This is a genomic window from Lentzea albida, assembly GCF_900111005.1.
Lineage (GTDB): Bacteria > Actinomycetota > Actinomycetes > Mycobacteriales > Pseudonocardiaceae > Lentzea > Lentzea albida.
The window spans coordinates 110,935-222,646 of record NZ_FOFV01000004.1; the positions used below are offsets into that span (position 1 = coordinate 110,935).

At 69.9% G+C, this 111,712-nt stretch carries 119 protein-coding genes and 2 pseudogenes (2 of these 121 running past the window's edge); 56 read left to right on the top strand and 65 right to left on the bottom strand.

Annotated elements, in window-relative coordinates; translation table 11 throughout:
- The 4 genes from BMY74_RS12445 to BMY74_RS12460 all read right to left on the bottom strand — a co-directional run.
- Positions 1–569, bottom strand: partial view of an acyl-CoA dehydrogenase gene (locus BMY74_RS12445; RefSeq protein WP_089914659.1) — the 5' end (the start) only. 595 nt of this gene lie to the left of the window's left edge; the window shows 569 of its 1,164 coding nt (coding positions 1–569); the start codon lies at positions 567–569; its stop codon lies beyond the left edge, outside the window.
- A gap of 78 nt (positions 570–647) precedes the next feature.
- A complete protein-coding gene (gene purE, locus BMY74_RS12450) occupies positions 648–1,136 on the bottom strand; it encodes a 5-(carboxyamino)imidazole ribonucleotide mutase (protein ID WP_281244973.1) in 489 nt (162 codons plus the stop codon).
- Entirely contained in the window at positions 1,133–2,329 is a 1,197-nt protein-coding gene (locus BMY74_RS12455) for a 5-(carboxyamino)imidazole ribonucleotide synthase (protein ID WP_089914663.1), read from the bottom strand. Before BMY74_RS12455 ends, purE begins: the two co-directional genes overlap by 4 nt.
- Positions 2,293–3,117: a helix-turn-helix transcriptional regulator gene (locus BMY74_RS12460; protein ID WP_089914666.1), complete on the bottom strand. Its 825-nt coding sequence runs from the start codon at positions 3,115–3,117 to the stop codon at positions 2,293–2,295. The genes BMY74_RS12455 and BMY74_RS12460 overlap by 37 nt, the downstream gene beginning before the upstream one ends.
- Positions 3,118–3,184: 67 nt before the next feature.
- On the opposite strand from BMY74_RS12460, the gene BMY74_RS12465 reads away from it, so the two are divergent.
- Positions 3,185–3,943 carry an NAD-dependent epimerase/dehydratase family protein gene (locus BMY74_RS12465; RefSeq protein WP_089914669.1) on the top strand — a complete coding sequence of 253 codons (759 nt, stop codon included), beginning with the start codon at positions 3,185–3,187 and terminating at the stop codon, positions 3,941–3,943.
- Here BMY74_RS12465 and BMY74_RS44990 read toward each other — a convergent pair.
- The 4 genes from BMY74_RS44990 to BMY74_RS12485 form a co-directional block, all read right to left on the bottom strand.
- Positions 3,901–5,121, bottom strand: a complete 1,221-nt coding sequence (locus tag BMY74_RS44990; protein WP_089914672.1) for a hypothetical protein — start codon at positions 5,119–5,121, stop codon at positions 3,901–3,903. The two genes, BMY74_RS12465 and BMY74_RS44990, sit on opposite strands and share 43 nt — an antisense overlap.
- Positions 5,118–5,912 carry an ATP-binding cassette domain-containing protein gene (locus tag BMY74_RS12475; protein WP_089914675.1) on the bottom strand — a complete coding sequence of 265 codons (795 nt, stop codon included), beginning with the start codon at positions 5,910–5,912 and terminating at the stop codon, positions 5,118–5,120. Before BMY74_RS12475 ends, BMY74_RS44990 begins: the two co-directional genes overlap by 4 nt.
- Positions 5,909–6,289 carry a GntR family transcriptional regulator gene (locus tag BMY74_RS12480; RefSeq protein WP_089914678.1) on the bottom strand — a complete coding sequence of 127 codons (381 nt, stop codon included), beginning with the start codon at positions 6,287–6,289 and terminating at the stop codon, positions 5,909–5,911. Before BMY74_RS12480 ends, BMY74_RS12475 begins: the two co-directional genes overlap by 4 nt.
- A gap of 111 nt (positions 6,290–6,400) precedes the next feature.
- On the bottom strand, positions 6,401–7,168 hold the full coding sequence (locus tag BMY74_RS12485) for a GGDEF domain-containing protein (RefSeq protein ID WP_245786072.1): 768 nt from the start codon (positions 7,166–7,168) through the stop codon (positions 6,401–6,403).
- A 142-nt stretch (positions 7,169–7,310) separates the two neighbouring features.
- Between BMY74_RS12485 and BMY74_RS12490 the strand changes: the two genes are divergently transcribed.
- From BMY74_RS12490 to BMY74_RS12500, 3 genes are all read left to right on the top strand, one after another.
- Positions 7,311–9,551 carry a sigma-70 family RNA polymerase sigma factor gene (locus BMY74_RS12490; protein WP_089914681.1) on the top strand — a complete coding sequence of 747 codons (2,241 nt, stop codon included), beginning with the start codon at positions 7,311–7,313 and terminating at the stop codon, positions 9,549–9,551.
- A gap of 112 nt (positions 9,552–9,663) precedes the next feature.
- On the top strand, positions 9,664–10,263 hold the full coding sequence (locus BMY74_RS12495) for a GtrA family protein (protein WP_371927803.1): 600 nt from the start codon (positions 9,664–9,666) through the stop codon (positions 10,261–10,263).
- Positions 10,193–10,729 carry a GtrA family protein gene (locus tag BMY74_RS12500; protein WP_089914684.1) on the top strand — a complete coding sequence of 179 codons (537 nt, stop codon included), beginning with the start codon at positions 10,193–10,195 and terminating at the stop codon, positions 10,727–10,729. The genes BMY74_RS12495 and BMY74_RS12500 overlap by 71 nt, the downstream gene beginning before the upstream one ends.
- A 3-nt stretch (positions 10,730–10,732) precedes the next feature.
- Here the strand turns inward: BMY74_RS12500 and BMY74_RS12505 are convergent, their stop codons facing one another.
- Positions 10,733–12,007 (bottom strand): ATP-binding protein, encoded by a 1,275-nt coding sequence (locus BMY74_RS12505; protein ID WP_089914688.1) that lies wholly within the window; start codon positions 12,005–12,007, stop codon positions 10,733–10,735.
- Positions 12,007–12,681, bottom strand: coding sequence for a response regulator transcription factor (locus tag BMY74_RS12510; RefSeq protein ID WP_089914691.1), 675 nt, complete (start codon positions 12,679–12,681; stop codon positions 12,007–12,009). The genes BMY74_RS12505 and BMY74_RS12510 overlap by 1 nt, the downstream gene beginning before the upstream one ends.
- A gap of 32 nt (positions 12,682–12,713) precedes the next feature.
- On the opposite strand from BMY74_RS12510, the gene hisN reads away from it, so the two are divergent.
- Positions 12,714–13,493, top strand: coding sequence for a histidinol-phosphatase (gene hisN, locus BMY74_RS12515; protein ID WP_089914694.1), 780 nt, complete (start codon positions 12,714–12,716; stop codon positions 13,491–13,493).
- Here hisN and BMY74_RS12520 read toward each other — a convergent pair.
- Genes BMY74_RS12520 through BMY74_RS12535 form a run of 4 tightly spaced genes read right to left on the bottom strand, consistent with a single transcriptional unit; the run spans position 13,474 to position 17,045 of the window.
- Positions 13,474–13,728, bottom strand: coding sequence for a hypothetical protein (locus tag BMY74_RS12520; protein ID WP_089914697.1), 255 nt, complete (start codon positions 13,726–13,728; stop codon positions 13,474–13,476). The two genes, hisN and BMY74_RS12520, sit on opposite strands and share 20 nt — an antisense overlap.
- Complete coding sequence (locus BMY74_RS12525) at positions 13,725–16,247, bottom strand: TNT domain-containing protein (RefSeq protein ID WP_089914700.1); 2,523 nt, start codon at positions 16,245–16,247, stop codon at positions 13,725–13,727. Before BMY74_RS12525 ends, BMY74_RS12520 begins: the two co-directional genes overlap by 4 nt.
- 1 nt (position 16,248) lies before the next feature.
- On the bottom strand, positions 16,249–16,563 hold the full coding sequence (locus BMY74_RS12530) for a WXG100 family type VII secretion target (protein WP_089914703.1): 315 nt from the start codon (positions 16,561–16,563) through the stop codon (positions 16,249–16,251).
- Positions 16,560–17,045, bottom strand: coding sequence for a YbaB/EbfC family nucleoid-associated protein (locus tag BMY74_RS12535; protein ID WP_089914708.1), 486 nt, complete (start codon positions 17,043–17,045; stop codon positions 16,560–16,562). Before BMY74_RS12535 ends, BMY74_RS12530 begins: the two co-directional genes overlap by 4 nt.
- Before the next feature lie 96 nt (positions 17,046–17,141).
- On the opposite strand from BMY74_RS12535, the gene BMY74_RS12540 reads away from it, so the two are divergent.
- Positions 17,142–17,579, top strand: coding sequence for a MaoC family dehydratase (locus BMY74_RS12540; protein ID WP_089914711.1), 438 nt, complete (start codon positions 17,142–17,144; stop codon positions 17,577–17,579).
- Positions 17,580–18,043: 464 nt separating this feature from the next.
- Here the strand turns inward: BMY74_RS12540 and BMY74_RS12545 are convergent, their stop codons facing one another.
- The 3 genes from BMY74_RS12545 to BMY74_RS12555 are packed head-to-tail and all read right to left on the bottom strand — an operon-like array spanning position 18,044 to position 20,301.
- On the bottom strand, positions 18,044–18,973 hold the full coding sequence (locus tag BMY74_RS12545) for a hydroxymethylglutaryl-CoA lyase (protein WP_089914714.1): 930 nt from the start codon (positions 18,971–18,973) through the stop codon (positions 18,044–18,046).
- Positions 18,960–19,484 carry a PH domain-containing protein gene (locus tag BMY74_RS12550; protein WP_089914717.1) on the bottom strand — a complete coding sequence of 175 codons (525 nt, stop codon included), beginning with the start codon at positions 19,482–19,484 and terminating at the stop codon, positions 18,960–18,962. The genes BMY74_RS12545 and BMY74_RS12550 overlap by 14 nt, the downstream gene beginning before the upstream one ends.
- A 13-nt stretch (positions 19,485–19,497) precedes the next feature.
- Positions 19,498–20,301 carry a biotin--[acetyl-CoA-carboxylase] ligase gene (locus BMY74_RS12555; protein ID WP_089914719.1) on the bottom strand — a complete coding sequence of 268 codons (804 nt, stop codon included), beginning with the start codon at positions 20,299–20,301 and terminating at the stop codon, positions 19,498–19,500.
- A gap of 117 nt (positions 20,302–20,418) precedes the next feature.
- On the opposite strand from BMY74_RS12555, the gene BMY74_RS12560 reads away from it, so the two are divergent.
- Entirely contained in the window at positions 20,419–22,056 is a 1,638-nt protein-coding gene (locus BMY74_RS12560) for an acyl-CoA carboxylase subunit beta (RefSeq protein WP_089914722.1), read from the top strand.
- Positions 22,053–22,280 (top strand): acyl-CoA carboxylase subunit epsilon, encoded by a 228-nt coding sequence (locus BMY74_RS12565; RefSeq protein WP_089914724.1) that lies wholly within the window; start codon positions 22,053–22,055, stop codon positions 22,278–22,280. The genes BMY74_RS12560 and BMY74_RS12565 overlap by 4 nt, the downstream gene beginning before the upstream one ends.
- 10 nt (positions 22,281–22,290) lie before the next feature.
- Here the strand turns inward: BMY74_RS12565 and BMY74_RS12570 are convergent, their stop codons facing one another.
- Entirely contained in the window at positions 22,291–22,680 is a 390-nt protein-coding gene (locus tag BMY74_RS12570; RefSeq protein ID WP_089914727.1) for a hypothetical protein, read from the bottom strand.
- Positions 22,681–22,757: 77 nt separating this feature from the next.
- On the opposite strand from BMY74_RS12570, the gene BMY74_RS12575 reads away from it, so the two are divergent.
- The 3 genes from BMY74_RS12575 to BMY74_RS12585 all read left to right on the top strand — a co-directional run bounded on the left by BMY74_RS12575 (position 22,758) and on the right by BMY74_RS12585 (position 26,197).
- Positions 22,758–24,167 carry an MFS transporter gene (locus tag BMY74_RS12575; RefSeq protein WP_245786073.1) on the top strand — a complete coding sequence of 470 codons (1,410 nt, stop codon included), beginning with the start codon at positions 22,758–22,760 and terminating at the stop codon, positions 24,165–24,167.
- Complete coding sequence (locus tag BMY74_RS12580; protein ID WP_089915681.1) at positions 24,127–24,726, top strand: Maf family protein; 600 nt, start codon at positions 24,127–24,129, stop codon at positions 24,724–24,726. Before BMY74_RS12575 ends, BMY74_RS12580 begins: the two co-directional genes overlap by 41 nt.
- Before the next feature lie 184 nt (positions 24,727–24,910).
- Complete coding sequence (locus BMY74_RS12585) at positions 24,911–26,197, top strand: dicarboxylate/amino acid:cation symporter (RefSeq protein ID WP_089914730.1); 1,287 nt, start codon at positions 24,911–24,913, stop codon at positions 26,195–26,197.
- 7 nt (positions 26,198–26,204) lie between these two features.
- On the opposite strand, the gene BMY74_RS12590 is transcribed toward BMY74_RS12585, so the two are convergent.
- Positions 26,205–26,861, bottom strand: a complete 657-nt coding sequence (locus tag BMY74_RS12590; protein ID WP_143091553.1) for a hypothetical protein — start codon at positions 26,859–26,861, stop codon at positions 26,205–26,207.
- 133 nt (positions 26,862–26,994) lie between these two features.
- Here BMY74_RS12590 and BMY74_RS12595 point away from each other — a divergent pair, with 133 nt between their 5' ends.
- From BMY74_RS12595 to BMY74_RS12630, 8 genes are all read left to right on the top strand, one after another.
- Positions 26,995–28,758 carry an acetyl/propionyl/methylcrotonyl-CoA carboxylase subunit alpha gene (locus tag BMY74_RS12595; protein ID WP_089914736.1) on the top strand — a complete coding sequence of 588 codons (1,764 nt, stop codon included), beginning with the start codon at positions 26,995–26,997 and terminating at the stop codon, positions 28,756–28,758.
- Between the two features lie 31 nt (positions 28,759–28,789).
- Entirely contained in the window at positions 28,790–29,176 is a 387-nt protein-coding gene (locus tag BMY74_RS12600) for a DUF1707 SHOCT-like domain-containing protein (protein WP_089914740.1), read from the top strand.
- Positions 29,155–29,922, top strand: a complete 768-nt coding sequence (locus BMY74_RS46645) for an HAD-IA family hydrolase (RefSeq protein ID WP_143091554.1) — start codon at positions 29,155–29,157, stop codon at positions 29,920–29,922. The genes BMY74_RS12600 and BMY74_RS46645 overlap by 22 nt, the downstream gene beginning before the upstream one ends.
- Positions 29,923–30,050: 128 nt before the next feature.
- On the top strand, positions 30,051–30,617 hold the full coding sequence (locus tag BMY74_RS12610) for a GNAT family N-acetyltransferase (protein ID WP_143091555.1): 567 nt from the start codon (positions 30,051–30,053) through the stop codon (positions 30,615–30,617).
- Positions 30,618–30,623: 6 nt separating this feature from the next.
- Complete coding sequence (locus BMY74_RS12615) at positions 30,624–31,208, top strand: DUF3558 domain-containing protein (protein ID WP_089914749.1); 585 nt, start codon at positions 30,624–30,626, stop codon at positions 31,206–31,208.
- A gap of 97 nt (positions 31,209–31,305) precedes the next feature.
- Entirely contained in the window at positions 31,306–31,671 is a 366-nt protein-coding gene (locus BMY74_RS12620; RefSeq protein WP_089914753.1) for a transcriptional regulator, read from the top strand.
- A gap of 2 nt (positions 31,672–31,673) precedes the next feature.
- Positions 31,674–32,888, top strand: coding sequence for a PPE domain-containing protein (locus BMY74_RS12625; protein WP_089914757.1), 1,215 nt, complete (start codon positions 31,674–31,676; stop codon positions 32,886–32,888).
- A complete protein-coding gene (locus BMY74_RS12630) occupies positions 32,888–33,700 on the top strand; it encodes an ESX secretion-associated protein EspG (protein WP_089914759.1) in 813 nt (270 codons plus the stop codon). Before BMY74_RS12625 ends, BMY74_RS12630 begins: the two co-directional genes overlap by 1 nt.
- Positions 33,701–33,791: 91 nt before the next feature.
- Here the strand turns inward: BMY74_RS12630 and BMY74_RS12635 are convergent, their stop codons facing one another.
- The gene (locus tag BMY74_RS12635) at positions 33,792–34,241 is read right to left on the bottom strand and encodes a gamma-glutamylcyclotransferase family protein (protein ID WP_030478530.1); all 450 of its coding nucleotides are present in this window, start codon (positions 34,239–34,241) and stop codon (positions 33,792–33,794) included.
- Positions 34,242–34,350: 109 nt separating this feature from the next.
- Between BMY74_RS12635 and BMY74_RS12640 the strand changes: the two genes are divergently transcribed.
- The 4 genes from BMY74_RS12640 (at position 34,351) to BMY74_RS12655 (ending at position 37,781) form a co-directional block, all read left to right on the top strand.
- The gene (locus BMY74_RS12640) at positions 34,351–35,754 is read left to right on the top strand and encodes an NAD(P)H-quinone dehydrogenase (protein ID WP_089914762.1); all 1,404 of its coding nucleotides are present in this window, start codon (positions 34,351–34,353) and stop codon (positions 35,752–35,754) included.
- A 248-nt stretch (positions 35,755–36,002) separates the two neighbouring features.
- Complete coding sequence (locus BMY74_RS12645) at positions 36,003–36,455, top strand: class F sortase (protein ID WP_089914764.1); 453 nt, start codon at positions 36,003–36,005, stop codon at positions 36,453–36,455.
- A gap of 29 nt (positions 36,456–36,484) precedes the next feature.
- Positions 36,485–37,168, top strand: a complete 684-nt coding sequence (locus tag BMY74_RS12650) for a hypothetical protein (RefSeq protein ID WP_089914765.1) — start codon at positions 36,485–36,487, stop codon at positions 37,166–37,168.
- Between the two features lie 76 nt (positions 37,169–37,244).
- Positions 37,245–37,781 carry a sortase domain-containing protein gene (locus tag BMY74_RS12655; RefSeq protein WP_177229717.1) on the top strand — a complete coding sequence of 179 codons (537 nt, stop codon included), beginning with the start codon at positions 37,245–37,247 and terminating at the stop codon, positions 37,779–37,781.
- 139 nt (positions 37,782–37,920) lie between these two features.
- Here BMY74_RS12655 and glpK read toward each other — a convergent pair whose 3' ends face one another.
- Together glpK and BMY74_RS12665 are read right to left on the bottom strand one after the other, a co-directional pair.
- Entirely contained in the window at positions 37,921–39,429 is a 1,509-nt protein-coding gene (glpK, locus tag BMY74_RS12660; RefSeq protein ID WP_089914768.1) for a glycerol kinase GlpK, read from the bottom strand.
- Positions 39,430–39,442: 13 nt separating this feature from the next.
- Positions 39,443–40,186: an MIP/aquaporin family protein gene (locus BMY74_RS12665; protein WP_089914773.1), complete on the bottom strand. Its 744-nt coding sequence runs from the start codon at positions 40,184–40,186 to the stop codon at positions 39,443–39,445.
- A gap of 285 nt (positions 40,187–40,471) precedes the next feature.
- On the opposite strand from BMY74_RS12665, the gene glpD reads away from it, so the two are divergent.
- Both glpD and BMY74_RS12675 read left to right on the top strand, forming a co-directional pair.
- Positions 40,472–42,181, top strand: a complete 1,710-nt coding sequence (glpD, locus tag BMY74_RS12670; RefSeq protein WP_089915687.1) for a glycerol-3-phosphate dehydrogenase — start codon at positions 40,472–40,474, stop codon at positions 42,179–42,181.
- A gap of 62 nt (positions 42,182–42,243) precedes the next feature.
- On the top strand, positions 42,244–43,611 hold the full coding sequence (locus BMY74_RS12675) for an alkaline phosphatase D family protein (protein WP_245786075.1): 1,368 nt from the start codon (positions 42,244–42,246) through the stop codon (positions 43,609–43,611).
- Here BMY74_RS12675 and BMY74_RS12680 read toward each other — a convergent pair.
- From BMY74_RS12680 to BMY74_RS12705, 6 genes are all read right to left on the bottom strand, one after another.
- Positions 43,608–44,885 carry a M20 family metallopeptidase gene (locus BMY74_RS12680; protein ID WP_089914776.1) on the bottom strand — a complete coding sequence of 426 codons (1,278 nt, stop codon included), beginning with the start codon at positions 44,883–44,885 and terminating at the stop codon, positions 43,608–43,610. The genes BMY74_RS12675 and BMY74_RS12680 overlap by 4 nt on opposite strands.
- On the bottom strand, positions 44,882–46,054 hold the full coding sequence (locus BMY74_RS12685) for a M20 family metallopeptidase (RefSeq protein WP_089914779.1): 1,173 nt from the start codon (positions 46,052–46,054) through the stop codon (positions 44,882–44,884). Before BMY74_RS12685 ends, BMY74_RS12680 begins: the two co-directional genes overlap by 4 nt.
- A gap of 204 nt (positions 46,055–46,258) precedes the next feature.
- Complete coding sequence (locus tag BMY74_RS12690) at positions 46,259–46,552, bottom strand: hypothetical protein (RefSeq protein ID WP_089914784.1); 294 nt, start codon at positions 46,550–46,552, stop codon at positions 46,259–46,261.
- A 56-nt stretch (positions 46,553–46,608) separates the two neighbouring features.
- Positions 46,609–47,601: a methylmalonyl Co-A mutase-associated GTPase MeaB gene (gene meaB / locus BMY74_RS12695; protein WP_089914785.1), complete on the bottom strand. Its 993-nt coding sequence runs from the start codon at positions 47,599–47,601 to the stop codon at positions 46,609–46,611.
- The gene (scpA, locus tag BMY74_RS12700) at positions 47,594–49,729 is read right to left on the bottom strand and encodes a methylmalonyl-CoA mutase (protein ID WP_089914786.1); all 2,136 of its coding nucleotides are present in this window, start codon (positions 49,727–49,729) and stop codon (positions 47,594–47,596) included. Before scpA ends, meaB begins: the two co-directional genes overlap by 8 nt.
- Positions 49,726–51,486: a methylmalonyl-CoA mutase family protein gene (locus BMY74_RS12705; protein WP_089914787.1), complete on the bottom strand. Its 1,761-nt coding sequence runs from the start codon at positions 51,484–51,486 to the stop codon at positions 49,726–49,728. The genes scpA and BMY74_RS12705 overlap by 4 nt, the downstream gene beginning before the upstream one ends.
- 89 nt (positions 51,487–51,575) lie before the next feature.
- On the opposite strand from BMY74_RS12705, the gene BMY74_RS12710 reads away from it, so the two are divergent.
- Genes BMY74_RS12710 through BMY74_RS12720 form a run of 3 tightly spaced genes read left to right on the top strand, consistent with a single transcriptional unit; the run spans position 51,576 to position 55,609 of the window.
- Positions 51,576–53,210 (top strand): serine/threonine-protein kinase, encoded by a 1,635-nt coding sequence (locus tag BMY74_RS12710; RefSeq protein WP_089914788.1) that lies wholly within the window; start codon positions 51,576–51,578, stop codon positions 53,208–53,210.
- A 9-nt stretch (positions 53,211–53,219) separates the two neighbouring features.
- The gene (locus BMY74_RS12715; protein ID WP_089914789.1) at positions 53,220–54,011 is read left to right on the top strand and encodes a purine-nucleoside phosphorylase; all 792 of its coding nucleotides are present in this window, start codon (positions 53,220–53,222) and stop codon (positions 54,009–54,011) included.
- Entirely contained in the window at positions 54,008–55,609 is a 1,602-nt protein-coding gene (locus BMY74_RS12720; RefSeq protein ID WP_089914790.1) for a phospho-sugar mutase, read from the top strand. Before BMY74_RS12715 ends, BMY74_RS12720 begins: the two co-directional genes overlap by 4 nt.
- Here the strand turns inward: BMY74_RS12720 and BMY74_RS12725 are convergent.
- Both BMY74_RS12725 and BMY74_RS12730 read right to left on the bottom strand, forming a co-directional pair.
- Positions 55,602–55,937, bottom strand: a complete 336-nt coding sequence (locus BMY74_RS12725; RefSeq protein WP_245786076.1) for a hypothetical protein — start codon at positions 55,935–55,937, stop codon at positions 55,602–55,604. The genes BMY74_RS12720 and BMY74_RS12725 overlap by 8 nt on opposite strands.
- A gap of 21 nt (positions 55,938–55,958) precedes the next feature.
- Positions 55,959–56,494: pseudogene (locus BMY74_RS12730) on the bottom strand (class I SAM-dependent methyltransferase).
- Between the two features lie 109 nt (positions 56,495–56,603).
- Between BMY74_RS12730 and BMY74_RS12735 the strand changes: the two are divergent.
- Positions 56,604–57,056 (top strand): flavodoxin family protein, encoded by a 453-nt coding sequence (locus BMY74_RS12735; RefSeq protein WP_089915693.1) that lies wholly within the window; start codon positions 56,604–56,606, stop codon positions 57,054–57,056.
- Between the two features lie 70 nt (positions 57,057–57,126).
- Here BMY74_RS12735 and BMY74_RS12740 read toward each other — a convergent pair whose 3' ends face one another.
- The 4 genes from BMY74_RS12740 to BMY74_RS12755 are packed head-to-tail and all read right to left on the bottom strand — an operon-like array spanning position 57,127 to position 59,125.
- Positions 57,127–58,041, bottom strand: a complete 915-nt coding sequence (locus tag BMY74_RS12740) for an aldo/keto reductase (protein ID WP_089914791.1) — start codon at positions 58,039–58,041, stop codon at positions 57,127–57,129.
- Positions 58,042–58,088: 47 nt separating this feature from the next.
- Complete coding sequence (locus BMY74_RS12745) at positions 58,089–58,466, bottom strand: MerR family transcriptional regulator (protein ID WP_089914792.1); 378 nt, start codon at positions 58,464–58,466, stop codon at positions 58,089–58,091.
- 33 nt (positions 58,467–58,499) lie between these two features.
- On the bottom strand, positions 58,500–58,886 hold the full coding sequence (locus BMY74_RS12750; RefSeq protein ID WP_089914793.1) for a type II toxin-antitoxin system death-on-curing family toxin: 387 nt from the start codon (positions 58,884–58,886) through the stop codon (positions 58,500–58,502).
- 32 nt (positions 58,887–58,918) lie between these two features.
- Positions 58,919–59,125, bottom strand: a complete 207-nt coding sequence (locus tag BMY74_RS12755; RefSeq protein WP_089914795.1) for a ribbon-helix-helix protein, CopG family — start codon at positions 59,123–59,125, stop codon at positions 58,919–58,921.
- A gap of 55 nt (positions 59,126–59,180) precedes the next feature.
- Between BMY74_RS12755 and BMY74_RS12760 the strand changes: the two genes are divergently transcribed.
- Complete coding sequence (locus BMY74_RS12760) at positions 59,181–59,780, top strand: TetR/AcrR family transcriptional regulator (RefSeq protein ID WP_089914798.1); 600 nt, start codon at positions 59,181–59,183, stop codon at positions 59,778–59,780.
- 104 nt (positions 59,781–59,884) lie between these two features.
- Here the strand turns inward: BMY74_RS12760 and BMY74_RS12765 are convergent, their stop codons facing one another.
- Positions 59,885–61,183: a glycoside hydrolase family 18 protein gene (locus BMY74_RS12765; protein WP_089914804.1), complete on the bottom strand. Its 1,299-nt coding sequence runs from the start codon at positions 61,181–61,183 to the stop codon at positions 59,885–59,887.
- Positions 61,184–61,278: 95 nt separating this feature from the next.
- Positions 61,279–61,902: a uracil phosphoribosyltransferase gene (gene upp, locus BMY74_RS12770; protein WP_089914806.1), complete on the bottom strand. Its 624-nt coding sequence runs from the start codon at positions 61,900–61,902 to the stop codon at positions 61,279–61,281.
- A gap of 34 nt (positions 61,903–61,936) precedes the next feature.
- Between upp and BMY74_RS12775 the strand changes: the two genes are divergently transcribed.
- From BMY74_RS12775 to BMY74_RS12805, 7 genes are all read left to right on the top strand, one after another.
- Positions 61,937–62,548, top strand: a complete 612-nt coding sequence (locus BMY74_RS12775; RefSeq protein ID WP_177229718.1) for a maleylpyruvate isomerase N-terminal domain-containing protein — start codon at positions 61,937–61,939, stop codon at positions 62,546–62,548.
- Between the two features lie 34 nt (positions 62,549–62,582).
- The gene (locus tag BMY74_RS12780) at positions 62,583–63,575 is read left to right on the top strand and encodes a Gfo/Idh/MocA family protein (RefSeq protein ID WP_089914809.1); all 993 of its coding nucleotides are present in this window, start codon (positions 62,583–62,585) and stop codon (positions 63,573–63,575) included.
- 92 nt (positions 63,576–63,667) lie between these two features.
- Complete coding sequence (locus BMY74_RS12785) at positions 63,668–63,865, top strand: hypothetical protein (protein WP_143091556.1); 198 nt, start codon at positions 63,668–63,670, stop codon at positions 63,863–63,865.
- Between the two features lie 19 nt (positions 63,866–63,884).
- Positions 63,885–64,529 carry a DUF1707 SHOCT-like domain-containing protein gene (locus BMY74_RS12790; protein WP_245786079.1) on the top strand — a complete coding sequence of 215 codons (645 nt, stop codon included), beginning with the start codon at positions 63,885–63,887 and terminating at the stop codon, positions 64,527–64,529.
- Positions 64,530–64,730: 201 nt separating this feature from the next.
- Complete coding sequence (gene deoC, locus BMY74_RS12795; protein WP_089914818.1) at positions 64,731–65,687, top strand: deoxyribose-phosphate aldolase; 957 nt, start codon at positions 64,731–64,733, stop codon at positions 65,685–65,687.
- 4 nt (positions 65,688–65,691) lie between these two features.
- On the top strand, positions 65,692–67,119 hold the full coding sequence (locus BMY74_RS12800; protein ID WP_089914820.1) for an aldehyde dehydrogenase family protein: 1,428 nt from the start codon (positions 65,692–65,694) through the stop codon (positions 67,117–67,119).
- Positions 67,112–67,975 carry an aldehyde dehydrogenase family protein gene (locus BMY74_RS12805; RefSeq protein ID WP_089914823.1) on the top strand — a complete coding sequence of 288 codons (864 nt, stop codon included), beginning with the start codon at positions 67,112–67,114 and terminating at the stop codon, positions 67,973–67,975. The genes BMY74_RS12800 and BMY74_RS12805 overlap by 8 nt, the downstream gene beginning before the upstream one ends.
- A 5-nt stretch (positions 67,976–67,980) precedes the next feature.
- Here the strand turns inward: BMY74_RS12805 and BMY74_RS12810 are convergent, their stop codons facing one another.
- From BMY74_RS12810 to BMY74_RS12820, 3 genes are read right to left on the bottom strand one after another with little or no spacing between them, the layout of a single operon-like run.
- On the bottom strand, positions 67,981–68,175 hold the full coding sequence (locus BMY74_RS12810) for a helix-hairpin-helix domain-containing protein (RefSeq protein WP_218159612.1): 195 nt from the start codon (positions 68,173–68,175) through the stop codon (positions 67,981–67,983).
- Complete coding sequence (locus BMY74_RS12815; protein WP_089914828.1) at positions 68,172–68,798, bottom strand: response regulator transcription factor; 627 nt, start codon at positions 68,796–68,798, stop codon at positions 68,172–68,174. Before BMY74_RS12815 ends, BMY74_RS12810 begins: the two co-directional genes overlap by 4 nt.
- Entirely contained in the window at positions 68,795–69,925 is a 1,131-nt protein-coding gene (locus BMY74_RS12820; protein ID WP_143091557.1) for a sensor histidine kinase, read from the bottom strand. The genes BMY74_RS12815 and BMY74_RS12820 overlap by 4 nt, the downstream gene beginning before the upstream one ends.
- 109 nt (positions 69,926–70,034) lie before the next feature.
- On the opposite strand from BMY74_RS12820, the gene BMY74_RS12825 reads away from it, so the two are divergent.
- The 3 genes from BMY74_RS12825 (at position 70,035) to BMY74_RS12835 (ending at position 73,487) form a co-directional block, all read left to right on the top strand.
- Positions 70,035–70,709 (top strand): ABC transporter ATP-binding protein, encoded by a 675-nt coding sequence (locus BMY74_RS12825; RefSeq protein WP_089914833.1) that lies wholly within the window; start codon positions 70,035–70,037, stop codon positions 70,707–70,709.
- Positions 70,706–72,889: an FtsX-like permease family protein gene (locus BMY74_RS12830; protein ID WP_089914836.1), complete on the top strand. Its 2,184-nt coding sequence runs from the start codon at positions 70,706–70,708 to the stop codon at positions 72,887–72,889. The genes BMY74_RS12825 and BMY74_RS12830 overlap by 4 nt, the downstream gene beginning before the upstream one ends.
- 76 nt (positions 72,890–72,965) lie before the next feature.
- The gene (locus BMY74_RS12835) at positions 72,966–73,487 is read left to right on the top strand and encodes a VanZ family protein (protein WP_089914839.1); all 522 of its coding nucleotides are present in this window, start codon (positions 72,966–72,968) and stop codon (positions 73,485–73,487) included.
- On the opposite strand, the gene BMY74_RS12840 is transcribed toward BMY74_RS12835, so the two are convergent.
- On the bottom strand, positions 73,484–74,020 hold the full coding sequence (locus BMY74_RS12840) for an SMI1/KNR4 family protein (RefSeq protein ID WP_089914842.1): 537 nt from the start codon (positions 74,018–74,020) through the stop codon (positions 73,484–73,486). The genes BMY74_RS12835 and BMY74_RS12840 overlap by 4 nt on opposite strands.
- A gap of 92 nt (positions 74,021–74,112) precedes the next feature.
- Between BMY74_RS12840 and BMY74_RS12845 the strand changes: the two genes are divergently transcribed.
- The 7 genes from BMY74_RS12845 to BMY74_RS12875 all read left to right on the top strand — a co-directional run bounded on the left by BMY74_RS12845 (position 74,113) and on the right by BMY74_RS12875 (position 79,557).
- Entirely contained in the window at positions 74,113–74,439 is a 327-nt protein-coding gene (locus BMY74_RS12845; RefSeq protein WP_089914844.1) for a type VII secretion target, read from the top strand.
- Positions 74,436–75,623 carry a C40 family peptidase gene (locus BMY74_RS12850; RefSeq protein ID WP_089914847.1) on the top strand — a complete coding sequence of 396 codons (1,188 nt, stop codon included), beginning with the start codon at positions 74,436–74,438 and terminating at the stop codon, positions 75,621–75,623. Before BMY74_RS12845 ends, BMY74_RS12850 begins: the two co-directional genes overlap by 4 nt.
- A gap of 40 nt (positions 75,624–75,663) precedes the next feature.
- On the top strand, positions 75,664–76,017 hold the full coding sequence (locus BMY74_RS12855) for a YbaB/EbfC family nucleoid-associated protein (protein ID WP_245786080.1): 354 nt from the start codon (positions 75,664–75,666) through the stop codon (positions 76,015–76,017).
- A complete protein-coding gene (locus BMY74_RS12860; protein WP_089914850.1) occupies positions 76,005–76,451 on the top strand; it encodes a YbaB/EbfC family nucleoid-associated protein in 447 nt (148 codons plus the stop codon). The genes BMY74_RS12855 and BMY74_RS12860 overlap by 13 nt, the downstream gene beginning before the upstream one ends.
- 54 nt (positions 76,452–76,505) lie before the next feature.
- Positions 76,506–77,723 (top strand): primosomal protein, encoded by a 1,218-nt coding sequence (locus tag BMY74_RS12865; RefSeq protein WP_089914853.1) that lies wholly within the window; start codon positions 76,506–76,508, stop codon positions 77,721–77,723.
- Between the two features lie 88 nt (positions 77,724–77,811).
- On the top strand, positions 77,812–78,555 hold the full coding sequence (locus tag BMY74_RS12870) for a GntR family transcriptional regulator (protein WP_089914856.1): 744 nt from the start codon (positions 77,812–77,814) through the stop codon (positions 78,553–78,555).
- A 3-nt stretch (positions 78,556–78,558) separates the two neighbouring features.
- Positions 78,559–79,557: a dTDP-glucose 4,6-dehydratase gene (locus tag BMY74_RS12875; RefSeq protein WP_089914860.1), complete on the top strand. Its 999-nt coding sequence runs from the start codon at positions 78,559–78,561 to the stop codon at positions 79,555–79,557.
- Here BMY74_RS12875 and BMY74_RS12880 read toward each other — a convergent pair.
- On the bottom strand, positions 79,523–80,614 hold the full coding sequence (locus BMY74_RS12880; protein WP_089914863.1) for an adenosine deaminase: 1,092 nt from the start codon (positions 80,612–80,614) through the stop codon (positions 79,523–79,525). The genes BMY74_RS12875 and BMY74_RS12880 overlap by 35 nt on opposite strands.
- A gap of 716 nt (positions 80,615–81,330) precedes the next feature.
- Here BMY74_RS12880 and BMY74_RS46975 point away from each other — a divergent pair.
- Together BMY74_RS46975 and BMY74_RS12890 are read left to right on the top strand one after the other, a co-directional pair.
- A pseudogene (locus tag BMY74_RS46975) lies at positions 81,331–81,840 on the top strand (hypothetical protein); the annotation flags it as partial.
- 1,178 nt (positions 81,841–83,018) lie between these two features.
- On the top strand, positions 83,019–84,485 hold the full coding sequence (locus BMY74_RS12890; protein ID WP_245786082.1) for a serine/threonine-protein kinase: 1,467 nt from the start codon (positions 83,019–83,021) through the stop codon (positions 84,483–84,485).
- A gap of 11 nt (positions 84,486–84,496) precedes the next feature.
- On the opposite strand, the gene BMY74_RS12895 is transcribed toward BMY74_RS12890, so the two are convergent.
- The 6 genes from BMY74_RS12895 to BMY74_RS12920 form a co-directional block, all read right to left on the bottom strand.
- Positions 84,497–85,771 (bottom strand): thymidine phosphorylase, encoded by a 1,275-nt coding sequence (locus BMY74_RS12895; protein ID WP_089914869.1) that lies wholly within the window; start codon positions 85,769–85,771, stop codon positions 84,497–84,499.
- Positions 85,768–86,157, bottom strand: coding sequence for a cytidine deaminase (locus BMY74_RS12900; RefSeq protein ID WP_089914872.1), 390 nt, complete (start codon positions 86,155–86,157; stop codon positions 85,768–85,770). Before BMY74_RS12900 ends, BMY74_RS12895 begins: the two co-directional genes overlap by 4 nt.
- Positions 86,150–87,403 (bottom strand): ABC transporter permease, encoded by a 1,254-nt coding sequence (locus BMY74_RS12905; protein WP_245786083.1) that lies wholly within the window; start codon positions 87,401–87,403, stop codon positions 86,150–86,152. Before BMY74_RS12905 ends, BMY74_RS12900 begins: the two co-directional genes overlap by 8 nt.
- Positions 87,400–88,473: an ABC transporter permease gene (locus BMY74_RS12910; RefSeq protein WP_089914875.1), complete on the bottom strand. Its 1,074-nt coding sequence runs from the start codon at positions 88,471–88,473 to the stop codon at positions 87,400–87,402. Before BMY74_RS12910 ends, BMY74_RS12905 begins: the two co-directional genes overlap by 4 nt.
- Positions 88,473–90,053 (bottom strand): ABC transporter ATP-binding protein, encoded by a 1,581-nt coding sequence (locus tag BMY74_RS12915; protein WP_089914878.1) that lies wholly within the window; start codon positions 90,051–90,053, stop codon positions 88,473–88,475. The genes BMY74_RS12910 and BMY74_RS12915 overlap by 1 nt, the downstream gene beginning before the upstream one ends.
- A 92-nt stretch (positions 90,054–90,145) precedes the next feature.
- Complete coding sequence (locus BMY74_RS12920; RefSeq protein WP_089914881.1) at positions 90,146–91,279, bottom strand: BMP family lipoprotein; 1,134 nt, start codon at positions 91,277–91,279, stop codon at positions 90,146–90,148.
- Positions 91,280–91,864: 585 nt separating this feature from the next.
- On the opposite strand from BMY74_RS12920, the gene sdhC reads away from it, so the two are divergent.
- The 4 genes from sdhC to BMY74_RS12940 are packed head-to-tail and all read left to right on the top strand — an operon-like array spanning position 91,865 to position 95,257.
- Positions 91,865–92,287, top strand: a complete 423-nt coding sequence (gene sdhC / locus BMY74_RS12925) for a succinate dehydrogenase, cytochrome b556 subunit (RefSeq protein WP_089914884.1) — start codon at positions 91,865–91,867, stop codon at positions 92,285–92,287.
- A 3-nt stretch (positions 92,288–92,290) separates the two neighbouring features.
- Entirely contained in the window at positions 92,291–92,698 is a 408-nt protein-coding gene (locus tag BMY74_RS12930; RefSeq protein WP_089914889.1) for a succinate dehydrogenase hydrophobic membrane anchor subunit, read from the top strand.
- A 22-nt stretch (positions 92,699–92,720) separates the two neighbouring features.
- Positions 92,721–94,475: a succinate dehydrogenase flavoprotein subunit gene (sdhA, locus tag BMY74_RS12935; protein WP_089914892.1), complete on the top strand. Its 1,755-nt coding sequence runs from the start codon at positions 92,721–92,723 to the stop codon at positions 94,473–94,475.
- Complete coding sequence (locus BMY74_RS12940) at positions 94,475–95,257, top strand: succinate dehydrogenase iron-sulfur subunit (RefSeq protein ID WP_089914895.1); 783 nt, start codon at positions 94,475–94,477, stop codon at positions 95,255–95,257. The genes sdhA and BMY74_RS12940 overlap by 1 nt, the downstream gene beginning before the upstream one ends.
- 395 nt (positions 95,258–95,652) lie before the next feature.
- Here the strand turns inward: BMY74_RS12940 and BMY74_RS12945 are convergent, their stop codons facing one another.
- Positions 95,653–96,567 (bottom strand): hypothetical protein, encoded by a 915-nt coding sequence (locus BMY74_RS12945; protein ID WP_245786084.1) that lies wholly within the window; start codon positions 96,565–96,567, stop codon positions 95,653–95,655.
- A 39-nt stretch (positions 96,568–96,606) separates the two neighbouring features.
- A complete protein-coding gene (locus BMY74_RS45000) occupies positions 96,607–96,753 on the bottom strand; it encodes an LPXTG cell wall anchor domain-containing protein (protein ID WP_177229721.1) in 147 nt (48 codons plus the stop codon).
- Here BMY74_RS45000 and BMY74_RS45005 point away from each other — a divergent pair.
- Positions 96,746–97,264, top strand: a complete 519-nt coding sequence (locus tag BMY74_RS45005) for a hypothetical protein (protein ID WP_177229722.1) — start codon at positions 96,746–96,748, stop codon at positions 97,262–97,264. The two genes, BMY74_RS45000 and BMY74_RS45005, sit on opposite strands and share 8 nt — an antisense overlap.
- Before the next feature lie 97 nt (positions 97,265–97,361).
- On the opposite strand, the gene BMY74_RS12955 is transcribed toward BMY74_RS45005, so the two are convergent.
- Together BMY74_RS12955 and BMY74_RS12960 are read right to left on the bottom strand one after the other, a co-directional pair.
- Positions 97,362–97,712: a hypothetical protein gene (locus tag BMY74_RS12955; protein WP_089914898.1), complete on the bottom strand. Its 351-nt coding sequence runs from the start codon at positions 97,710–97,712 to the stop codon at positions 97,362–97,364.
- A gap of 11 nt (positions 97,713–97,723) precedes the next feature.
- Positions 97,724–97,951, bottom strand: a complete 228-nt coding sequence (locus BMY74_RS12960; RefSeq protein WP_089914901.1) for an SCO4848 family membrane protein — start codon at positions 97,949–97,951, stop codon at positions 97,724–97,726.
- Between the two features lie 61 nt (positions 97,952–98,012).
- Here BMY74_RS12960 and BMY74_RS12965 point away from each other — a divergent pair, with 61 nt between their 5' ends.
- Positions 98,013–99,284, top strand: a complete 1,272-nt coding sequence (locus BMY74_RS12965) for a D-alanyl-D-alanine carboxypeptidase family protein (RefSeq protein WP_089914904.1) — start codon at positions 98,013–98,015, stop codon at positions 99,282–99,284.
- Positions 99,285–99,336: 52 nt separating this feature from the next.
- Here BMY74_RS12965 and coaD read toward each other — a convergent pair whose 3' ends face one another.
- The 14 genes from coaD to BMY74_RS13025 all read right to left on the bottom strand — a co-directional run bounded on the left by coaD (position 99,337) and on the right by BMY74_RS13025 (position 110,889).
- Positions 99,337–99,747: a pantetheine-phosphate adenylyltransferase gene (coaD, locus tag BMY74_RS12970; protein ID WP_089914906.1), complete on the bottom strand. Its 411-nt coding sequence runs from the start codon at positions 99,745–99,747 to the stop codon at positions 99,337–99,339.
- An 8-nt stretch (positions 99,748–99,755) separates the two neighbouring features.
- Positions 99,756–100,742 carry an inner membrane protein YhjD gene (yhjD, locus tag BMY74_RS12975; protein ID WP_245786085.1) on the bottom strand — a complete coding sequence of 329 codons (987 nt, stop codon included), beginning with the start codon at positions 100,740–100,742 and terminating at the stop codon, positions 99,756–99,758.
- A gap of 24 nt (positions 100,743–100,766) precedes the next feature.
- Positions 100,767–101,813, bottom strand: a complete 1,047-nt coding sequence (gene trpS, locus BMY74_RS12980) for a tryptophan--tRNA ligase (RefSeq protein WP_089914909.1) — start codon at positions 101,811–101,813, stop codon at positions 100,767–100,769.
- 28 nt (positions 101,814–101,841) lie between these two features.
- Positions 101,842–102,033 (bottom strand): hypothetical protein, encoded by a 192-nt coding sequence (locus tag BMY74_RS44175; RefSeq protein WP_143091559.1) that lies wholly within the window; start codon positions 102,031–102,033, stop codon positions 101,842–101,844.
- A gap of 123 nt (positions 102,034–102,156) precedes the next feature.
- Positions 102,157–104,679, bottom strand: a complete 2,523-nt coding sequence (locus BMY74_RS12985; RefSeq protein WP_089914911.1) for a bifunctional FO biosynthesis protein CofGH — start codon at positions 104,677–104,679, stop codon at positions 102,157–102,159.
- A 62-nt stretch (positions 104,680–104,741) separates the two neighbouring features.
- Complete coding sequence (locus BMY74_RS12990) at positions 104,742–106,406, bottom strand: TIGR03767 family metallophosphoesterase (RefSeq protein WP_089914914.1); 1,665 nt, start codon at positions 106,404–106,406, stop codon at positions 104,742–104,744.
- A 131-nt stretch (positions 106,407–106,537) separates the two neighbouring features.
- On the bottom strand, positions 106,538–106,627 hold the full coding sequence (locus tag BMY74_RS46815) for a hypothetical protein (RefSeq protein ID WP_342716741.1): 90 nt from the start codon (positions 106,625–106,627) through the stop codon (positions 106,538–106,540).
- Positions 106,628–106,644: 17 nt separating this feature from the next.
- The gene (locus BMY74_RS12995) at positions 106,645–106,881 is read right to left on the bottom strand and encodes a HepT-like ribonuclease domain-containing protein (RefSeq protein ID WP_245786087.1); all 237 of its coding nucleotides are present in this window, start codon (positions 106,879–106,881) and stop codon (positions 106,645–106,647) included.
- The gene (locus BMY74_RS13000; RefSeq protein ID WP_089914917.1) at positions 106,871–107,179 is read right to left on the bottom strand and encodes a nucleotidyltransferase family protein; all 309 of its coding nucleotides are present in this window, start codon (positions 107,177–107,179) and stop codon (positions 106,871–106,873) included. The genes BMY74_RS12995 and BMY74_RS13000 overlap by 11 nt, the downstream gene beginning before the upstream one ends.
- Before the next feature lie 47 nt (positions 107,180–107,226).
- On the bottom strand, positions 107,227–108,021 hold the full coding sequence (locus tag BMY74_RS13005) for an exodeoxyribonuclease III (RefSeq protein WP_089914920.1): 795 nt from the start codon (positions 108,019–108,021) through the stop codon (positions 107,227–107,229).
- Between the two features lie 11 nt (positions 108,022–108,032).
- Positions 108,033–108,251 carry a hypothetical protein gene (locus BMY74_RS13010; RefSeq protein WP_089914923.1) on the bottom strand — a complete coding sequence of 73 codons (219 nt, stop codon included), beginning with the start codon at positions 108,249–108,251 and terminating at the stop codon, positions 108,033–108,035.
- A 10-nt stretch (positions 108,252–108,261) separates the two neighbouring features.
- Positions 108,262–108,606, bottom strand: coding sequence for an SH3 domain-containing protein (locus tag BMY74_RS13015; protein WP_143091560.1), 345 nt, complete (start codon positions 108,604–108,606; stop codon positions 108,262–108,264).
- A 137-nt stretch (positions 108,607–108,743) separates the two neighbouring features.
- Complete coding sequence (locus BMY74_RS13020; protein ID WP_089914928.1) at positions 108,744–109,967, bottom strand: NADP-dependent isocitrate dehydrogenase; 1,224 nt, start codon at positions 109,965–109,967, stop codon at positions 108,744–108,746.
- Between the two features lie 79 nt (positions 109,968–110,046).
- Positions 110,047–110,889 (bottom strand): SDR family NAD(P)-dependent oxidoreductase, encoded by an 843-nt coding sequence (locus BMY74_RS13025; protein WP_089914931.1) that lies wholly within the window; start codon positions 110,887–110,889, stop codon positions 110,047–110,049.
- 116 nt (positions 110,890–111,005) lie between these two features.
- On the opposite strand from BMY74_RS13025, the gene BMY74_RS13030 reads away from it, so the two are divergent.
- Positions 111,006–111,712 carry the 5' portion of a metal-dependent hydrolase gene (locus BMY74_RS13030; RefSeq protein WP_089914934.1) on the top strand. The gene runs 100 nt beyond the window's last position, so the window shows 707 of its 807 coding nt (coding positions 1–707); the start codon lies at positions 111,006–111,008; the stop codon falls past the right edge of the window.

A 111,712-nucleotide genomic window follows, 5' to 3' on the forward strand; every position in this document is an offset into this window, starting at 1 on the left:
AACGCCGAGATGCCCTGGGACTTCTTGGGCGCCTGCGGATCCGTCACGGCCATGACGGTGTACCAGGTGGACTCGCCGGCGTTCGTGATCCAGCACTTGGTGCCGTTCAGCACCCAGTGGTCTCCATCCAGCAGGGCCCGCGTGCGCATCGAGGCCGTGTCGGAGCCCGCCTCGCGCTCGGACAGCGCGTAGGACGCCATGGCCTCGCCCGAGGCGATGGACGGCATGACGAGCTGCTTCAGCTCGTCAGAGGCCGACAGGAGGATCGGCATCGTGCCGAGCTTGTTCACGGCCGGGATCAAGGACGAGGACGCGCAGACGCGGGCCACCTCCTCGATGACGATGCAGGTGGCGACGGAGTCCGCGCCCTGGCCGTCGTAGTCCTCGGGCACGTGGACTGCCGCGAAGCCCGCCTTGACCAGGGCGTTGTGGGCCTCTACCGGGAAGCGCTCGTTCTCGTCGACCTCGGCCGCGTACGGCTTGATCTCCTTCTCGGCGAGCGAGCGGACGGCCTCTCGCAGCGCCTCGTGCTCCTCGGCGAGCTGATAGGTGCCGAAGCTCGGGTTCACCTTGTTACCTCCCAGTAGCGAGTCCTCGGCACGATGTTAGCGCCCGTTCACGTCGAGCGCTCCTGTGCTGTTGAGCACTCAGAGGGACTTCTGCAGCGCCGCGTCCTTGTCTAGTACGAGCTGCTCGAGTTCTGCCTGGAAGCGGGCCATGCGCTCCTGCAGGGCGACGTCCGAGGAGGCCAGCATCCGGACGGCCAGCAGGCCCGCGTTGCGCGCGCCGCCCACCGAGACCGTGGCGACCGGGACGCCCGCGGGCATCTGCACGATCGAGAGCAGCGAGTCCATGCCGTCGAGGTACTTCAGCGGCACGGGGACGCCGATGACCGGGAGCACGGTGGCCGAGGCGACCATGCCGGGCAGGTGGGCTGCACCGCCGGCGCCCGCGATGATCACGCGCAGGCCGCGCGCGGCGGCCGAGTTCGCGTAGTCGAGCATGCGCTGCGGGGTGCGGTGGGCGGAGACGACGCTCACCTCGAACGGAACGTCGAACTCGGCGAGGGCTTCGGTGGCCGCCTTCATCACCGGCCAGTCCGAGTCACTGCCCATGATCACGCCAACCTGAGTCACTCCGCGCTCCGCTCTTCGCCGTGGATGTCGTAACCGTCTGACCAGACGCCCGTGGAGAGCCAGTCCGCGGCGAGCCGTGCGCGCGAGCGGACCTCGGTCATGTCGTTGCCGAGGAACGTCACATGGCCGATCTTGCGGCCCGGCCGTTCCTCCTTGCCGTACAGGTGCACGTGCGCGTCCGGGAACCGGGCGAACAGGTGGTGCACGCGCTCGTCGGGGCCCATCGCGGGCGTGTCGGTCGCACCGAGGACGTTGCCCATCACGACGGCGGGCGCCATCAGGTCCGTGCGGCCCAACGGGTAGTCGAGGACGGCACGCAGGTGCTGTTCGAACTGCGACGTGCGCGCGCCCTCGATCGACCAGTGGCCGGAGTTGTGGGGGCGCATCGCCAGCTCGTTGACGACCACGCCGTCCGCGGTCTCGAACAGCTCGACGGCCAGCACGCCCACGACGCCCAGCGCGTCGGCGACCTTCAGCGCCAGCTCCTGGGCCTCGGCGCCGTCCAGGCCCGGTGCGGGGGCGAGCACCTCGACGCAGATGCCGTCGGACTGCACGGTCTCGACGACCGGCCACGCCGCGCCCTGCCCGAACGGCGAGCGCGCCACGACGGCGGCCAGCTCGCGGCGCATCGGAACGCACTGCTCGACCATCAGCGGCGTGCCCGACTCCAGCAGCTCCGGGACGACCCGCTCGGCGCTCTGCGGGGTGTTCAGCATCCACACACCGCGGCCGTCGTAACCGCCGCGGATCGCCTTCAGCACGCACGGCCAGCCGTGCTCGGCGCCGAACTTCAGCACGTCGCGGACGTCGTGGACCTCGGTGAACGGCGGCACCGGCAGCCCCAGCTCGGCCAGCCGCACGCGCATCTTCAGCTTGTCCTGCGCGAACTGCAGCGCGTCCGGGCCGGGGTGCACCTTCACGCCCTCGGCGACCAGCGCGCGCAGGTGCTCCTGGGGCACGTGCTCGTGGTCGAACGTGACCACCTCGCAGCCCTTCGCGAACGAGCGCAGCGCGTCGAGGTCGGTGTGGGTGCCGAGCACCACGTCCCGCGCGACGAGCGCGGCCGGGTCGTTCTCGGAGACTGCGAGCACGCGCAGCGACTGTCCCAGCGGGATCGCGGCCTGGTGCGTCATGCGGGCGAGCTGCCCGCCGCCGATCATTCCGACGACGGGGAGACGGGTACGAGAGTCCACGGTTCAGGCATCCTACCTGCGGCTTCGGGCGCCGTCGCGAGCAGAGCCAGCCTCTGCGCGGTGACGCTGCCCTCGGGTGCGACGTGGATCACCAGCCGCTGGTCGTGCTCGGGCGCGCCGAGCACCTCGCAGTCGAACTCCAGCAGCCCGAGAACCGGGTGCCGCAGCCGTTTGCGGGCCGAACGGCGCACCGCCACGTCGTGCTCGGCCCACAGCCGCGCGAACAACGGGCTCGCCATCAGCTCCTCGACCAGCGCCGCCGCAGCGGACCTTCGGGCCAGGGTCGCGCGCAGGTCGGCGACGTGCGAACGGGCGGCCTCCTCGCGGTCCTCCTCCGGCACCCAGCTCCCGTCACCGAGGAAGTACCGCCTGAGCAGGTTGCGGCCGACGAGGTCACCGAACACCAGCTCGGCGCGCGGGGTCGCGGCGAGCACGTCGCCGAGGTCGGAGATCACCACGGCGAGGTCGTCGCGCAGCCGGTCGAGCAGCAACCGGACGCCCGGCCGGACCGCGGTGGAGGCGGGCTCCTCCGGCACGGCCTCGCCTGCCAGCCGGAACAGGTGCGCGCGCTCGTCGTCGTCGAGTTCCAATGCGCGCGCGATGCCGTTCAGGACCGACACGGACGGATGCGGCCCACGGGCCTGTTCGAGGCGCGAGTAGTAGTCGACGGACATGCCCGCGGCGGCCGCGATCTCCTCACGACGACGTCCTGGCGTTCGGCGCCGGCCATCGCCCAGCGGTGCCATCCGTTCACGACGGCTGCGCAAGAAGTCCGCCATCTCTCGCATGCCACCACGGTAGCCACGTATCAACTGTCCCTGGCTGGCCCGCGAGCGCGGGAAGACGCTGGAAAGCATGAAGATCGCGATGACGGGGTCGACCGGACGGGTCGGCAGCAGGCTTCTCCTGAGGCTGCGGGAGCAGGGTCACGACGTGCGCGTGCTGGCCGGGCGGCTCGAAGACGCCCGGGCCGTCGAGGAACTGGTCGACGGCGTGGACGCCGTGGTCCACGCCGCGGCCGCGTTGCGCACGAGCGCGGACTTCGAAGGGGTGAACGTTCACGGAACGCGGGCGCTCGCCGAGGCCGCCGCGAAGGTGCCGCTGTTCGTCCACATGAGCACGAACCTGGTGTACCCCAAGGGATTGGGCAGGCCCGCCGTCGAGACCGACCCCACCGATCCCGACTCGGCGGACGGGGACTACCCGCGCACCAAGGCCCTGGGAGAGCAGGCCGTCCTCGCCACGAGGCCGGCCGCGGTCCTGCGGCTCGGGTTCGTCTACGGCGAGGGCGATCCGCACCTCGAGGAGTCGCTGCGGTGGGCCTCGGCCTGGCCCGGCCACCGGCGGTTGCACCTGGTGCACCACGAGGACGTGGCCCAGGGGGTGCTGAAGGTGCTGGAAGCCGGGGCGGACGGGATCTTCAACATCGCCGACGACAGCCCGGCCACGGCGGTGGAACTGCTCCTGCTGAACGGCCTACCCCCAGGTGAGGCCGTTCAGCGGGAGTTCGACCCGTGGCACGGGATCGTGTCCACGGAGCGGGTGCAGCGCGAGCTCGGGTTCCGGCCGCGCTATCCGTCCGCCTTGTCGGCGGCGGTGTCCGGGGCCTTGTGAGCGGTGTCGGGCGCTTCCGGCTCGGGCTCGGGCTGAGGGTGGGGTTCCGGTTCGAACTCGGGCTCGGGCTCGGGCTCGGGCTCGGGGTCCGGGTCGGGCTCCGGCTCGGGTTCCGGCTCAGCGTCGGGCTCGGGGTCGAGCCCGGGCTCAGGCTCGGCGTCAGGCTCGGGCTCGGGCCCGAGTTCCGCCTCGGGCTCGGCGACGAGCACAGCCACTGCCCCGGCGGCAGGCTCGGCAGCGGAGTCGGTCACCGCCCCGGCGGCCACGCCGGACACCGGAGCCACCGGCACACCGATGCGCCGATGGGACCGCGAAGGCTTCCACGCACCACCGTTGCGCAGCAGCCGGAACGCCACCCACAGCACCACGGCCGCGAGCAGCAGGCACAGGACGAACTCGATGATCCGGAACGCCGTGAGCCGCTCGATCGGCTGGTAGTCGACGTAGGTGCCGATGGCGGCGTTCGCGCGGCGCATGCAGCTGCTCTCATTGATCGCGCTCACGCAGTCGCCCCGCGAGGGCACCGGCTCGAGGTCCTGACCGACGAAGCCGCCGGGGAGTTCGAGGCTGCGTTCCGGCACGACCGGGGTGTTCTCCCAGCGGGCGATCACGCGCTCCGGCGGGAAGTAGTAGTCGCGCACCGACATGGCCAGGAGGACGCGCACGAGCGTGAAGAACACCAACGTCCCCGCGATCGCCGTGACGACGTGCCGGGTCAGCAGGCCGACCAGCACGCCCACGGCCAGGCCCAGGACCGCGTAGCCGGCCTGCACGAGCGGGTCGGCCTCGAAGCTCGACCACGAACTCGACGAGCCCACGTACCCGTCGCCCGCGCCGACCACGGCACCCAGCAGGGCGGCCAGGACGCCGAGGACGAGGACCTTGCCGCGCAACCACTCCACGGGCGTGACGTCCTGGCCCCAGGCCACGAAGTAGGTGCGGTCCTCGAGCTCCCTGGCGAGCAGCGGGGCACCCCAGAACATGCCGATCAGCGCGCCGAACCCGAGCTGCACGATGAGCCCGTAGAACCCGGTGATCGGCATCGAGTCCCTGACGAACCCCTGGTCCACCTCCGCGGTGATGAGGGCGAACGCCGCGGCCAGTGCGATGGCGGCGACGCCGAGGACGGACCAGCGGTGCTGGCGCCAGGTCAGCCAGATGGTCGTCTCCAGGTTCACGCCGCACGCTCCAGGTGGGCCACGACCAGCTCTTCGAGCGTCACGTACCGGGCGGTCCACGGCTCGTCGACGCGGACGCCGCCGGAACGCACGAGGTACGACGACTGCGACCGGCCGTGCTTCGCCAGCACCACGGGCCCCTCCACGGGTGATTTCGAGGCGTGCGGGCCTGTGTAGAGGACGTGCTGCTCCAGCAGCTCGTCCGTGTCGCCGTCGACGAGCAGCCGCCCGTTCGACAGCAGCAGCAACCGGTCCGCGACTCCGCCGATCTCCGCAACGACGTGCGTGGAGAACACCAGCGTCATGCCGTTGTCGTTCACCTCGGTCAGCAGCTCGCGCATGACCTTGTGACGTGCCAACGGGTCCAGCTCGGCGAGAGGTTCGTCGAGCAGCAGCACGTCCGGCCGCGATCCCAGGGCCAGCGCCAGCGTCACGTGCGTGCGCTGGCCGCCGGACAGGTCCTCGACCTGGAGCCTGCGCGGGACCTTGAACCGGGTGAGCCACTCGTCGGCGCGGCGCTCGTCCCAGACCTCGTTCATGCGGCGGCCGAACTGCAGCACGTCCGCGACCTTGAACGACCTGTACATCGGCTTGTGCTGCGGCACGTACGCCACGCGGCCCGCGATCGACGCGTGCCCCGACGACGGCGGCAGGTGTCCGGCCAGCACGTTGAGCAGCGTCGACTTGCCGGAGCCGTTGGCCCCGACCATCGCCGTGACGCTGCCGGGCGGCAGTTCGAAGGACACGTTCCGCACCGCCCACTTCGACACATCGGCCGCAACGACGCTCATTGCGCTCCCCCACTCAGCACTTCGCGCACCAGCGCGTAGATGTCCTCGTCCTCCAACCCGGCGGAGCGTGCCTCCGCGACCCACTTGGCGAGGCCCTCGCGCAACGGGTCCAGGTCCTCGGGGGCGGCGGACCCCAAGGAGGCCTTGACGAAGGTGCCGGAGCCCTGGCGGGCTTCGACGAGGCCGGCGAGCTCCAGCTCGCGGTAGGCCTTCAGCACGGTGTTCGCGTTCACGCCGCTCGTGGCGACGACGTCGCGCACCGTCGGCAGCCGATCGCCCGGCTGCAACCAGCCGAGCCTCAGGGCCTCCCTGACCTGCTGTCCTATCTGCAGGTACGGGGGATAGCCGCTGCCGCGGTCAACGTGGAACTCGACCACGCACGCTCCCCAGATTGTTCTAGTGAACTAGGACAATAGAACACTTCCGGGAGTGTTGTGAAGCGACCCCGGTGGGGACACGGGGAGACCGCCGGGCGCGGGACAGGGGGTTCAGCGCCCTAGCGAGGTGAGGAGTGCACGCGCCTCCGCGTGCGTGTCCGGAAGCTGCTCGACCCAGACCTTGGCGGGGCCGACCGGCCGGACGTGGGGGTCGTCGGCGAGCCGGTCGGCCGCCAGGACCCTGAGGTTCGAGACTCTTCGCGCCAGCAGCTCGTCCCGGCGCACCAGCACCGCGGCCACGCACGGTCCGAGCGACGCCAGCGTCTCGCCGCCGTCGAACACGGCGCGCAACGCGTCGGAGGCCAGCGTCATCGCCACGACGCGGGACCAGCCCGAGGCGCGGTGCACGTCGATCCGCAGCATCACCAGCGCGTAGTCGAGGGACGCGACCGGGGTCTCCCGGTACACCTCGCCCAGTCGTGTGCGCAGGTAGGCGGCGGTCGCCAGGCCCGTCAGCGGGTCCTCGGCCGCGCACTCGCCCGCCTGCTTCGTCACGACGTCCGCCCAGCCCAGGGCCGTCATGCGCAGCATCCGGGACGGGAGCGCGTCGACGTCCGGAGAGACGACGTGCGACGACTCGGTCAGCACGGCGTGCAGCGCGGCGAGGTCCAGCAGCGTCTCGCTCAGGCCCGCCCCGGCCTCGGCGCGGGCGCGGCCCAGCCGGACCAGCGCGTCGCCGGGGTCGGCGTCCTCGAGCATCGCCGCGCACACCTCGTCGACCTCGGCGAGGGGCCAGTCTGCGGGGAACGCCCAGCCTGCGGCCATGGTGGCGGTCCGCCACCTCGACTTCAGGAGGCGTTCCGCTTGTGCGACACCCACCCGGTCTCCCTCCAGTTCGCCCGATTCCAGGTGGGAGACGCACCCGTCGCCGATTCGTGACGCAACCCGCGCGGGGGATTGAGATGACTGCTCAACGCGCCGTAAGTCACACTGAGTGCCGCGGAGGAGGGAAACGAAGATCGTGGCTATCGTTCCTGCAGACGTCCAGGGACCCAGCGACGCGGAACTCATCGAGTCCGTACGTGGTGGGACCATCGACGCCTACGGCAAGTTGTACGAACGCCACGTCTCGGCGGCCTACAACCTCGCGCGCCAGCTGGCCCGCTCCCAGGCCGAGGCCGACGACCTCGTGTCCGAGGCGTTCGCCAAGGTGCTCGACACGCTGCGCGCGGGCCGCGGCCCCGACTCGGCGTTCCGCGCCTACCTGCTGACGGCGCTGCGCCACACCGCGTACGACAAGACCCGCCGCGACAAGAAGGTCGACCTCACCGAGGACATGACCGACGTCGCGCCCCCCGTCGCCTTCAGCGACACGGCCGTGGCCGGGCTCGAGAAGTCCATGGCCGCCCGCGCGTTCGCCGCACTGCCCGAGCGCTGGCAGATGGTGCTCTGGCACACCGAGATCGAGGGCCAGTCGCCCGCCGAGGTCGCCCCGCTGCTCGGGCTGACGGCCAACGGCGTGTCCGCGCTCGCCTACCGCGCCCGCGAGGGCCTCAAGCAGCAGTACCTGCAGATGCACCTGGCCGACACGGAGGCGGAGCGCTGCAAGGCGACCGTCGACCGGCTCGGCGCCTGGACCCGCGCGGGCCTGTCGAAGCGCGAGGCGACCCAGGTCGAGACGCACCTCGACGAGTGCGGCCGATGCCGGGCGCTGGCCGCCGAGCTCGCGGACGTCAACGGCTCGCTGCGGATCTTCGTCGCGCCCCTGGTGCTGGGCATCGGCGCCGCGACGTACCTGGTGACGGCCGGCACGACCACGGCCGTCGTCGGTGCCGGAGCCGCCGCGGGTGGTGCGGGCGCCGTCGGTGCCGCGATCCCCCGCCAGCTCGTCACGGTCGGTGGTTCCGCCGCCGCCGTGGCCGCGGCCGTCGTGGTCGCACTGGCCGCGGCCGGTGGCGAGCAGCAGGCGCCGGTGGTGGAAGCCGTCCAGGCGCCGCCCGCCCAGACCCAGGTCCAGCCGCCGCGCCCGGTGCCGCCCGCGCCCGTTCCGCCCGCGCCGACGCCGGAACCGCCGGCGGCCACGACGGAACCGCCGCCCTCACCGGTGCCCGCGCCTCCGCCCGCCCCCGAACCGCCCGCGCCCGAGCCCCCTGCTCCGGAACCGCCCGCCCCCACGCCTCCGTCGCTCACGCCGACCACCCCGAGCGGGTACACGCTGACGCCCGGCGAGGAGCCCAAGGACTTCCCGATCACGATCCTGAACAGCGGCGGCACGGCCGCACCGCCCGCGAGCATGGTGCTGAACCTGCCGCCCGGCGTGGTGTCGACCGGCGGCCCCGCCTCGTTCGCGGGCGCACGCCTGCTGCAACCGGACGGCGGTTCGGCCGAGCAGACCGTGAACTGCCCCGCCGGCACCGGCACGATCACGTGCGTGACGCCGCAGGGCATCGCGCCCGGTGGGCAGGCGACGTTCCACTTCCTGCTGCGCGCGACCGACACCGCCGTGCCCGGCACGATCACCGGCGTCATCAGCGCGGGCGCGGCCATCTCGGTCAACGTCAGCGTCGCGGTCAACGTGCCGCCCGTGTACGACGACCTCGAACTGCTCGTGCAGACGTGGCAGGACGAGATCTTCTGGGACCCGCGCGCCGACGTCGAGGTGCGCAACACCGGCCCGCGCGCCGGCACGCTGAAGCTCGACATCTCGACGTCGGAGAACCTCGTCCTCTACACGCCGTACCGCGAGTGCTCCCCGGCCGGCAGGACGCTGCACTGCGTCACCGACCTGGAGAAGGCGGGCCGGTACCGGATGTCGGTCTGGGCGTTCGGGCACCGCGGCGGGACCATCACCGTCACGGCCGCGCTGGGCAACGCGACGAAGTCCGTGACCGTGCCGGTCAAGGCCTGGCCGGTGCCGCCGGTCGAGGAACCGCCGAACCCGCCGACGACCACGACGGTGCCGCCGACCACGACCACGCAGCCCACGAAACCGACCGAGCCGACGAAACCGACCACGCCGACCGCGACGGTGCCGACCGAGCCGACGAAACCGACGCTGCCCACGGAGCCCACGGTGACCGTTCCGTCGAACACGGTGCCGACCGTCCCGTCCGTGCCGACGCTGCCGGTCCCGTCCGAGACGCTGCCGCCGTCGACGACACCGCCCACTCGCTCGGAGCCGTGCGCACCGCCGCACGGCCTGATCCCGGGGCTGATCGGCGGCATCGTCGGCTGGCAGCCCTGCGAACCGCCGCGGAGTTGATCATTAGTTGATCTTTGACCGTCACTGAACGTGCAGGTCATGTGCCTTTGCGTGGCGGAATGTAACACCCGGAGACGGGCACCGTTACCTAGATCCGTAAGCTGACGCGGTGCTGCCAGTCGTTCGCCGCGCCATGAGCCGGCTGCCGGAACCACTCCAGTTCTTGCTGCACAAGCACCGCGAGTTGATCCGGTTCGCCCTGGTAGGCGGCACGACGTTCCTCATCGACAACGGTGTCTGGTACGCGCTGAAGCTCACCGTGCTGACCGACAAGGTCGTCACGGCGAAGGTCATCGGCGTGCTGGTGGCGATCATCGCCTCGTACGTGCTGTCCCGCGAGTGGTCGTTCCACACCCGCGGCGGCCGCGAGCGCCACCACGAAGCCGCGCTGTTCTTCTTGGTCAGCGGTCTGGGCGTGGCCATCAACATCCTGCCGCTGTGGTTGTCGCGGCACCTGTTCGGCCTGCAGGCCCCGTTCGTCTCGGTGCTCACCGAGGAGGTCGCGGACTTCGTCTCGGGCTCGATCATCGGCATGCTGCTCGCCACCGGCTTCAAGTTCTGGGCGATGCGCCGCTGGGTCTTCCCGGACGCCGACGCGCGGCCGGACCGCCGCGTTCACCCGATCTCCGTAGACTCGCCACGTGTCCCTAGGCGAAACAGTGATCTCGCGGTTTCCGGAGCCGATCCGGTCGATCGCGCTGAAGCATCGTGAACTAGTCAAGTTCGCCCTGGTCGGGGGCACCTGCTTCGTGATCGACACGGTCCTGTTCTTCGGGATCAAGACCGTGGTCCTGCCGAACAACCCGGTGACGGCGAAGATCATCGCGACCCTGGTCGCCACGATCGTGTCGTACATCCTGAACCGGGAGTGGTCGTTCCGCACCCGCGGCGGCCGCGAGCGCCACCACGAGGCGCTGCTGTTCTTCCTGGTCAACGGCATCGGCATCGTGCTCAACTCGGCGCCGCTGTGGGTCTCGCGCTACGCGTTCCACCTGCAGGAGCCCCACGTGTCGCGGCTCACCGAGGAGATCTCGGACTTCCTGAGCGCGCAGATCGTCGGCACGCTCGTCGCGATGGCCTTCCGCTGGTACGGCTACAAGAACTGGGTGTTCCCCGAGGAGAACGTCCGGGGTGCCAAGCGGTCGATCGAGGACGAGAAGGAACTCGGCCACTCGTAGGCCTCAACGCGGGGTGCTCGGCGCCTTCCAGGGGATGCCCACCACGTCCTGCGCCTTCGGCACCGGCAGGAACACGGCGAACGTCGCCGGCCGGGCCGTCGAGAGCTCCAGCCTGCCGCCGTCCGCGTCGACCAGGGCCCGCGCGAGCGCCAGCCCCACGCCGGTCGAACCGCCGCCGGACACGCCGCGCTCGAAGATGTGCGCCGCGAGCTCGTCCGGCACACCCGCCCCACCGTCGCTGACCTCGACGACGACCGTGCCGTCCTCCCCGCGGGCGGAGACGACGACGGAGCCCTCGCCGTGCCGCAGCGCGTTGTCCAGCAGCACCCCGATGGCTTCACGCAGACGCGCGGGTGTGGCGCGGGCCAGCAGGCCGTCCGGGACGCGGACGCGCAACGCCCTGCCCTGGCTCTTGACCTGTTCGCGCCACTCGTCGGCGATCGCGGTCAGCGCGGGTCGCAACTCGAGCGGCTCGGCGCCGACGGCCCTGGCCGCGCGGGCGGCGGCCAGCAGCTCGTCGAGGACGGCGGCGAGGCGTTCTGCCTGGTCCAGCGCGGCACGGGCCTCGGCGGCCGTGTCGGGTTCCGGGTGTTCGGCGAGGGCTTCGAGGCGCAGTTGCAGGGCCGTGAGGCGGCTGCGGAGCTGGTGGGAGACGTCACCGACCAGTTCGCGTTCGCGCTGCACGAGCCGGGCCAGCGCCGTCGCGGAGGTGTCGAGGGCCTCGGAGACCGCGTCCAGCTCGGCGATGTTGTAGCGCTGCTCGTCGGCGCGGAAGTCGCCGGCGCCCAGCCGGGACGCGCGGGCGGCCACGTGGCCCAGCGGTTTGGCAAGCGTTTGCGCCGTCACCAGGGCGACGATCGTGCCGGTGCCGACGGAGACCGCGAGCAGGAGCAGCACCAGGCCCGCGACCTGGTACTGCTGGGTGTGCATGGGGCCGGAGGGGATCTCCAGCCGGACGCTGCCCTCCTGGGCGATCGGCAGTTCGACGGTCAGCGGGTCGGTGCCCGGTGAGGGACCGGTGACCCTGATGGCGCCTCCGGACACGACCGTCAGGCGGCCGTCGGTCGGGATGGCGACGCGCACCTCTTCGAGGTCGAGCGGCTGTTGCTTGGCGATCTGGTCGTCGATCCGCGTCGCGATGCGCTGGGCGCTCTCGTTCAGGTCGCCGCGAGCCGTGTCCTCGACGAGCGTGAGCGCCGAGTACCCGAGCGGCAGACCGAGCACGAACCCGGTGACGGCGACGGCGAGCAGGATCGCCCGCAGGATCCGGCGGCGCACTAGTCGGCGTTGAAGCGGAAACCGCGGCCGCGCACGGTCGCGATGCGCTTCTCGGCGGAGTTCGGGGTGCCGTCGCTGAGCTTGCGGCGCAGCCACGACATGTGCATGTCGAGCGTCTTGCTGCCCTTCAGGTCCGGGTCGTTCCAGACCTCGGACAGGATCTCGTCGCGGCTCACGACCTGCCCCGCGCGCTGGATCAGCACCTTGAGCAGCTCGAACTCCTTGTTCGCGAGCTGGATCTCGCCGCCGTCGACCGTGACGCGCCGGGCGGCCAGGTCGACGCGCACACCGTTGACCTCGAGCGTTCCCGGTGCGCGGCGACGCAGCAGGGCACGGATGCGGGCCATGAGTTCGGCCAGCCGGAACGGTTTCGCGACGTAGTCGTCCGCGCCCGCGTCGAGCCCGACGACGAAGTCGACCTCGTCGGCACGCGCGGTGAGCATCAGCACGGGCACGCCCCTGCCGCTCTGCCGCAGCCGCCGGCACACCTCCAGCCCGTCCATGCCCGGCAGGCCGAGGTCCAGCACCAGGAGGTCGATACCACCGGTGATGGCGGCCTCGTACGCACTCGGCCCGTCCCCGACGACCTGCACCGAATAGCCCTCCCGCGTCAGCGCGCGGGAGAGGGGTTCAGCGATGGCCGGATCGTCCTCGGCCAGCAACACCACGCTCACGGGTCCCAGCGTATTCGTGGAACGATCGCCGCGTGTCACGCCACGATGCTGATCTCGAACTCGCCCTCCGCCTCGCCGACGCCGCCGACGCGATCACCGCGACCCGCTTCCGCGCCCACGACCTCGCCGTGGAACGCAAGCCGGACCGCACGCCCGTCACCGATGCCGACGTCGCGGTGGAGGACGCGATCCGTTCGGTGCTGTCCTCCGAACGCCCCGACGACGTGATCATGGGCGAGGAACGCGGCGGCACGCTGGACGCCTCACGCGTCTGGGTGCTCGACCCGATCGACGGCACGAAGAACTTCCTGCGCGGTGTGCCGATCTGGGCGACGCTGATCGCACTGGTCGTGGATGGCGTTCCGGTCGTGGGCGTCGTCTCGTCTCCGGCGCTCGGCCGGCGTTGGTGGGCCGCTGCCGGTGGTGGCGCGTTCGCGTCCGACGCCTCCGGGGAGCGCGCCATCTCCGTGTCGGGCGTGCGTTCTCTCGAAGACGCCTACGTGTCCACGACGGACATCAAGTCGTGGGTGACGTACCACTCTCGCGAGGCCTATCTGCGTCTTGTGGACGCGACCTGGGAGAGCCGCGCGTTCGGCGACTTCTACCAGCACTGCCTGGTGGCGGAGGGCGCGATCGACCTGGCCCCCGAGTGCGTGGCGAACCCGTGGGACATCGCCCCGTTCCAGGTCCTGGTGACCGAGGCAGGTGGCCGTTTCACCTCGCTCGACGGCGAGGAGCGCTACGACGCCGGCAGTGTGCTGACGTCGAACGGCCACCTGCACGAGGAAGCCCTCAAGCTGTTGGCACGGTGAGGGTTCCGCGCGCGACCTGGGCCCAGGCGAGGCGTCCGAAGAGGTAGTGGCAGGCCACGCCCTCGTCGTCGAACCGGGCCCAGTCGTAGCGGTTGCCCTGCTCCTGCCAGAACACCTCGTAGCCGGTCTCGTCGGCGAGGAGGCACCAGCGGCCCTCCGTCTCCTCGCCGAGGCTGACGACGTCGTCCGGCACGCCGATCCTGGTCAGCCACTCGGGCAGCTGTTCGACGTTCATGCCGTGATCTCCGTGAGGTAGCCGAGCGCGACGAGGTCCGCGACGGGGTAGGTGGTGCGGTAGCGGCTCGCCCCGCCGGGCTGGCCGAACCAGGGCGCGCTGATCGTGCGGTGGACGGGCAGGTCCTTCTCGACCCGGTACCGCCGGTAGCCCTCGGCCGCGGCCCGGGGCGGCAGCGAGCGCTGGGCGAACGGGGTGCCCGCCACGTTGAGGACGCGGCCCTCCGGGGTGCCGAACCGGTCGAGCTCGGCGCCCGCCTCCAGCACCTCGGGCAGGCTGTCCTCGTAACCGCCCTCGCGTTCGAGCGGCCAGCGCGGGGTGCCGTCCTCGTGCAGGAACAGGCCCTCCCAGTCGCGTTCGTGCATGCCCGCGAGCGGGTCGTGGCCCTCCAGCAGCTCCTGCACGATCGGGTGATCCTTGCGGAGCCCCTCGGAGTGCTTCGACGGCTTCGGGGCGGACAGGTCGATCGCCTGCGGGTGGTCGCCGGGGGCGAACCTCGGGACCGGCTGCTCCTCCGTCTGCGGAGGCGGCGGGAGCTGACGGGCCGGCTTCGGGGCGAGGCGCGGAGCCCGTCCCGCGCTGAGGAAGACCGCCATGAACCAGCTGCCGGCCGCCGCCGCGGTGTAGGTGTGGCCGAGGATCTCGCCGGCGAGCCCCGAGGCCAGGGCCTGGGTCTCGCGGTTCTCCAGGCGGTCGCTCAGGGCGTGCGAGGCCGGTGCCGAGACGCCGAGGTCGACGCCGGGAGCGGCCGGGCTCGCGATGGTGTCGCCGACCTTGCGCTCGCCCGTGTCCTGCACGGTCGCGATGTCGCCGTCCCGCGCCGCGTCACCGTCCTTCGCCAGGTCCCTCGCCAGGTCCTTGGCCAGGGCGTCCTTCGCCGCCACCTGCGGACCCTGCGCCTGGGAGGCGGCCTGCGTGCCGCCGTGGGTCTGGCCCTGCACCTGGCCCGGCTGGGTCGTGGTGGCCTGACCGCCGAACTGGGTGGGCTGGTTGCCCGCGAACTGGGCCGGCACGCCACCGGTCTTGCCTGCTGCCTGGGGACCGGACTTGGCGTCACCCGACCTGAGCTCGCCGGCCTTCGCCTCACCGGCCTTGGCCTCGGCGGCCTTCGCGGCCTGCTGGGCCTGCTGCGCCTGGGCCGGTTGTCCCTGCTGCGCCGCTGGGGCCGGCTGGCCCGCGACCGCGCCGACCTGGGAGGCGGCCGCCGGAACACCGCTGACAGCACCACCCACGGCACCGCCGACGGGACCGCCGATCGGACCGGCGGCCGGAGGACCACCCACCGCGGGGCCCGCGGGAGCGGCTGCCGCGGCAGCGGGTGCCGCGGCCTGGGGCGCGGCAGGAGCCGGACCGTGCGCCTCAGCGCCGCGGACCAGCGTCGGGTCGAGCACGGCGGCGGAAGCCTGGGTCGTGCCCTCGGCGATCGGGCCGAGGCTGCCGTGGACGCTCGGGATCGCGTCGGCCACCGGCTGCGCGACGGGCGCGGTGACGTGGCCGACCGCGTTGCCCACGTCGGCGACGAGTCCGGGGACGACACCGCCCTTGCCCTCGCCACGGCCCTGACCCTGACCCTGTCCCGGACCCTCGCCCGGTCCCTGGCCGGGTCCGTCGAGCACCGGGCCGAGGGTCTCGTGGGCGCCGGGCACCGCGTGGACGACCGGCTGCACCGCGGCCGCGACGGGCGCGGTGACGGGTGCGGCGGCGTCGAGAACGGGAGCGGCGACCTCCGTCACCGCACCGACGACAGGTGCGAGAGGTGCCGTGACAGCGCCGACGACGGGCGCGACCGGAGCGGTCACGGCGCCGACGACGGGTGCGACGGCCTCGGTCACCGGGGCGACCACGGCGGCGACGGGTTCGACGACAGGTGCGACCACGCTCGCCACCGGCGCGACGACGGCACCCGCGACCGGCGTCACGACGTCACCGACGAGGCCGAGCAGGCCACCGCTGGTGCCACCGGGCCCGTGAGCGCCGGGGGCGGTGTTGACGGGCTGCGAGCCGTGGGTCGCCATGTCGATGCCGCTGTCGAGCCGGATGGCGGAGGTCAGCGTGTTCTGGAGGTTCGCGACGTTGGCCGCGGCCCCCTTGGTCAGCGTGTCGAGACCGAGCAGCGCGGCGGGGTTGCCGGCGTTGGCCGAGACCGTCGCGGCGTCGTTGTTCTTGGCGAGCACCACGAGTTCGCGGACGATCTCGACCTTCGCGGCACCGACCTGCTTGGCGGCGTGGTCGAGCCGGTCCGCGGCGGCGTGGCACCCGCGGGCGGCGCGCTGGAAGTCGCCGTCGGGGCCCACGACCTTGGCCCAACGCCCGCGAGCGGCGTCACCCGTGGAACCGGTGACCCCGTCCAGGGCACGCCCGGCGGCACCGTCGGACGACGTCCCGAGACCCTTGATCTTGTCGCCCGCCTCGCGCCAGGCGACGGCGCTGGAGCGCATGGCGTCCTCGTCGGCCTTGGGCCACGTGACACCGGCCTTGGCCGCGACGTCGGCGAGTTCGGCGGGAAGCTCGATGCCCATGTCAGCCGTCCAACCTTCTCATCGCGGAAGCGTTGCTCTGCTCGACGTGGCGGTACGTCGCCGCCGTGGAGGCGAGCTTGTCGCCGACGTCGCCCAACGTCGTCGCGAGCCCGGCCAACGCCCCGCTCGCGTCACCGGCGGGCTTCTCGTGCGAGGAGGCGAAGCTCCGCCCGACCGCGTCGTCCCCCCAGCAGGCCCCGAACCCGGCGAGCGCCCGCTCCAGCGCCCCGGCGATCTCGGTGGCCTGCCCGGCGAATCCCTTGAGCTCACGCGCCCCGGCGTCCAACCGCTCGAGGTCGGCCGAGTACCCGGTCATCGGACCCTCCTGTTGATGAGCTCGGAGTCGAGCCAGCTCTCCCGCTGCTCGTTGTCCTCGTCGTCGTCCACACGCCGGCGGACGGGCTGGTACCCGAGATCCAGGGTCTCGGTGTCGTCGGCCGCGTACTCGTCGGGCCGCAGGTCCGCGGTACCGGCCACCACCGCCGCAGGATCGGTCGAAGCGGGCAGCACGGCACTGAGCGCCTGATAGGTCTCCTCGGCCGCACCAGCGGCAGCCGCCGCAACGGTGCGCACGATCAGCTCGGCCAGTTGCTCGGGCCGATGCCGCCGATAGGCCAGCTCGGAGAGCTCGAGGTGAGTCAACCGCCCACCCGACCCGACGGTCGCGGTGACCATCCCGTCGGGACTGGAAGCCTGCCCGGACACAGCGGCCAGCTCGCGCTGCACCGACACCAACTGCTCGCGGCTGCGCCGGTAGTCGGCGAGCAGCTCCTCGACCTGCGCACGGTGGTCGTCCACCGAGTCCCCCTCACACGCATAGCCCTGGGCTCAGGCTCTGAGACGCCGTTGCCCATAGATCGGTTCCCAGCGGATTCAGTTACTAGGATCAACGAGATGATCGCCTTCGAGGATCTGCCCGCAGGCCGCATCATCCCGCTCGGCGAGCTCACCGTCGACCGGGAGGACATGCTGGACTTCGCGAGGAAGTTCGACCCGCAACCGTTCCACCTCGACGACGAGGCGGGCAAGACCTCGATTTTCGGCGGTCTGTCCGCCTCCGGCTGGTACACCGCCTCACTCTGGATGCGCCGCTGGGTCGACGAGGTCCTCTCCGACTCCACCTCCCAGGGCTCGCCGGGAGGCCGCGAACTCTCGTGGCTGGCCCCGGTGTACCCCGGCGACACGCTGACGTTCGCGGCGGAGGTGCTGAGCGCGCGGCTGTCGAAGAAGCGGCCGGGGTTGGGGCTGGTGGAGTTCGAGGGGACGGCTCGGCGGGGCGACGAGCTGGTGTACCGGTTCGTGGCGACGGGGATGTTCACGGCGCGGGGCTGACGGCGGCGGGACGCACGGCGGCGGGACGCACGGCGGCGGGCTGACGGCGGCGCACGGCGGCGGGCCGGTGCGCCTGACCGGCGCGACGCCGAAGGCGAGCCGGACGATTGCCGCGATGCTGCAGGCGAGCCGGACGACTGCCGCGATGCCGCAGGCGAGCCGTCCTGAGCAAAGAGGAACCGGCGGTGGGGTCCCATCACGAGTCGCGCCACAGCTCTTGCTGCATGCCTGGTGCGGCTTGGGATGGGACCCCACCGCCACCGCAACCAAACCAAGCAACCGGCAGCCGCCCTAAGCAGCAGGCATGCCATCAGCCCCAGGCGGCGCTACCCCCTGATCAGATTGCCGGGAGTCTGGGGGCAGAGCCCCCAGGGGAAGCACGCAAGGCGACCAGGCCGCCCGCAACAGCGACAACGCAAAAGCAGCCACCCGCAAAAGCAGCCATGCACAAGCCGCGGGACCACCTACTTGGTCAAAGCCCGAACCACCCGAGAAGGACTGGGCCGCCCCAACTGCTCAGCCATCCAAGCCGAAGTCTCGACCAGCCGATCCAAATCGACCCCGGTCTCAACCCCCAACCCGTCCAACATCCACACAAGATCCTCGGTAGCGAGGTTCCCAGTAGCCGACTCGGCGTACGGACACCCACCCAACCCACCGGCAGAAGAGTCCACAGTGGTCACCCCACACCGCAAGGCAGCCAACGTGTTCGACAACGCCTGCCCATAGGTGTCGTGGAAGTGCACAGCAAGCCGGGAAACATCCCCGAACCCACCCAACAAGGCCTCGACCTGCCCAGGCGTGGCCACCCCGATGGTGTCCCCCAGCGAAAGCTGCGAACACCCCATCTCCAGCAACCGCTCCCCGACCCGGACGACCTGGGCGGGATCAACAGCCCCCTCCCAGGGGTCGCCGAAGCACATCGACACGTACCCGCGCACGTCCAGACCAGCCGCCAAGGCCCGAGCGACAGTCGGCTCGAACATCTCGAACTGCGAGTCCAAGGTCCGGTTCAGGTTGCGAGAGGCGAACGTCTCCGTGGCCGAAGCGAAGATCGCGATGTGCGTGACCCCGGCCTCCAGCGCACGGTCCAGTCCACGCTCATTCGGCACGAGCACCGGATAAACGACCCCGGGCGCCCGCGAAAGACCGGCCAGCAGCTCGGCTGCGTCGGCCAGCTGCGGCACCCACTTGGGGTGCACGAAGGACGTGGCCTCCAAAACGGACAGTCCGGCGGAAGCCAGTCGTGCCAGGAACTCCAGCTTCACCGACACCGGCACCACGACGGACTCGTTCTGCAGTCCGTCGCGGGCACCGACCTCCCAGATCGTCACCTGCGAGGGCAACGAGCCGCCGGGCACCACGTCCGGCAGACCGACCTCACGCGCGCCCATCGACCACTCCCGGGTAGAAGTCGTCGTCGGGGTTGTCGTTCACCTCTCGGTACAACATCGTGTGCACCTTCTCCACGGACGGGATGTCGTCGAACTCGAGCGGCTCGTCCGAGGCCGACTCGATGATCAGGGTGCCGCAGCCGAGCAAGCGGTCCACCAGACTGTGCTCGAAGCGCACGCTGTTCACACGAGCCAAAGGGATGTCGAGGCCTGTGCGCTTGAACACGCCCTCGCGGTACATCACGCGGTCCGACGTGATGATGAAGTGCGTGGTGCGCCAGCGCAGCAACGGCGCGATGGTCAGCCACAGGACCAACACCGCGCCGATGACGGCCAGCACGACGTACGCGATGCCGGCCCACGACTGGTCCGCGACGAGTCCTGCCAGGTAGGTGCCGAGCGCGACGACCACCAGCAGCCAGAACACCGGGAAGATCAGCATCTTCCAGTGGGGGTGCTTGTGGATCACGACGTGCTCGCCGGAGCTCAGCAGGTCGTCGGGGTAGGCCATGGGCCAACCCTAACTACGCCGGGCGCAAATGCACCACGTCACCAGCGGACACGCCGTGGTCCCTGCCGTCGTCCCCGCGCACGGCCAGGGTGCCGTCCTGCTCGATGCGCTGCGCGACTCCGACGAGCTCCACGCCGCCCGCCAGTTCGACGCGGACGCGCCTGCCGACGGTCGACGAGTGCTCGGTGTACTCCTCCAGCACGCCCGACTCGACCGCGTCGCCGCCGTTCTTGCGCCACACGCCTTCCAGCTGCGCCAGTTCGACGAGCAGCCGGAACGCGAGTTCGCCCCGGTCCAGTTCGGCGGCGTCCAGGTCCTCGAGCGACGTGGGTGCGAGGCCGCCGGGGGCGGGTTCGACGTCCGCGGGCAGCTTCGCCACGTTCAGGCCGATGCCGACGACGACCGAGCCGTCGGCGGTGATCTCGGACAGGATCCCGGCGCCCTTGCCCGCGGACGGGCCCAGCAGCAGGTCGTTCGGCCACTTCAGCGACGCCTCGACACCAACCGATTGGGCGACCCGCACCAACGCCAGTCCGGCGATCAGGTTCAGCCACGGCAACCGGTCCGCGGACACCCCGGCGGGCTGGAACAGCACGCTCACGTAGAGGCCGCCCTCGGGCGACGACCAGGAGCGGCCACGACGGCCCTGCCCGGCGGTCTGCTCCAGGGCGATCAGCACGGTGCGGTCGACCGCGCTGGTGGCGGCGAGGTCGGCGTTCGTGGACGCAGTGGTCGCCACGACGTCGAGAGCGGCGTACGGGCCGTTGGGTGCGACAAGCCGCGAGCGCAGCTCGGCGGCGTCGAGTGCGGTGGTCATCGCGCCAGGTTATGGGAACGGAAGAGAGTACGTGCGATCAACGGCGACCAACAGGTCGCCGTGACCTGGACAACTGCACGGAGCAGTTCAGCAATGGTCTCGTTAGGCTGCGAGCCCATGAGCAGTGCGACCGAGCCGATCGGGAACGTCCCCGCGGACCTCCCGGACGTCCACACCACCGCGGGCAAGCTCGTTGACCTCTACCGGCGCAACGACGAGGCGGTTCACGCCGGCTCGGCGCGCGCGGTCGAAAAGCAGCACGCGAAGGGCAAGAAGACAGCCCGCGAGCGCATCGACCTCCTGCTCGACCCCGGTTCGTTCGTCGAGCTGGACGAGCTGGCGCGGCACCGCTCCACGAACTTCGGCCAGGAGAAGAACCGCCCCTACGGCGACGGCGTGGTGACCGGGTACGGCACCGTCGACGGCCGTCCGGTGTGCGTGTTCTCCCAGGACGTCACGGTCTTCGGCGGCTCGCTCGGCGAGGTCTACGGCGAGAAGATCGTCAAGGTCATGGACCTCGCGATCAAGACCGGCCGCCCGATCATCGGCATCAACGAGGGCGGCGGCGCGCGCATCCAGGAGGGCGTCGTCTCGCTCGGCCTGTACGGCGAGATCTTCTCCCGCAACGTCAAGGCGTCCGGCGTGATCCCGCAGATCTCGCTGATCATGGGCTCGAACGCGGGCGGGCACGTCTACTCCCCCGCGCTGACCGACTTCGTGGTGATGGTCGACCAGACCTCGCACATGTTCATCACCGGCCCAGACGTCATCAAGACCGTGACCGGCGAGGACGTCACGTTCGAGGAGCTCGGCGGCGGTCGCACGCACAACACCAAGTCGGGCAACGCGCACTACCTCGGCAGCGACGAGGAGGACGCGATCGCGTACGTCAAGGAGCTCCTGAGCTACCTGCCGTCGAACAACCTGAGCGACTCGCCCGCGTTCGAGAGCACCCTGGCCGAGGGTTCGCTCGCCGACGCGATCACCGACGAGGACCGCGAGCTCGACACGCTCATCCCCGACTCCGCGAACCAGCCGTACGACATGCACGAGGTCATCAACCGCGTGCTCGACGACGGCGACTTCCTCGAGGTCCAGCCGCTGTTCGCGCCGAACATCCTCGTCGGCTTCGGCCGCGTGGACGGCCACAGCGTCGGCGTCGTCGCGAACCAGCCCACGCAGTTCGCCGGCTGCCTCGACATCGACGCCTCCGAGAAGGCCGCACGGTTCGTGCGCACCTGCGACGCGTTCAACATCCCGGTGCTGACGTTCGTGGACGTGCCCGGCTTCCTGCCCGGCACCGACCAGGAGTGGAACGGCATCATCCGCCGCGGCGCCAAGCTGATCTACGCCTACGCCGAGGCCACCGTGCCGCTGGTCACCGTCATCACGCGCAAGGCGTACGGCGGCGCGTACGACGTCATGGGCTCCAAGCACCTGGGCGCCGACATCAACCTCGCGTGGCCCACGGCGCAGATCGCGGTCATGGGCGCGTCGGGCGCGGCGAACATCGTGCACCGCAAGACGCTGGCCGCCGCCGCTTCCAACGGCGAGGACGTGGACGCCCTGCGTGCGCAGCTGCAGCAGGAGTACGAGGACACGCTGTGCAACCCGTACGTGGCCGCCGAGCGCGGGTACGTCGACTCGGTGATCCCGCCGTCCTACACCCGCGGGTACGTGGCGCGGGCGCTGTCGATGCTGCGGGACAAGCGCGAGACGCTGCCGCCCAAGAAGCACGGGAACATCCCGCTGTGACCGCGCCCGAGGAGAAGGCACAGCCGCTGCTGAAGGTCGTCAAAGGCACGCCCGACGACCACCAGCTCGCCGCGCTGACCGCGGTCATCGCCGGGCTGGCCTCGGCCGCCCCGGCAGAGGAGACGCCTGAGCGGCGTTCGGAGTGGGCCAACCACGCCCGGCGCGTGCGCAGGCCGCTCCAGCACGGGCCGGGCGCGTGGCGCGCGTCCGGTTTCCCCGGCTAGGAGCCGGCAGCTAGGAGCACGCCACCCGGCGGCTCGTGACGTCCAGGCCGACGGCGACCTCGCGACAGCGGGTCTCGCCGTCGACCTGCAGCTTCAGCGTCCAGAACGCGCTGCCGTACGCGCTCGTCCGGCGCAGCACCTCGACGCCCGCGTGGTTGAGCGGCATGCCGGAGCGCACCGCGGGCACGACGGAGGAGAGCAACGCGTTCTCCGCGCGATCGGCGGTGTCGGCGAACGGCCAGATGGGCACTCCATAGCCGATCGGGTCACTCGCGAGCACGCTTCCAACGCCCCACGATCCAATGAGGCCGCCGAGCACGACGAGCAGTGCCGCGATCCGTCTGCGCTTGCCGTCGCGATCGGAACCGCGTTCGGTGAGGACAAGCACCCAGCGCTTCACTCTCCCGAGAGTGCCGATTGAAGAGGTGATCGCGCATCAGTAGTACTACTCGGACGGACCGCGAGAACTGGCGGACCGTGTACGCGCTGTGCGTCGGCTTCTTCATGACGCTGCTGGACACGACCATCGTCAACGTCGCGCTGCCGTCGATGATCACCGATCTGGGTGCCACCCTGAACGACGTCATCTGGGTGGTGAGCGCCTACCTGCTGGCGTTCGCCGTGCCGTTGCTGCTGACCGGGCGGCTGGGCGACCGGTTCGGGCCGAAGCGGCTCTACGGCATCGGGCTCGTGCTCTTCCTCGGGGCGTCGCTGGCCTGCGGCCTCTCGACCAGCGCGGAGGCGTTGATCGCCGCCCGCGTCTTCCAGGGCCTGGGCGCCGCGGCCATGACGCCGCAGACGATGGCGTTCATCACGCACCTGTTCCCGCCGGCCAAGCGCGGCGCGGCCCTCGGCATGTGGGGGTCGGTGGCCGGGCTCGCGACGGTCTCCGGGCCGTTGCTCGGCGGGGTGCTGGTCACGCACCTGGGCTGGGAGTGGATCTTCTTCGTGAACCTCCCGATCGGTGTGCTCGCGCTCGTGCTGCTGTTCCTGTGGGTGCCCGACCTGCAGCCGAACCGCGCGCCGCGGTTCGACGTGCTGGGCGTCGTGCTGTGCTGCCTCGGGCTCGGGCTGCTGGTGTTCGGCATCCAGAACGGCGAGCACTACCGGTGGGGACGCGTGGCGGGGCCGATCACGGTCGCCGAGATCATCGCGGCCGGGGTGCTGTTCCTCGCCCTGTTCGTGCTCTGGCAGGCGTCGGCGCGCAACCCCGAGCCGCTGATGCCGCTGCGGATCTTCCGCAACCGCAACTTCTCGCTCGGCAACCTCGCGAACATCGCCATCGGCATCACCGTGACCGGTGTGTTCGTGCCGCTCGCGCTGTTCCTGCAGACCGTGCCGAAGCTGTCTCCGCTGATGACGGGCCTGGTCACGGCCCCGGCGTCGCTGATGTCCGGGGTGGTGGCGATCTTCGCGGGGCGGCTGTCGAACCGGGCGGACGCCAAGTTCCTGCCGATCACCGGATTCGCGCTGATGGCGGCCGGGATCCTCGCGATGACGTTCCTGCTGGGCGACGGGCCGCAGTGGGTGCTGCTGCCGTCGATGATCGCCCTCGGCGTCGGCATGGGGCTCGTGTTCTCGCCGCTCACGAACATCTCCACGCGCACGCTCGACCGGTCGCTGCTGGGCGCCGGGTCCGGCATCTACAACACCTCCCGGCAGTTCGGGAACGTGCTGGGCAGCGCCGCGACGGCGGCCGTGCTGCAGATCGTGCTGGCCGCGACCGGCGACTTCACCACGGCCGTGCGGGCGGCGTTCTTCCTGCTCCTGGCGGTGACGGTGCTGGGCATCGCCGCCGCGCTCGCCTTTCGGCAGGTCGCCGCGCCGAGCGTGACAGACTCGGCGCGTGCGTCTGATCCTGGCCTCCCAGTCACCCGCCCGTCTTAGCGTCCTGCGGTCCGCGGGCGTCGAGCCCGTCGTCCGGGTCTCCGGCGTCGACGAGGACGCGCTGGTCGCGTCGTTGCAGGACCCGACGCCCGAGGAGACCGTGGTCGCGCTGTCGGCGGCCAAGGCGGAGGCGATCGAGCACGACGACGAGTGCGTGGTCGTCGGCTGCGACTCGATGCTGCTCTTCGAGGGCGAGCTGGTGGGCAAGCCCGGTACGCCCGAGGTCGCGCGCGAGCGGTGGCGGCGGGTGGCCGGCAAGAGCGGCGTGCTGATCACCGGCCACACCGTGCTGCGCGTGTCCGGCGGGAAGGTGGTCGACCGGGCGAGCGCGGCCGACTCGACGACCGTGCGGTTCGGCACGCCGTCGGACGAGGAGCTGGAGGCCTACATCGCGACGGGCGAGCCGCTGCACGTCGCCGGCGGCTTCACGATCGACGGGCTCGGCGGCTGGTTCGTCGACGGCATCGAGGGCGACCACACGTCGGTCATCGGCATCAGCCTGCCCCTCACCCGCCGCCTCCTGGGCCAGCTGGGTGTTTCCGTGTCCACACTCTGGTAGACGCTGGTCACAGTTCACCTGATCGGGGAAGACTGCCTCCAACGCCGGCGTTGGGGGCTAGCGGTGAACGAGTACTTGACGCGTCGCAGGAACATCGACCTGGCACGCAGGACGAGCACGGGTTGTCGGAGCTAACGCCTCCGCCACCCCTCGCTCAGCACATCCCTGCCCAGGAGATGCTCCGATGTCGTTCGTCCAGACATATCGCAAGCCCAAGGTCTTCGGATTCACCGTTCTAGGAGCGCTCGTCCTCGGCGCGCTCGCCGGCTGGCTCGGCAAGGGCACGTGGCTCGCGCCCGTCCTCGCCAAGATCGGCTCCACGTTCACCGCCCTGCTGCAGCTCACCGTCATCCCGCTCGTGTTCACCGCGATCGTGGTCGGCATCGCGTCGCTGCGGAACCTCGGCGGCGGCCGCACCGCCGCGCGCCTGGGCGGCAAGACGTTCCTGTGGTTCGCCATCACGTCGTTCATCGCGGTGCTGATCGGCATCGCGGTCGCGTCGATCCTCAAGCCCGGCAACGGGTTGCAGATCGAACCCGCCGCCGGTGCCGTCGACAAGCTCGCCAAGCGCGCGTCCGGCTCGTGGCAGGCGCTGCTCGACAACCTGGTGCCCACCAACATCTTCAGCGCGTTCACCGAGGGCGACGTGCTGCAGGTCGTGTTCATCGCGGTGCTGGTCGGCTTCGCCGCCTACGCGCTCGGCGACAAGGCCGCGCCGTTCACGAACCTCGTCCGCTCGTTCTTCGAGATCATCCAGAAGGTCGTCGGCTGGATCATCCTGCTGGCCCCGATCGGCATCTTCGGCCTCATCGGCAACGCGGTCGCCTCCTACGGCAACTCGTTCGTGAAGCCGCTGTTCTCGCTGATCCTGGCCGTGTACCTCGGCTCGGCGCTGGTGCTGTTCGTCGTCTACCCGGTCCTGCTGAAGTTCGTCGGCAAGACCTCGCCGGTCGAGTTCTTCCGCAAGGCGGGCACCGCGCTGCAGTTCGCGTTCGTGTCGCGCTCCTCGGGCGCCACGCTCCCGTTGTCCCGCAAGGCCGCCACCGACCTCGGCGTGCCGAACGAGTACGCGAACTTCGCCGTGCCGCTCGGCACCACGACCAAGATGGACGGCTGCGCCGCGGTCTACCCGGCCGTCGCGACGATCTTCATCGCGAACCTGTTCGGCATCCAGCTCTCGGTGTGGCAGTACGTCGCGATCGTGCTCGTCGCCGTGTTCGGCGCGCTGGCCACGGCCGGCACGACCGGCTGGTACACGATGCTCACGCTGACCCTGAGCGTCGTCGGCCTGCCGCCGCAGGTGATCGCGACCGGTGTGGCCGTGGTCTACGCGATCGACCCGATCCTCGACATGATGCGCACCGCGACCAACGTGGCCGGCCAGATCACCGTGCCGGTCGTCGTCGCGCGCACCGAGGGCCTGATCGAGGAGCCCGCCGCTCCCGCCGAGAAGGACCTGGTCAACGCCTGATCAACAGCTAGGAATCCGCGCACGCGCGCAACTGCGACAACTTCGGCACCGGTGTGGGCCAGCCAGCGAGCTGCTCCCGCGCCGGTGCCGGCGTCGTACAGCCGATGTTCGCGCCGAGCGCCGAGAACACCTGCACGAACGCGTCGTTGCACTGGCCGTCGCAGGCGCGCTGGGCCGAGACGACGTCCGCCGTGCCGTCCTCGTTGACGTCGTGCAGCCCGAGGTACCCCGCGCTGGACAGATAGGCGGCCTGCGCGCGCGACCACGTGCCGTCCTTGCGCACGAGCACCTCGCCGAGCACCTTGCCGCCGTGCTCCCCGCGCACCAGGCACACGCTGACCGGTGCCTCCGCGCACAGCAGCGACTTGTCGGTCACCGTCGCGCCGGACTCGGCGATGGTCATCTCGAAGATGAACGGCCCCGACTCGCCGCTCACCCTGATCCGCCCGCCACCCGTTCCGGTGAGCAGCTCGACGAGGTCCCTGCCGACCGACTTGCCGATCACCACCTGGCACACGGTGGTGCCGCAGCGCAGGTTGGCGTCGGATCCGTACTGACCTGAATCGGTGCCGTCCGGCCGCTGGAAATAGGCGAACACCAGCCCCGCGAGGACGACCACGGCGGCGGCGACGGCGACCACCTGCACTGACCTGGTTCCACCCACAGCGCAGATTGTGCTCGACTGGCCCACGATGGATGTGAAGTGAGGCGTCTCTCCCTCTCGGAGTTCGTCGATTTCCGTAGACTGCGGCACCAGCCAGAGCCGTAAATACCGGTCCAGCAGGAGGTACGACGCCGTGTCGCTGCGCAAGGTGCTCATCGCGAACCGCGGTGAGATCGCCGTCCGGGTCATCCGAGCCTGCCGTGACGCCGGACTGGCGAGCGTCGCCGTCTACGCCGATCCCGACCGCGACGCGCCGTTCGTGCGGCTCGCCGACGAGGCGTTCGCGCTGGGCGGCAGCACCCCCGGCGAGAGCTACCTGTCGTTCGAGAAGGTGCTGGCGGCCGCCGCGCAGTCCGGTGCCGACTCCGTGCACCCCGGCTACGGCTTCCTGTCCGAGAACGCCGAGTTCGCGCAGGCCGTGATCGACGCCGGGCTGACGTGGATCGGCCCGACGCCGCAGGCGATCCGCGACCTCGGCGACAAGGTCACGGCGCGGCACATCGCGATGCGCGCGGGCGCGCCGCTGGTGCCCGGCACCAAGGACCCGGTCAACGGGCCGGACGAGATCATCGCGTTCGCCTCCGAGCACGGGCTGCCCGTCGCGATCAAGGCGGCGTTCGGCGGTGGCGGCCGTGGCCTCAAGGTCGCGCGAACTTTGGAAGAGATCCCCGAACTGTTCGACTCGGCGGTGCGCGAGGCCGTCGCCGCGTTCGGCCGCGGCGAGTGCTTCGTCGAGCGCTACCTGGACAAGCCGCGCCACGTCGAGGCGCAGGTCCTCGCCGACACCCACGGCAACGTGATCGTCGTCGGCACCCGCGACTGCTCGCTGCAGCGCCGCCACCAGAAGCTCGTCGAGGAGGCGCCCGCGCCGTTCCTGACCGACGAGCAGCGCGCCACGATCCACAGCTCCGCCAAGGCGATCTGCCTCGAAGCGGGCTACCACGGCGCCGGCACCGTCGAGTACCTCGTGGGCCTCGACGGGTCGATCTCGTTCCTGGAGGTCAACACCCGCCTGCAGGTCGAACACCCGGTGTCGGAGGAGACGACGGGCCTCGATCTGGTGCGCGAGCAGTTCCGCATCGCCGCGGGCGAGAAGCTGCGTCACCTCGAAGACCCCACGCCCCGTGCGCACTCCATCGAGTTCCGGATCAACGGCGAGGACGCCGGCCGCGGCTTCCTGCCCGCACCCGGCACGGTCACCACGTTCATCGCGCCGTCCGGTCCGGGTGTCCGCGTGGACGCCGGTGTGGAGAGCGGCACGGTGATCGGCGGGCAGTTCGACTCGTTGCTGGCCAAGCTGATCGTCACCGGCGAGACCCGCGAGGAGGCGCTGGCCCGCTCGCGGCGCGCCCTGGACGAGATGGTCGTCGAGGGCATGGCGACCGTGCTGCCGTTCCACCGCGTGATCGTGCGGGACGCGGCCTTCACCGCCGAGAAGCCCGAGGGCTTCACCGTGCACACGCGGTGGATCGAGACGGAGTTCGACAACCAGATCGAACCGTTCACCGGTGCCGCGGCAGCCGAGGACGAGTCCCCGCGCCAGACCGTGGTGGTCGAGGTCGGCGGCCGTCGCCTGGAGGTGTCGCTGCCGGGTGACCTCGCCGTCGGTGCGGCCCGTCCTGCCGCCGCGGCGAAGAAGCCCAAGGCGAAGCGCGCCGGCGGCAGCTCCGCCGCCGTGTCGGGTGACGCGGTGGCGGCCCCGATGCAGGGCACGATCGTGAAGGTGGCCGTCGAGGACGGGCAGGCCGTCGAGGCGGGCGACCTGATCGTCGTGCTGGAGGCCATGAAGATGGAGAACCCGGTGACGGCGCACAAGGCCGGCACGGTGACGGGCCTCGCGGCCGCGCCCGGCGACCCGATCACCCAGGGCACCGTGATCTGCGAGCTGAAGGACTGAGCTGCCGGGTCGCTCACCTACGATTGGGTTCGTGAGCGACCCGAGCAGGGACATCCGCATCGGTGACACCGAGCGGCAGCAGGCGTTGCAGGTCCTCGGCGAGCACATGAGCGCGGGCCGCATCGACATCACGGAGTACGGCGAGCGGTCCGCGAAGATCACCACCGCGAAGACCCGCGGCGAGCTGATGGCGTTGTTCTACGACCTGCCCGACCCGCGGCCGCAGTTCGTGGCACCCGTGCCGATGTTCAACGAGCCCGTGCGGACGCCCGCGCGCCGCTGGGAGGGCGCGGTCGTCCCCGTCGTGGGCATCGCGACGGTGATCCTCTTCTTCGCGCTGGTGAGGAACCCGCTGATCTTCCTGCTGGTGCCCGCCGTGGCGATCCTGTGGGCCCAGTGGAACGGACGCCGGCGCTGAAACCGTTGCTGCTGCTGGACCTCGACGGCGTGCTGAGGTCGTTCCCGCCGATCGCGCCCGAGGTCGCCGCCCGCGCCTTCGAGCCGTCGCTGCTGCGCCGAGCCGTCACCGGCCAGATCACCGACGAGCAGTGGCGCAAGGAGGCGGACTTCCCCGTCTCGACCGGCGAGGTGATCGCCGAGGCGCTGGCGTTGGTGCGCATGGCGCGCAGGCAGTGCTTCGTGGCGTTGCTGACCAACGCGACCACAAGGCTCGAGGAAGACCTCGTGGCGCTCGGCCTCGACGCCGAGGTCGACGCGGTCTTCAACTCGGCGCGGCTCGGCCTCGCGAAGCCGGACCCGGCCGTCTACCGGCGCGTGCTCGACGAACTCGGGTACTCGACCGGCGTGTTCTGCGACGACACCGCCGAGAACGCGGCGGCCGCGTCCGAGGCGGGCCTGGACGGCGTGCACGTGCCGGACGTCGCGGCGCTGCGCAGGGCGCTGGCCGTGCGGGACCTGATCCCGCCGACCGTGCTGCTCATCCTGCCGGACCGCGACGAGGCCGAGGAGCTGGCCGCCGAACTGCTGGAGGCCGGCTGGGGCCCGTGCCACGTGCACCGGGACATGCTGGCGGGCGAGGACGACGCCGAGGACGTGGACTGGGTGGTCGAGCTGACCACGGCGCCGGACGGGTCGCCGGCGTCCGCGCACCGGGCCGAGCTCGACGAGCTGGCGGAGGAGCACGACGGGTTCACGGGCGACTAGGTCGCCGGCCGCGCGACACCACGCGCCGTCGGCGACCAGCCCTTGGCCACGCAGCACCACGAGCCCACCCGCGCCCAGCGCCCCAGCCGACCAGCACCACCACCCCACCGGCGACTAGCCTCCCGCCCGTGGAGCCAGTCGAGATCAACGCCGGCGAGTACTACCTGCGCGCCTTCCGCAGCGACGACCGCATCGACGACGTCCCCGCGCTCGCCGAGACCTTCGCCGACCCGGAGACCAAGCGGTACATGAGCCGCCTCACCGCGGAGGGCGCGCCGTCCGCGGAGTTGCTGGTCGTGCTGATGACCGACGGCTGGGAGAAGGACTACCGCTGGTCGTGGGCCGTGTGTGACGCCGTCACGGCCGAGGTGCTGGCCGGGATCGTCATCCACAACGTCGACCACCACCTCCGGTCCGCCGAGGTGATGTGCTGGAGCCAGCCCCAGCACCGCGGCAAGGGGGTGCTGCCGGCGGCGCTGAACTCGGTGCTCGGGTGGGTCTTCGGCGCGATGGAGATGCACCGGATCACCTACCGCCACGCGGTGTCGAACACGGCCTCGCAGCGGGTCGCGGAGAAGTGCGGATTCACCCTTGAGGGTCGTCTTCGCGAGGAGGCGATCGTCGATGATCAGCGGGAAGACCAGTTGCTGTGGTCACGACTGGCTTCGGACCCGCCGCCGGAGCGGCTACGGTGACCGGCCATGCGGACCACGGCGCTCCTGATCGTCGCGGCGGTGCTGGCCGGGTGCACGGCCGCTCCTGAGCAGAGCGCGCTGACCACCCCACCCCCTCCGCCACCGCCGTCCCCGACGACGACCACCCCGTTCGACTTCCCCCAGCGGCCCCGCGCGGTGCCGCTCGACGCGGTCGACCCGTGTGCGGTGCTGACCGAGGAGCAGCGCGTGTCGCTGAGCCTCGACAACCCGCCGAGCCCGTACGTCGAGCCGAGCTTCGGCAGTGCGAAGGCGTGCACGATCCGGAGCACCACGAGCGGAAATGTGGCGAGGATCGCACTCGTGCTCGTGTCGGGCGCCGACGTGTGGCTCTCGGAGAACGCTCAGGTCGACTACACCGTCGGCACGATCGAGGGTTTCACGGCGATTACTGTCCGCACACCCGACGTGCACGACGTCTGCAATGTGGAAATAGACGTTGCCGATGGGCAGTTCCTCGACGTCATGTTCCGCGACGGCGGCAATTCCACTGCGGTGCAACAAGATCATCTTTGCCTCGGCGCCCAGCGGGTGGCAGAGGCGGCGATGGCCAGTTTGCTCCAAAGTCGCTGACCCACACGGGCGGATGTCACTGATCGCACTCCCGAGCGTCACCTTGAGTGGCTAGAGTGACGAAGCGCATGTAGGCACGACCGCCGGAGGTTTCACGATGCCGCCAGGGGGACGCAGCGGGGCAGACTCCTCGCCACCCACCTCGCACCAGCTGAACGTGGAGCCGGAGGCGATCCCAGCGCTGCGCAACACGTTCTCCGCCGCCCTGGTCAAGCTGGACAAGCAGATCGAGATGGCGGTCACCGAGTTCCGCGTGCGCCCGTGGGCGGGCGACCCGGTGAGCGCCGAGGCCGCGGAGAAGTTCAACGACCGCTCGATCGCGGACGGTGACTCCGCGCTGCAGGCCCTGCTGAACTACCAGCGGCAGCTCAAGACGGCGATGGACAACCTGAACCAGATCGAGCGCCAGTACAACGTGGTCGAGGGCGACAACACCGGCATGATGAACAAGAGCGGGTGCTGAGGATGGTCGATCACCGCTGGCAGGGCTACAGCCACAAAGAGCTGTACGAACGCATCCACTCCGGTCCGGGCCCCTCGGCGTCGTTCGCGTCGATGGAGCGCTGGCAGGGCGTGTCGGCCGCGCTGACCGAGATCAACGACGACCTGCACAAGGGCATCACGCTCTCGGGCGCGAAGTGGCAGGGCGTGGCCGCCGAGATGGCGCAGTCCGGCCTGAACCCGGTCGCCGCCTGGGCGGACAGCGCGCGCACCGGTTCCGACGTCATGCGCTACTCGGCCGAACTGCAGGCCGGGTACATCTCGAAGGCCCGCGCGGACATGCCCGCGCCGGTCGCCGTGACCGCGGAGCAGCCGGGCGCGCTGGTCACCGGCCTCACGCACCTCTTCGGCGGGCAGACCGACCACGAGAAGCAGGAGGCGGCCCAGGACGCGGCCGAGCGCCGCGCCCGTGAGGTCATGTCCACCTACGCGTCGTCCACGTCGGCGAACACCTCGACGCTGGGTCAGTTCAGCCAGCCCCCGCAGCTGCAGATCAACGGCACGGGCCCGGTGCACGGCGGCGGCGCGCAGATCGGCGCGGCCCCCGTCTGGGGAGTCGGCCCGCGCGGCACCACCGGCGGCGTCGTGCCCGCCCGCGGCACCACGGGCACGCGCGGCACCGCCGTCACGCCCGCGAAGGGCGGCACCGCCGCGCCGGGGTCGACGACGAGCACCTCTAACGCCGGCACCGGCACGGCACCGGGCACCAGGGGTTCGCACTCCCCGGCCGCGGCCGGGACGGCGGGTCCCGGCAGCACCGGCACGGGCACGGGCACCGCGGGCGTCGGCCTGCCGGGCCAGCGCACCTCCAGCCGTTCGGGATCGTCGAGCGAGTCCACCGGCCCGAAGCAGATGGAGGACGGCGCGACCGCGGCCTCCAGCGCCGCCGCCGCGGGCACGGTCATGAACCAGGGCCACGCGGCGGGCGTCCTGGGCGGCTCGGGCACCGCCATGGGCCCGACGGGCACGGTCGGCGCGAACAACAACAACGACCAGGTCCACCGCAGGGCCGTCCCGCTGCCGCAGGCGTTCGACCCGTTCGGCGGCATGGGCCCGCGCAAGGGCGAGGACGAGGAGGACTTGGAGCACAAGGCCGCCGACTACCTCCGCGAGCGCGACGACATCTACGGCGTGGGCAGCTACTCGCTGCCCGTCATCGGGGAGAGCACGACCGACTGATGACCCTGTTCGGCTTGGACACCGGAACGAGCGACACGCGCGACCCGGTGGTCATCTCCACGCTGGAGTTCGACGTCCTCTGGGAGCACCTGGGCCTGGAGACGATGCCACTCGTCCTGAAGGTCCCGTCACCGGGCAAGACGACGGAGGAACGCCGCACCATCGAGGACCGCGTCTGGCTCCAGCTCGGAGCCCGCGGCCTCGGCGGTCCGCGTTCCCTCGACCCGATGCTCGAGGACCTCCTGCACGTGCTCGACCGCCCGCAGCAGGAGATCGACGCCCGCATGTGGCTCGACGAACGCAGCCTGCGCGTCCTGGCGGCGGGCAAGGGCCAGGCGGGCGTCCTGGCCGTCCTCGACGGCACCCAGCTCGTCCTGCGCCCGGCGGAGGCCGACGGCCTCCCCCGCGAGGCCCTCACGGCCCTGCCGACCGCCCCGGCGGGCGAGGGCCACTCGATCACCCTGCCCTCGGCGGACCTGGACGCAGCGGCCTCCTCCGCGAGCACGCCGGAGGAACTGGAGGCGGGCCTGCAGAGCAGGCTGAGGGCGGACGACGCCCACACCCTGGCCGAGATGGTCCGCGACGCCACGAACCGCGGCCAGTTCGGCGCCGCCGCCCGCGACAAGTGGGGCAAGCGGGTCCGCCCGGACCGCGTGGTCGCGTTCTACGACACCCCGAAGGGCCGCTACCTGCAGATGCGGCGCGCGTCGGAGGGGCAGGAGCCCTGGTCGACGATCACGCCGATCGACTACCGGCGCATGCACCACCACCTGGTGGAGTTGCTGGCGGAAGCGGCGGGCACGAACCGCTAGCCGGACCGGGCCGGAGGGCGTTGCGCAGACGCGCGAGCTGACCCGCAGATGCCGGACGGGTCAGCCGAGAACGCCCGGAAACCGCCAGGGATCAGGGCCCGATGCCCTGGCAGGGCCGGGTCCGCAGGTCGTTCACGTAGTCGTCGGGCGCCCCGGCGGCCTCGGCCGCGTCCGCGACCACACCGATGTACCGGGCGGACGGCAGCCCGCCCTCGTACGCGTCCAGCACGTACAGCCAGGCCACCACGGACCCCTCAAGGGTCTGCACGCGCAGCCTGATCTTCTTGTAGAGCCCGAGCGCGCCCTCCCAGCGGTCCAGCCGCGACTCATCGCGGGGTGACACGTCGTAGAGCACGCAGAACGTCTGGTGGTCTGGCTCCTCGACGATCGTCGCGAGGGCCCCCTCCCACCCGAGGTCCTCGCCACCGAACGTCATGCGCCAACCGACGAGCCAGCCGGTCCCCGCGAGCGGGGAGTACGGGGCTCGCTCCATCATCTGGTTCGGATCCATGTTCGACCCGTACGCGGCATAGAGCGGCACGTCCGACAGCGTAGCGGCGCGGCGATCAGCTTTCGGTACTGACGACACGGTCGATTCGGTCAACGCGTACGGTTGAGCCGGCCTGGAAGCACGCAGAAGGGAACTGATCGTGACCCGCATCGTCATCATGGGCGGCGGACCCGCAGGTTACGAGGCAGCCCTGGTCGCGGCCCAGCACGGCGCCGACGTGACCGTGGTGGAGAACGACGGGGCCGGTGGCGCATGTGTGTTGTACGACTGCGTGCCGTCGAAGACCTTCATCGCCTCCGCAGGGGCTCGCAGTGCCTTCCGCAACGCCGGTGAGCTGGGCATTCAGACCCACAACGAGCAGGCCGCGGTCGATCTGCCGGTCGTACACGGACGGGTGAAGGGCCTCGCCCTGGCCCAGTCCGCGGACGTACGGGCGCGGCTGCAGCGCGAGGGCGTGCGGCTGATCAACGGGCTCGCGAAGTTCGTCGACGACTCGCGCGGGCTCGCCCAGCACCAGGTCGTGGCGACGGGCGCGGACGGGTCCGAGGAGGTCCTCAACGCGGATGTGGTGCTCATCGCAACCGGCGCGACCCCGCGCGTGTTGCAGGGCGCCGAGCCCGACGGCAAGCGGATCCTCACCTGGCGGCAGATCTACGACCTCCCCGAGCTGCCCGAACACCTCGCGGTGATCGGTTCCGGCGTCACCGGTGTCGAGTTCGCCAGCGCCTACACCGAGATGGGCGTGAAGGTGACGATGGTCTCCAGCCGGGACCGGGTGCTCCCCCACGAGGACGCCGACGCGGCCGCGGTGCTCGAGGACGTGTTCGCCGAGCGCGGCACGGCCGTCGTCAAGCACGCCCGCGCCGACAAGGTCGAGAACACCGGCGACGGCGTCCTGATCCACCTGGAAGACGGTCGCACGATCGAGGCGTCGCACGCCCTGATGACGGTCGGTTCGGTGCCGAACACGAACGACATCGGCCTCGAGAAGATCGGCATCGAGCTCGGGCGCGGCGGCTACATCCCCGTCGACCGGGTCAGCCGCACCAACGTCAGCGGCGTCTACGCGGCCGGCGACTGCACCGGTGTGCTGCTGCTCGCGTCGGTCGCCGCCATGCAGGGCCGCATCGCGATGTGGCACGCGCTGGGCGAGGGCGTCAGCCCGATCAAGCTCAAGACCGTCGCCGCGAACGTCTTCACCAACCCGGAGATCGCGAGCGTCGGCATCAGCCAGCAGGCGATCGACTCGGGCGAGGTCCCGGCCCGCACGATCATGCTGCCGCTCGCCACGAACCCCCGCGCCAAGATGGAGGGACTGCGCCGCGGCTTCGTGAAGCTGTTCTGCCGTCCGGCCACGGGCGTGGTCATCGGCGGTGTCGTGGTGGCGCCGAACGCGAGCGAGCTCATCCTGCCGATCGCTCTGGCCGTGCAGAACCAGCTCACCGTCGAGCACCTCGCGACGACGTTCTCGGTCTACCCGTCGCTGTCGGGCTCGATCACCGAGTCGGGCCGCCAGCTCATGCGCCACGACGACCTGGACTGACCCGAGGTCGAACAACTCCCCCGGATCCCTGCAGGCGGTTTGCAGATGACTTGCAGCCGACCTGCAGGCGCAGCGGATTGACTTCGTCCTGCAAGAGGACGAAGAAGGTCTGGGGGGACGATGAAGCGCGTTTCGCTGCTGCCGTCGCATTGACGGCAGCAGCACTCCTCGGTTCGTGTGCCGCTCCTCAGCCGGCCGGACCGCCGGTCGTCTCCTCGTCGACGGCGCACTCGCCCGCGACACAGGGCATGCCGCCCTCGGAGCCGACCGAGATCCGCATCCCGAAGATCGACGTCGTGTCGTCGTTGGTTCCCTTGGGACTCAACGCCGACGAGACGGTCGAGGTCCCGCCGGTCGACCAGCCGATGCAGGCGGGTTGGTACCGCCTCGCCCGCACGCCGGGGGAAGCGGGGCCCGCGGTCGTGCTCGGTCACGTCGACGGCAACCAGAAGCCCGGGATCTTCTTCCGCCTCAAGGAACTCGTCGCCGGCGACGAGGTCGTGGTGTCCAGGAAGGACGGCACCACGGCGAAGTTCCGCGTGCACGGGAAGGAACAGGTCGCCAAGGACAGCTTCCCCGCGGAGGCCGTCTACGGCGACACCGACGTGCCCGGACTGCGGCTGATCACCTGCGGGGGCAGCTACGACCAAGCCGCACGCAGCTACCGGGACAACGTCATCGTCTACGCGACGCTCATCTGACCATCACGAAGCATTTGGGGGACACACCAATGAGGATCATCACCAGAGCCGCCGTCGGACTCGCGGCCGTCGCCACCGCGCTCACCGTGGCGCCGTTCGCGCACGCCCAGTCGGGTGGCTTCCAGCTCGACAGGACCGAGTACGGCCCCGGCGACTACGTCACCATCTCCTACGACGTCACCGCCCGGTGTGAGGGCAAGGCGAAGTCGAACGGCTTCATCAACTGGTACTCGTCGGAGTTCGAGGTTGGGGGGCCGAACACCTACGTCGCGCAGGCCAACGCCAGCTTCGTGCCCGGCACCTACACCGCGGAGCTGACCTGCAAGGGCGAGACGGTCACCCGGGAGTTCACGGTCGTGGCCCCGCGCGACAAGTTCACGCTCGACAAGGCGGAGGTCGAGGCGGGCGGCGACATCAGCGTGATGAAGACCAAGCAGTCGGACTGCGGCGAGGTCGCGACCTCGCCCGGCTTCACCGCGCCGATCAAGCTCGAGCACGAGTCCGTGAACCTCCGCATCGGCAACGGCAGGGTCGTCGACCAGCCCGGTACCTACCAGGCCGAGATGACGTGCGGCGGCAAGCAGGTGCAGGTGCCGTTCGTGGTCACCGCGAAGGCTCCCGCGCAGACCGCCGCCGCGCAGCCCAAGGCGGTCAAGTCGCCGATCGTGAAGCCGAAGGGTGCGCCGCAGACCGGGGGCGGCGCCACCGCGTGACCAAGAAGTTGATCACATTTCGGTTCTGTCCCGTTCGGACGCGCAACTAACCCACCGGATGTGCGTCAATGGGTCCGTGGGGACTCGTGTCTTGATCGCGGTGCTGTGCGTGGCGCTGGCCACGGCCTGTTCGCAGGGGCCCGCACCGGCACCACCGGCGGCGACGAGTGAGAGCGCTCCGCCGCCGGTGGTGTCACCGCTGGGCAACTCCGATCCGATGGAGCTGCGGATCGAACGGATCGGCGTGCGGTCCTCACTGGTCGCCCTGGGCCTCGACCCGCAGGGCGTCGTGCAGATGCCGCCAGCCAACGAGGGCATGCAGGCCGGTTGGTACCAAACGCAACCGAAGCAGTGGATCCTCGTCGGCAGGATCGAGAGCAACAACGCGAGGGGCATCTTCTTCCGCTTGAACGACCTGCTGCAGGGCGACCTGATCGAAGTGTCCAAGAAGGACGGTTCGGTCGCCCGCTTCGCGGTGACGCGCACGGAGAGGATCATCCGCGACGACTTCTTCGCGGAGGCCGTCGCCCGCGACCAGTCCGAGGAGGGCCTGCGCCTGATCACGTGCGGCACCCGCGACAACGTGATCGTGCATGCAGCCGCATCGCAGTGAGGGTGAGCGAGGCCGCCACGCGAGAGCGAGGTTCTCGCGAGTTACCAAGACGGAGTGGTTCGCGAGTTCACGCTGGTCGTCCGTTTGGACGACCAGCTCCCCGCGAACTCGCCGCTACGGCGCAGCCGCGACCGAAGACTCAGTCTTCAACCCAGTCGAACGTCTTAGTCACCGCCTTCTTCCAGTTCGCGTACTCCGACGCGCGCCGGGACTCGTCCATCTGCGGCTCCCACTGCTTGTCCTGCGCCCAGTTCTCCCGAATGTCGTCCTCGGTCTTCCAGAACCCGACGGCAAGCCCGGCCGCGTAGGCTGCACCAAGCGCCGTGGTCTCCGCAACCACCGGCCGGATGACCGGCACACCGAGGATGTCCGCCTGGAACTGCATCAGCAGCTCGTTCACGACCATGCCGCCGTCGACCTTCAACGCGGTCAGGTCGACGCCGGAGTCGGCGTTCATGGCGTCGAGCACCTCGCGTGTCTGGAACGCCGTCGCCTCCAGCACGGCCCGCGCCAGGTGGCCCTTGTTGACGAACCTCGTGAGCCCCACGATCGCGCCGCGGGCGTCGGAACGCCAGTAGGGCGCGAACAGGCCGGAGAACGCGGGCACGAAGTACGCGCCGCCGTTGTCCTCCACCGACTTCGCGTGTTCCTCGATCTCGGCCGCGCTGCCGATCATGCCGAGGTTGTCGCGCAGCCACTGCACCAGCGAACCGGTGACCGCGATCGAACCCTCCAGGGCGTAGACCTGGGGCGCCTCGCCGATCTTGTAGCAGACGGTGGTGAGCAACCCGTTCTCGCTCATCACCTTCTCGGTGCCGGTGTTGAGCAGCATGAAGTTGCCGGTGCCGTAGGTGTTCTTGGCCTCACCGGGCGAGAGGCAGGCCTGGCCGAACGTCGCGGCCTGCTGGTCGCCGAGGATGCCGGCGATCGGCACGCCCGCGAGCGCGCCGCGTTCGCGCACCTGGCCGTAGACCTCGGACGAGGAACGGATCTCCGGCAGCATCGACGTCGGGATGCCCATGTCGGAAGCGATCGAGGCGTCCCACTGCAACGTGTCGAGGTCCATCAGCATGGTGCGCGAGGCGTTCGTCGGGTCGGTGACGTGCACACCGCCGTTCGTCCCGCCCGTCATGTTCCACAGCACCCACGTGTCCATGTTGCCGAACAGCAGGTCGCCCGCCTCGGCCTTCTCCCGCGCGCCCTCGACGTTGTCGAGGATCCAGCGGACCTTGGGCCCGGAGAAGTAGGTGGCGAGCGGCAGCCCGACCTTGGCCCGGTAGCGCTCCTGCCCGCCTCCCAGCGCTCCCAGCTCGGCGACGATCTTGTCGGTGCGGGTGTCCTGCCACACGATGGCGTTGTAGACGGGCTCGCCGGTGTTGCGGTCCCACACCACCGCGGTCTCGCGCTGGTTGGTGATGCCGACCGCGGCGATGTCCGAAGTGGACAGATCGGCCTTCGCCAGCGCGCCGGCGGCGACCTGGCGGGTGTTCTGCCAGACCTCCTTCGGGTCGTGCTCGACCCAGCCCGCCTTCGGGAAGATCTGCTCGTGCTCCTTCTGGTCGACCGACACCACCCGCCCGGAGTGGTCGAAGATCATGCACCGGGTCGACGTGGTGCCCTGGTCGATCGCGGCCACGTACTGCGTCATGCGAGGAGTCCTTTCAGACCGGGAGAACCAGGAAGAGCAGCGCGGCGAGCGCGCCGCCCACGAGCGGGCCGACGACGGGGACCCAGGAGTAGCCCCAGTTCGCGTTGCCCTTGTTGTGGATCGGCATCATGAACGCGTAGGCGATGCGCGGCCCGAGGTCGCGCGCCGGGTTGATGGCGTAGCCCGTCGGGCCACCGAGCGAGGTGCCGATCACCAGCACGACGAACGCGACGCCGGCGTAGCCGAGCGCCGAGTTGCCGAACTGCGGCACGCCGTCCACCGACTCCTTGGCTCCCGGCGACAGCAGGATCCACGCGACGAGCACGAACGTGCCGATGATCTCGGTGACGAGGTTCCACGGCGCGTTCGGCACGGTCGGCGCGGTGGAGAAGATGCCGAGCGTGTTCTGCGGCTCGTCGTGCGTGTCGAACTGCATCTTGTAGGTGGCCCAGCAGAGCATCGCTCCGAGGATCGCACCGACCATCTGCCCGAGGACGTAGAACGGGACATCACCCCACGGGGTCTTGTCCGCGATGGCGAGCCCGAAGGTCACCGCGGGGTTGAGGTGCGCCCCGCTGGGGTTGGCGATGCTCGCACCGGCGAAGACCGCGAAGGCCCAGCCGATGTTGACGAACAGGAAGCCCGTGCTGTTGCCGAGCGTGTTCTTGAGCACCTGGTTCGCGACGACACCGGTGCCGAGGAGGATGAGGACCGCTGTCCCCAGCAACTCCCAGACGAAGATCGAGCCTGCACTCATCGGCGACCTCCACTCGCTTGCGGCCGGACAGGACGCGCAAGCCCGAGGTCAGGGCTGCGCTGCCCGCCTTCAACGTGATCGGACGCTATTACCGACCTGATCAGTTGTCCACGGAGAGCACCAGCGTTCGGGCCGTTTTCGGGCCATTGGGTTCTGGCCGCCGCGCCCATCGGCGAAGGGGCGTTGCTGCAGGTAACGTGATCCGCGAGTCGTCACAGGGAGGCGTCTACCGTGGCCACGCGCAAGAACGCAGCTGCAGCACCGCACACCCATGCCGAACCCCCGATCACGGGCCGGCTCGGTCCCGCCGAACGCGAGGACTCGTGGCAACGCCTCGGGGCGGAGACGTTCGACGTCGTCGTCATCGGTGGTGGTGTGGTCGGCGTCGGAGCGGCGCTCGACGCTGCCACCCGGGGCCTGCGGGTCGCGCTCGTCGAGGCGAGGGACCTGGCCTCCGGCACGTCGAGCCGGTCCTCCAAGCTCTTCCACGGCGGCCTGCGCTACCTGGAGCAGCTCGAGTTCGGCCTGGTCCGCGAGGCACTGCGCGAGCGCGAGCTGATGCTGACGCGCATCGCGCCGCACCTGGTGAAGCCGGTGGCGTTCCTCTACCCGCTGGCCAACCGGCTCTGGGAGCGCCCGTACACGGCGGCCGGCCTGTTCCTGTACGACACGATGGGCGGCGCCCGGTCCGTGCCGGGCCAGAAGCACCTCACCCGTGCGGGCGCGCTGCGGCTCGTCCCGGCGTTGAAGCGGGACGCGCTGATCGGCGGCATCCGCTACTACGACGCGCAGGCCGACGACGCCCGGCACACGATGATGGTCGGCCGCACCGCCGCCCACTACGGCGCCGTGGTGCGCACGTCGACCCAGGTGGTCGGGTTCCTGCGCGAGGCGGACCGGGTGTCCGGCGTGCGGGTGCGGGACGTCGAGGACGGGCGCGAGGTCGACGTGCGGGCGCACGCCGTGATCAACGCGACCGGCGTGTGGACCGACGAGCTGCAGCGGCTGTCCGGCTCGCGCGGCCGGTTCCGGGTGCGGGCGTCGAAGGGCGTGCACATCGTCGTCCCGCGCGACCGGATCGTCGCCGAGGCCGGGATGATCCTGCGCACCGAGAAGTCCGTGCTGTTCGTCATCCCGTGGCGCAACCACTGGATCGTCGGCACCACCGACACGGACTGGAACCTCGACCTGGCGCACCCCGCGGCCACCCAGCACGACATCGACTACATCCTCGAACACGTCAACTCGGTGCTAGCGACCCCGTTGACGCACGACGACATCGAGGGCGTCTACGCAGGCCTGAGGCCGTTGCTCGCGGGCGAGTCCGACTCGACGTCGAAGCTCTCCCGCGAACACGCCGTCGCACGGGTCGCGCCGGGTCTCGTGGCGATCGCGGGCGGCAAGTACACGACGTACCGGGTGATGGGCGCGGACGCCGTGAACGCGGCGCACGTCGACCTGCCGGGCCGCATCCAGCCGTCGATCACGGACAAGGTGCCGCTCGTCGGCGCCGACGGCTACCACGCCCTGGTCAACCAGGCCGACCAGCTGGCGGCCAAACACGGCCTGCACCCGTACCGCGTCCGGCACCTGCTCGACCGCTACGGCTCGCTGGTGCACGAGGTGCTCGCGCTGGCGGCGGACAACCCGGAGCTGCTGAAGCCGATCCCGGCCTCCCCCGACTACCTGCAGGTCGAGGCGGTGTACGCGGTCTCGCACGAGGGCGCGATGCACCTGGAGGACGTGCTCACCCGGCGCACCCGCATCTCCATCGAGTACGCCCACCGCGGCGTCGACTCGGCGGAGGCGGTGGCCCGGCTGATCGCGCCGGTGCTCGGCTGGGACGAGGACGCGATCAAGCGCGAGGTCGAGGTCTACAACGCGCGCGTCGAGTCCGAGCGCGCGTCCCAGACCAAGGCGGACGACCAGGCGGCGGACGCGGTCCGCGCCGCCGCCCCGGAAGCACGTCCGCAGTTGACGGAACCGGTGAGTTGATCTCGGGCATGCTGTAGGGCATGACTGGGGTAGGTAGAAGGACTTTTCTCTTAGGTGCAGCCGTGGCCGGTGCCGCTTCGACCGGTACCGCCCACGCTGCCTCACCCGTGTTCGCGCACGGGGTGGCGTCCGGTGATCCGCTGCCGGACGGTGTGCTGCTGTGGACGCGCGTGGTGACGTCCGCGGCGATCCGCTGGGAGGTCGCCCGGGACGAGGACTTCCGCCGGGTCGTGAAGCACGGTGTCACGCGCGCCTCCGCGGCACGGGACCACACCGTGAAGGTCGAGGTGCACGGCCTGCGCCCGAACACCCGCTACTGGTACCGGTTCCGCGCCGGCGACGCCGTGTCGCCCGTCGGCAGGACCAAGACCGCGGGCTGCGGGTCCGAGCTGAACTTCGGCGTCGCGTCGTGCGCGAACTGGCCCGCCGGGCACTTCGCCGGTTACGGGTACCTGGCCCGCCAGGACCTCGACGCGGTGATCCACCTCGGCGACTACATCTACGAGAACCTCGTCGGCACCGTGCGGCCGCACGAACCGGCGCACCAGTGCGTCACCCTCGACGACTACCGGCAGCGGCACGCGCAGTACAAGACCGACCGGCACGTGCAGGCCCTGCACGCCGCCCACGCGATGATCGCGACCTGGGACGACCACGAGAGCGCCGACAACTCGTCCAGCATCGGCTCCCCGCAGCACGACCCGGCCACCGAGGGGCCGTGGGGCGCGCGGCTGGCCGCCGCCACGCAGGCCTACTTCGAGTGGATGCCGGTGCGCGAGGGCAGGCTCGACCGCACGTTCCGCTTCGGTGAGCTGGCGACGCTGACCATGCTCGACCTGCGCTCGTACCGCACGGACACGACGATCCTCGGTACCGCCCAGCGCGACCGGCTGATCACCACGCTCACCACCGACGGCGCGCGCTGGCAGCTCGTCGGCAACTCGGTGATGATCAGCCCGTTGAAGGTGCCGCCGCTGCCGGGCCTGCCGCAGTCGAACCCCGACCAGTGGGACGGCTTCCCCGTCGACCGCGACCTGGTGCTGAGGTCGTTGGGAGACCGGAAGAACACCGTGTTCCTGACCGGCGACATCCACAGCTCGTGGGCCAACGAGGTGCCGCTCGGCGGTCAGCCGGTGGCCACGGAGTACGTCGTGACGTCACTGACGTCGGACAACTTCGACGAGCTGCTGAAGGTGCCGCCGCGCACCGCGTCGTTGCAGGTGGAGGCCCAGTTCCAGGCGCTCAACCCGCACGTGCGGTTCGTCGAACTGGACTCGCACGGCGTCTCGACGCTGCGCGTGACGGCCGACGAGGTGCGGTTCGACTGGCACTACGTGGCCGACAAACGGGACCCGGACAGCGCTGTGGCGCGTGCGCATTCGTTCCGCACGCGCCACAACACTGCTCTGACCGAGAGGGTTCCGCTCTAGGCCAGAGCGGCCAACGCCGTGTGCACCATGACGCGGACACCGACGAGGAGCGCGCGCTCGTCGAGGTCGAACGTCGGCTGGTGCAGATCGCGCTGCTTTTCGACACCGTTCCACACGCCCAGTCGGGCGAACGAACCGGGCACGTGCTCCAGGTACCAGCCGAAGTCCTCGCCGCCGGAGGACTGCTCGGTGCCCGCGAGCGCGTCGTCGCCCAGTGCGGCCTCGATGCCGGCCCGCAGGATCTGGGTGGACTCGCGCTCGTTCACCACCGGCGGCACGCCGCGGCGGTGGTGCAGGTCGAAACCGACGCCGGTCGGGGCCAGCAGGCCCGTGACCAGGTCCTTGACCAGCGGCTCCAGCTCGGCCCAGATGTCGCGGTCGCCGGTGCGCAGCGTGCCGCGCACCAGGCCGTCCTGCGGGACGGCGTTCGGCGCCTCGCCCGCGTGGACGGCGCCCCACACCAGGACGGTGCCGGAGCGGGGGTCGACGCGGCGCGACAGCATCGTCGGCAGGCCGGTGATGACCGTGCCGAGGGCGTGCACCAGGTCCGCGGTGAGGTGCGGGCGCGAGGTGTGGCCGCCCGGCGAGGACAGGCGCAGCTCCAGCAGGTCGGAGGCCGACGTGATGGCGCCGATGCGGGTGCCGATGCGGCCGACCTGCAGGCGCGGGTCGCAGTGCAGGCCGAAGATCCGCTCCACGCCGTCGAGGCCGCCCGCGGCGAGCACGTCGAGCGCACCGCCCGGCATGACCTCCTCCGCCGGCTGGAAGACCAGGCGGATGCGGCCGGGCAGCTCCGTGGCCGAGGCCAGGGCCAGCGCGGTGCCGAGCAGGACCGTCGTGTGGGCGTCGTGGCCGCACGCGTGCGACACACCGTCCACAGTGGATCCGAACGGCAGGCCGGTGTTCTCGTGCAGCGGCAGGGCGTCCATGTCCGCGCGGAGGGCCACGCAGCGGGGGCCGTTGCCGATGTCGCAGATCAGGCCGGTGCCGCCGGGGAGGATGCGCGGCTTGAGGCCGACCTCGCGCAGCAGCTTCGCGACGAGCTCGGTCGTGTTGTACTCGCGACGGGAGAGCTCGGGGTGGGCGTGGATGTGCCGGCGCCAGGCGACGACGTCGGCGGCGTGCGCCTTCAGCCAGTCGTCGAGCCAGGCGGGGCCACGGCCCTCTCCGAGATCATCCACACCAGACATGCTCACCCCGGTGGGGCCGACAAGCATCTCAGGGGACGTCTTCACAGTTGAGGAGCCCGAGGGCCGGGAGTCCAGAACCGTCATGCCGCACCTCCGCGGGCCAGCAGCCGTGCTCGCTGCCGGGAATCGGTGGCTGTCGCGATCGTCGTCCAAGCCATGGCAAGTGCTCCGTCCAGGAGCGCACGGTCGGCCGACGCCGAGGCACAGGCGGTCGCGAACTCTTGTTGGTGGTTCACCGCGTCTCCGCAGTCGATGGCGATGGTCGGGTGGATGGCGGGCAACACTCTGGTGACGTTGCCCATGTCGGTGCTCCCGATCTTCTCCCGCTGTTCCTGTTCACGCGAGAGCGGTCGTCTGCCCAGCTCGGTGGCCGCACGCCGGTAGGCGTCCGCGAGCCACGGGTCGGGGGTCAACTCGGCGTAGATCGGTGAGACCTGCACCACCTCATGGGTGCAACCGGTCGCGAGCGCGCCGGCCGAGAAGCAGTCCCGAATACGGTTCTCCAGGCGCTGCAACGATTCCAGGTTTTCCGCCCTCACGTCGAACATCGCCGACGCACGGGCGGGTATTACGTTCGGCACGGTACCGCCGTTGGTGACGATGCCGCTCACCATCTGGCCCGGCTCGAAGTGCTGCCGCAGCAGGCTGATCGACATCTGCGCGATCGTGACCGCGTCCGCGGCGTTGACGCCCAGGTGGGGCGCGGCCGCCGCGTGGGACGGCTTGCCCTGGTAGCGCACCTCGAGATCAGTGATGGCGAGCGATTTGGCGGCGCACGACTCGTACGGCGCCGGGTGCACCATCATCGAGAGCGAGACGTCGTCGAACACGCCCCGTTCCAGCATGAGCACCTTGCCGCCGCCGACCTCCTCGGCTGGAGTTCCGATCACCTTGATGGTGATACCCAGTCGGTCGGCGACGTCACGCAGAGCGAGCGCGGAACCGACGGAGGCGGCGGCGATGACGTTGTGCCCGCACGCGTGCCCGACCTCGGGCAGGGCGTCGTACTCGGCGCAGAGGCCCAGCACGAGCTCGCCGTCGCCGAACGTCGCGACGAACGCGGTGTCGAGGTCCGCCACCGCGTGTTCGACCTCGAAACCCTCTCCGACCAGCAAAGAGGTGATCTTCTCGACGCTGCGGTGCTCCTCGAAGGCCAGCTCGGGCTCGGCGTGGATCGAGTGCGACAGGTCCAGCAGCGCGTCCGAGTACCGCTCGACGGTCGAGCGTGTGCTGATCTTCAAGTCGGTACCCATTTGCCACCATCCTGCATCACCACGTGGAAGACGCCCTGCGCTGATGATGATCAACCGGACGGCCGGTCGCAGCGCTGCGCCGAGCGGCGAGCGAGTTTCGGTCTGACCGATCAACGATGACGCAAATGGTCGAGAGACACGCTTAACTTTGGCTATTCCGTCCCATCAGGTGGAACGGCTCGTCTCGCCGCTGTTACCGCCGGGCTAACCCTTCTTCGCCGCCCGCTCCTTGCGCCACTTCGCGTACCGCTTCTTGTTGCGGTAGTAGACCAGCGCGAACAGGACGACGGCGATGCCGCCGATCCAGAGCTTGCGCTTGGTCTCCTCACGGGCCTCGGGCGACGGCTCCTGCGGCGCGTTCACGTCGGGAGCCGGGTTCACGGTCGTCTGCTGCGCGGCCGCCACGGGCGCGTCCGCCGCCTCTTGCGCGGACGCCACACCGGCGATCCCGAGAACGCTCATCAGCGAGAACACGCAGGCCAGCAGCAACCTCGACATGACCTGAACTCTACCCCGAATACCACGATCGAAGGTCACCCAAACTAGTTAAGCGCCTACCGAGAGTCCGATTGGAACGCCTGCAATATCTGCTCCGCCGCAAGGGTGGCGGTGAGCTCTCCCAGCCGGACCTTCTCCTCGAGAGAGGGGGCGAGCGAACGCACGGCTGCGCTCTCGCGCACCTGCCGCCACAGTTCGTCGTGGACCATCATCCAGGTCCAGTCGATCTGCTGACGGCGGCGGCGTTCGTCCAGTTCTCCGGCGTTCTCGAGGGTGTCGCGGTGTTCCAGCACTCGGGACCAGAGGTCGTCGAGACCGGTGCCGGTGAGGCCCGAGCACGTGAGCACGGGCGGGTGCCAGACCGCGTCCGGCGGCCGCAGGAGCTTGAGGGCGCCGGCCAGTTCGCGGGCGGCCTTGCGGGCGTCCATCTCGTGTTCGCCGTCGGCCTTGTTGACCGCGATGACGTCCGCGAGCTCGAGGATGCCCTTCTTGATCCCCTGCAGCTGGTCGCCGGTGCGCGCCAGCGTCAGGAAGAGCGAGCAGTCCGTCATGTTCGCGACGGCCACCTCGGACTGCCCGACACCGACGGTCTCGACCAGCACCACGTCGTAGCCCGCGGCCTCGACCAGCACGATCGTCTCGCGCGTGGCCTTGGCGACACCGCCGAGCGTGCCGGACGTCGGCGAGGGCCGGATGAACGCGTTCCGGTCCACCGACAGCCTCTGCATCCGCGTCTTGTCGCCGAGGATGCTGCCGCCGGTGCGGGTCGAGGACGGGTCGACGGCGAGCACCGCCACCCGGTGCCCCCGCTCGGTCAGCATGGTGCCGAGGGCGTCGATGAACGTCGACTTGCCCACGCCGGGCACGCCGGTGATGCCGACCCTGGTCGCGCCACCGGACTTCGGCAGCAGCTCGACCAGCAGCTCCTGGGCCTTGGCCCGGTGGTCGGCGCGCGTCGACTCGACGAGCGTGATGGCCCTGGCCAGCACCCCTCGGTCGCCGCCGAGCACGCCCTTCGCGTACTCGGCGACGTCGATCGTCCTAGCCATGGTGTCCGAGCTGCTTCGCGAGCTTCACCAGCAGGTCCTTCGCGGCGTCCGCGATGACCGTGCCGGGCGGGAAGATCGCCGACGCCCCGGCCGCGTACAGCTCGTCGAAGTCCTGCGGCGGGATCACGCCACCGACGACGATCATGATGTCCTCGCGCCCGAGCCCGGCGAGCTCCTCGCGCAGCGCCGGCACCAGCGTGAGGTGGCCCGCGGCGAGCGAGGACACGCCGACGATGTGCACATCGGCCTCGACGGCCTGGCGCGCGACCTCCTCGGGCGTCTGGAACAGCGGGCCGACGTCGACGTCGAAGCCGAGGTCCGCGAACGCCGTGGCGATCACCTTCTGGCCGCGGTCGTGGCCGTCCTGGCCCATCTTGGCGACCAGGATGCGCGGCCTGCGGCCCTCTTCCTCCGCGAACGCCTCGACGACCTCGCGGCAAGCGTCCACGTTGGACACCGAGCCGACCTCCTGCCGGTACACGCCGGAAATCGTGCGGATCTGCGCGCTGTGCCGTCCCCAGACCTTGCCGAGCGACTCGGAGATCTCGCCGACGGTGGCCTTGGCACGGGCGGCGCCGATCGCCAGTTCGAGCAGGTTGCCGCCGGCGTCCGCCGCGTTCGTCAGGGCGTTCAGCGCACTGTCCACTGCGGACTGGTCGCGTTCCTCCCTGAGCCTGCGCAGCTTTTCGAGCTGCTGGGCGCGCACACCGGCGTTGTCGACCTTGAGGACCTCGATCTGCTCGTCGGTGTCCACGAGGTACTTGTTGACGCCGATGACGGGCTGGCGTCCGGAGTCGATGCGCGCCTGCGTGCGGGCGGCGGCCTCCTCGATGCGCAGCTTCGGGATGCCCTCGTCGATCGCGCGGGCCATGCCGCCCGCCTTCTCGACCTCGGTGATGTGCTCCCACGCCTTGGCGGCGAGCTCGTTCGTGAGCCGCTCGACGTACGCGCTGCCGCCCCACGGGTCGATCACGCGCGTCGTGCCGGACTCCTGCTGGAGCAGCAGCTGCGTGTTGCGGGCGATGCGGGCGGAGAAGTCGGTCGGGAGCGCGAGCGCCTCGTCGAGTGCGTTGGTGTGCAACGACTGCGTGTGACCCTGCGTCGCCGCCATGGCCTCGACGCACGTGCGCGCGACGTTGTTGAACACGTCCTGCGCGGTGAGGGACCAGCCGGACGTCTGGCAGTGGGTGCGCAGACTCAGCGACTTCTGCGACTTGGGCTCGAAGTCGTTGACGAGCTTCGCCCAGAGCAGCCGGGCGGCGCGCATCTTGGCGATCTCCATGAAGAAGTTCATGCCGATCGCCCAGAAGAAGCTCAGGCGTGGCGCGAACCTGTCCACGTCCAGCCCGGCAGCCCTGCCCGCGCGGATGTACTCGACGCCGTCCGCCAGCGTGTACGCCAGCTCCAGGTCGGCCGTCGCCCCCGCCTCCTGCATGTGGTAGCCGGAGATCGAGATGGAGTTGTACTTCGGCATGTTCTGACTGGTGTAGCTGAAGATGTCGGAGATGATCCGCATCGACTGCTTCGGCGGGTAGATGTAGGTGTTGCGGACCATGAACTCCTTGAGGATGTCGTTCTGGATCGTCCCCATGAGCTGCTCCGGCTTCACCCCCTGCTCCTCCGCCGCCACCACGAACAGCGCGAGCACGGGCAGCACGGCGCCGTTCATCGTCATCGACACGGACATCTTGTCGAGCGGGATGCCGTCGAACAGCGTGCGCATGTCGTAGATCGAGTCGATCGCCACGCCGGCCATGCCGACGTCACCGGCGACGCGCGGGTGGTCGGAGTCGTAGCCGCGGTGCGTGGCGAGGTCGAACGCGACGGACAGGCCCTTCTGACCGGCCGCGAGGTTGCGGCGGTAGAAGGCGTTCGACTCCTCGGCCGTGGAGAAGCCCGCGTACTGGCGCACGGTCCAAGGCTGGTTGACGTACATCGTCGGGTACGGGCCCCGCAGGAACGGCGCGACGCCGGGGTAGGTCCGCAGGAAGTCGAGACCCTCGACGTCCTCCGGGCCGTAGACGGGCTTCACCGCGATGCCCTCGGGCGTCTCCCACGGCGGCAGGTCCGTCTCGTACTTCGCCTGCGGGAGCGGGCCGAGCTCGATGTCCGCGAAGTCGGGAATCATCGCTCCACTCCCAGGAAGGTGTAGGTGCTGGTGAGGATCTCGAGTGCCGGGCAACCGAGGAACACGAAGCCGTCGACCTCCGCCTCGGTCTTCTTGCCTGCGAGGAGCACCCGCTCGGCGCCCGCTGCGCGCAGGGCTTCGACGGTGGCTGTCGCCTGGTCGGCGTAGCTCGTGTCGCTGCCGCACAGGACGGCGACCTTCGCTCCGGACTCCCGGAACTTCTCGGCCACCTGGTCCGGTGTGCTGGTCGGCCCGGCGGCCGGGGTGGCGAAACCGCCGGCGTTGAAGAGGTTGGCGGCGAAGGTGGCGCGGGCGGTGTGGGCCGCGACCGGGCCGAGGGTGGCCAGGAAGACCTGGGGGCGTTCGGGCTGGGCGTCGGCTAGGTCGCGCAGCTCCTCGAAGGCCTGTGCGTACCGCACCCGCGGCAGCCCGAAACTGTCGGACCTGCCTGAGAAACTTGGAGTGGGGGTCGTGTCCCCCCTGGGGGCCGGTGAGTCCGAATCGATTCCGGGCGCCGGGTCGCGCACGACCGGCTTCTCGGCCAGGTTCGGGAACTCGCTGACCCCGGTGATCGGGTCGCGCCGGTTCGCGAGCCGCGCCGACCGCGCCTCCCACGTGGCGGCGATCCGCGAGGCGACCAGCTCCCCCGCCTGCCCGATGCCACCGGCGCGTTCGATCTCCTGGAACCACGCCCAGGCCGCGACCGCCAGCTCGTCGGTCAGCTTCTCCACGTACCAGGACCCGGCCGCGGGGTCGATCACCTCACCGAGGTGCGACTCCTCCAGCAGCAGGTTCTGCGTGTTGCGCGCGATCCGGCGGGCGAACTCGTCCGGCAGCCCGATCGCCGCGTCGAACGGCTGCACCGTCACCGAGTCGGCCCCGCCCAGGCCGGCGGCCAGGGTCGCGACCGTCGTGCGCAGCATGTTCACCCACGGGTCGCGGCGGGTCATCATCGCCGACGACGTGACCGCGTGCTGCAGTTGCACACCGTCGGCACCGGACACCTCGGCCACGCGGGCCCACAACCGGCGTGCGGCACGCAGCTTCGCGATCGTCATGAACTGGTCAGCGGTGGCCGCGTAGCGGAACTCCAGCTGCGCGAACGCCTCCGGCACGCTGAACCCGGCGGCTTCGAGAGCGCGCAGGTACGACACGGCCAACGCCAGGGAAGCGCCCAGCTCTTCAGCGTCGGACCCGCCCGCGTCGTGGAACGGCAGCGCGTCCACCACGACCGTCCGCAGTCCCGGGAACGCCGAACGCGCCTCCCGGATCACCTCCAGCGCCTCGCCGAACGGCGTCAGCGCGAGGTTGCCGCGCACGTCGGAGGCCAGCACCGGCGCCTGGTCGTAGATCCGCAGCATCGCCCGTGCGGCGTCCACGGAACCGTCGAGGACGATCGGCGCGAGGTCGAGGTAGACGCCCTCCAGCAGCCCCTCGAGCGAGGCCGCGGGCACGGCGAGCCACAACGAGGTGACGCCGCCCTCCAGGTCGTTCATCAGGGCGACCGGGTCCGCGACGGCGTGGCGCTGCCGGACGTCCCAGCCCTGTTTCACCGGGGCGAGCGCGTACGGCTCCAGGGCGTCGTCGAGGGTGTAGAGCGGCTGGAGCTCGATGCCGTCGTACGTCTTCGTGACCAGCGAGTCGAAGCTCGCGCCGGTCTTCGCGAGGACGGCGTCGACCAGCTCACGCCACTGTTCCCTCGACGCCGAGGGGAACTCGTTCGGGCGGAATTCGGCGGGCAAGGCCAACTCCATCATCGTCGCAGTGTCGCGGATCGGTACTCGCACGGCTATGTGAGGTTCACCGCCGTTCACTCACCATTCGGTAAGTCAGGAAGAATCGCCCTGTGGACGAGGTTGACCCCCAGCGCCTGATCGCGGATCGATACCGGCTGTTGCACGTGCTCGGCCAGGGCTCGATGGGCACCGTGTGGGCCGCCCACGACGAGGTGCTGGGCCGGCAGGTCGCGGTGAAGGGCATCCTGCACACGCCGGGCATGCCCGACGCCGAGGCCGCCCAGCTGCGCGAACGGACCATGCGCGAGGCCCGGTCGATCGCCGCGCTGTCCCACCCGAACCTCGTCACGCTCTACGACGTCGTCCAGCAGGACGGCGACCCGTACGTGGTGATGGAGCTGGTGCCGTCGCGCAGCCTCGGCGAGGTGCTGCAGGAGCAGGGCTGCCTCACCGAGAAGCAGGGCGCGGCGGTGCTGGACGCGGTCGCGGCGGCGCTGGGGTCGGCGCACCGGGCGGGCATCACGCACCGCGACGTGAAGCCCGGCAACGTGCTCATCGCCGACGACGGGCGGGTCAAGCTCACCGACTTCGGCATCGCGCGCAACGTCGCCGAGGCCACCATGACCGCGCGCGGCATCACGCTCGGCACGCCCGCGTACATCGCGCCCGAGGTGGCACAGGGCGGTGACGTGTCGGAGGCCGCGGACCGGTGGTCGCTCGGCGCGACGCTGTGGGCCGCGATGGCCGGCGAGCCCCCGTACGTCGGCAAGAACGTCATGCAGACGATCAACGCGGTGATCCACGGCGACGTGCCGGTACCGGCGGGCGCGGGGCGGCTCGCGCCGGTGATCAGCGGGTTGATGCGCAAGGAGCCGGCCGAACGGCTGGAACTGGTCGACGTGCGCAAGCAGGTCTACCCGCTGCTGCCGGAGCCGGGCACGGACGCGTTCGAGGTCCGCGAGTCCGTGGCGCCGCCGGTCGTCGTGCGGCCGAAACCGAAGATCCAGCCGGACGCACCGCTGGCCGACGACCCCGGCCCGTTGCCGTTCCTCGTCACGAGGCCGACGCCCCCGCCGCGACGCAGCAGGCTCGTCTCGGCGCTCGTCGTGGTCGCGGCCGTCGCGTTGTTCCTGGCGGGTTCCGGTGGCGGGTTCGCCCTGACCAGGCTGGTCGCGGGCGCGTCTCTGCTGCCGCCCACCGAGCAGACGTCGCCCACGCTGCCCACCCTGCCGACCTCGGCGACGCTGCAGCCGCGCACCGCCGCGGCCGTCACGGCGAACGGCGACCAGGGCGGCAAGTTCACGCTGAACGTCGAGCAGAGCTGGGCCTCCTACACCGAACAGAGGGCCGGCGACCTGCGTTTTCCACCGTCGGCCGTAGTGCACTTCGTGTCCGGCAGCGGCGCGTACGAGGTGACCGTGCAGCGGTTCCCCGAGTACTACCCGAAGCGCGACGTCAAGGCGTACGTGCTCGGCGTGCAGGGGCGCTGGCCGGGCCGGTTCTTCGGCGGCGAGAAGGTGGAGACGGCGAGCCTCCCCGGCGACCGGTACGAGGACAGCATCCAGTTCTTCTACAAGACGGTCGAGGGTGACGAGCCCAACGCGTTGAGGAGGTCGCACTTCTCGCGCGTGCTGCCGCTCGGCAACGACCTGTGGGTGGTCGAGGTGGTGGTGCCGACCGAGCAGGAGGACGAGGCTCGCGTGCGACTCTTCGACGCGATCGCCTCGACGTTCGCCCCGGTTTAAGCTCTCGCGGTGACTCCAGAAGAGCTGGCCGGCAAGGCCGCGGAAGAGATCCAGAGCCGCACCGGCAACGACAAGCACGACATCGCCATCGTGCTCGGCTCCGGCTGGCGACCCGCCGCCGACGTGATCGGAAAGCCGGTCACCGAGATCCCGGTGGGCGAGCTGACGGGCTTCGAGGCGCCGACCGCGCTCGGCCACGGCGGCACCATCCGTTCCGTCGAGGTCGGTGGCAAGAAGGTCCTCGTCGTCCTCGGCCGCACCCACGGCTACGAGGGCAAGGGCGTGCAGAAGGTCGTGCACGGCGTGCGTGCCGTCGCGGCCGCGGGCGTGAAGACGGTCGTGCTGACCAACGCCGCCGGCGGCCTGCGCCAGGGCATGTCCGTCGGCCAGCCGGTGCTGATCTCCGACCACCTGAACCTGACCTCGCTGTCGCCGCTGGTCGGCGCGCGGTTCGTCGACCTCACGGACCTGTACTCGCCGCGGCTGCGCAAGCTCGCGCAGGAGATCGACTCGTCGCTGGAGGAGGGCGTGTACGCCGGGCTGCCCGGCCCGCACTTCGAGACGCCCGCCGAGATCCGGATGCTCCGCACGATGGGCGCCGACCTGGTCGGCATGTCGACCGTGCACGAGGCGATCGCCGCCCGTGCCGAGGGCGTCGAGGTGTTCGGGTTGTCGCTGGTCACGAACCTCGCGGCGGGCATCACCGGTGAGCCGCTGAACCACCAGGAGGTGCTCGAGGCCGGTGCTGCCGCGGCCGAGCGCATGGGCACGCTGCTGCGCGAGCTGGTGGACCGCGCATGAGTCTGACGCCGGCACTGCGTGACGCGACGTTTCGGTGGATCGCTGACGACCCGTCGGACGTGACTCGAACCGAGCTGCAGGGCGTGTTGGCACGGGCCATGGGTGGCGACGCGGCGGCGTTGGAGGACCTCCAAGACCGCATGGCCGGTCCGTTGACGTTCGGCACCGCCGGGCTGCGCGGGCCGGTGCGGGCGGGCACGAACGGCATGAACGTCGCCACGGTGGTCCGCGCGACCGCCGGGCTGGCGTCGTGGCTCTCCAGCACCGGCGTGGTGTTCGTCGGGCGCGACGCGCGGCACGGCTCGGAGGAGTTCGCGACGGCCGCCGCCGAGGTGATGGCGGCCGCGGGCTTCGACGTCCGGGTGCTGCCGGGGCCGTTGCCGACGCCGGTGCTGGCGTACCTGGTGCGCGCACACGGTGCGGTGGCGGGCATCCAGATCACCGCGTCGCACAACCCGCCCGCGGACAACGGCTACAAGCTCTACCTGAGCGGCGGTTCGCAGATCGTGCCGCCGTCGGACGGCGAGATCGAGAAGGCGATCGAGGCGGTTCCGGCGGCGGTGTCCGTGCCCAGGAACTCCACGTACACCAGGGTTTCCGACGCCGAGGTCGACGCGTACCTGGATCAGGTCGCCTCACTGCCGCGCGGCAACTCGCGATCGCTCAAGATCGCGTTGACGCCGATGCACGGTGTGGGCGGCGCGTTCGCCGTGGAAGCGTTGCGGCGCGCGGGTTTCACCGACGTGCACGTGGTGCGGTCGCAGGCGGTGCCGGACCCGGAATTCCCGACCGTGGTGTTCCCGAACCCGGAGGAGCCCGGCGCGTCCGACGAGCTGCTCTCCCTCGCGGCTTCGGTGGACGCGGACCTGGCCATCGCGCTGGACCCGGACGCGGACAGGTGCGCGCTCGGGGTGAAGGACGGCTCGTCGTGGCGGATGCTGCGCGGCGACGAGACGGGCGTGCTGCTCGGTTCACTCGTGCTGTCGACCACGGAGTCCACGGACCCGTTGGTGGCGACGACGATCGTGTCGTCGTCGCTGCTGAAGTCGATCGCGGCCGCGCACGGCGCCCGGTACGCGGAGACGCTGACGGGCTTCAAGTGGCTGGCCCGCGCGGGCGAAGGCCTGGTGTTCGCCTACGAGGAGGCGCTCGGCAACTGCGTCGACCCGGAGCACGTCGCCGACAAGGACGGCATCTCGGCCGCGGTGGTCGCCGCGGACCTGGCGGCCGGTCTGAAGGCCTCGGGCCGCACGCTGCTGGACGCGCTGGACCAGCTCGCGGCGGACCACGGACTGCACCTGACCGACCAGATCTCGTTGCGGTACACCGACTTGAGCCTGATCGGCGCGACGATGTCCCGGCTGCGCGCGAACCCGCCCTCGGACTTCACGTCGGAGGACCTGCTGCCCGGCGCGGACGTGCTCCGCTGGACGGCGGACGGCGTGCGCGTGATCGTGCGGCCCTCCGGCACCGAGCCGAAGCTCAAGGCCTACCTGGAGGTCGTCGAGCCGGTCACGGACGGACTGGAGTCCGCCCGTGCGTCAGGGAAGGCCCGGCTGGCTGAACTGCGGGAACGGGTGACGGCGCTCGTCAGCTAGCGAGCGCGATCGCGAGGCACAACGCGGCGACGGCAAAACCCCCGCCGGCCACGAAGTAGGCCCTTCTGGTCGGCGGGGACACCGCGTTGCGGCGCCCCTCGGTGACCGCCGCGACGGCGATCCGACCGAAGATGTACGCGATCGTGCAGAGCCCCACACCGAGTCCGAGCATCATCGTGTTGACGTCCCACGGGCTGTGGTCGAACCCCGGCCACAAGGACGCGAAGAGAGGCCCGAACCCGATCATCCCGATGCCGACGGCAAGGCCGAAACCCCAGGTGATGCGACGCTGACGAGGACTGGTGTGCATTAGGGCGGTGGTCTTCATGGTCCCTCCTGTGTACACCCCTTAGGACGCGCTTCCGGCATCAGGGTTCCGTTTGCTGAGCAACAAGAACGCCTGCGGCCCGCCTTCGTCCACACCCTTCTGACGTTGCAGCCGGGCCACTTCGTTGAACCCGGCTTTGGTCGCGTTGGCCACCGTCTCCTCCATGTCGTGCCAATGGACCGTGCGGTCCACGTCGTGGCCGTACGCGTAGGTGAGCGGCTTCTGCTGGTTACCCAGTTTGAACGCGTGCAACAGGTGGCCGCCTGGCTTGAGGACCCGGTGGAACTCGTGCCACGGGACGTCGGCCGCCGGCATGTGGACCGTGGAGTACCAGACGACCGCGCCGCCGAGGGTGTTCGCTTCGAGGTCGAGCCTCGTCATGTCTCCCTGGGTGAAGGTGAGGTGCGGGTGAGCCTCCGCGCCTGGTCGAGCATGCCGTCGGAGAGGTCGATGCCGGAGGCGTCGAGGCCCAGTTCGTGCAGGTGCCGGGTGATGCGGCCGGTGCCGCAGCCGATGTCCGCGACCGGGCCGGTCGTGAGTTCGGCGAACGCGCGCATGATGGCGGCGTCGAGGGGGCGGCCGTCGTGCGCGTCGGGGAGGAGGCGGGCGTAGTCGGCGGCGACGATGTCGTAGGAGGCGCGGGTCACGGGCGTTATGTTGCTCGACGTGCCCAGGCTGTTGATCGTCCACCACACCCCGTCGCCCGCCCTCCAGGCGATGTTCGAGGCCGTGCTCGCCGGTGCCACCACCCCGGAGATCGAGGGCGTCGAGGTGGTGCGGAAGGCCGCGTTGTCCACAACCGCTGTGGACACCCTGGAGGCCGACGGCTACCTGCTGGGCACCCCCGCCAACCTCGGCTACATGAGCGGTGCGCTGAAGCACTTCTTCGACACCGTCTACTACCCGTGTCTCGACTCCACGCGGGGCAGACCGTTCGGGCTTTACGTGCACGGCAACAACGACACGACTGGGGCGGTGCGCAGCGTGGAGACCGCCACGACCGGGTTGGCTTGGGAGAAGGCCGCGCAGCACGTGGTGGTCACCGGCGAGCCGACGAAGGCCGACCTCCAGGCGTGCTGGGAGCTCGGCGCCTCCGTGGCGGCCCAGTTGTCCACATGAACCCAGGGTTGTCCACAGCCTGTTGTCCCCACCCTGTGGACAACCCTGGGGATGCGTTCGAACGTGTGTTCTAGCGGCCGATCGAGCTCATGTCGGGGTACCTGTCGCCTGCCACGGCGGAGGCGGGCACGGCCGCCTCGATCGCGGCCAGGTCGTCGGCCGAGAGCTCCAGCGACGCCGCCGCGACGTTCTCCTCCAGGTACTTGATGCGCTTGGTGCCGGGGATCGGCACGACGTCCTGACCGCGGTGCTGCACCCAGGCGAGCGCGAGCTGGCCCGCCGTCACGCCCCGGTCCGCCGCCAGCGCCTTCAGCTCGGCGACCATGCGGAGGTTCGCGTCGAGGTTCGCGCCGGAGAACCGCGGGTTCGTGGTGCGGAAGTCGTTCTCGCTGAAGTCGGCGGACGACGCGAAACGGCCGGTCAGAACGCCTCGGCCGAGCGGCGAGTACGGCACGACGCCGATGCCCAGCTCGCGGGCGGTCGGGACGATCTCGGCCTCGATGTCGCGCGACCACAGCGACCACTCGCTCTGCAGCGCGGTGATCGGGTGGACGGCGTGGGCGCGGCGCAGCGTGTCGGCGCCTGCCTCGGACAGGCCGAGGTGGCGCACCTTGCCCTCGGTGACCAGCTCCGACATCGCGCCGACGGTCTCCTCGATCGGGGTGTCGGCCGGCACGCGGTGCAGGTAGTACAGGTCGATCGTGTCCACGCCGAGGCGCTTGAGCGACCCCTCGACCGCCGAGCGCACGTAGGCGCGGTCGCCGCGGATCGCGCGGCCTCCGTCCGGCGAGCGGTCGATGCCGAACTTCGTGGCCAGCACGTAGTCCGAGCGGCCCGCCAGGGCACGGCCCACCAGCTCCTCGTTCACGTGCGGGCCGTACATGTCCGCCGTGTCGATCAGCGTGACGCCGAGGTCCAGGGCGCGGTGGATCACCGCGATCGACTCCTGCTCGTCGCCGGCGCCGTAGAACTCCGACATCCCCATGCAGCCGAGCCCCTGCGGCCCGACCTCCAACGATCCCAGTGAACGGCTCACGCCGTCGCCTCCAAGTCCCGCTCGACCACCGCGTAGTGGTCGATCTTGTAGTCGAGCACCTCGAGGGACGTCTGCAGCTCCGCGATGCGGGCGCGGACGTCGTTGCGGTGTTCGACGAGGATCTGCTTGCGGCGGCCTGCCGTCAGGTCGCCGCGGTGCCTGAGCTGCGCGAACTCGCGCATCATGCGGATCGGCATGCCGGTCGTGCGCAGGCGCGTCACGAAGGCCAGCCAGCCGAGGTCCTCCTCCGAGTAGCTGCGACGCCCGCCCGAGTCCCGTGCGGGCGGGTCGACGAGCCCGATTCGTTCGTAGTAGCGCAAGGTGTCGATGGACAACCCACTGCGCTGCGCGGCTTGGGCTATCGAGTAACTCACGACTCGACGCTAAGACCTGGAGTGCGCTCTAGGTCAAGCGGAATCCTTCGAGATGCCCCACGCTTCGAGGTGGCCCGCCATCTCCGGGACGTCGATCTTGTCGCGGCCCAGGGCGCGCACGAGGTCGAGCGCGTCGTCCTCGTCGGCGTCGATCCAGTAGCCGTTGATGTCGCACATGGTGACGGCGGCGACCCAGGCCAGCCGCCAGTTGCCCTCGACCAGAGGGCGGGTTCGGACGATCGAGTCGAGCAGGGCGGAAGACTTCAGCCACAGCGTGTCGTACGCCTCCACGCCGAGCACGGTGGCGCGGGGGCGGTAGGCCGCCGTGTCCAGCAGGCCGATGTCCCTGACGAGGAGATCGCCGCCGGTCACGGCCGTGGCCAGCACTAACAGGTCCCCGGCGTCGAGGTAGGAGATCACGGCACCCAGTTGATCACAGAGGTCTGACAGATTCAGGAAGAACCGAGCCTATCCAAAAGACCTCGGTACTTGGGCAGGACTCGCCCGAGCACCTCGCCGAGCTTCTCCTCCTGCTGCATGCGCCGGTAGCGATCCGCGATCGCCAGCCGCACGACCTCCTGTTTGGAGCGCCCCTCGGACTGCGCCAGTTCAGCGAGCCGCAGGTTCTCCTCCTCGGTCAACCGCAAGGTCATCGCCATGGAGAGACGGTATCAACGTGATACCACTGAGGCCAGAGGCCGATAGGATTGCCCGATGCCCAGGCCCAAGACCCACGACGACGCGCTGCGGCGGCGTCTGCTCGAGCGGGCGGGCGAACTGCTCAGCACCGAGGGCCCCGCCGCGGTGAGCCTGCGCAAGATCGCCACCGACGTCAACACCTCGACCACGGCGGTCTATTCCCTCTTCGGCGGAAAACCCGCGTTGCTCGAAGCGCTGTACGACGAGGCGTTCACGCAGTTCGGCACGAGCCTCGCCGCGGTGCCCGTCACCGACGACCCCGCGGAGGACCTGCTGCAGATCGGGCTCGCGTACCGGCGCAGCGCGCTGGAGGACCCGCAGTTCTACTCGGTGCTCTACTCGAAGGTCGTCGAGCCGACGAAGGAGATGAGCCGCGCGGCGGGCAGGACGTTCGCGCCCGTGATCAACGCCGTGCGGCGCGCGGTCGAGCAGGGCGTGTACCTCGCGGAGGACCCGGAGCACATCGCGATGTCGATGTGGGGCATCGCGCACGGCCTGGTGAGCCTGGAGCTCAACGGGAACCTGCCGCCCGGCATCGACGCGGCCGCCACCTACGAGCTCGCGTTGCGCGCGCACGGCAGGGGCTGGCGGGCGGAGACCGGGAAAACGCTGTGACATCAACGCTGTGACACCACGGAATCCGGGGAGGCGGCCGCCGCGAAACCTCCCCGGACCCGCTGAACTGTCCGGTTAGGACAGTCCGTCTCAGTGGTGCGGCACTACTTCAGCGCACCGTCGAGCGCCTTGATCAGCTCGCCCTGCGGCGTGTCGCCGTCGAGCGACCAGACCATCGCGCCACCGAGCCTGCGCGAGTTGATGTAGCGCGCCTTGCGCTTCATCTCCGTCGCGTCGTCGTAGGTCCACCACGTCTTGCCGTCGTAGATCCACGCGAAGCCCGCGCGCTCGTCGCGGTAGATCTTGTAGGAGTTGCCCGGCTCGGAGAGCTTCGCCTTGATGCGGTGGAAGTCCTCGTAACCGGCCTCGTACTTGGCGGGCGCCGGCACACCGGTGCCGAACAGGCCGTTGCGCTTGCCGGGGGCCACACCGTCCCAGCCGCGGCCGTAGAACGGCACGCCGAGCACGGCCTTCGAGCGCGGGGCGCCACGCGACAGCCACGCGTCGACCGTCACCTCGGAGCTGAACTCGAACTGCGCCGGGTCGCCCTTCGGCACCCGCAGCGCGGACTGCTGGTTCGCCTCCGGGTCCCACGCGCCGTGGTAGTCGTAGCCCTGGAGCGTGCCGAAGGTGAGGTAGGAGAACACCTTCCTGACCTCGAAGCCGCGGTCGATCTGGGCCGGGTCGGCCGGCAGGAACGCCGTCAGGTCGCGGTTCCAGCCCATCTGCTTGCGGTACTCGGCGAGCAGCAGGGTGAAGTTCTGCTTGTCCTCGGGACGGATGACGTTCGGAGGAGTCGGGTTGCCCGGGCTCGACGGCCACTCCCAGTCGAGGTCGATGCCGTCGAACACGCCCTTCGCCGCACCCGCGGGCAGGCCGGGCAGGTCGCCCTTGATCCACATGTCGGTGCAGGACTTGACGTGCGCGGCACGCGACTCGGCGGTCAGCGCGGCGTTGGAGAAGTAGCGCGAGCCCGTCCAGCCACCCAGCGAGATGTTGACCTTCAGCTTGGGGTACTTCGCCTTGAGCTGCTTGAGCTGGTTCAGGTTGCCCAGCAGCACCTGGCCCGCCTCGTCGGCCTTGCCGCTCACGGACTGCTCCGCGGTGTGGGGCATCTGCCAGTCGGCCCACGGGTCGGCGCTCACGCACTTGCCCGCCTCGTCGAGGAAGCCGAAGGCGTAGTTCAGGTGCGTGAGCCGCGCGGCGGCCCCGCTGTCCACGAGGTTCTTGACCCGGAAGTTCCGGTCGTACACGCCCCACTGGATGAAGTACCCGACCGTGCGGGTCTTCGAATAGCCGTGGTGCCCATTGGTCTCGACATCGGCGTTCGCGGGCGCGGAGGCCAGCGACGCTGACAGGGCGCCGACCGCGAGTGCGGCGACACCCCATCTCCGTCTGGACATGTGACTCCTCAATCGGATCGCGGCAGCGGCGGTGTGGTCCAGAGCACGATAGGCCTGAGGTCTAGACCACTGCTACGTCCGATCGGAGGTATGTCCTAAACCGCCCCGTACAGACGGTCACCGGCGTCGCCCAGACCGGGCACGATGAAGCCGGAGTCGTTGAGCCTCTCGTCCACCGACGCCGTGACGAGACGACACGGGAGCTTCGAGTCCTCCAGCGCGTTGATCCCCTCGGGCGCCGCGAGCACGCACACGGCCGTCACGTCGGTCGCGCCGCGCTGGGTCAGCAGGCGAATCGTGTACGCCATCGAGCCGCCGGTCGCGAGCATCGGGTCGAGCACGAACACGGGGCGCCCGGCGAGGTCCTCCGGCAGCGACTCCATGTACGGCGTCGGCTGCAGCGTCTCCTCGTCGCGCGCCAGCCCGACGAACCCCATCTGGGCGTCCGGGATCAGCTTGTGCGCCTGGTCCGCCATGCCCAGGCCGGCGCGGAGCACCGGCACCAGCAGCGGCGGGTTTGCCAGCTTGTAGCCGGTGGTACGAGCAACCGGGGTGTGCGTGCGGTCTTCCTTCAGCGGTGCCTCGCGCATCGCTTCGTAGACCAGCATCACGGTCAGTTCCTGCAGCGCGGCGCGGAATGCGGCATTGTCCGTGCGCGCGTCACGCATCGTTGTGAGTCTCGCCTTGGCGAGTGGATGATCGACGACCAGGACGTCCATGCCCGACACCGTAACCCGCAGCGAGGAGCCAGGGGTGTTCGAAGAGATCTACCGCGAGGCACGGCAGCGCGTCGTCGGCCTGACCATGGGCCTGAGCGCCGAGGAGCTCGCGCGGACCGTCCCCGCCTGTCCTGAGTGGACCGTGCACCAGGTCGTCGCGCACCTCTCGGGTGAGGCGTCCGATCTGGTCAGCGGCCGCATGGAGGGGGCGCCGTCGGACGAGTGGACGGCGCGGCACGTCGCCGAGCGCGAGAACGTCCCCGTGCAGGACCTGCTGGAGCAGTGGAACGACTTCGGCGAGCGGATCGGCGAGATGCCGCGCATCCCGTACCAGCTGGCGCTGGACGCGATCACGCACGAGGCGGACCTGCGCGCGGCACTGGGCCGCGACCGCCTGCCGGACACCGTGTGGCAGCCGACCCTGGTGTGGATGACGCCGCGCCGGTTGACCGAAGTGACGGTGAAGACGGAGCTCGGCGAGCTCGGCGACGGCCCGATCACGCTGGACGTCGACGGTTACGAGCTGTGGCGCGCGTTCTTCGGCAGGCGCTCCCGCCGGCAGATGGAGTCGTGGAACTGGTCGGACCCGGCACCGATCGACAAGATCCCGTTCTTCCCGGCGCGCGAGACCGACCTGATGGAGTAAACGGCGTTAACCGAAGAGGTGTAGGGTCGGCCGCGTGACAGACCACGTGCGCATCGGAGTGCTCGGCGCGGCCACGATCGCGCCGATGGCCGTCATCCGGCCCGCCCGTTCCTCGACGGTGGCCGAGGTCGTGGCGGTCGCCGCGCGCTCGGCGGACAAGGCCCAGGCCTTCGCCGACAAGCACGGCATCGCGCGCGTGCACGGTTCGTACGAGGACCTCCTGGCCGACCCGGCGGTCGACGCCGTCTACAACCCGCTGCCGAACGGCCTGCACGGCAGGTGGACGCTGGCCGCGCTCGAAGCGGGCAAGCACGTGCTGTGCGAGAAGCCGTTCACCGCGAACGCCTCGGAGGCCGCGCGGGTCGCCGAGGCGGCCAACGCGTCGGGTCTCGTGGTGATGGAGGCGTTCCACTACCGCTACCACCCGCTGGCCGTGCGGGTCGCCGAGATCATCGAGTCCGGCGTCCTCGGGCCGTTGCGGCACGTCGAGGCCACCGTCGCGTTCCCGCTGCCGGTGTTCTCCAACATCCGCTACGACTACTCGCTCGCGGGCGGAGCGATGATGGACGCCGGCTGCTACGCCGTGCACATGGCACGACTGCTGGGCGGCGAGGAACCCGAGGTGCGGTCCGCGAAGGCGTTGCTGCGCGGGCCTTCCATCGACCGCGCGATGCGCGCCTCGCTGCGCTTCCCCTCCGGCCACACGGGTTCCGTGCACACGTCGCTGTGGTCGTCGACGGTGTTCAAGCTGTCGATGAAGGCCGTCGGCGAGAACGGCACCCTGAAGGTCTTCAACCCGCTCGGCCCGCACGCAGTGCACCGCTTGTCGTTGCGGCTCAAGGACAAGAAGTCGTCCGAGACGTTCGGCAAACGCCCGACCTACGCCTATCAGCTCGACGCGTTCACCGACGCCGTGCTGCACGGCAAGCCGTTCCCGACGACCGCGGACGACGCGGTGCGGAACATGACGGTGATCGACGCGATCTACCGCGCGGCCGGGCTGCCGCTGCGGCAGCCCACCACCTGATCAGGGGGCCGGACAACCCGTTCCGGGAGTAAAGAATCGACAAAGCGACTCCGAAAAGTCTCATGACCATTTGAGACGCGGAGGTGCGAACGGTGACGACCGAACAGAAGCCCGTCCAGCAGATGTGCGAGTCCCCGCTGGTCATCCTGGGTGTCTCGGCCTCACTCGCGGTGGCGATCGGCGTGCTGCCGCTGACGTGGACCTACAGCCCGGCCCTCGCGGCGGCACTGGCCGCGCTCCTGGTGATCGCTTTCGCGATCACCGTCAAGTACGCACCGAACCGCAAGTGAGCGTTCTAGACTCGTTCGGGTGAGCGACGAGCTGGTACCCGCCGACCAGAGCCATATGCGCGCCTCCGACGCCGACCGGGAACGGATCGCGCAGGTGCTGCACCAGGCGACCGCCGAAGGCCGCCTCGACATCCACGAGCTGGACGAGCGACTCGTGGCCGTCTACGCCGCGAAGACCTACGGCGAACTCGTCCCCATCACCGCGGACCTGGTGCTGAGCGGCCTGCCGCAGACCCCCGCCGTGCCGCAGTACCAGCCGGCGGTGAGCGACCGCATCGGCGGCGAACCCGGCAGCGCGGTGTCGGTGGCCTTCTGGTCCGGCGTGAACCGCAAGGGCGGCTGGGTCGTCCCGCGCATGCACAACGCCGTCGCGATCATGGGCGGCATCGAGATCGACCTGACCCACGCGAACTTCGCCGAGGCCGAGGTGACCATCAGCTGCTTCGCGTTCTGGGGCGGCGTGGAGATCCGGGTGCCCGACGACATCAACGTCAAGGTCGACGGGTTCGGGTTCATGGGGGCGTTCGAGGAGAAGGTGCCGGTGCGGCGCCACATCCCCGGCGCGCCGACGGTGCGGGTGACGGGGCTCGCGATCATGGGCGGCGTCGAGGTGAAGGGGCCGAAGAAGCCCAAGAAGAACGTGCTGCGCGAACTGCTCGAGTGACTGACCCGACTGCGGCCAGTTGTCGGTTGCGGGCTCGGCTCGATTCGGCTCGGCCGAGAGGCTGAACCGCGGTCCCCAACCGGCTGGGCGAACTGCCGCGCGGCACGTCAGCCAGCCCTGGTGAACGCCCACTAAGCACCCCTGAGCAGCGCGAACACCGTCACTTAGGACGGGCGTCCCATTCCGCCTAGACTCCCTGGCATGGCTGCTCCAACGACACTGCCGTCGGCCCTGGCTGACGCCGTGCGCGACGAATCGTCGCTGCGGCGTTTCCTGCACGGGCTCCCCGGCGTCGACCAGGTCGGCGTCGAGCAACGAGCCGCGGGCCTCGGCACGCGGAGCATCAAGAAGGCCTCCAAGCTGCACGCCATCGACCTGGCGATCAGCATGGTGGACCTCACCACGCTCGAAGGCGCGGACACGCACGGCAAGGTGCGCAGTCTCGCCGCCAAGGCGAAGCGCCCGGATCCCGAACGGCCCGACGTGCCGCAGGTCGCGGCGGTCTGCGTCTACCCGGACATGGTGAAGACGGCGGCCGACGACCTGGTGGGCACGGGCATCAACGTCGCCAGCGTCGCGACGGCGTTCCCGAGCGGGCGCAGCACGATGGACATCAAGCTCGCCGACACGCGGTTCGCCGTCGAGCAGGGCGCGTCCGAGGTCGACATGGTGATCGACCGGGGTGCGTTCCTGAGCGGCCGGTACGGGCAGGTGTTCGAGGAGATCGTGAAGATCAAGGAGGCGTGCGGGGACGCGCACCTCAAGGTCATCCTCGAGACCGGTGAGCTGGTGACGTACGACAACGTGCGCCGCGCGTCGTGGCTCGCGCTGCTGGCCGGTGGTGACTTCATCAAGACGTCCACCGGCAAGGTGCAGCCCGCGGCGACGCTGCCGGTGACGCACGTGATGCTGCAGGCGGTGCGGGACTGGAAGCAGCAGACGGGTGAGCTGCGCGGGGTGAAGCCCGCGGGTGGCATCCGCACGACCAAGGACGCGATCAAGTACCTGGTGGCCGTGCACGAGGTGGCCGGTCCGGAGTGGCTCGACCCGCACCTGTTCCGGTTCGGCGCGTCGACGTTGCTCAACGACCTGCTCATGCAGCGTCGGACCCAGTTGGACGGCCACTACAGCGGCCCGGACTACGTGACGGTGGACTGAAGACATGTGGGAATACGCCCCCGCGCCCGAGTCGCGGGACATCGCGAACCTCAAGCCCGCCTACAAGATGTTCGTCGACGGCAAGTTCGTCGAGGGCACGGGCGAGCCGCTCAAGACGATCAACCCCGCCACCGAAGAGGTGCTCGCGGAGGTCTCGACGGCGTCCGAGTCCGATGTGGACACCGCGGTCAAGGCCGCGCGCAAGGCCTACGACCGCGTGTGGTCGAAGATGCCTGGATCCGAACGGGCCAAGTACATCTACCGGATCGCGCGGCAGATCCAGGAGCGCGGCCGTGAGCTCGCGGTGCTGGAGTCGCTCGACAACGGCAAGCCGATCAAGGAGTCGCGCGACACCGACATCCCGACGGCGGCCTCGCACTTCTTCTACCACGCGGGCTGGGCGGACAAGCTCGGTTACGCGGGGTACGGGCCCGACCCGAAGCCTCTCGGTGTTGCGGGGCAGGTGATCCCGTGGAACTTCCCGCTGCTGATGGCCGCGTGGAAGATCGCGCCGGCGCTCGCGTGCGGCAACACCGTGGTGCTCAAGCCCGCCGAGACGACGCCGCTGACGGCGCTGGTGCTCGCGGACATCATCCAGCAGTGCGACCTGCCGCCGGGTGTCGTCAACATCATCCCGGGTGCCGGTGACGTCGGTGCCGCGCTGGTCGGGCACGCGGACGTGAACAAGGTCGCCTTCACCGGCTCGACCGACGTCGGCAAGGTCATCCAGGGGCAGCTCGCGGGCACGAACAAGAAGCTCACGCTGGAACTGGGCGGCAAGGCCGCGAACATCGTGTTCGACGACGCCCCGCTCGACCAGGCCGTCGAGGGCATCGTCAACGGCATCTTCTTCAACCAGGGCCACGTCTGCTGCGCCGGATCCCGCCTGCTGGTGCAGGAGTCGATCGCCGACGAGCTGATCGAAAAGCTGCACGCCCGCGTCAGCACGCTGCGCGTCGGCGACCCGCTGGACAAGAACACCGACGTCGGTGCGATCAACTCGCGCGAGCAGCTCACCAAGATCCAGGAGCTGACCGCGTCCGGCGAGGCCGAGGGCGCCACGCGCTGGACGTCGTCGTGCCCGTTGCCGGACAAGGGTTTCTTCTTCGCCCCGACCGTGTTCTCCGGGGTGTCGCAGGCCATGCGCATCGCCCGCGAGGAGATCTTCGGCCCGGTGCTCTCCGTGCTCACGTTCCGCACGCCGGAGGAGGCGGTGGCCAAGGCGAACAACACGCCGTACGGCCTGTCCGCCGGCATCTGGACCGAGAAGGGCTCGCGCATCCTTTGGATGGCACAACGGATGCGCGCCGGTGTGGTGTGGTCCAACACGTTCAACCGCTTCGACCCGACCGCGCCGTTCGGCGGGTACCAGGAGTCGGGCTTCGGCCGTGAGGGCGGCCGCACCGGTCTGGAGGCCTACCTCGATGTCTGATCGACTCACGGTCGCGAAGACCTACAAGCTCTACATCGGCGGCAAGTTCCCGCGCTCCGAGTCGGGCCGCAGCTACCCGGTGACGGACTCGAAGGGCACGTTCCTCGCGAACGCCGCCCAGGGCTCGCGCAAGGACGCCCGCGACGCGGTTTCGGCTGCCCGCAAGGCTTTCGGCGGCTGGTCGGGCACCACGGCCTACAACCGCGGCCAGGTCCTGTACCGGGTGGCCGAGGTCCTCGAAGGCCGCCGCGAGCAGTTCATCACCGAGGTGGCCACGTCCGAGGGCGTGGCGCTCAAGAAGGCGCAGTCCCTCGTGGACACCGCGATCGACCGCTGGGTCTGGTACGCGGGCTGGACCGACAAGATCGCGGCCGTCCTGGGTTCCTCGAACCCGGTGGCAGGCCCGTACTTCTCGTTCTCCACCCCGGAACCGACGGGCGTCGTGGCGGTCCTGGCCCCGCAGCAGTCGTCGCTGCTGGGCCTGATCTCGGTGATCGCCCCGGTGATCGCGAGCGGCAACACCTGCGTGGTCATCACCTCGCAGGACCGGCCGCTGCCCGCGATCACGCTGTCCGAGGTGCTCGCGACGAGCGACGTTCCCGGCGGCGTCGTCAACATCATCACCGGTCGCACGGCGGAGATCGCGCCGTGGCTCGCCTCGCACGGTGACGTGAACGCGCTGGACCTGACGGGTGCGCCGGAGTCGATCCGCGCGGACCTGGAGCGCTCTGCCGCCGGCACCGTCAAGCGCGTGCTGCGCAACAAGGTGAACGAGGACTTCACGGCCACGCCGGACATGTCGCGCCTGCGCGCGTTCCTGGAGACGAAGACGGTCTGGCACCCGATGGGTGTGTAGGGCAGCTAGTCGGCGGCGTAGGTCTTGCCCTGCGCCGCCAGCTCCTCCCCCAGGATCCGGACGGCCTTCGGGCCGACGCCGTGGATCTTCAGCAGTTCCTTCGCCGACACCTTCGTCAGCGAGTCGAACGTCGTGTAGCCGTGCGCCGCCAGCTCACGGGCCGCGACCTTGCCGATCGTGCGCGGGAACTCCGAGGTCACGAGTTCACCAGCCCGGCCCGCCACGCCCACGAGGCGATCCCGACGCGGTTCTTCACGTTCAGCTTCGTCTGCACCGACGCCAGGTGCGTCTTGACCGTCGACAGCGACAGGAACAGCGACGACGCGATCTCCTGGTTGGACAGCCCGCGAGCGACCTCCCGGACCACGTCCTGCTCCCGCGCCGTCAGCAACGACAGGTCGGGGCGTTCGGCCGGCCGCGCGAAGTGCTCCAGCATCCGCACGGTGACCTGTGGCGAGATCAGCGCGTTCCCGGCCGCCGCGGCACGAACCGCCTCGACCAGGAGCGCCGGACCGGCGTCCTTGGTCAGGAACCCGGACGCGCCGTTCTCCAGCGCCGTGTGCACGTACTCGTCCAGGTCGAACGTCGTCACCACGACGACCTTCGTGGTCGGCGAGAGCTTCTTGGTGACCTCGAGTCCGTCGAGCCCCGGCATGCGGATGTCGAGCAGCGCCACGTCCGGCTTGTGCTCGCGGGCGGCGGTGACGGCCGAGACGCCGTCGGGCACGTCGGCCACCACGGTGATGTCCGGCTGCTTCTCCAGGATCATCCGGAAGCCGACGCGGACCATTTCCTGGTCGTCGGCGATGAGGACCGAGATCACTTCTTCCCTTCCAGGGGTAGCTCGGCGAGCACCTGCCAGCCGGTCTCACGGGGACCGGCGGAGAACAGGCCTCCCAGCAGGTCGACCCTCTCACGCATGCCGACGAGACCGTAGCCGCCCTGGTTCAGCTCGTGCACCTGACCGTCGTCGGCCACGACCACGCGCAACGCCCCTGCGGACGTGCGGGAGATGTCCACGTCGATCATGGTGGGCCGCACCGCGTGTTTGTGCACGTTGGTGAGCGACTCCTGGACCAGGCGCAGGACCGAGCGGCCGAGCTCGGGGGCCACCTCGTCGGGCAGGTCGATGCGCAGGCGGGTCTCGAAGCCCAGTTCGCGGGTGCGTTCGACGGCCGCGATGACGTCGGCGGCGAGGTCGGTGGTGGCGGCCTCGGTCTCGCCCTGGCGCAGGGTGCCGACCAGGCGCCGCATCGCCCCCAGTGCCTCGGTGCCCGAACGGACCATGCCCGGCAGGAGGCGGTGGGCGGCCTGCGGGTCGTTTCCGGAGACCTCCAGGGCGGCTTGGGCCTGCACGAGCATGCCCGTCACGTGGTGGGCGACGACGTCGTGCAGCTCGCGGGCCAGGGCGATGCGCTCCTCCTTCTGCGCGTCGGTGACGGCCGCGGCGATCAGGCGGCCGCTCTCGGCGTCGCGGGCGCGGAAGTACAGGCCCGTGCCGACGGCGGCGAAGCCCAGGACGAGCGAGCCGATCATCTCGTTGTAGTTGCTGCCGAAGAGCCAGTTGCCGCGGGTGATGGCGGCGAAGAAGCTCACGGCCACCAGCGCACCGACCGACCAGGTGGCGGAGCGGCGGGGTTCCTCCCGCACGACCACGGCCGTGATGACCAGGCACGCGCCGGTCTCGGCGATGGTCAGCGGGCTCAGGATCGTCGGCACCGACACGTGGAAGAAGCCCATGACGAGCGACACCAGGAAGATCGCCACGACCGCGACCGGGATGGTGAAGGCCCGCGACTTGAACGACGTGACGGCCACGATGCAGATCGGCACCGTCAGCAGCCACACGAGTGCGCCGCCGGTCCCGAGGTCGCCCATGATGATGAGCTCGCCGAGCATCAGCAAGGCGAGGACGGCGGCGATCGGCCATTGGCCCCGATGACTGTCCACGGGAGACAACGGTAGGACCACGTCACCTCCGCGGCCTCGGTCATCCGGCTGATCCGGTGTGTCGTCAAGGCTGAGGTTTCCCGGGCCCGGACGCGGCACCGTGAGGAACATGAATTCGGTTCTGGCCGCTCGTGGCCTGGTCAAGACCTACGGCGACGTGCACGCGCTCGCCGGGGTGGACATCGACATCTCCGCCGGGGACGTGCTGGCGGTCGTCGGTCCGTCCGGCTCCGGCAAGACGACGCTGCTGCACGTGCTGTCCGGCATCCTGCGCGCCGACGGCGGCGACGTGTTCCTCGACGGGCGTGCGATCGGCGAGCTGAACGAGAACGGGCGCAGCGCGTTGCGGCGCACGGCGTTCGGGTTCGTCTTCCAGTCGGGCATGCTCGTGGCCGAGCTGACCGCCGAGGAGAACGCGGCGCTGCCGATGCTGCTCGCCGGCGGGTCGCGCGAGGAGTCGCTCGGCGCGGGACGGCTGTGGCTTTCGCGACTCGGCCTGCAGGGGTTGGAGAAGCGGCTGCCGAGCGAGCTGTCCGGCGGGCAGGCGCAACGGGTCGCGATCGCGCGGGCCCTGGCACACCGGCCGCGGGTGATCTTCGCGGACGAGCCGACCGGTGCCCTCGACACGCGGACCGGCCAGGAGATGATGACCGCGCTGCTGCAGGCCGCCGAGGAGACCGGCGCGGCCGTCGTCATCGTCACGCACGACAAGGCGATCGCGGACCGGGCGCTGCGCGTCGTCGAGATCCAGGACGGGAAGATCGCGGCGGGGGTGTCCGCGTGAGGATCGCTCTCGCGGTGCTGCGCAGGGACCGCCGCAGCCAGGTCGCGACGGTGCTGGTCGCGCTCGGCGTGATGATCGCGGTGTCGCTGGTCCTGTGGCTGCTCGCCGCGCCGAACGGCCTGCAGGCGCGCGCCGACCGCACGGCGTGGCGCGACGTGCACACCAACGCCGGCGGAAAGGGGACGATCTCCGTCGCGATGACGAGGGACTCCTACCGGGGGCTGGTCATCGAGCGGTGGGACGTCGCGCGCAACGAACCGGGCGACGTGCCGGTGGCCAGGGGGATCGCGCGGTTCCCGGAGGCCGGTGAGGTGCTGCTGTCCCCCGCCCTCGCGGACCTGGTGCGCGCGGCCCCGGCGGAGAACCTCGGCAACCGGTTCCCCGGCACGGTGATCGCCGAACTCGGGCCGGAGGCGTTGAAGTACGAGGGCGAACTGGTCGCGATCGTCGGCAACGACGCGGTGTCGAACGGCGACGAGACCACCGGGCTGGCGAACACCTACGCCACCTACACCGACGACTACAAGGGCCTGCTCTACCTGCTCACCCGCGTCGGGCTCGTGGTGCTGGTGGTGCCGTGCCTCGTGCTGGTCGCGTCGGCCGCGCGGCTGACGGCGGCGAAGCGGGAACGGCGGCTCGCCGCGCTGAGGCTCGCCGGGGCGTCCCCGCGCCAGGTCATCGTGATGACGGCGATCGAGACCGCGGTCGGCGCCGTCGTCGGCAGCGCGCTGGGGGTGGTGCTGGCGCAGCCGTTCAGCCACGTGACGGCGAAGATCCCGTGGGAGGGCGGCACCTGGTACCCCGGTGACTTCGTGCCCGATCCGGCGGTCACGACCGCGGTGGCCGTGCTCGCGCCGGTGCTCGTGGTCGCGGCGGCGATCATGGGACTGCGCCGCGTGGTCAAGCAACCCCTTGTGGCGGAACAGAAGCGCAAGGTGCGGTCGTGGCGGTTGCTGATGATCGCGGGTGCGATCGGCGTGTTCTTCCTCGGCATCACGTACGCGCAGCAGGGAGGCGGCGGCGACAGGTTCACCGTCGTGCTCACGGGTCTCGGCGCCGTGGCGCTCGCGCTGGTGCTCGCCGGTCCCGTCGTCACCGCGTGGGTCGGCCGGTTCTTCGTGGGCCGCTGGCGCAGGCCGTCGACGTTGCTCGCGGGGCGCAGGCTCTCCGGCGACCCGGTGGCGGCGTTCCGCGGCTCGGCCGGTGTGGTGATCGCGGTCTTCACCGGCTCGATGGCGCTGACGATGTTGCCGGGCCTCGAGTCCACGGTGCCCGGCCGGGACACGACGTGGCGGTCCGACGCGATCGTCGCGGAGCAGGTCGGGGTGGACGTCACCCCGCTGCGGCTGGTGACGTCGGCGCCGATCGTGACGATGCTCGACGGCGGCCTCGGCAACGGCGACCCTGACCACTACGGCTACAGCGTCGTCGTCGGCAAGTGCGCCGACGTGGCGCGGGTGATGGAGCTGAAGTGCGCGGACGGCCCGGCCGTGTACGCGCCGACCACACTGCAGTGGAACCACTTCCGCGCCAGTTCGCGCGACGGCGAGATCAGGGCGCAACTGCCCGCGCAGTACGAGACCCGCCCGTTCACCCCGACCGGCCGGGTCGAGGCGGTGATCGACCCCGAACTGCTGCCGTCCGTGCAGGGCGCGGTGTCGCTGGTCGGCGTGCCGACGACGCCGGAGAACCGCGAGGCCGTGCACACCGCGATGATCCGCGCGCTGCCGGGCGCGCCGCTGTCGGACGAGGCACGCGGCCTGCGCGGCGACACGCTGACGGAGGACCTGCGGCGGGCCACGGTGATCGGCCTGTCCATCGCCGCGGTGCTCGGCGGCATCGGCGCGGCGGTCGCGGCGGCGGGGTCTGTGATCGACCGCAGGCGCACGTTCGGCGCTTTGATCGCGGCCGGAACCCCGATTCGCGTCCTGGCCCACGCATTGCGCCGGGAAGTGGTCCTGCCCGTGTTCGCCGTCACAATTGCGGCATGTGCCGCGGGAATTGTCGTGGGACTCGGACTGCTCAGTCTCGCGCGCGGATTGATGGGCGGCGAGGATTTGCCGCTCACGCCCTGGGTGGCCGCTCCCGTGGGCGTCGGCGTGCTGGTCGCGCTGGTAGCGGCCCTGGCGTGCGGGCCGGTACTACGCGGCATCAGCCCTCGGGATTACGCGGCGGAGTAGCACTCGGCCGGAAGTACGAGGTCAGAATGGCCCTCAGCGCGATGTGCGCGGAGGGCCGTTTTCCTACGTTGGATTCATGACGAATGCACAGCTCGCGAGCATCCAATGGGGCGTTTTCCTCTCCGTCGTCTTCCTGCTGCCGCAGCTGTTGTTCCGCCAGCTGACCTTCCGCGGCGCGGCGATCACCGTGTACGCGAGCATGCTGTTCTCGGCGACGTTCCTGCCGATGCAGACCGTCGCGCCGCAGCAGTCCGTGCAGCTGGTCCCGTTCCAGTGGATCGCCGATACCTTCCGCGACGGGCAGATCGCGTTCGACCAGATGACGCTGAACGTGCTGCTGTTCGTGCCGCTCGGCGCGATGCTGATGTTCTGGGGCAAGCGCACCGTCGGCCAGGCCGCGCTGATCGGCTACGGCGTCTCACTGCTGATCGAGGGCTCGCAGCTGCTGTGGGCGAACCGGATCTTCGACGTCGACGACCTGATCACCAACACCACCGGCACCGCGCTCGGCTGGCTTTGCGCGCTGGCCCTCGTGAAGGTCCACGCCCGCGCCAAGGCGACGTCGGTGCCGCAGCGCGAACTGGTCAGCGCCCGCTAGCTGGTCCGCCAGCCCAGCTCGCCCGCGGTGTTGACCTCCGGGAAGCAGTGCCCGACCGTGCTGCGCGTCTCCAGGGCCGTCGCCACCTGGTCGAACATCTCCACGACGGACGTCCACTCCGGCTTGACCATCTCGTTGCGCTCCTGGTCCCACTCGACCACGCAGCCGCGCAGCACCCCGGGCCGCAGGTCGACCGCCAGCACGTCCCCGGTCCCGTCGAACGCGATCGGCAGCCAGCCCGGGTGGAAGCCCGAGGTCGGCGCACCCGCCTCGGAGCCGTCCACGGGCTTGCTCGCGTGGGTGTCCCTGAGCACGAACGCCCTGTCGGCGTCGAGCGGCGTGTAGAAGGGCGGCAGGATCTCGGCGTACAGGCCCTCCTCGGTGCCGCCGTAGACGCTCCACCACAGCTGGAGATCGATCGGAACCCGAAGATCCGGCAGCGCGTCATACCTCGGACGCAGGACGGCACGGGTGGCCGGAGCGTGCTCCGCCAGCCATGCCAGGATCCGGTTCCAGTGCTCGATCACACCCACCGTTCCATGATCTTGGCGGAACGACGGGCGAGGTACCGCTCATCGGGGCAGGATCAAGGCGAACAGGTCACTACCGGGGGAAGAGCTTTCAGATGGCGGAACAGGGCCTCAAGGTCGACTTCGACGCCTTGACCGGATACGCCTCCGCGGTGGGCGGACTGGCGGGCGAGGTCGGCGCGGTGGGCACCGGCACGTTGAACGGCACGACGTCGCTGCCGGGCGACTGCTTCGGCAAGATCGGCGCCGAGGTCGGTCTCAACGCGGCCTTCCAGGCGGCCGCGCAGGCCCAGCTCGACGCGCTGAAAGCGGCGTCGACGGGCCTCGCCGGTCTCGGCACGGCGGTCGCGAAGGCCCGCGACTCCTACATCGCCCAGGAAGAGGCGCACAAGGCGTCGATCACGAAGGCGGCGCAGGTATGAGCGTCGAGGGACTGCTGAGCCAGTTCATCGCGCCCATGAAGGAGGACCTGGCCAAGCTCGACGGCGACACCGGCGGCGCGACGCGCGCGGGAGACGCCTTCGGCCGCGCCCAGACGGCGATCTCCGACCTGGGCTCGAAGCACTCCTCGGCGTCGACGGCCGTGCTGAACTCGTGGTCCGGCGACAAGGCCAACGCCTTCACCTCGCGCGTCGCCACCTTCTCCTCGGCCGCGACCCTGTTGTCCTCCAACGCCTCGGCCATCAAGACCGCGGCCTCGACCGGCGTGACCGCGGTGACCGGTGGCCGCACGGCGATCCAGGGCCTCATCGACGAGTTCACGTCCAAGGCGACCCCGAAGCTCGCCGCCGCGCTGGCCGCGTCCCTGCTGGCGGGCCCCGGCGTGGTGCTCGCGGCACTGGCCGACCTCGCCGGCATGGCGTCGGGCTACCAGTCGAAGACCTCCGCCGAACTGCAGAAGGTGCGCGACCAGCTCACGCAGCTCGTCGGGCAGCTCAACGGCCTGCAGAAGCCCGACGCGGGCGCGTTGGGCAAGCTCGGCGAGCCGCTCGGCGGTGACGAGGGCACCACCTCGGCGTCGAGCGCCACCGACACCCCGAAGCAGCAGGAGTCCGGTCCCGGCTCGAACTCCGGCAGCGGTTCCGGCTCCGGTGGCGGAGGAGGCGGCGGCGGTGGCGGGGGCGGAAGCGGCTCCGGTGGTGGGGGCGGCGGAGGTGGCGGTGGCGGATCAGGCCCGCGCCTGCCCGTCGCGATCCCGCCCCAGCCCGGCGAGGGCGTCGGCGTGAACCTGCCCGACGGCAGCAGCGCCGAGGCACCGAACGAGACCGCGGCCAAGGCCGTGCGCAACGCGTTGTCCGCGCTGGGCACCCCGTACGTCTGGGGTGGCGCGAACCCGCCCCAGGGCACGGACTGCTCCGGCCTCACGCAGTGGGCGTACGGAGGCGCGGGCTTCGACATCCCGCGACCGGCCTCGTCCCAGGCGATGGGCGCCTCGGTGCCGCCGGACCAGCTGCTGCCGGGTGACCTGGTGGTGTGGGACGGGCACGTGGCGATGGTGATCGGCAACGGCCAGATGGTCGAGGCCGGCGACCCGGTGCAGGTGCAGCCGATCCGCACGACGAACAGCGGCATGTCGTTCTACGGCTTCTACCGCCCCACGGGCTGAGTGGAAGTGCGGCAGACTGTCGGCACCAGGGGGTGATCAGGTGGACGACGACGTCGAGCGCGCCGCGCGGAAGGTGCGCGATGTCGAGCAGGCGGTGACGGAGCACGTCACGCGCAGTGGTCCCGTCACGGGCAGGGCGTCCTCCCCGGACGGCGCCGTCACGGTGGTCGCCACGCCCGGCGGCCCGCCGCAGCAGATCGCGGTGAGCCCGGCGGCGTTGCGGATGGGCCCTCAGGCGCTCGCCGCCGAGATCATGCGCATCGCCGACAAGGCGCAGCGCAACGCGAACACCCGCCTGCACCAGACGCTGGAGCGCGTGGTCGACCCGCGCGAGCTGACGGCCATGGGGATCGAACGCGGGCGCGACGAGGACGAGTTCGGGTGGCGGCCGTGAACGAGGACCGCATGCAGGCCACCGAGCGCCTCCAGCGCGAGCTCGCGGCCCTCATCGCCACGGTCGAGCACCCGAACGGGACGTGCATGGTCACGGCCTCGCCGAAGGGCGAGATCAAGGCCCTGCACCTGCACCCGTCGCTGCTCCAGCAGGGTGCGCAGGCCGTCGGCCAGGTCGTCACGGAGACCGTGCGGCTGGCGACGAACGCGGCCGTGCAGGCCAGCTTCAACAAGATGGCGCTGGCCCTCGGTGACGGAATGGCGATCGACGTCGAATCGATCGCGGGCGACTCACCCTTCCGGTCGACGTGGAACCCGGTCGTACCGCCCAAAGCCCCTGCTGAGCAGGCACCGCCGGAGCGCAGGCCGAGGACTCCGCGGGCCGAGGACTCCGACGACGACGCTTTCTTCGACAACCCCTCGTGGCTTCGGTGATCAGCACCGTTACCCTCGACCACGGCATCAGGCAGGCGTGACCGGGAGGTCAGGATGGCGCAGGACATCGTCCCCATCGAGCTGGGGCTGACGCAGGGTGACGTCGTCACGCTGTGGGCACCCCGCTGGCGCGAGAAGGGCGAGGAGTGGGAGGCGTTCCTCGGTGACGAGGAAGACCTGTTCGTCTTCCCCGACGCCGCTCACCTCGCCGCCTTCGTGCGCACCGCCGAGGAGCACGACCTGACCGACCACCCAGCGTGGCCGGTCGTGCCGTCACTCGGCGTGGCGGACCTCTCGCCGGACGACAACCACCAGTTCGACCTCGTCGGCGTGCCCGAGCTCGTCGCGGAGGACCCGGACACGTGGACGATCGGTGAGCTCGCCGACGTCGTCGCGATCGTGCGCGCCCTCGCGGACGTCTGCGACCTGGAGAAGGTCCACGAGGTGCTGGACAGCGCCGAGGGCTTCTCGCTGCTGCCGCAGGGCACGCTGCCGTTCAGCGGCCGCGACGGCGCGAAGCTGTGGGGCGAGCTGTCCGAGGTCGTCTCCGAGAAGTGGGACGAGGTCCTCGACGCGATCGACGGCGTCGTGAACACGCCGGAGGTGCCGGAGAAGGAGCTCTCCGTCGCGCAGGAGGAGCTCGCCAAGCTGGAGGCCGAGACCGCCGCGGCCGCCGCCGTCGACTCCCCCGACGAGGAGTCCGACGACGAGAAGGACGAGCCCACCGGCTTCTGGGCCGAGGTCGGCGTCGACCCCATCAAGATCATCACGTCGGCCGGCGAGTTCTACACGCTGCGCTGCTACCTCGGTGACGACCCGGTGTTCCTGGGCCGCCGCGGCAAGATCGAGGCCTTCACCTCGCCGCGCGCGCTGAGCCGCTTCGTCGCCGAGAACGACGAGCACGACCTGGCCGAGGTCGAGACCTGGAACGACATCAAGGTCAAGGCCACCGCGGGTGAGCTCGACGTCGACGTGGACGACGACAACGTCTACGTGCTGACCGGCATCGCCGAGGACATGGAGGAGGGCCCCGACGCGCTCGACCCGCAGCAGCTCGACCTCGCCGTCGAACTGTTCGAGGACGCGGCGGAGTGGTCGGAGGACGAGTCCGTGAAGGACGCGCTCGCCTCGTCCGAGTCGCTGGGCTGGCTCGTGTCGTTCGTCGTGGCGCCGGACCCGACGCGTCTCGCGCCGTCCGCCCCGTACGACGCCGAGGTGGCCGCGTTCCGCGAGCTGCAGGCGAAGTTCGAGGACCGGCTCAACGTCAACTGACGTCCTGTTCCGCGAAAAGGGCCGCTCACCACGTGGTGAGCGGCCCTTTTCGTCGAACAGGCTTGCCTCATCTGTATGATACAGGTTTATGACAGGTTCTCGGTCGCAGCGCCTCGCCGCCGACCTGCGGGAACGCATCACGCTCGGCGACTACGGCCCCGCGGGGTCGATCGAGAGCGAGGCCGAGCTCGGTCGCCGTTACGAGGTCAGCCGCGTGACCGTGCGCCGGGCTCTGGAGCAGTTGCGCGACGAAGGTCTGCTGGCCTCGAAGAAGGGCGCCGGCTGGTACGTCGTGTCGTTCGCGCAGCCACTCGCGCTCGGCACGTTCCAGCACGCGCAGTCGGCCGTCGCCGAGGCCGGTGTGTCCCTGGTGCGGACCGTTCTCGAGTACGGCTACCGCGAGGCGCCTTCGACCGTCGCCGTAACGTTGGGCGCGGGCGAGATGCTGCGCGTGCGTTCGTTGCGCCGCACCGGGGACACGCCGCTCGACGTCGTCACCGAGTGGGTGCCGCTGGCGCTGGCCGCGCCGGTGAGCCGCGCCGACGCCGAGTCGCCCGGCACGTGGGAGACGTTGCGGCGCAACGGCAACCAGATCGCGGTCGTGCGCCAGAGCATCGCGGCCGTCGCCGCGGGTGACGTCGGCACGTTGCTCGGCGTCGCCGCCACCACGCCCGTGCTGCTGGTGCGCCGCATCGCGTTCGACGGCGCCGAGCAGCCGATCGCCCTGTCCGAGCACCACTACCTGGGCCACCGGTTCCAGCTGGAGGTCGAGTTCCGCGGCTGGCCCGGCGCGGAACCCCCTGGAGTAGCAGCGATTCCCACGGAGGACTGACCGATGCGCGTGCTCGTCACCGGTGCGGCCGGGTTCATCGGCTCGCACTTCACCCGCTACTGGCTGCGCGAACACCCCGCGGACGAGGTGATCGCCCTCGACGCCCTGACCTACCGCGGCACGGTGACGAACCTGCCGTCCGACGTGCCGTTCGTGCACGCGGACATCGCCGACGCCGACGTGGAGGGCGTCGACGTGGTGGTGAACTTCGCCGCCGAGTCGCACAACTCGCTGGCCGTGCTGGATCCCGCCCGTTTCTTCCGCACGAACGTGCTGAGCACACAGGCGTTGCTGGAATCGTGCCGTCGCGCGGGCGTCCGGCGGTTCCACCACGTCTCGACGTGCGAGGTGTACGGCGACCTCGCACTGGACGCCGTGGAGGCGTTCCACGAGGAGTCGCCCTACCGCCCGCGCACGCCGTACAACGCGTCGAAGGCCGGCGCCGACCACGCCGTCCGCTCGTACTTCGAGACGTTCGACCTGCCGGTGACGATCACCAACTGCGCCAACAACTACGGCCCGAACCAGTTCCCCGAGAACGTGCTGCCGCTCTTCACCACCCGCGCCCTGAACGGCGAGCAGCTGCCCGTCTACGCCTCCAGCGACAACCGCCGCGAGTGGATCCACGTCCTCGACCACTGCCGCGCGATCGACGCGGTCCTGCAGAACGGTGTCGTCGGCCGGACCTACCACGTGGGCACGGGCGTGGAGGCGAGCGTCGACCAGATCGCCGACCTGGTCCTGGACGAGCTGGGACTGCCTCCGACGCGCAAGTCGGTCGTGGCGGACCGCCCCGGCCACGACCGCCGCTACCTGCTCGACTCCACGCGCATCGGCCGCGAACTGGGCTGGCGCCCGGAGATCGGCTTCGAGGCCGGTGTCCGGGACACCATCCGCTGGTACGCGGCCAACCGCGCGTGGTGGGAGCCGTTGCTGGAGCTCAGCCCGATCGACGAGAGCGCGTGGGCTATCGGCCGGTCAGCGCCGCGTACCCCGGCTTGACCAGCTCGTTGATGATCGCGAGCCGCTCGTCGAACCCGAGGAACGCCGACTTCATGGCGTTGATCGTGAACCACTGCAGATCGGCCCACCCGTACCCGAACGTCTCGGCCAGCGCCGCGAACTCGCTCGACAGCGAGCAGTCGCTCATCAGCCGGTTGTCCGTGTTGACCGTGACGCGGAACCGCAACTTGGCGAGCAGCCCGATCGGGTGCTCGGCGAGCGTGGGCGCGGCACCGGTCTGCAGGTTCGAGGTAGGGCACATCTCGAGCGGGATGCGACGGTCGCGCACGTAGGCGGCCAACCGTCCCAACTGGACGGTCCCGTCCCCCGACACCTTGATGTCGTCGACGATCCGCACCCCGTGCCCGAGCCGTTCGGCACCGCAGTGCTGGATCGCCTCCCAGATGGAGGGCAACCCGAACGCCTCACCGGCGTGAATCGTGAAGTGCGCGTTCTGCTGGCGCAGGTACTCGAACGTGTCGATGCCCTTGGTGGGAGGGAACCCGGCCTCGGGCCCGGCGATGTCGAACCCGACGACCCCGAGGTCCCGGTACCGGACCGCCAGTTCGGCGATCCGCAACCAGCCCTCGTTCTGCCGCATCGCGCACAACAGCGTCCCGATGCGGATCTTCCGCCCGGTGGCGGCAACTCGCTGCTCGCCGACCCGGAACCCCTCCTGCACGGCCTCGACGACCTGCTCGAGGGACAGCCCCTTCTCCGTGTTGAGCTCGGGGGCGTACCGGATCTCGGCGTAAACGACACCGTCCGCGGCCAGGTCCTCGACGGCCTCGGCGGCAACGCGGACGAGCGACTGCTCGTCCTGCATGACACCGCAGGTGTGCGCGAAGCCTTCGAGGTAGCGCACCAACGAGCCGGAGTTGGCGTTGTCGCGGAACCAGCCGCCGAGGACGCCCGCATCGGTGGTGGGCAGGCCCTGGTAGCCGGTGGCATCGGCGAGTTCGATCACCGTCTGCGGGCGGAGGCCACCGTCGAGGTGGTCGTGCAGCAACACCTTCGGCGCGCTGCGGATGGTCTCCAGGGTAAGCGGCGTGGACATTGCTACACGTTACTCCAGCCGCCGCACGGGGCCGGGGCGACGACGAGCGGTGCCAACCACACCCGGCCACCCACCGCGACCACGCACGCGGGCCCGGCGCGCGGTGCCGACCGCACTCGCCCACACAACCCGACCCACACGCAGGCCAGCCGCGCCGTGCCAACCGGACAACCGAAGGCGTAAGCCGCCCATGCCCGCAGCCTGGTGTGGCGACGCGCCGCAACCGCCCCCGCAGCGCGACCCGACCGACCAAACGCGACCAACTCCGCCGGAACCGCCACGAGCCCACACAGCCGACCCGCGCACACCCGAACCCGCACAACGCGACCCGTGAAACAGGCCCCCACCGGGTGGAACACGCCGACACGCCGCCCCACCACCAGCAAAAACGATCTTCCCCCGGATATGATCATTTGTCCGGTCAACGTCGTTGCAGATCCGTGATCAGCAACTTTCTGCAACCATCGCGAGGCTTGAGTCACCCCAAGGTAGGAACATCACCAGCCGCTACCGCCCGCGCCCGACCAGTGACTCGGCGTTCAGAGTAGTCAGGTAGCCTGATCGGGTCAGTCGCCCGTCCGCGCCCGGCCTTTTGTAGTCGGGGGTGGTACAGAGACGTCCCGTGACGCGGATAGGCTCCCGTGGTCTCCCCCTCCCCTGGACGAAGGCACTCAGCCGTGACAGAGAACAACAACTCCACGATGTCCTTCGATCGGATGCGCAACATGCTCACGCGCGCCGCGGAGATCCGTGAGAGCGAGCAGCAGCAGATCTTCGACGCGCTGGACGAGATCCACGCCCGGATGTCGCCTCTGGAGTCGCTGGGTTCGGTTCGCAAGCGCCTGTCGGAGCTGCCGGACCGCACCGAGGTCAGCGTTCTCGCTGAGCGCCTGGACGAGGCCCTCGCCAAGCTGGAGGCCCAGGACAACGCCGTCGCCGGCATCGGTCGCGCGGTCGACGCCCTGGTGGACAAGCTCGCCAAGCCGTTCGCGCAGCTGGACGGGCGCCTCGACGGCGTCGCCGGCCGCTTCGAGGGTGTCGCGGGCCGCATGGACGGCCTGGAGGACAAGCTCTCCAGCATCCACAAGCGCATCGACGACCTCGACGGCCACCTGGACAAGCAGGACGGCAAGGTCGACGCGATCCCGGCCGCGGTGACGAACCCGCTGCGCGAGCGCGTCGAGGCACTCGAGGCCGCGCTGCGTGGGCGTCTCGACGAGGTCGACGAGGGCGTGCACGAGCACCTCGACGGCACCCGCGAGGCCCTGCAGAAGATCCTCGCCGAGTCGTTCTCCAGCGTGCACGGCCGCGCCGACGAGCAGCGCGACGCCCTCGCCGCCGCTCGCAGCGAGCTGGCCGCCGCGATCGCCGAGAGCCGCGGGGAGCTGGCCGGAGCGATCAACGACAGCCGCGAGAAGCTGGTCTCCGCGGTCACCGACCGCCACAACCAGCTGGCCGCATCGCTCACCGAGACCCGCACCGAGCTGTCCGGCGCCGTGGCGGAGACCCGCGGCGAACTGGCCGGCGTCGTGGCGGAGGCCCGCGACTCGCTCGCCGGTTCGCTCAACGAGACCCGTGACTCGCTCGCCGGCTCGCTCAACGAGACCCGCGACTCGCTGGCCGGTTCCCTCAACGAGGCGCGCGAGTCGCTCGCCGGGTCCCTCAACGAGACCCGCACCGAGCTGGCGTCGGCCGTCGCCGACACCCGCGAGGTCGTCAACGGCAAGCTGGACGAGGCCCGCACCGCCCTGTACGCGGCGATCGAGCAGTCCCGCGACCAGGTCGACGCCGCCGACCGCCTCGAGTCCCTGGCCCGCCGCCTGGAGCTCGTCACCTCGCAGCTCGACAACATGACGAACCGCCTGGACAAGGTCGAGGACGGCTTCGCCGCCCGGATCGCCGAGCTCGGCGGCTCGGTCGACGCGGGCCTGTCCAAGGTCGCGGAGACCGTCGGCGCCCGCCCGGACACCGACTCGCTGCAGTCCCTGGTCCGCAAGTCGAACCAGGAGTCGGAACTGCGCATCGGCGGCCAGCTGGACGAGGCCATGGCCACCTTCGCCGAGCTCATCCTCGGCGGCGGCTCGCCCACGCCTCCCCCGCCGCCCACCGCCCTGCCGCGCCCGCAGCGCCGGACCCGCAAGAACGGCGGCCCGAAGCCCGCGAACGGCGGCAAGGACGTGGACGACGACGACCTGGCGGCCGAGGGCGCCTGATCGCCCACACAGCCTGACCTGCACCGAACGGCCCCGGAGCTGCCCAGCTCCGGGGCCGTTCCGCGTTCACGGTGAACCGCTTCCCGCCCGACACACGTGACCATGGAGGGAGCGCTCACACGCGCCGTGGTTATGCTCGCGCCGGCGGGGGTGACCAAACGGGCAGCGGGGGCCGTCCAGAAGGGAAGTCCGTGCAACAGCGAGTTGTCGCGAACCGCTACACCCTGCTCGTCGAGCTGGGCCGCGGTGCGATGGGCGTCGTGTGGCGCGCCCAGGACCAGGTGCTCGGCCGGGCCGTCGCCCTCAAGGAGCTGCACCCGCCGCAGGGGATCGCCGCCGAGGAGCGCAACGTCCTCGAGGAGCGCATGCTCCGCGAGGCGCGGACCGCGGGCCGCCTGAACCACCCGGCCGTCGTCACGGTCTACGACATCGTCCGCGAGAACGACCGCACCTACCTCGCGATGGAACTGGTCGACGCGCTCGACCTCGCGACCATCGTGCAGCGGCACGGACCGCGTGACTCGACCTGGATGGCGGGCGTCGCGCTGCAGGTGCTGGGCGCGCTGGAGACCGCGCACCAGGCCGGCATCGTGCACCGGGACGTGAAGCCCAGCAACATCATGGTGCGGCCGGACGGGGCCGTGAAGCTGACGGACTTCGGCATCGCGCAGGCGATGGACGACCCGAGGCTCACCCACAACGGCGGCATCGTCGGCTCGCCCGCGTACATGTCGCCGGACCGGCTGCACGGCTGGGAGGCCTCGCCCGCGTCGGACCTGTGGGCGCTCGGCGTCACGATGGCGCACGCGGTCGAGGGCGTCAGCCCGTTCGAGCGCACCTCCACCGCGTCGACGTTGCACGCGGTCATGAACGAGCCCCCGGTGCTGCGGCGGGCGTCGCCGGGGCTCGCGGAGGTGATCCGCGGGTTCCTGACCGTGGATCCGCAGCGCCGCCTGACCGCGCCCCAGGCCCGGCAGATGCTGACCGCGATCGTCCAGGGCGCCACGCAGGTGTCGTTGCCGCAGCAGAAGAGCAAGGGCAACGGCACCGCGGTCAAGATCGCCGCCGTGGTCGTGGGCATCGCCGTGCTCGCGGGTGCCGCGTTCGGCGGGTACCAGCTCCTCAAGCCGGAGGAGACCTCGAACGCCGGCCAGAACACCAGCAGCAACCAGCCGAACCAGCCTTCCGAGAACTCCGGCGAGTGGACCGACGCCGCGGCGTTGCCGGTCGGCGCCCCGCTGCCGTCCCGGCGCATCGCCACGTTCGGCCGCGGCGGTGACGTGCCCGAGTGGAACCTGTCCGGCACCCAGTGCGCCAAGGACTTCCTCACGCAGGGCTCGCCGGTGCGGTCGGACGTGCCGTGCAGCGGCCCGCACGGCATCCAGCTCTTCTCGGCCGCGACGCCGCTCTGGGACAAGCCGAAGGACACGGCCTACCCCGGCCTGGACTGGCTGACCGACTTCACCAAGAACTACTGCACCGAGCAGTTCAAGGTGATCGAGCCGAAGATCAAGGAGCCGCTCGGCTTCACCGGGCTCGTCCCGACGCAGAAGGAGTGGGAGGCGTACAACGACGCCTCCTCGCCGGGCCGCCAGGAGGTCCTGTGCGTGCTGTGGAAGCAGGACAGGTCGCCCCTGGCGGGCTCGCTCGTCAACTGACCGCGGGTCGGCTAACCGCGGATCGTGTCAATCACCAGCGGTGAACGCTCCGGTGCGGCGTCGGTGACCTCGTAGGCGCCTTCCAGCGCCTGCAGGGCTCCGGCGACCGCGTCCGGGGTGTCGGTGTGCAGCTCCAGCAACGGCTGCCCGGCCTCGACGGTGTCACCGGGCTTGGCCAGGCAGAGGACGCCGGCACCGAACTGCACCGGGTCCTCCTTGCGGGCACGACCGGCACCGAGCCGCCACGCCGCCACACCGACGCCGTAAGCGTCCAAAGTGGACAGCACGCCGGACGCGGGTGCCTCCACCACGTGCTTGTGCGAGGCAACGGGCAGCGCGGCATCGGGATCGCCGCCCTGGGCCCGGATCATCCGCGCCCACACCTCGAAGGCCTCGCCGGACGCCAGCACCTCGGCCGGGTCGACCGAGATCCCGGCCAGCGACAGCATCTCGCGCGCCAGGGCCACGGTCAGCTCCACGACGTCGGCAGGTCCGCCGCCGCGCAGCACGTCCACGGACTCGGCCACCTCGACCGCGTTGCCGACCGCACGACCCAGGGGCACGGACATGTCGGTCAGCAGGGCCGAGATCCGCACGCCGTGCTCAACGCCGATGGCCACCAACGCCTCGGCCAGAGCACGTGCGGAAGCCAGGTCCTTCATGAACGCGCCGGAGCCGACCTTCACGTCCAGCACCAGCGACTCGGCGCCCTCGGCGATCTTCTTCGACATGATCGACGAAGCGATCAGCGGGATCGCCTCGACGGTCCCGGTGACGTCCCGCAACGCGTAGAGCTTGCGGTCGGCCGGTGCAAGTCCTTCGGTGGCAGCGCACACGACGGCACCGACGGACGACAGCTGGTCGAGGATCTCCGAAGTGGACAGTGCGGCCCGCCACCCCGGGATCGACTCCAGCTTGTCCAGGGTCCCGCCGGTGTGCCCGAGACCGCGGCCCGAAAGCTGCGGCACCGCGGCACCACAGGCGGCGACGAGGGGAGCCAGCGGCAGCGTGATCTTGTCGCCGACACCGCCCGTCGAGTGCTTGTCCACGGTCGGGCGGTCCACGTGCAGCGACAACCGCTCGCCGGACGAGATCATCGCCTGCGTCCAGCGCGCGGTCTCGCCGGCGGTCATGCCGTTGAAGAAGATCGCCATCGCGAGCGCGGACATCTGCTCGTCCGCGACCGCACCGCGCGTGTACGCGTCGATGACCCAGTCGATCTCCGGGTCGGACAACGCGCGGCCGTCGCGCTTGGCCCGGATGACGTCCACCGCCGAGAAGCTCATGGCAGGTCCTCCGGCCCGAACGCGTCCGGCAGCACCGACGACATCGGCAGGATGCCGGACGGCGTGTCGACCACGCAGTCGCGACCGCCCAGCTCGTACAGCACCTGACGGCACCGGCCGCACGGCATCAGCAGCTCACCGGCACCGGACCGGCACGCCACCGCGACGAACCGGCCGCCGCCCGTGAGCTGCAGCTGACCGGCCATCGCGCACTCGGCGCACAGACCCACGCCGTACGAGGCGTTCTCGACGTTGCACCCGGTGACGATCCGGCCGTCGTCGCACAGCGCCGCGGAGCCGACCTGCAGCCCCGAGTACGGGCAGTAGGCGGACTGCGCCGCTTCCACCGCCCGTGCCCGGAGCAGGTCCCAGTCGACGTCAGCCACGGCGGTACACCAGACCGTCGGCCGCAGGCATTCGCAGTCGTTGCGAGGCAACGGCGAGCACGGCCAGCGTCACCATGTGCGGCGCGTAGGACACGAACTCGCTGGGGATCTCGTCGAGGCTGATGTACAGCAGGTACATGAGCACGGCGATGACGATCGCGGCGGCGGCGGAGAACCACTTCCGGCGGATGAGCTGCCACACCACGATCACGGCGAGCAGCAGCACCACGCCGTAGACCAGCGCCAGCACCGTCTCGCCACCCGAACGCAGCTGCAGGCCGTCGGCGTACCCGAACAGCGCCGCACCACCCAGCAGACCACCGGGCCGCCAGTTGCCGAAGATCATCGCGGCGAGGCCGATGTAGCCGCGGCCGCCGGTCTGGCCTTCCAGGTAGGACAGCTGACCGGGGTTGAGCACCAGCGCGGCGCCACCCAGGCCGGCGAGACCACCGGAGACGATCACGGCGACGTACTTGTGGAAGTACACCTTCACGCCCAGCGAGTCCGCGGCGTGCGGGTTCTCGCCGACCGAGCGCAGGCGCAGGCCGAAGCGGGTGCGCCAGAGCAGGAAGTACGACAGCGGCAGCAGCAGGATCGCGATCATCGTCAGCGGCGAGACACCGGTGACGAGACCGCGCAGGATGCCCGCGACGTCCGAGACGAACAGGAGCTTCCCGGCCTCGAGCTCACCGAGCCAGTCGCCGAGGCCCGCCACCGAGAACGTGTCGAACGACTGCACCGGCGGCGACTGGCGCGGGTTGTTCGACAGCGGCTGGAAGATGAGCGTCGACAGGTACTTCGTCAGACCGGCGCCGAGCAGGTTGATCGCCACACCGGAGACGATGTGGTTGACGCCGAACGTGACCGTCGCGATCGCGTGCAGCAGGCCGCCGAGCGACCCGAACACCACCGCCGCGACGAGAGCGGCCCACGGACCCCACTGGTAACCGGCCCACGCCGCGCCCCAGGTGCCCATGATCATCATGCCCTCGAGGCCGATGTTGACCACGCCGGCGCGTTCCGCCCACAGGCCGCCGAGACCGGCGAGCAGGATCGGCAGCGCGAGCCGGACCGCCGTCTGGGTCGTGCCCGACGACGTGAGCTGCAGGAACCCGGTCTGGTACGAGGTGATCGACAGCAACGCGATCGCGCCCGCGACACCGAGCATCGCCACGGCCCAGCCGGGGACCTTGCGCTTGCGAGGCGCCGCGGGGACGTGCGGCTTCTCCTCCAACGTCGAGATCACGCGGCACCTCCGACAGTTCCGAGCTCACGGCCGACGCGACGCTGTTCCGAGGCGAGCTCGAAGCGGCGCACCACCTCGTAGGCGACGACGACCGACAGGACGATCGAGCCCTGCATGATGGTGACGATCTCCCTGGGCACGCCGACGTTGTCGAGCGCGAGGCCCGACTTGTCGAGGAACGCCCAGAGCAGCGCGCCGAACGCGATGCCACCGGGGTGGTTGCGGCCGAGCAGCGCGATCGCGATGCCCGAGAAGCCGATGCCCGCGGTGAAGTTCAGGCTGAACGTGTGGTCGCGGCCGAGCAGTTCCGGCAGCGAGATCAGGCCCGCGATGGCGCCCGAGAGCAGCATCGAGACCAGGATCATCTTCTTGGCGTTGACGCCACCGGCCGACGCGGCGGTCGAGGACTCACCGGACGCGCGCAGCTCGAAGCCGAACCGGGTCTTGTTCATCATGATCCAGTAGCCCACGCCGAGGGCGACGGCCACGAAGATGAAGCCGAACATCGTGCCGCCGCCACCGAAGCTGATGCCGGGCATCCAGCCGCTCTCCGGGATCTCGGCGGTGCGGATGTTGTTGCCCCGCAGCTCACCGAAGACGTCGCGGCGGATCAGGTAGGCGGACAGGCCGATGGCCAGGCCGTTCATCATGATCGTCGAGATGACCTCGTTGACGCCGCGGGTCACCTTGAGGATCGCGGGGATCGCGGCCCAGGCGGCACCGGCGATCGCGGCCACGATGATGATCACCAGCGTGTGGATGCCGGTGGGCAGCGCGATCGAGCCGCCGACGACCGCGGCGATCACGGCCGCGACGCGGTACTGGCCCTCGACACCGATGTTGAACAGGTTCATCTGGAACCCGATGGCCACCGCGAGCGCCGCGATGTAGTAGATGCCCGTCGAGTTGATGATGTCGACCAGGGTCGTGCCCTTGCCGACCTGCGTCACCATCGCACCGAACGCGCTGAACGGGTTCGCGCCGGAGATGACCAGCGCCACGCCGCACAACAGCAGTGAGAAGACGATCGCCAACGCGGGCGGCAGGAGTTTGCCGCGCAGGTGTCCCATCAGTTCTCGCCTTCCTCAACCACCGCGGTCTCCTGGACCGCGGCGCTCGTGCTGCCCGCACCCGTCATCGCGCTGCCGAGGTCCTCGGGCGTGACGGTGTTCGGGTCGGCGTCGGCCACCAGGCGGCCGCGCAGCATGACCTTGATCGTGTCCGACAGGCCGATCAGCTCGTCCAGGTCGGCGGAGATCAGCAGCACGGCGAGACCGGCGGCACGGGCGCGCTTGATCTCGTCCCAGATCAACGCCTGCGCGCCGACGTCCACACCGCGGGTCGGGTGCGAGGCGATCAGCAGCACCGGGTCGCCGGACAGTTCGCGGCCGACGACGAGCTTCTGCTGGTTGCCGCCCGAGAGAGCGGCCGCGGGCACGTCGATGCCGGGCGTGCGGACGTCGAAGTCGGCGACGATCCGCTCGGTGTCGGACTTGGCGCCGTCGGTGTCGAGCCAGATGCCCTTGGCCGTCGGCTTGCGGGTCTGGTAGCCGAGGATCCGGTTGTACCAGAGGGGTTGCGTGAGCAGCAGGCCGTGGCGGTGGCGGTCCTCCGGCACGTAGCCGATGCCCGCCTCGCGCCGGGCGAGCGTGCCGAGCTTGGTGATGTCCTCGTCCTGCAGCGTGATCGTGCCGCTGCCGGCCTTGCGCATGCCCATGATCGTCTCGACGAGCTCGGTCTGGCCGTTGCCCTCGACACCGGCGATGCCGACGACCTCGCCGGAGCGCACGACCATGTCGACGTCGTCGAGGATCGGCCGCGAACCGTCGGGCGTCATGAGCTTGAGGCCCTTGACGTCCAGCACGACCGTGTCGGTGACGGTGGACTCGCGGGTCTCCGGGCTGGGCAGCTCGCTGCCGACCATCATCTCGGCGAGCTGCCGGGAGCTGACGGTCTTCGGGTCGGCGCTGCCCACGGTCGTGCCGCGGCGGATCACCGTGACGGAGTCCGCGATCGCGCGGACCTCGTCGAGCTTGTGCGAGATGAACAGGAACGTGTAGCCCTGCTCCTGCATGCCGCGCACGGTGTCGAAGAGCTCGTTGACCTCCTGCGGCACGAGCACGGCGGTGGGCTCGTCCAGGATGATCACCTTGGCACCGCGGTAGAGCACCTTGAGGATCTCGACGCGCTGGCGGTCCGCGACGCCGAGCTGCTCCACCAGGACGCCGGGGTCGACGTTCAGCCCGGTCCGGCCGGAGAGCTCGATGATGCGCGCGCGGGCCTTCTTGCCGATGCCGTGCAGGGCCTCGGCACCCAGGACCACGTTCTCCTGGACGGTGAGGTTGTCGGCGAGCATGAAGTGCTGGTGCACCATGCCGATGCCGGCCTTGATGGCGTCGGACGGCGTGCGGAAGCGCACCTGCTCGCCGTTCACCTCGATGGTGCCCTCGTCCGGCGGCTGCATGCCGTAGAGGATCTTCATCAGGGTGGACTTGCCCGCGCCGTTCTCACCGCACAGGGCGTGCACCTCACCACGGCGGACGGTCAGGTGGACGTCGCTGTTGGCGACCACACCGGGGAATCGCTTGGTGATGCCTGTGAGCACCACCGCGGGGTGTTCGTCCGTCCCAACGGACGTGGAACTGCTCATCGTCGAGTGCTCCTCCTGCCACGCACCGGGCCCTGTGAGGGCGAAATCCTCACAGGGCCCGGCATGTGCGAACGACTAAGCGAACTGACGGACTACGGCTTGTCCGCGACCTTGATCTTGCCCTCGATGATCTGGGCCTTGTAGCCCTCGAGGATGCCCTGCAGCTTCGCGTCGATCTTGCCACCCGACGTGGCGTAACCGACACCGTCCACCTTCAGGTCGAAGACCTTCGGCAGCGACGCGAGGTCGTTCTTCGCGACGGCCTTGATGAAGTCGTAGACCGCGACGTCGACGCGCTTGAGCATGGACGACACGATGACGTCCTTGGTGTCGGCGACGGTCGCCTGGTTGTACTGGTCGGAGTCGACGCCGATGGCGAGCACGCCACCCTGCTTCGCGGCCGAGAAGATGCCCTTACCGGACGCACCCGCGGCCTGGTAGATGACGTCGGCACCCTTGTCGATCTGGCCCTTCGCGGCTTCCTGGCCCTTCGGGGCGTCCTGGAAACCGGTGAAGTCGCCGGCCGGGGTGATGTACTTCTTCTCGATCTGGATCTTCGGCGCGGCGGTCTTGGCGCCCTGCGCGTAGCCGGCCTCGAACTTCTGGATCAGCGGGATCTCGACACCGCCGACGAAGCCCACGTGGCACTTCTTGCTCTGGTACGCGGCGATGACGCCGGCCAGGAAGGAGCCCTCCTGCTCGGCGAACAGCAGCGGCGTGACGTTGGCCGCGCCCTCGACGGAGCCGTCGACCAGGCCGAACTTGACGTTCGGGAACTCGCCCGCGACGAGCTTCATCGACTCGGCGTAGGCGAAGCCGACACCGATGATCGGGCTGAAGCCCTCGGACGCCAGCTGGCGCAGACGGGTCTGCTTGGCCGACTCGTCCTCGTTCGGAGCCGCGGAGAGCTCGCGGGTGTTCTCCTTCTTCACACCGAAGTCGGTGAGCGCCTTGTCCAGACCGGCGGCGGCGGAGTCGTTGAACGACGCGTCGCCACGACCACCGATGTCGTAGGCCAGACCGACCTTCAGCGTGCTCGCGTCCACCTTCTCGCTGTTGGCGGCGCTGGTGTTCGACGTGGCGGGCGCGCTGGGAGCCTCGGCGAACTCGCAGGCGGCACCGGTACCGGTACCCGAGTTGTTGCTACCGCCACCCGAGTCCTTCGCGCAGGCGGCCATAGTCATCACGCTGGTCAACGCGATCGCGGCGACCGCGACACCACGCATACGACGACGCACGGCGCGTCTCCTCCCTGAGTTTCCTCCTCAACGGCATTGTTGAGGCCTAGAGGCGGCACCGTACCTCTTAGTAACCAACCCCGTTGCCGCCAGCACCTACAAAGACCCCTATCGGTTACGCATTCGACGCATTGGCGGCACGACTGGTGATCACTCGTGTTCGGCGCGTGGCGAATCGTCCTCTTCGGCCGCTTCCCCACCCTGATCTTCGCCCGGTCGGCCCAGCGGCGCACGCCAGAGCCAACGCTCCGGCACGACGCTGACCCGCCGATGTCAGCCGGCGTTGAACCATTCCCGGCCCGCCGGACGTGTACGGGGTGGCAAGTGCCCTTGCCGGTGGCGGCGGCCCGGATCCTTGGCGGAGGTCCTGGCCGCCGCCTTCGTGTGGCGCAGACCGCATTTCGGGATCGATCCAGACCGCTTGGCCGATCGACAGCGTGTCTCATCGATCACAGAGCGGGTGCGCCTGCTGTGAGTGTTCCAACGTGCGGGACTACGCTTTTCCGGTCATGGTCGGTTGAGAACGGACTTGTTCGCCGACCACACCACCACTGACGTTGGAGGCCGCGGCGCATGACCAGCGCAGGCGCACCCGAGCGGTCGGGCACCACCCGAGGGGGTGGGACGCTCTACCGCGGTGATCTGGGCATGTGGTCCTGGGTCGCCCACCGGATCACCGGTGTCCTCACGTTCTTCTTCCTCTTCACCCACGTGCTCGACACCGCCCTCGTGCGGGTGTCCCCGAACGCCTACGACGCGGTGATCGAGACCTACAAGAACCCGGTCGTCAACCTCTTCGAGGTCGGCCTGGTCGGCGCGGTGCTCTACCACGCGCTGAACGGCATCCGGGTCATGCTGGTCGACTTCTGGGAGAAGGGCGCCAAGTACCAGCGGGTCATGCTGTGGACCGTGCTGGGCGTGTGGGTCCTCGTGATGATCCCCGGCTTCTACTTCATGATGGAGCGCACGATCTCCGACCTGGTTGGGGGTCACTGAGCCATGTCCCTCGCACTCGACAAGCCCCGCTCGCCGAAGCGCCCCGCGGCCCGTCGCAGCAACGGCGAGCTCTACAGCTGGCTGTTCATGCGCCTCTCCGGCCTGCTGCTCGTGGTCCTGGTCCTGGGCCACCTGTTCATCATGAACATCCTGGACGGCGGCGTCCACAAGATCAACTTCGCCTTCGTCGCCGGTCGCTGGTCGTCCCCGTTCTGGCAGTTCTGGGACCTCGCGATGCTGTGGCTCGCGCAGCTGCACGGCGGCAACGGCGTGCGGACGGTCATCAACGACTACGCCCGCAAGGACTCCACCCGGTTCTGGTTGAAGATGCTGCTCTACGTGTCGATGGTCCTGATCATCTCGCTCGGCACGTTCGTGATCTTCACCTTCGACCCGAACATCTCGAACTGACCCGCGCGGGGAGCCCACCACAATGCAGTTCCACAAGTACGACGTAGTCATCATCGGCGCTGGTGGTGCCGGCATGCGCGCGGCGATCGAGTCCGGCCAGCGCGCCCGCACCGCGGTGCTCACCAAGCTCTACCCCACGCGTTCGCACACCGGCGCGGCCCAGGGCGGCATGTGCGCCGCCCTCGCCAACGTCGAGGAGGACAACTGGGAGTGGCACACCTTCGACACGATCAAGGGCGGCGACTACCTGGTCGACCAGGACGCCGCCGAGATCATGGCGAAGGAGGCCATCGACGCGGTCCTCGACCTCGAGAAGATGGGCCTGCCGTTCAACCGCACGCCCGAGGGCAAGATCGACCAGCGGCGGTTCGGCGGCCACACGCGCAACCACGGTGAAGCCGCCGTGCGCCGCGCCTGCTACGCCGCGGACCGCACCGGTCACATGATCCTGCAGACGCTCTACCAGAACTGCGTCAAGCACGGCATCGAGTTCTTCAACGAGTTCTACGTGCTCGACATCTGCCTGACCGAGACGGAGAACGGCCCGGTCTGCACCGGCGCCGTCGCCTACGAGCTCGCGACCGGCGAGATCCACGTGTTCCAGGCCAAGTCCGTCGTGTTCGCGACCGGTGGCTTCGGCAAGGTCTTCAAGACCACGTCGAACGCCCACACGCTGACCGGCGACGGCATGGGCATCGTCTTCCGCAAGGGCCTGCCCCTGGAGGACATGGAGTTCTACCAGTTCCACCCGACCGGCCTTGCCGGTCTCGGCATCCTGCTGACCGAGGGTGCCCGCGGTGAGGGCGCGATCCTGCGCAACGCCTCGGGTGAGCGGTTCATGGAGCGCTACGCCCCGACCATCAAGGACCTGGCGCCGCGCGACATCGTGGCCCGTTCGATGGCTCTCGAGGTGCTGGAAGGCCGTGGCGCCGGCCCGAACAAGGACTACGTGCTCCTCGACTGCACGCACCTCGGTGCCGAGGTGCTGGAGACGAAGCTCCCGGACATCACCGAGTTCGCCCGCACCTACCTCGCGGTCGACCCGGTCGTCGAGCCCGTCCCGGTCTACCCGACCGCGCACTACGCGATGGGCGGCATCCCGACGAACATCCACGGCGAAGTGCTGCGGGACAACGACAACGTCGTTCCGGGCCTCTACGCCGCGGGTGAGTGCGCCTGCGTGTCCGTCCACGGCGCGAACCGCCTCGGCACGAACTCGCTGCTGGACATCAACGTCTTCGGCCGCCGCGCGGGCATCGCCGCCGCCGAGTACGCCCTGTCCCGCGAGTCCCACGTCGAGCTGCCGGAGAACCCGGCCGCGGCCGTCGAGGCCCAGGTCGCCCTGGCGCTGTCGGAGCACGGCCAGGAGCGCGTCGCGGACATCCGCACCGAGCTGCAGGCCACGATGGACGCCAACGCGTCCGTGTACCGCACCGAGGACACGCTGAAGCAGGCCCTGCACGACGTGCAGGCCCTCAAGGAGCGCTACGCGCACATCTCCGTGCAGGACAAGGGCAAGCGCTTCAACACGGACCTCCTCGAGGCCGTCGAGCTCGGCTTCCTGCTGGAGCTCGCCGAGGTGCTCGTCCACGGTGCCCTCGCCCGCAAGGAGTCCCGCGGCGGCCACGCCCGCGAGGACTACCCGAACCGCGACGACACGAACTTCATGCGCCACAGCATGTTCTACAAGCAGGGCGACGGCCTCTCGGCCGACATCCGGCTCGACTACAAGCCCGTGACCTTTACCCGGTACAAGCCGATGGAGCGCAAGTACTGATGACCGCCACCGCTGAAACCACTGCTGGCTCGCGCGGCTCCCAGCCGCCGGTTCCGGACGGCGCTGTCACGGTCACCGTCAAGATCCGCCGGTTCAACCCGGAGATCGACGACGAGCCGCGCTGGGACTCGTTCGACATCCCGGCGCTGCCGTCGGACCGCGTCCTGAACCTGCTGCACCACATCAAGTGGTACGTCGACGGGACTTTGACGTTCCGGCGTTCCTGTGCGCACGGCATCTGCGGGTCCGACGCCATGCGCATCAACGGCGTGAACCGGCTTGCTTGCAAGGTGCTGCTGAAGGACCTGCTGCTCAAGGGCGACAAGCAGACCACGATCACCATCGAGCCCATCAAGGGCCTGCCGGTGAACAAGGACCTGCTCGTCGACATGGAGCCGTTCTTCGAGGCTTTCCGTGCGGTGAAGCCTTATCTGGTGACCTACGGCAACGAGCCGACTCGTGAGCGGATCCAGTCCGTTGCCGACCGGGAGCGGTTCGACGACACGACCAAGTGCATCCTGTGCGCTTGTTGCACCACCTCCTGTCCCGTGTACTGGACCGAGGGGTCGTACTTCGGGCCGGCCGCGATCGTGAACGCGCACCGGTTCATCTTCGACTCCCGGGACGAGGGGGCTGAGGAGCGGTTGGACATCCTGAACGACATCGATGGCGTGTGGCGGTGCCGGACCACGTTCAACTGCACCGACGCGTGTCCTCGCGGGATTCAGGTGACCAAGGCGATTCAGGAAGTGAAGCGGGCGCTGCTGTTCAAGCGCGTGTGAGTTCGGTTGCGAAGCGCCGTGCCCTTGCGGGGGCACGGCGCTTTTGCGTTTGCCGGGGTGGTCGCGTCCGGTTGGTCGGGTCGCCTTGCGAGGGTGGTCCTGCGGGGCTTGACGCGTTTTGGGGTGCGCACCGGCTCCCGATGCATGAAGGTTCGGGCGGCTCGCTGCGCATCGCCACGCCAGGCTGCATGCGTGGTCGACGTTGTGCGTACGGCTGACCGGTCGGCACCGCGCGCCGGGCCTGCGTGCGTGGCCGCCTTGCGAGGGCGACTGCGGTTGGCACCGCCCGCCGGGCCTGCGTACGTGGTCGCCTGCGAGGGCGACTGCGGTTGGCACCGCACCTGCCCTCACCGCGCCTCCCCTCAGCGGCTCCACCCATCAGCGGCCCCCACCTCTCACCTCACCTCCACCACGTGCACCGCGGGCCGAGGTCTCGCCGCTGCCGCCCGATGCGCCGCCTTCAACTCCCGCGCCACCGCCTCCGGCGAGTCGCGCAGGCGGGTCGGCAGGGTCTGCACCACGAGGATCCCGGCGGCGGCGTAGCGCGAGTTGCGGGCGAGGGTGCGTTCGTAGTCGCGCGGGCCGTAGTGGAAGGCGCGTGAGTCGATCTCCCAGGCCAGGCCCACGTCGTCGTACCAGGCGTCCGGTCTCGCGATGACGAGGCCGGACGCGTCCGCGATCGTCGCGTTCCAGTGCGGGGTCGTCAGGCGGATCTTGCGGGAGAGGCGGCGGGCGTCCCGTTCCGCCACCGACTCCGCCCGGCCCAGGTCGCGGAGGACCTCGCGGGCCAGTTTGGTGCCGTAGCGGTTGGTGCGGGCCTCCACGCGCAACTCGTCAGGCGTGCAGAGGCGCCGTTGGACGGCGGCGGCCACCAAGGCCGTGGCCTCGTCAACAGAGCGCAGGAAGCGGCACGCGTCGACCACGGCTCGTGCTGTGGACACCACCGGGAAGCCGCCCACGTCGGATGATGGCGGCATCGGTGAGGCGCGTTCGAGGATGAGGGAGCCGCTGCCGCGCGCGGCGCCTGGTACCAGGAGGTGGATCTCCGGTGAGCGGGCCGGGAGGCCGTGGCGGCGGCAGGCCCAGGAACCCGTGACCACCGCGCCCGGGCCTGCTCTCAGGAGGGCCGCGGTGAGGTGTTGGTCCGGGGTGGGCGGGCCGTTGTGCAGCAGCACGACGCCTGGGTACATGCGCTGCCACGGCCCGCCCGAGGCGCACCTCCGCCACGGATCGGCCACCCCGAGGGACTTCAGGGTGGTGGTGCTGATGACTCCGAGATCGCTGCGTTCGCGCAGGTGTTCGATTCGCACGTCACCAGTGTGACGAAGACCACCGACAGTGTCCGGCGGTCAGCGCCGCGGCTGGCGCCTGGCGCGGTCGAAGACCATCAGGATCGAGCCGCCGACGAGCATCAGCACGCCGAGCAGCAGCGTCCACACGGGCGAGGTGCCGGTGTTGGCCAGGCGGTTGTCCTGGTGGACCGGGGGTGTGACCACGGTGGTGGTCTGCGGCGGCGTCGTGAGCCACGGCTTCGTCGTGGTCGTCACCGGCGGTGTGGTGGTGCCCGACGTCGTGGTCGTCACCGGCGGTGTGGTGGTGGTCGACGACGGCGGTGTGGTGGTCGTCGTGGTGGTGGACGACGGCGGCGTGGTCGTCGTCGAGTCGGTCGTCGTGGTGGTGGACGACGTCGTGGTCGTGGTCGTGGTGGTCGACTCCGTGGTGGTCGTCGTCACCGGCGGTGTCGTCGTGGTCGTGGACTCCGTCGTGGTGGTGACCGGCGGTGTCGTGGTCGTCGTGCACGGGGTGGTGGTCGTGGTCGGCGGAGTGGTGGTCGTCGAGGTCGGAGGCTCTTCACCTCTCGGCGACGGCGCGCGCCATCCGGGCTGTTTGCTGGGGCACCACGCAGCGGCGCACACCTGGCCATCCCCGGAGGCCGAGGCCTCCGGGGCGGCACCGTGCAGTGAGACGAGCGTCAACACTGCCCCGGCGGTGAGCACACCGATATAGGCGATACGTGACATACCTCGGATGGTGGCGCGCGGATACAACACACCGGGTCATAAGCACGCCCACGTCACCCGGCAGTGCGGGCGACATCGCCCGATCAGGTCCAGAAGACCGCGACCCCGATGTTCAGCACGACCAGTGACGCGGCCGTCGGCAGCAGCCACGACGGCGCCTTCGGCTTGTTCACGTTGATCGCGACGACGACGGCGATGGCCACGACGACCAGCAGCTTCACGCCGATCTTGACGTGGTCGTACTTCACGGAGTCGACCAGCGGGTCGATGCCCACCAGCGCGACACCGGTCAGCAGCTGCAGAGCCGCACCGTGCAGCCAGCCCTTGTTGACCGGCGCGTCCTTGCCGGCCTTGGCCTGCAACATGATCATCGCGACGAGCATGCCCATGCCCAGCAGGTGCAGGAACACCAGCAGCAGGCGTACGAACTCCACAGCTTTTTTCCTTATCGACGTCGAGTGGCCAGGTATCCCCGCACGCCCAGCACGCCGATGACCGTGCCGAACACGAGCGAGGCGATCACGAGCACCAGGTGCACGGTGAAGAACGCGGTAGGTCCGTCGCTGAACGAACGGGGGTCCTTCCAGATGTTCTTCAGGAACGTGGGCCAGATCACCCACGACCACACACCGAAAGCCACCAGGAAGAGTGACATCGGGCGCGAGAGCTTCACGCCGCCCAGTATCGGACGTGCTGGGTGCAAGCGGCTGAACGGGGGTGGATAGCCTGAACGTGTGCCCTTCCCAAAACGGCTCATCGTCGCCCTGGTCCTAGCAACGGCCACCGCCGCGTTCGCCGCACCGACGAGCACCGCACAGCAGGCCGCCGGCTCGGCGCAGTGCGCTAACCGCGAGACCCCGCCGCCACCGGTGGACACGTCCGAGCAGCCCGCGCCCGGCCAGAAGGCCCCGACGCCGCTCGAGGTGCCCGAGAACCCGATCGGCGGTGACCGGCTCGGCGAGTGCGGCCTGATCCTGCCGCCGAACTCGGCACAGCCGCCCAGCGGCACCACCGCGGCCTCGTGGCTGCTCGCGGACATGGACAGCGGCGCTGTCATCGCCGCGTACGACCCGCACGGCCGTCAGCGCCCTGCCAGCATCATGAAGGTGCTGCTCGCGATGGTCGTCGCCAAGGAACTGCGGGGCGACCTGGTCGTCACCGCCAGCGCCGAGGACATCGCGCAGGAGTGCACCTGCGTCGGCCTGCGCGACGGTGGCCAGTACACCGTCCGCCAGCTGCTGCACGGCCTGTTGCTCGCCTCGGGCAACGACGTGGCGCACACGCTGGCCCGTCAGCTCGGCGGCGTGCCGAACGCCCTGCGCAAGATGAACGCCATGGCCAAGGAGCTCGGCGCCCTCGACACCCGCGCCGTCACCCCGTCCGGCCTCGACGGCCCCGGCACGAGCACCTCGGCCTACGACGTCGCCCTGATCTTCCGCGGCGCGATGAAGTACGACGAGTTCGCGCAGGCCATCAAGCTGCCGCAGTCGCAGTTCCCCGGCAAGAACGGCGGAACGATCATGCTGCAGAACGACAACCGCCTGCTCGCGAACTACCAGGGCGCGCTCGGCGGCAAGACCGGCTTCACCGACGACTCCCAGCACACCTACGTGGGCGCGGCGGAGCGCAACGGCCGTCGTCTCGTCGTCGTGCTGCTGCGCGGCCAGCAGACGCCCACGCGCATCGACGCCCAGGCGGCCAAGCTGCTCGACTACGGCTTCGCGATGGGCCCCGGCGGCGTCGGCAAGCTCGTCGACGGCGCACCGCAGCCGAAGCAGAACGTCGTCCCGACGCAGAGCAGCAACGAGAGCCAGGACACCGCCGCGGCCACCGACCCGGAGACCGGCCGCCCGACGCCGACCGCGTTCGGCACCGTCGGCCTCCCGATCACGGCGGTCGCGGGCCTCGGCCTGCTGGCCGGTCTGGTGCTCTTCATCCGCAACAAGCGGGCCAAGGCGGCACGGGCACGCCGCCAGGCCCAGCAGCAGGCGGCACAGGGCGTCTGAGGCACGAAAGACGACGGCCCCGGCGCACCCGCGCCGGGGCCGTTCTCGTGCACTACCGCTGTGAGGCCGCCACGACGAGCGTCGAGGAGATGTGCCCGTACCCGGCGTCGGCCGGGAGGAAGAGCGTCTCGATGCCGCTCAGGTCGCGGTTCGCCGCGGCCATCGGCAGCTCGTGCGCCAGGTCGCCGCCACCGCGCACGCCCCGCACGACCACGCCGGCGCCCACCGCGCGGCAGTAGTCGACCAGCAGCCGTCCGGCGCTCGAGTCCACCCGCACGTTCGCCAGGTCAGCGGTCAACTCGCCCAGCAGGGCGAGGCGTTCGGGCAGGGGAAGCCGCCCGGTCTTCGCCGGGTTGGTCAGGACGCACACGACCACCTCGTCGAACATGCCCGCTGCCCGGCGCACGACGTTGAGGTGGCCCTGCGTCGCGGGATCGAAGGAACCGGGGAACACGGCGCGCACGGCCGGGCCTACTTGCGACGCCAGCGGAAGCCGAGCAGCGCTCCTGCCACCGCCCCGGCTCCCAGCATCAGCGACGGCGAGGGCCCCTCGCGCACGGAGACGACGGGCTGGATCACCGCGGGCGGCGGCGCCTTCACGACCTCCGGCTCGACGTTCTCCTTCGCCGTGGCCGTCCAGGCCGTGATGAACAGGATGAACTGCGCCACCAGGTTCGCGAACACCAGCACACCGATCACGGACCCGAACGCGGCCGAGGTCGGCGACTTGGTCGTGAACGACAGGAAGATCGTCGCCGTCTGCTTCAAGATCTCGAACCCGACCGCGCCGGCGAACGCGCCCTTGACCGCGCTGCGCCAGCCGACGGGCTTGCGCGGCAGCCGTGAGAGCACCCACAGGAACACGAGCCAGTTCGCGAGCAGCGACAGCACGATCGTGCCGATCCGCAGCAGCACGTGCGCCCAACCGGCGTTCTCGAGCCCCATCCACCTCAGGATCAGCTCGGCGAACCCGGTGCCCACCGCCGTGATACCGAACGACAGCACGATCGCGAGGCCCAGGCCGATCAACGACAGCAGGTCGCGCCACAGCGTGCCGAGGAACGGCAGTTCCCCCTTCGCCTGGCCCCACTGCGCGGTCAGGGCGTCACGGAGGTTGCTCATCCAGCCGAGACCGGAGTACGCGGCGCCGAGCAGACCGATGATGCCGACGGTGCCCTTGGACTCCAGGGCGGTGTCCACGGCCTCGTTGATCTGCTCGCGCAACTGCTGGTCCGGCACGGCCTCGGCGATGCTCTGCCGCAGCGATGCGAGCAACTCCGGCTGCGACTGCAGGACGAAACCGGCGACCGCGAACCCGATCATCAGGATCGGCACGAGCGAGAGCACGCTGAAGTACGTCACCGCAGCGGCGTGCTGTGCCCCGTACCTCTGGTCGTAGCGCTCATACGCACGCATGATGTGGTCGAGCCACCGGTACTTCTGCCGCCACTTGTCCACGCATAAGACGCTAATGCACCTGCCTTACTCAGGCAGAACAAAGCCGATCTTCTCGTACGTCCGGCGCAACGTCCCGGAGGCCACCTCACGGGCGCGTTCGGCGCCACGGGCGAGGATCTTGTCCAGCGACGCCACGTCGTCGAGGTACGTCTTCACGCGCTCCTGCACCGGCGTGACCCACTCGGTGAAGACCTCGCCGAGGTCCTTCTTCAGGTCGCCGTAGCCCTTGCCGTCGTAGTCCTGCACCAGCGACTCGACCGTGCGGTCCGTGAGCGCCGAGTAGATCGAGAGCAGGTTCGAGACGCCCGGCTTGTTCTCGACGTCGAAGACGATCTCGCGGCCCGTGTCGGTGACCGCGGACCGGATCTTCTTGGCCGAGCGCTTCGGGTCCTCGAGCAGCTCGACGACACCGCCGGGCACCGACTTGCTCATCTTCGACGTCGGGTCCTGCAGGTCGAAGATCTTGGCCGTGTCCTTGACGATGTACGCCTCGGGCAGCCGGAACGTCTTGCCGTAACGCGAGTTGAAGCGCGTCGCGAGGTCGCGGGTCAGCTCCAGGTGCTGGCGCTGGTCCTCGCCGACCGGCACGTAGTGCGCCTGGTACAGCAGGATGTCCGCGGCCTGCAGGATCGGGTACGTGAACAGGCCCACGCCGACGGACTGCTCCTGGCGCGCCGACTTGTCCTTGAACTGCGTCATCCGCGACGCCTCGCCGAAGCCGGTCATGCACTGCATGACCCAGCCGAGCTGGGCGTGTTCCGGGACGTGGGACTGCACGAACAGCGTCGCGCGGTCCGGGTCGATGCCCAGCGCGAGCAGCTGGGCGGCCGAGACGCGGGTGTTCTGGCGCAGGGTCTTCGGGTCCTGCTCCACGGTTATCGCGTGCAGGTCGACGACGCAGTAGAACGCGTCGTGGGCCTCCTGCAGGGCCACCCACTGCCGCACCGCACCCAGGTAGTTGCCGAGGTGGAACGACCCGGCCGTCGGCTGGATGCCGGACAGGACGCGGGGGCGCTTCGCGGGCGCGGTGGTGCTGGTGGTGCTTTCTGCGGGCGCGTTCTCCGTGGACACGGACGAAATCTTCTCAGACCGGGGTGGATCAGTTCTGCGTGGTGTCCTGCTGGACGAGGTCGATGCGCTGGTTCGCGGCGACGACCGGGGCCGGCTTGCGGCGCTTCACCAGGCCGTACACCAGACCGCCGACGCCCGCGGTGACCGCGATCAGGCCGACGGGTCCAGCGGCCGTGCCGGTCATGCTGCTCTCGACCGCAGCGCTCACTACAAGACTCATGCCGTGCACTTGCCGAGCCTCCCCATGGCACAGATCCACCCCGGAACGGGTGAACCTCGCTGACTGAATGGCCGCCAAGCTACCGATCACCGGTAGCGTCTACGCGCCGATTCAGACTATCGGTCACTGATGATCGGTTCGCACTCGCCCATATGTCGTAGTCCGCTGACGGGCGTTACGCCCTGCTAGTGAAGCCAGGGTCTCGAGCTCACTCACCGTGCGCGCCGATCCGTGCTCCGAGCCTGCCATGCGGCTGATGGTCTCCTCCATCAAAGTGCCGCCGATGTCGTTCGCGCCTCCGTTGAGGATCTCCGCGGTGCCCTCGTCGCCGAGCTTGACCCACGAGCACTGGATGTTGTCGACGCGTCCGTGCAGCGCCAACCGTGCGAACGCGTGCACGGCCCGGTTGTCGCGGCGGGAAGGACCGGGACGGGCGACGCCGGCCAGGTAGATCGGGGCGTTGCGGTGCACGAACGGCAGCGCGACGAACTCGGTGAGCCCGCCGGTGCGGTCCTGGAGCTTCGCGAGGACGCGGAAGTGCGTGAGCCAGTGGCCGGGGTGGTCGACGTGGCCGTACATCATCGTGCTGGACGAGCGAATGCCCAGCTCGTGGGCCGTTCCGACGACGTCGAGCCAGGTCGCGGTCGGCAGCTTGCCCTTGGTGAGCACCCACCGGACGTCGTCGTCGAGGATCTCGGCGGCCGTGCCGGGGATCGTGTCGAGGCCGGCTTCCTTCAGCTCCGTGAGCCACTCACGGACGCTCACGCCCGCCTTCGCCGCGGCGGACACGATCTCCATCGGGCTGAACGCGTGGACGTGCATCCCGGGGATGCGCTTCTTGATCGCGCGCACGACGTCGGCGTAGTACGTCACCGGCAGCTTGGGGTCGATGCCGCCCTGCATGCAGACCTCGGTGGCGCCGTCGTCCCACGCCTCCTGCGCGCGGTCGGCGACCTCCTCCGCGCTCAGCCTGAAGGCGTCCGCGTCGCGCTCGCGCTGGGCGAAGGCGCAGAAGCGGCAACCGACGTAGCAGACGTTGGAGAAGTTGATGTTCCGGTTGACGACGTACGTGACGTCGTCGCCGACCACCTCGCGCCGCAGGTCGTCGGCGAGCTTGACCATCTCCTCCAGTGCGTCACCGTCCGCGGTGAGGAGCGCCATCGCGGCGTCGGTGTCGTCGAGGATCGCGCCGGGGTCGTTCGCCGCGATCTTCAGTCCACGTTGGACGTCCTCGGAAAGCCGTTGGGGCGCAACGGGGATCTTCAGCTCGTCCCAGTCGCCGTAGACCTCGTCGAAGTCGCCGCGGCGGTCGCTCGTGCGGCCCTCGGTGTCGATCGCGGTGTTGAGGTCGGCGCGGCCGTAGGTGTCGAGGCCGCCGTCGGGCTCCTGCCACTCGCGGCCGACGACTTCCGCGTCCGGATTCGCGAGGCCGTTCTCCAGCGCCAGCGCGGAAACGTGCGTCGTGAGCCTCGTGTCGATCCACTGCCCCACCGCCGCGCGGACGTAGCGCGGGTAGACGTTCAGCCGTTCCTGCAAGGAGAAACCGGCTTGGCGGGTGATCTCGGCGAGCTGGTCGACCTGAGGCCACGGCTTCTCGGGGTTCACGTGGTCCGGCGTGACCGGCGAGACGCCGCCCCAGTCGTCGACGCCCGCGCGCAGCATGAGGTCGAACTCGCCGCCGACGAGGTTCGGCGGCGCCTGCACGCTCACGGTCGACGGCATCACCAGGCGTGCCACGGCGATCGTGGCCGCGAGCTCGGTCAGGTCGGCGTCGGGCATGCCGCGCATCGCCGTGTCCGGCTTGGCGCGGAAGTTCTGGATGATGACTTCCTGGATGTGCCCGTACTGCTTCGCGATCTGACGCATCGCGAGCAACGACTCGGCGCGCTCGGCGATCGTCTCGCCGATGCCGATGAGGATCCCGGTGGTGAACGGGACGTTGACGCGGCCGGCGTCGGTCAGCACCCGCAGGCGGACGGCGGGGTCCTTGTCGGGACTGCCGTAGTGCGGGCCGCCCTTCTCGCTCCAGAGACGTTCCGCGGTGGTCTCGAGCATCATGCCCATGCTGGACGCCACGGGCCGCAGCCGCGTCAGCTCCTCCCAGCTCAGCACGCCGGGGTTGAGGTGCGGCAGCAGCCCGGTCTCCTCCAGCACCGCGATGGCGCTCGCCCGCACGTAGTCCAAAGTGGACTCATATCCGCGCGCGTCCAGCCACTCCTTCGCGGCGGGCCAGCGGTCCTCCGGCCGGTCGCCCAGCGTGAACAGCGCTTCCTTGCAGCCCTGCGCGGCCCCGGCGCGCGCGATCGCCAGCACCTCGTCGCGTTCGAGGAACGCCGCGGGCACCTTGTGCGGCACCGTCGCGAACGTGCAGTAGTGGCACCGGTCCCGGCACAGCCTCGTCAGCGGGATGAACACCGACCGGCTGTACGTGACGATCCCAGCGCGCCCCTCGGCGAGAAGGTGCGCGTCCCGCACCTTGCCCGCCGCGGTGAGCAACGCGTCGAGGTCGTCCTCGCGCGCGTGCAGCAACACGGCGGCCTCTGTCGCGTCGAGCACGGCACCGTCGGAAGCCCGGCGCAGAGCACGCCTCATGGCCGCCGCGCTCGGACGGGGCTGCGGTGGGGTTAGCGAGATGTCCACTGCCACGTCAACGACCTTAGGCCGCCGAAATTCCTGATCAGGTGGGACGGGCTGTGGGACATCCCACTTCACCGCACCGCGACCAGCAGTTCCGTGTTCCGGTCGAGCGGCGTGCCCAGCGGGTCCGTCCGCGAGTGGATGTCGTTGTAGGTGAACTCGCGGCACAGGCTGGCGAGCCCCTGATCGCTGCGGTCGTCGTAGTCGACCTGATAGGGCGCGTCGGCCTCCAGCAAGGTCGTGAACAGCGACAACGTGCCGTCCCCGTTGTCCGCGACCTCGATCACGCGGGCGTGCTGCGGGTAGTCGACGTGGGCCGCGGTGTTGATCTCCCAGAAGCTCCGCGACGGCGTGGCGTGCCGGTGCGGCGTGATCACGTTGCGGTGCGTGTGGCCGTTGACCCACGCCAGCACGTTCGGGAACCGGTGCAGGAGGTTGAGGAGCGCGTCGCCGTTCATGCGCGGGTCCAGGGGCCTGCGCCTGTCCGGCAGCACGTTGCCCATCGTCGTGGACGTGTGGTGGCTGAAGAGCACGAACAGCTCGTCGGTGACGTTCTGCCGTTGCGGCAGCCCGAGCCAGTCGTAGTAGAGCGAACTGTTGCGCTTGAGGGTCCGCTCGATCCAGTTGAGCTGATGGAGCCCTATCGAGCCCGTGGAGAACCCAGCGAGGTTCGTGGTGTCCATGCTGATGCCCGTGACACCAGGCGCCATCCGGAACGTGTAGAAGACGTCCACACCATCCGCGTTGGCGTCCGTGTACCCGTGACCACCCGACGGCAGATGCTTGCGCACGTACTCAGCGGTGGTGAACAGCCGTCGGCGATCATCAGGCGTCACGGTCCGGACGACGCCACTCGTTCCGAGGATCGCCATCGCTTCCGGGATCGCCTTGGGATCGTGGAACGCTTGCGCCACTTTCGCGTTCTGCACGGGGTCACCGAACCCGACGATCTTCTTGCGCCCGGTGTACCAGCCGTCGAGCAGCCCGTCCGGCAACGCCCCGACCACGCTGTCGTCGTGGTTGCCGATCGTCGCGTACCAGGGGATGTCCAGCCCGGGGCTCGTGAACGTGCGGACGGCCGCGTCGAGCAGCCCCGGCAACTGCGGGAAGCCCTTGGCCTTGTAGTCGTCGGCGCCGCTCAGGTCGGGCTGCCAGAACGTGCTGATGCCCGCGTTCTGCACACCTTCGTACCTGCTGTCACCGGTGTTCGGCGTGATGCGGCCGCCGTTGAGGACGGTGAGGAACCAGTCGAGCTCGACGTTCTCGTGGTTGTCGGTGTTGTCGCCGGTCGTCATAAGGAAGTCGAAGGGCCTGCCGGTGAGCGGGCCGTTCTTGACGGCGTTGACCCTTCTCACGAGGCTCGTCGAGCCCTGCGTGGTGAGCGCCTCCTGCGGCCGGTGCGCGCTGGAGCCCATGACGGGGTGCAGGTACTCGAAGCGCAGCGGACTCTGCGCGTCGCAGATGTGCATGTCGCTGAACTGCACGAAGCTGGCCAGGGCCTTCCTGCGGGCCTCCCGGTTCGGCTTGGCCTGGATGAGGTCGCTGCGGACGACCGTCGGCCAGCCCGGGCCCGCCTGGAGCCTGCGGTAGCCGCTGGTGCCGGTTGGCGTGGCGGTGGTTTCCAGCGTGGTGCCCGCTGTGGACGCAAACGCTTGGCGGTCGAGGAGGGGGACGCCTGCCGCGCCCATGCCCACGCCCATCGCCAGGAGGAAGGACCGCCGGTTGAACCCTGTCATGCCGCCCCCGATTCATCGATGGTGAATCGTGTTCATGTTCAGGGAGCGGGTGGGTGGAATCGAGGGGGCAGGTGGGTGACAAGAGCGATAAAGGCTGGTCGGGCTGGGCCAGTCGGTTCAGTCGGCGTCGCTCAGCCCAGACCCGCGAGCAGTTGGTGCAAGTGCTCCTCGAGCTGTGGGCGTTTCTCGGTGAGCACCTGCCACACGAGCGCGTCGTTCACGCTGGCGTAGCCGTGGATCAGGATGTTGCGGAGGCCACGACGCGGGGCAGGTCCGGCATGGAGGCAGCGAGGTACGGAGAGACCTTCGACAGGTTGTTCAGCGCCTCGCCGACGATCTCGAACTGCCGCTCGACAGCGGACCGGAGCATCGCGTCGGCTTCGTAGTCCGCGAAGGTCTTGCCGCTGCTGAACTCGGCCAACAGCTCAACCGCACGCAGGGCGTCCCACAGGTACGTGCGGGGATCACGCCGCATACAGGTTTTCCTTGGTGTCCATGACCTGCCGGCGGAAGTAGGGGTTGCGGATGCTGCCGTCGACGACCAGGTCGACGGGCTTGCCGAGGATCCGCTCCAGCCCTTCCTTCAGCGCGAAGTAGGTGCCGAAGTGGTCGAAGTCGTCCTGAGTCTCGAAGTCGACGAGGAGGTCCACGTCGCTGGTCGTCACGTCGAACGAATCACCGGTCGCGGATCCGAACACGTCGAGACGCCGGACCTTCAGCGTCCGGCACAGGTCCTCGATCTCGCCCAGTTTGGCCGCGACTACCTCGTGCACCCTCGTCACCTCCTCGGAGACGATTGTGCCCGATCTGGGAGGCCGGGTCAGTCCGAGTACACGACCGTCACCGGCGCGTGGTCCGACCAGCGCTCCGCATACGTGGCCGCCCGCTCCACCACAGCCGACGAGGCCCGCCCAGCCAACCCCTCGGTAGCGACCTGGTAGTCGATCCGCCACCCGGAATCGTTGTCGAACGCCTTCCCCCGGTAAGACCACCACGAGTAGGGCCCAGCCACATCGGGGTGCAAGGACCGGACCACGTCGTGGTACCCGGACGAGAACACCGAAGTCATCCACTCCCGCTCATAAGGCAGGAACCCGGACTCCTTCTGATTCGTCTTCCAGTTCTTCAGATCCGCCTGCTGGTGCGCGATGTTCCAGTCCCCGCACACGAGCACCTCACGCCCGGAAACCGCCGCCTTCTCCCGCAACGACACCAGGTACGGCAGGAACGCGGCCATGAACCGGTCCTTCTCGTCCTGCCGAGGCGTGCCCACGTCACCGGAAGGCAGGTACAGGGACGCAACCACCACGCCGGGCAGTTCGATCTCCACGTACCGGCCGCTCGCCTCGAACTCGGCGGCACCGAAGCCCACACGCACAGAGGTGGGTTCAACGCGCGAGAGCACACCAACGCCGGCGCGGCCCTTCAAAGAAGAAGGCGCGTACACGCCGTGCCAGCCGGCAGGCGAGTGGACATCAGCAGCCAACTCGGAAGGTTCGGCGCGGACTTCCTGCAGGCACACCACATCAGCGGAGGAAGCAGCGAGCCACGAGAGGTAGCCCTTCTTCGCCGCGGCGCGCAGACCGTTGACGTTGACCGTGGAGACCGTGAGCACGACGAGGGAGCCTACTTGGAGGCCAGGCCCCAGGGTTTCGGGTACTCGGCGTCGCAGCGCGCGCAGTGGGCGGTGAGGTCCAGGTACGCGACGAGGGTGGCCATCTCGTCGCGGGGCAGGGCGAGCTGGCGTTGGCCGTCGATCTCCGTGTAGAGGCCCTGCCACTCGGGGTCGCAGGAGCACTGCGTGACGCTCTTGCCTCTGCCCCACCGGAACATGTTGCGCAGCATGCGCTCGAGTTTACTTGCAGGTCGAATCGCTGGTCAGCGCTACGAAGGACTGGCTGACCCAGCGGCGGTCGCTGAGCATGCGGTAGCCGTTCTCGACCCTCGCCTGGGCGTCGGTGACGGCGTCGCGCGGCATGGTCGAGACGATCGGCTGCATGTCGCCGGGGCCCGAGCGGACGTTGAGGATGTCCGCGGTCACGGTGACCTTGCAGATCTCCGCGGACTTGTCGCCGCTGTCCATCGGCTTGCCGCCGTTCACCGCGTACATGACGCCGGCGACGCCCAGCACCCCAATCACGATCAGACCCCTGACCGGAACACCCAGCATGACGCCCTCCCGAACCACGAACTGCTTCAAGCAGCAGATATAGCGGCAAAAACGGCAAGGAGGACGGCCGGCGGCGGCAACCACCCGCAAGAGGAACCGACCGGGTGACGCGCAACGAGAAAAGCCACCCCGGAGTGACCGGGGTGGCTTTTCTCAGAGGGCGCGGATCAGAACGACGCCATCTTCTTCTTGAGGTTCTCGTCGAGCGCGGCGAGGAAGTCCTCGGTGGTCAGCCACTCCTGGTCCTTGCTGATCAGCAGGGCCAGGTCCTTGGTCATCTGACCGGCCTCGACCGTCTCGATGACGACGGACTCGAGCGCCTCGGCGAAGCGGATCACCTCGGGGGTGTTGTCCAGCTTGCCGCGGTGCATGAGGCCGCGGGTCCACGCGAAGATCGACGCGATCGGGTTCGTGGAGGTCGGCTTGCCGGCCTGGTGCTGGCGGAAGTGACGCGTCACGGTGCCGTGCGCGGCCTCGGCCTCGACCGTCTTGCCGTCCGGCGTCATCAGGACCGACGTCATGAGGCCGAGCGAGCCGAAGCCCTGCGCGACCGTGTCGGACTGGACGTCACCGTCGTAGTTCTTGCACGCCCAGACGTAGCCGCCCTCCCACTTCATCGCGGCGGCGACCATGTCGTCGATCAGGCGGTGCTCGTAGGTGAGGCCCTTGGCGTCGAAGTCCGCCTTGAACTCCTCGTCGAACACGCGCTGGAAGATGTCCTTGAACTGGCCGTCGTAGGCCTTCAGGATCGTGTTCTTCGTGGACATGTAGACGGGGTAGCCCCGCTGCAGGCCGTAGGAGAACGAGGCGCGGGCGAAGTCCTCGATGGACTTGTTGTAGTTGTACATGCCCATCGCCACACCGCCCTCCGCCGGGAACTCGGTGACGACGTGCTCGATCGGGTCCGAGCCGTCCTCCGGCTGGAACGTGATCGTGAGCTTGCCGGCGCCGGGCACCTTGAAGTTGGTGGCCTTGTACTGGTCGCCGTGCGCGTGACGGCCGATGATGATCGGCTTCGTCCAGCCGGGGACCAGGCGCGGGACGTTCGAGATGATGATCGGCTCGCGGAAGACGACACCGCCGAGGATGTTGCGGATCGTGCCGTTCGGCGAGACCCACATCTTCTTGAGGCCGAACTCCTCGACGCGCGCCTCGTCCGGCGTGATCGTGGCGCACTTGACGCCGACGCCGTGCTTCTTGATGGCGTTGGCGGCGTCGATCGTGACCTGGTCGTCCGTGGCGTCCCGGTGCTCGATGCCCAGGTCGTAGTACTCCAGAGTGACGTCCAGGTACGGGTGGATCAGCTTGTCCTTGATGAACTGCCAGATGATCCGGGTCATCTCGTCGCCGTCGAGCTCGACGACGGTGCCCTGAACCTTGATCTTGCCCATAACTCCGGGCGCTCCTCTCGCGACGATGCAAGCAAGACAAGCGTACTGGTAAACCGTCCGTCCGCGCCTGCGACCCTGGTTACACCGATTCAGGATCGCGGTCGGTCGACCGGCTCACGTGCTCCCACTTGTCGATTTCCGCAGTCCGTGCCTGGTCTGCCAGGCGCACCATATCCACCGCGTCGCTGCCCAGCAGCAGACACAGCGGCGGCTCGTCCATGGCTACCACGTCGAGCATGACCTTCGCCGCCTTGGCCGGGTCACCGGGCATGTTGCCGTCCGCGCCGCGGACCATGCCGAGGAGTACCCCGACGGACGGAACGTAGTCCGGTCCGTGCTCGGTCACCACCAGGGAGCTGCCGGTCCAGTCCGTCTGCATGCCGCCGAGCTCGATCAGCGTCGAACGGACCCCGAACGGCGCGCACTCGGCGGCGAGCGTCTCGTTGAACCCGCGCAGCGCGAACTTCGACATCACGTACGGGCCGAGGCCGCCGCCCAGCGCGGTGTGGCCCGCGGTCGAGCCGGCGTGCAGGAAGTGCCCCGACCGCTGCGCGCGGAGCACCGGCAGCGCGGCGCGGGTGACGTTGACGGCGCCCCACAGGTTGACCTCCAGCTGGTCGCGGAAGTCCTCCTCCGAGCACTCCTCGATCGACGTGACCCTGCCGGCGCCCGCGTTGTTCAGCACGACGTCGAGCCGCCCGAACTCGCGCACCGCGGTCGCCACGGCCTCCCGCGCCTGAGCGGCGTTTCTCACGTCGAGTGCAACAGATCTGACCCTGTCGCCGTGTTGGGAGACGAGGTCGTCGAGAGCGCGCGGGTCCCGTGCGGTCGCGACGAGCCGGTGCCCGGCGGCGAGAACGGCCTCCGCGGTCTTGCGGCCGACGCCGCGGGAACTGCCGGTGATGAGCCACACCTGCGTCATGTCCGTGCTCCATCCGTCGGAAATCAGTTGTCCGCGGATATGGAGTTGCTGCCGTGGCGCTTGATACCGAACGACTACTGTTTCCCACGGACGGGTGATCACCAGAAGGGGCGTAAGTGTCAACTGGGCCAACACATGCGATGAGTGGACTGCTCGCCTGGAGCGCCGTCACCGCGATCGCGTCGAGTCACCCGATCGGCCAGCTCACGCCGCAAAGCTGGGCCGTGGGGGCGGTTCTGGCCACCGGAGCAGCACTTCTGCCCGACCTCGACCACCCCGGATCGACCATCTCGCGCACGTTCGGAGCACTGAGCAGCGGCCTGTCCGCGGGCATCAACGCGTTGAGCAGCTTCGTCTACCGCACAACGCGTCTGAAGCGGGATTCCAAGCGGGATGGCGGACATCGCGGTCTCACGCACACGCTCGTCTTCGCGTTGTTCGCCGCCGTCTTCACCACCGCGGTCGTGCAGAACAGCCAGAAGTGGGCGCTGCCCGTGCTGATGTTCGTGTTCGCGGGCCTCGCGGTGCGCGGCATCATGAACGACTGGTGCCCTAAGCAGGACGCGCTGCTGATCACGGTGGTGTCCGCGGGCATCACGTGGGCGATGATCGCGTGGACCTCGCAGACGAACGCGTCCGCCGCGGCGTGCGGGATCGCGGTCGGCGTCGGGTGCTTCGCGCACTACGTCGGCGACGCGATCACCGAGCAGGGCTGCCCGATCCTGTGGCCCATCCCCATCTTCGGCAAGACCTGGTACCCGGTGGCGCCGCCGAAGATCATGCGGATGAAGACCGGTGGCGTCGTGGAGATGGCGATCGTCGG

Bases quoted from the DNA above. Each gene is read 5' to 3' on its own strand.
- BMY74_RS12740 (WP_089914791.1), bottom strand. From the start codon at position 58,041: ATGGGGATGTCGGAGTTCTACGGCGCCGGCGACGAGCAGGAGTCGATC.
- BMY74_RS12545 (WP_089914714.1), bottom strand. From the start codon at position 18,973: ATGGGCGCGCGTGAGGTCGGTCTGCCGGACGTGGTGCCCGGCGGCTCG.
- BMY74_RS12805 (WP_089914823.1), top strand. From the start codon at position 67,112: ATGTCTGATCGACTCACGGTCGCGAAGACCTACAAGCTCTACATCGGC.
- BMY74_RS12690 (WP_089914784.1), bottom strand. From the start codon at position 46,552: ATGTCGAGGTTGCTGCTGGCCTGCGTGTTCTCGCTGATGAGCGTTCTC.
- BMY74_RS12760 (WP_089914798.1), top strand. From the start codon at position 59,181: ATGCCCAGGCCCAAGACCCACGACGACGCGCTGCGGCGGCGTCTGCTC.
- BMY74_RS12530 (WP_089914703.1), bottom strand. From the start codon at position 16,563: ATGACCGGGTACTCGGCCGACCTCGAGCGGTTGGACGCCGGGGCGCGT.
- BMY74_RS12465 (WP_089914669.1), top strand. From the start codon at position 3,185: ATGAAGATCGCGATGACGGGGTCGACCGGACGGGTCGGCAGCAGGCTT.
- BMY74_RS13020 (WP_089914928.1), bottom strand. From the start codon at position 109,967: ATGGGCAAGATCAAGGTTCAGGGCACCGTCGTCGAGCTCGACGGCGAC.
- BMY74_RS12540 (WP_089914711.1), top strand. From the start codon at position 17,142: ATGATCGCCTTCGAGGATCTGCCCGCAGGCCGCATCATCCCGCTCGGC.
- BMY74_RS12650 (WP_089914765.1), top strand. From the start codon at position 36,485: ATGAGGATCATCACCAGAGCCGCCGTCGGACTCGCGGCCGTCGCCACC.
- BMY74_RS12865 (WP_089914853.1), top strand. From the start codon at position 76,506: ATGGCGCAGGACATCGTCCCCATCGAGCTGGGGCTGACGCAGGGTGAC.
- BMY74_RS12850 (WP_089914847.1), top strand. From the start codon at position 74,436: ATGAGCGTCGAGGGACTGCTGAGCCAGTTCATCGCGCCCATGAAGGAG.
- BMY74_RS12550 (WP_089914717.1), bottom strand. From the start codon at position 19,484: ATGGCCTACCCCGACGACCTGCTGAGCTCCGGCGAGCACGTCGTGATC.
- BMY74_RS12990 (WP_089914914.1), bottom strand. From the start codon at position 106,406: ATGACAGGGTTCAACCGGCGGTCCTTCCTCCTGGCGATGGGCGTGGGC.
- BMY74_RS12645 (WP_089914764.1), top strand. From the start codon at position 36,003: ATGCCGCCCTCGGAGCCGACCGAGATCCGCATCCCGAAGATCGACGTC.
- BMY74_RS12755 (WP_089914795.1), bottom strand. From the start codon at position 59,125: ATGGCGATGACCTTGCGGTTGACCGAGGAGGAGAACCTGCGGCTCGCT.
- BMY74_RS12915 (WP_089914878.1), bottom strand. From the start codon at position 90,053: ATGAGCAGTTCCACGTCCGTTGGGACGGACGAACACCCCGCGGTGGTG.
- BMY74_RS12880 (WP_089914863.1), bottom strand. From the start codon at position 80,614: ATGTCCACGCCGCTTACCCTGGAGACCATCCGCAGCGCGCCGAAGGTG.
- BMY74_RS12910 (WP_089914875.1), bottom strand. From the start codon at position 88,473: ATGGGACACCTGCGCGGCAAACTCCTGCCGCCCGCGTTGGCGATCGTC.
- BMY74_RS12685 (WP_089914779.1), bottom strand. From the start codon at position 46,054: ATGGGTACCGACTTGAAGATCAGCACACGCTCGACCGTCGAGCGGTAC.
- BMY74_RS12665 (WP_089914773.1), bottom strand. From the start codon at position 40,186: ATGAGTGCAGGCTCGATCTTCGTCTGGGAGTTGCTGGGGACAGCGGTC.
- BMY74_RS12520 (WP_089914697.1), bottom strand. From the start codon at position 13,728: ATGAACGTCGAACAGCTGCCCGAGTGGCTGACCAGGATCGGCGTGCCG.
- upp (WP_089914806.1), bottom strand. From the start codon at position 61,902: ATGGACGTCCTGGTCGTCGATCATCCACTCGCCAAGGCGAGACTCACA.
- BMY74_RS12765 (WP_089914804.1), bottom strand. From the start codon at position 61,183: ATGTCCAGACGGAGATGGGGTGTCGCCGCACTCGCGGTCGGCGCCCTG.
- BMY74_RS12475 (WP_089914675.1), bottom strand. From the start codon at position 5,912: ATGAGCGTCGTTGCGGCCGATGTGTCGAAGTGGGCGGTGCGGAACGTG.
- BMY74_RS12630 (WP_089914759.1), top strand. From the start codon at position 32,888: ATGACCCTGTTCGGCTTGGACACCGGAACGAGCGACACGCGCGACCCG.
- BMY74_RS12460 (WP_089914666.1), bottom strand. From the start codon at position 3,117: ATGCGAGAGATGGCGGACTTCTTGCGCAGCCGTCGTGAACGGATGGCA.
- BMY74_RS12525 (WP_089914700.1), bottom strand. From the start codon at position 16,247: ATGGGCATCGAGCTTCCCGCCGAACTCGCCGACGTCGCGGCCAAGGCC.
- BMY74_RS12835 (WP_089914839.1), top strand. From the start codon at position 72,966: ATGACGAATGCACAGCTCGCGAGCATCCAATGGGGCGTTTTCCTCTCC.
- BMY74_RS12720 (WP_089914790.1), top strand. From the start codon at position 54,008: ATGAGTCTGACGCCGGCACTGCGTGACGCGACGTTTCGGTGGATCGCT.
- sdhA (WP_089914892.1), top strand. From the start codon at position 92,721: ATGCAGTTCCACAAGTACGACGTAGTCATCATCGGCGCTGGTGGTGCC.
- BMY74_RS12625 (WP_089914757.1), top strand. From the start codon at position 31,674: ATGGTCGATCACCGCTGGCAGGGCTACAGCCACAAAGAGCTGTACGAA.
- BMY74_RS12920 (WP_089914881.1), bottom strand. From the start codon at position 91,279: ATGCGTGGTGTCGCGGTCGCCGCGATCGCGTTGACCAGCGTGATGACT.
- BMY74_RS12895 (WP_089914869.1), bottom strand. From the start codon at position 85,771: ATGAGCTTCTCGGCGGTGGACGTCATCCGGGCCAAGCGCGACGGCCGC.
- BMY74_RS12875 (WP_089914860.1), top strand. From the start codon at position 78,559: ATGCGCGTGCTCGTCACCGGTGCGGCCGGGTTCATCGGCTCGCACTTC.
- BMY74_RS12680 (WP_089914776.1), bottom strand. From the start codon at position 44,885: ATGACGGTTCTGGACTCCCGGCCCTCGGGCTCCTCAACTGTGAAGACG.
- BMY74_RS12940 (WP_089914895.1), top strand. From the start codon at position 94,475: ATGACCGCCACCGCTGAAACCACTGCTGGCTCGCGCGGCTCCCAGCCG.
- BMY74_RS12615 (WP_089914749.1), top strand. From the start codon at position 30,624: ATGCGGACCACGGCGCTCCTGATCGTCGCGGCGGTGCTGGCCGGGTGC.
- BMY74_RS12800 (WP_089914820.1), top strand. From the start codon at position 65,692: ATGTGGGAATACGCCCCCGCGCCCGAGTCGCGGGACATCGCGAACCTC.
- BMY74_RS12555 (WP_089914719.1), bottom strand. From the start codon at position 20,301: ATGACCACCGCACTCGACGCCGCCGAGCTGCGCTCGCGGCTTGTCGCA.
- BMY74_RS12585 (WP_089914730.1), top strand. From the start codon at position 24,911: ATGTCGTTCGTCCAGACATATCGCAAGCCCAAGGTCTTCGGATTCACC.
- BMY74_RS12995 (WP_245786087.1), bottom strand. From the start codon at position 106,881: ATGCGGCGTGATCCCCGCACGTACCTGTGGGACGCCCTGCGTGCGGTT.
- BMY74_RS13025 (WP_089914931.1), bottom strand. From the start codon at position 110,889: ATGACGCAGGTGTGGCTCATCACCGGCAGTTCCCGCGGCGTCGGCCGC.
- meaB (WP_089914785.1), bottom strand. From the start codon at position 47,601: ATGGCTAGGACGATCGACGTCGCCGAGTACGCGAAGGGCGTGCTCGGC.
- BMY74_RS12725 (WP_245786076.1), bottom strand. From the start codon at position 55,937: ATGAAGACCACCGCCCTAATGCACACCAGTCCTCGTCAGCGTCGCATC.
- BMY74_RS12705 (WP_089914787.1), bottom strand. From the start codon at position 51,486: ATGATGGAGTTGGCCTTGCCCGCCGAATTCCGCCCGAACGAGTTCCCC.
- BMY74_RS44175 (WP_143091559.1), bottom strand. From the start codon at position 102,033: ATGAGTCTTGTAGTGAGCGCTGCGGTCGAGAGCAGCATGACCGGCACG.
- BMY74_RS12560 (WP_089914722.1), top strand. From the start codon at position 20,419: ATGAGCAGTGCGACCGAGCCGATCGGGAACGTCCCCGCGGACCTCCCG.
- BMY74_RS12620 (WP_089914753.1), top strand. From the start codon at position 31,306: ATGCCGCCAGGGGGACGCAGCGGGGCAGACTCCTCGCCACCCACCTCG.
- sdhC (WP_089914884.1), top strand. From the start codon at position 91,865: ATGACCAGCGCAGGCGCACCCGAGCGGTCGGGCACCACCCGAGGGGGT.
- BMY74_RS12825 (WP_089914833.1), top strand. From the start codon at position 70,035: ATGAATTCGGTTCTGGCCGCTCGTGGCCTGGTCAAGACCTACGGCGAC.
- BMY74_RS12870 (WP_089914856.1), top strand. From the start codon at position 77,812: ATGACAGGTTCTCGGTCGCAGCGCCTCGCCGCCGACCTGCGGGAACGC.
- BMY74_RS12930 (WP_089914889.1), top strand. From the start codon at position 92,291: ATGTCCCTCGCACTCGACAAGCCCCGCTCGCCGAAGCGCCCCGCGGCC.
- glpK (WP_089914768.1), bottom strand. From the start codon at position 39,429: ATGACGCAGTACGTGGCCGCGATCGACCAGGGCACCACGTCGACCCGG.
- BMY74_RS12845 (WP_089914844.1), top strand. From the start codon at position 74,113: ATGGCGGAACAGGGCCTCAAGGTCGACTTCGACGCCTTGACCGGATAC.
- deoC (WP_089914818.1), top strand. From the start codon at position 64,731: ATGGCTGCTCCAACGACACTGCCGTCGGCCCTGGCTGACGCCGTGCGC.
- scpA (WP_089914786.1), bottom strand. From the start codon at position 49,729: ATGATTCCCGACTTCGCGGACATCGAGCTCGGCCCGCTCCCGCAGGCG.
- BMY74_RS13010 (WP_089914923.1), bottom strand. From the start codon at position 108,251: ATGCTGCGCAACATGTTCCGGTGGGGCAGAGGCAAGAGCGTCACGCAG.